The organism is Aquabacterium fontiphilum (genome assembly GCF_009909205.1).
GTDB lineage: Bacteria > Pseudomonadota > Gammaproteobacteria > Burkholderiales > Burkholderiaceae_C > Aquabacterium > Aquabacterium fontiphilum.
Window position 1 is genome coordinate 1 of sequence record NZ_JAAAPN010000006.1, and the last position, 112,164, is coordinate 112,164.

108 protein-coding genes, 1 tRNA gene and 1 pseudogene (1 of these 110 only partly in view) are annotated in these 112,164 nt (G+C 66.5%); 63 read left to right on the forward strand and 47 right to left on the reverse strand.

The annotated features are described in order from the left end of the window. Together GTZ97_RS08105 and GTZ97_RS08110 are read right to left on the reverse strand one after the other, a co-directional pair. On the reverse strand, positions 1-365 hold a 365-nt coding region (locus GTZ97_RS08105; RefSeq protein ID WP_269089928.1), incomplete at its 3' end, for a sugar phosphate nucleotidyltransferase. A 62-nt stretch (positions 366-427) separates the two neighbouring features. Beyond that, the gene (locus GTZ97_RS08110; RefSeq protein WP_201748227.1) at positions 428-1,519 is read right to left on the reverse strand and encodes a nucleotidyltransferase family protein; all 1,092 of its coding nucleotides are present in this window, start codon (positions 1,517-1,519) and stop codon (positions 428-430) included. A gap of 200 nt (positions 1,520-1,719) precedes the next feature. On the opposite strand from GTZ97_RS08110, the gene rfbB reads away from it, so the two are divergent. From rfbB to rfbC, 4 genes are read left to right on the forward strand one after another with little or no spacing between them, the layout of a single operon-like run. Beyond that, positions 1,720-2,802, forward strand: a complete 1,083-nt coding sequence (rfbB, locus tag GTZ97_RS08115; protein ID WP_161650088.1) for a dTDP-glucose 4,6-dehydratase — start codon at positions 1,720-1,722, stop codon at positions 2,800-2,802. Further along, positions 2,799-3,710: a dTDP-4-dehydrorhamnose reductase gene (rfbD, locus tag GTZ97_RS08120; RefSeq protein WP_161650089.1), complete on the forward strand. Its 912-nt coding sequence runs from the start codon at positions 2,799-2,801 to the stop codon at positions 3,708-3,710. The genes rfbB and rfbD overlap by 4 nt, the downstream gene beginning before the upstream one ends. 4 nt (positions 3,711-3,714) lie before the next feature. Further along, on the forward strand, positions 3,715-4,608 hold the full coding sequence (gene rfbA / locus GTZ97_RS08125) for a glucose-1-phosphate thymidylyltransferase RfbA (RefSeq protein WP_161650090.1): 894 nt from the start codon (positions 3,715-3,717) through the stop codon (positions 4,606-4,608). 9 nt (positions 4,609-4,617) lie between these two features. Next, entirely contained in the window at positions 4,618-5,178 is a 561-nt protein-coding gene (gene rfbC, locus GTZ97_RS08130; protein ID WP_161650091.1) for a dTDP-4-dehydrorhamnose 3,5-epimerase, read from the forward strand. A 3-nt stretch (positions 5,179-5,181) separates the two neighbouring features. On the opposite strand, the gene GTZ97_RS08135 is transcribed toward rfbC, so the two are convergent. The 3 genes from GTZ97_RS08135 to GTZ97_RS08145 form a co-directional block, all read right to left on the reverse strand. Continuing rightward, on the reverse strand, positions 5,182-6,048 hold the full coding sequence (locus GTZ97_RS08135) for a hypothetical protein (RefSeq protein ID WP_161650092.1): 867 nt from the start codon (positions 6,046-6,048) through the stop codon (positions 5,182-5,184). A 96-nt stretch (positions 6,049-6,144) separates the two neighbouring features. Beyond that, positions 6,145-7,002 carry a PEP-CTERM sorting domain-containing protein gene (locus tag GTZ97_RS08140; protein ID WP_161650093.1) on the reverse strand — a complete coding sequence of 286 codons (858 nt, stop codon included), beginning with the start codon at positions 7,000-7,002 and terminating at the stop codon, positions 6,145-6,147. A 79-nt stretch (positions 7,003-7,081) separates the two neighbouring features. After that, positions 7,082-7,927, reverse strand: a complete 846-nt coding sequence (locus GTZ97_RS08145) for a PEP-CTERM sorting domain-containing protein (protein ID WP_161650094.1) — start codon at positions 7,925-7,927, stop codon at positions 7,082-7,084. Between the two features lie 152 nt (positions 7,928-8,079). Between GTZ97_RS08145 and GTZ97_RS08150 the strand changes: the two genes are divergently transcribed. The 15 genes from GTZ97_RS08150 (at position 8,080) to GTZ97_RS08220 (ending at position 25,080) form a co-directional block, all read left to right on the forward strand. Beyond that, positions 8,080-9,048: a lysylphosphatidylglycerol synthase transmembrane domain-containing protein gene (locus tag GTZ97_RS08150; RefSeq protein WP_161650095.1), complete on the forward strand. Its 969-nt coding sequence runs from the start codon at positions 8,080-8,082 to the stop codon at positions 9,046-9,048. 12 nt (positions 9,049-9,060) lie between these two features. Then, complete coding sequence (locus GTZ97_RS08155) at positions 9,061-10,482, forward strand: UbiA family prenyltransferase (protein ID WP_161650096.1); 1,422 nt, start codon at positions 9,061-9,063, stop codon at positions 10,480-10,482. A gap of 6 nt (positions 10,483-10,488) precedes the next feature. Continuing rightward, positions 10,489-11,877 (forward strand): FAD-binding oxidoreductase, encoded by a 1,389-nt coding sequence (locus tag GTZ97_RS08160; RefSeq protein WP_236651095.1) that lies wholly within the window; start codon positions 10,489-10,491, stop codon positions 11,875-11,877. Next, positions 11,874-12,611, forward strand: a complete 738-nt coding sequence (locus tag GTZ97_RS08165; protein ID WP_161650097.1) for an SDR family oxidoreductase — start codon at positions 11,874-11,876, stop codon at positions 12,609-12,611. The genes GTZ97_RS08160 and GTZ97_RS08165 overlap by 4 nt, the downstream gene beginning before the upstream one ends. Positions 12,612-12,722: 111 nt before the next feature. Then, entirely contained in the window at positions 12,723-13,313 is a 591-nt protein-coding gene (locus GTZ97_RS08170) for a PEP-CTERM sorting domain-containing protein (RefSeq protein WP_161650098.1), read from the forward strand. A gap of 82 nt (positions 13,314-13,395) precedes the next feature. Further along, positions 13,396-14,736 carry a YfiM family lipoprotein gene (locus tag GTZ97_RS08175; protein ID WP_161650099.1) on the forward strand — a complete coding sequence of 447 codons (1,341 nt, stop codon included), beginning with the start codon at positions 13,396-13,398 and terminating at the stop codon, positions 14,734-14,736. Positions 14,737-14,827: 91 nt separating this feature from the next. After that, a complete protein-coding gene (locus tag GTZ97_RS08180; protein WP_161650100.1) occupies positions 14,828-15,319 on the forward strand; it encodes an FxDxF family PEP-CTERM protein in 492 nt (163 codons plus the stop codon). 174 nt (positions 15,320-15,493) lie between these two features. Continuing rightward, on the forward strand, positions 15,494-15,988 hold the full coding sequence (locus tag GTZ97_RS08185; RefSeq protein ID WP_161650101.1) for an FxDxF family PEP-CTERM protein: 495 nt from the start codon (positions 15,494-15,496) through the stop codon (positions 15,986-15,988). A gap of 184 nt (positions 15,989-16,172) precedes the next feature. After that, the gene (locus tag GTZ97_RS08190; RefSeq protein ID WP_161650102.1) at positions 16,173-17,495 is read left to right on the forward strand and encodes a UDP-glucose dehydrogenase family protein; all 1,323 of its coding nucleotides are present in this window, start codon (positions 16,173-16,175) and stop codon (positions 17,493-17,495) included. Between the two features lie 19 nt (positions 17,496-17,514). Continuing rightward, on the forward strand, positions 17,515-18,741 hold the full coding sequence (locus GTZ97_RS08195; protein ID WP_161650103.1) for an oligosaccharide flippase family protein: 1,227 nt from the start codon (positions 17,515-17,517) through the stop codon (positions 18,739-18,741). Continuing rightward, the gene (locus GTZ97_RS08200; RefSeq protein WP_161650104.1) at positions 18,741-19,847 is read left to right on the forward strand and encodes an acyltransferase family protein; all 1,107 of its coding nucleotides are present in this window, start codon (positions 18,741-18,743) and stop codon (positions 19,845-19,847) included. Before GTZ97_RS08195 ends, GTZ97_RS08200 begins: the two co-directional genes overlap by 1 nt. 1 nt (position 19,848) lies before the next feature. Continuing rightward, positions 19,849-20,577, forward strand: coding sequence for an SGNH/GDSL hydrolase family protein (locus tag GTZ97_RS08205; protein ID WP_161650105.1), 729 nt, complete (start codon positions 19,849-19,851; stop codon positions 20,575-20,577). A gap of 82 nt (positions 20,578-20,659) precedes the next feature. Further along, positions 20,660-21,841, forward strand: coding sequence for an acyltransferase family protein (locus GTZ97_RS08210; protein ID WP_161650106.1), 1,182 nt, complete (start codon positions 20,660-20,662; stop codon positions 21,839-21,841). Then, a complete protein-coding gene (locus tag GTZ97_RS08215; protein ID WP_161650107.1) occupies positions 21,826-22,743 on the forward strand; it encodes a glycosyltransferase family 2 protein in 918 nt (305 codons plus the stop codon). The genes GTZ97_RS08210 and GTZ97_RS08215 overlap by 16 nt, the downstream gene beginning before the upstream one ends. 645 nt (positions 22,744-23,388) lie before the next feature. Next, positions 23,389-25,080 carry a cellulase family glycosylhydrolase gene (locus GTZ97_RS08220; protein WP_161650108.1) on the forward strand — a complete coding sequence of 564 codons (1,692 nt, stop codon included), beginning with the start codon at positions 23,389-23,391 and terminating at the stop codon, positions 25,078-25,080. On the opposite strand, the gene GTZ97_RS08225 is transcribed toward GTZ97_RS08220, so the two are convergent. From GTZ97_RS08225 to xrtB, 9 genes and pseudogenes are all read right to left on the reverse strand, one after another. After that, positions 25,074-26,471: a hypothetical protein gene (locus GTZ97_RS08225; RefSeq protein ID WP_161650109.1), complete on the reverse strand. Its 1,398-nt coding sequence runs from the start codon at positions 26,469-26,471 to the stop codon at positions 25,074-25,076. The genes GTZ97_RS08220 and GTZ97_RS08225 overlap by 7 nt on opposite strands. Positions 26,472-26,477: 6 nt before the next feature. Then, positions 26,478-27,761, reverse strand: a complete 1,284-nt coding sequence (locus GTZ97_RS08230; protein WP_161650110.1) for a glycoside hydrolase family protein — start codon at positions 27,759-27,761, stop codon at positions 26,478-26,480. 98 nt (positions 27,762-27,859) lie between these two features. Beyond that, positions 27,860-28,729, reverse strand: coding sequence for a polysaccharide biosynthesis tyrosine autokinase (locus tag GTZ97_RS08235; protein WP_161650111.1), 870 nt, complete (start codon positions 28,727-28,729; stop codon positions 27,860-27,862). A gap of 17 nt (positions 28,730-28,746) precedes the next feature. Continuing rightward, positions 28,747-30,156 (reverse strand): chain length determinant protein EpsF, encoded by a 1,410-nt coding sequence (epsF, locus tag GTZ97_RS08240; RefSeq protein ID WP_161650112.1) that lies wholly within the window; start codon positions 30,154-30,156, stop codon positions 28,747-28,749. Positions 30,157-30,181: 25 nt separating this feature from the next. Then, on the reverse strand, positions 30,182-31,255 hold the full coding sequence (locus GTZ97_RS08245; protein ID WP_161650113.1) for a glycosyltransferase family 2 protein: 1,074 nt from the start codon (positions 31,253-31,255) through the stop codon (positions 30,182-30,184). After that, positions 31,252-32,370 (reverse strand): glycosyltransferase family 4 protein, encoded by a 1,119-nt coding sequence (locus GTZ97_RS08250; RefSeq protein ID WP_161650114.1) that lies wholly within the window; start codon positions 32,368-32,370, stop codon positions 31,252-31,254. The genes GTZ97_RS08245 and GTZ97_RS08250 overlap by 4 nt, the downstream gene beginning before the upstream one ends. 81 nt (positions 32,371-32,451) lie before the next feature. After that, positions 32,452-33,609: pseudogene (locus tag GTZ97_RS08255) on the reverse strand (glycosyltransferase family 4 protein); the annotation flags it as partial. A 6-nt stretch (positions 33,610-33,615) separates the two neighbouring features. Further along, entirely contained in the window at positions 33,616-34,305 is a 690-nt protein-coding gene (locus GTZ97_RS08260; RefSeq protein ID WP_161650116.1) for an exosortase C-terminal domain/associated protein EpsI, read from the reverse strand. Continuing rightward, positions 34,302-35,201, reverse strand: a complete 900-nt coding sequence (gene xrtB, locus GTZ97_RS08265) for an exosortase B (RefSeq protein ID WP_161650117.1) — start codon at positions 35,199-35,201, stop codon at positions 34,302-34,304. The genes GTZ97_RS08260 and xrtB overlap by 4 nt, the downstream gene beginning before the upstream one ends. Positions 35,202-35,393: 192 nt before the next feature. Here xrtB and GTZ97_RS08270 point away from each other — a divergent pair, with 192 nt between their 5' ends. Continuing rightward, positions 35,394-36,410 carry an NAD-dependent epimerase gene (locus GTZ97_RS08270; RefSeq protein ID WP_161650118.1) on the forward strand — a complete coding sequence of 339 codons (1,017 nt, stop codon included), beginning with the start codon at positions 35,394-35,396 and terminating at the stop codon, positions 36,408-36,410. A 6-nt stretch (positions 36,411-36,416) separates the two neighbouring features. On the opposite strand, the gene GTZ97_RS08275 is transcribed toward GTZ97_RS08270, so the two are convergent. The 4 genes from GTZ97_RS08275 to GTZ97_RS08290 all read right to left on the reverse strand — a co-directional run bounded on the left by GTZ97_RS08275 (position 36,417) and on the right by GTZ97_RS08290 (position 40,506). Beyond that, positions 36,417-37,607 carry a nucleotide sugar dehydrogenase gene (locus GTZ97_RS08275; protein WP_161650119.1) on the reverse strand — a complete coding sequence of 397 codons (1,191 nt, stop codon included), beginning with the start codon at positions 37,605-37,607 and terminating at the stop codon, positions 36,417-36,419. A gap of 95 nt (positions 37,608-37,702) precedes the next feature. Further along, positions 37,703-39,100, reverse strand: coding sequence for a sensor histidine kinase (locus GTZ97_RS08280; protein WP_161650120.1), 1,398 nt, complete (start codon positions 39,098-39,100; stop codon positions 37,703-37,705). Further along, entirely contained in the window at positions 39,097-39,813 is a 717-nt protein-coding gene (locus tag GTZ97_RS08285; RefSeq protein ID WP_161650121.1) for a response regulator, read from the reverse strand. The genes GTZ97_RS08280 and GTZ97_RS08285 overlap by 4 nt, the downstream gene beginning before the upstream one ends. Positions 39,814-39,843: 30 nt before the next feature. After that, positions 39,844-40,506: a Spy/CpxP family protein refolding chaperone gene (locus GTZ97_RS08290; RefSeq protein ID WP_161650122.1), complete on the reverse strand. Its 663-nt coding sequence runs from the start codon at positions 40,504-40,506 to the stop codon at positions 39,844-39,846. A gap of 394 nt (positions 40,507-40,900) precedes the next feature. Here GTZ97_RS08290 and GTZ97_RS08295 point away from each other — a divergent pair, with 394 nt between their 5' ends. The 6 genes from GTZ97_RS08295 to GTZ97_RS08320 all read left to right on the forward strand — a co-directional run bounded on the left by GTZ97_RS08295 (position 40,901) and on the right by GTZ97_RS08320 (position 45,931). Then, positions 40,901-41,152, forward strand: coding sequence for a hypothetical protein (locus GTZ97_RS08295; protein ID WP_330863580.1), 252 nt, complete (start codon positions 40,901-40,903; stop codon positions 41,150-41,152). Beyond that, positions 41,149-41,415 (forward strand): translation initiation factor IF-1, encoded by a 267-nt coding sequence (gene infA, locus GTZ97_RS08300; RefSeq protein ID WP_236651103.1) that lies wholly within the window; start codon positions 41,149-41,151, stop codon positions 41,413-41,415. Before GTZ97_RS08295 ends, infA begins: the two co-directional genes overlap by 4 nt. Positions 41,416-41,461: 46 nt before the next feature. Beyond that, a complete protein-coding gene (gene rbp / locus GTZ97_RS08305; protein ID WP_161650124.1) occupies positions 41,462-41,806 on the forward strand; it encodes an RNA-binding regulator in 345 nt (114 codons plus the stop codon). A gap of 196 nt (positions 41,807-42,002) precedes the next feature. Further along, positions 42,003-44,213, forward strand: coding sequence for a catalase/peroxidase HPI (katG, locus tag GTZ97_RS08310; RefSeq protein ID WP_161650125.1), 2,211 nt, complete (start codon positions 42,003-42,005; stop codon positions 44,211-44,213). A 131-nt stretch (positions 44,214-44,344) separates the two neighbouring features. Further along, positions 44,345-45,427 (forward strand): zinc-binding metallopeptidase family protein, encoded by a 1,083-nt coding sequence (locus GTZ97_RS08315; protein ID WP_161650126.1) that lies wholly within the window; start codon positions 44,345-44,347, stop codon positions 45,425-45,427. An 18-nt stretch (positions 45,428-45,445) separates the two neighbouring features. Continuing rightward, a complete protein-coding gene (locus GTZ97_RS08320; protein ID WP_161650127.1) occupies positions 45,446-45,931 on the forward strand; it encodes a CreA family protein in 486 nt (161 codons plus the stop codon). Between the two features lie 55 nt (positions 45,932-45,986). Here GTZ97_RS08320 and GTZ97_RS08325 read toward each other — a convergent pair. The 4 genes from GTZ97_RS08325 to GTZ97_RS08340 all read right to left on the reverse strand — a co-directional run bounded on the left by GTZ97_RS08325 (position 45,987) and on the right by GTZ97_RS08340 (position 48,923). Then, positions 45,987-46,077: transfer RNA gene (locus tag GTZ97_RS08325), tRNA-Ser, on the reverse strand. 53 nt (positions 46,078-46,130) lie between these two features. After that, positions 46,131-47,450 carry a serine--tRNA ligase gene (serS, locus tag GTZ97_RS08330; protein ID WP_161650128.1) on the reverse strand — a complete coding sequence of 440 codons (1,320 nt, stop codon included), beginning with the start codon at positions 47,448-47,450 and terminating at the stop codon, positions 46,131-46,133. Between the two features lie 25 nt (positions 47,451-47,475). Continuing rightward, entirely contained in the window at positions 47,476-48,450 is a 975-nt protein-coding gene (gene ispH / locus GTZ97_RS08335; protein WP_161650129.1) for a 4-hydroxy-3-methylbut-2-enyl diphosphate reductase, read from the reverse strand. 11 nt (positions 48,451-48,461) lie between these two features. Beyond that, positions 48,462-48,923, reverse strand: a complete 462-nt coding sequence (locus tag GTZ97_RS08340) for an FKBP-type peptidyl-prolyl cis-trans isomerase (RefSeq protein WP_161650130.1) — start codon at positions 48,921-48,923, stop codon at positions 48,462-48,464. Positions 48,924-49,012: 89 nt separating this feature from the next. Here GTZ97_RS08340 and radC point away from each other — a divergent pair, with 89 nt between their 5' ends. The 3 genes from radC to GTZ97_RS08355 all read left to right on the forward strand — a co-directional run bounded on the left by radC (position 49,013) and on the right by GTZ97_RS08355 (position 51,172). Beyond that, on the forward strand, positions 49,013-49,681 hold the full coding sequence (gene radC / locus GTZ97_RS08345; protein WP_161650131.1) for a RadC family protein: 669 nt from the start codon (positions 49,013-49,015) through the stop codon (positions 49,679-49,681). A gap of 26 nt (positions 49,682-49,707) precedes the next feature. Continuing rightward, a complete protein-coding gene (locus GTZ97_RS08350; RefSeq protein ID WP_161650132.1) occupies positions 49,708-50,397 on the forward strand; it encodes a Smr/MutS family protein in 690 nt (229 codons plus the stop codon). A gap of 70 nt (positions 50,398-50,467) precedes the next feature. Continuing rightward, positions 50,468-51,172, forward strand: coding sequence for a PEP-CTERM sorting domain-containing protein (locus tag GTZ97_RS08355; protein ID WP_161650133.1), 705 nt, complete (start codon positions 50,468-50,470; stop codon positions 51,170-51,172). A gap of 19 nt (positions 51,173-51,191) precedes the next feature. Here GTZ97_RS08355 and GTZ97_RS08360 read toward each other — a convergent pair whose 3' ends face one another. From GTZ97_RS08360 to GTZ97_RS08370, 3 genes are read right to left on the reverse strand one after another with little or no spacing between them, the layout of a single operon-like run. Next, complete coding sequence (locus tag GTZ97_RS08360; protein WP_161650134.1) at positions 51,192-51,614, reverse strand: group II truncated hemoglobin; 423 nt, start codon at positions 51,612-51,614, stop codon at positions 51,192-51,194. Between the two features lie 4 nt (positions 51,615-51,618). Continuing rightward, the gene (locus GTZ97_RS08365; protein ID WP_161650318.1) at positions 51,619-52,437 is read right to left on the reverse strand and encodes a MinD/ParA family protein; all 819 of its coding nucleotides are present in this window, start codon (positions 52,435-52,437) and stop codon (positions 51,619-51,621) included. Then, positions 52,437-53,240, reverse strand: a complete 804-nt coding sequence (locus GTZ97_RS08370; protein WP_161650135.1) for a GGDEF domain-containing protein — start codon at positions 53,238-53,240, stop codon at positions 52,437-52,439. The genes GTZ97_RS08365 and GTZ97_RS08370 overlap by 1 nt, the downstream gene beginning before the upstream one ends. A 192-nt stretch (positions 53,241-53,432) precedes the next feature. Here GTZ97_RS08370 and GTZ97_RS08375 point away from each other — a divergent pair, with 192 nt between their 5' ends. From GTZ97_RS08375 to GTZ97_RS08385, 3 genes are read left to right on the forward strand one after another with little or no spacing between them, the layout of a single operon-like run. After that, entirely contained in the window at positions 53,433-54,281 is an 849-nt protein-coding gene (locus GTZ97_RS08375; protein ID WP_161650136.1) for a CheR family methyltransferase, read from the forward strand. Positions 54,282-54,308: 27 nt separating this feature from the next. After that, on the forward strand, positions 54,309-55,004 hold the full coding sequence (gene cheD, locus GTZ97_RS08380; RefSeq protein WP_161650137.1) for a chemoreceptor glutamine deamidase CheD: 696 nt from the start codon (positions 54,309-54,311) through the stop codon (positions 55,002-55,004). 17 nt (positions 55,005-55,021) lie between these two features. Beyond that, entirely contained in the window at positions 55,022-56,140 is a 1,119-nt protein-coding gene (locus GTZ97_RS08385) for a protein-glutamate methylesterase/protein-glutamine glutaminase (RefSeq protein ID WP_161650138.1), read from the forward strand. A 16-nt stretch (positions 56,141-56,156) separates the two neighbouring features. On the opposite strand, the gene GTZ97_RS08390 is transcribed toward GTZ97_RS08385, so the two are convergent. Then, on the reverse strand, positions 56,157-58,469 hold the full coding sequence (locus GTZ97_RS08390; protein WP_161650139.1) for a patatin-like phospholipase family protein: 2,313 nt from the start codon (positions 58,467-58,469) through the stop codon (positions 56,157-56,159). 138 nt (positions 58,470-58,607) lie between these two features. On the opposite strand from GTZ97_RS08390, the gene GTZ97_RS08395 reads away from it, so the two are divergent. Then, on the forward strand, positions 58,608-58,775 hold the full coding sequence (locus tag GTZ97_RS08395) for a DUF3149 domain-containing protein (protein ID WP_161650140.1): 168 nt from the start codon (positions 58,608-58,610) through the stop codon (positions 58,773-58,775). An 8-nt stretch (positions 58,776-58,783) separates the two neighbouring features. Here the strand turns inward: GTZ97_RS08395 and fcl are convergent, their stop codons facing one another. From fcl to GTZ97_RS08435, 8 genes are all read right to left on the reverse strand, one after another. Beyond that, entirely contained in the window at positions 58,784-59,719 is a 936-nt protein-coding gene (gene fcl, locus GTZ97_RS08400) for a GDP-L-fucose synthase (protein WP_161650141.1), read from the reverse strand. A 151-nt stretch (positions 59,720-59,870) separates the two neighbouring features. Continuing rightward, positions 59,871-61,196 (reverse strand): lipase family protein, encoded by a 1,326-nt coding sequence (locus tag GTZ97_RS08405; protein ID WP_201748212.1) that lies wholly within the window; start codon positions 61,194-61,196, stop codon positions 59,871-59,873. A gap of 197 nt (positions 61,197-61,393) precedes the next feature. Further along, positions 61,394-62,515: a molybdenum ABC transporter ATP-binding protein gene (gene modC, locus GTZ97_RS08410; RefSeq protein ID WP_161650142.1), complete on the reverse strand. Its 1,122-nt coding sequence runs from the start codon at positions 62,513-62,515 to the stop codon at positions 61,394-61,396. After that, positions 62,512-63,213 carry a molybdate ABC transporter permease subunit gene (modB, locus tag GTZ97_RS08415; RefSeq protein ID WP_407926737.1) on the reverse strand — a complete coding sequence of 234 codons (702 nt, stop codon included), beginning with the start codon at positions 63,211-63,213 and terminating at the stop codon, positions 62,512-62,514. Before modB ends, modC begins: the two co-directional genes overlap by 4 nt. Continuing rightward, the gene (gene modA, locus GTZ97_RS08420) at positions 63,197-63,961 is read right to left on the reverse strand and encodes a molybdate ABC transporter substrate-binding protein (RefSeq protein ID WP_161650144.1); all 765 of its coding nucleotides are present in this window, start codon (positions 63,959-63,961) and stop codon (positions 63,197-63,199) included. The genes modB and modA overlap by 17 nt, the downstream gene beginning before the upstream one ends. An 87-nt stretch (positions 63,962-64,048) precedes the next feature. After that, complete coding sequence (gene groL / locus GTZ97_RS08425) at positions 64,049-65,695, reverse strand: chaperonin GroEL (protein ID WP_161650145.1); 1,647 nt, start codon at positions 65,693-65,695, stop codon at positions 64,049-64,051. Positions 65,696-65,755: 60 nt separating this feature from the next. After that, entirely contained in the window at positions 65,756-66,046 is a 291-nt protein-coding gene (groES, locus tag GTZ97_RS08430; RefSeq protein ID WP_161650146.1) for a co-chaperone GroES, read from the reverse strand. 159 nt (positions 66,047-66,205) lie between these two features. After that, entirely contained in the window at positions 66,206-67,099 is an 894-nt protein-coding gene (locus GTZ97_RS08435; RefSeq protein WP_161650147.1) for a CHAD domain-containing protein, read from the reverse strand. Between the two features lie 160 nt (positions 67,100-67,259). On the opposite strand from GTZ97_RS08435, the gene GTZ97_RS08440 reads away from it, so the two are divergent. The 3 genes from GTZ97_RS08440 to GTZ97_RS08450 all read left to right on the forward strand — a co-directional run bounded on the left by GTZ97_RS08440 (position 67,260) and on the right by GTZ97_RS08450 (position 70,491). After that, positions 67,260-68,141, forward strand: coding sequence for a metal-dependent hydrolase (locus GTZ97_RS08440; protein ID WP_161650148.1), 882 nt, complete (start codon positions 67,260-67,262; stop codon positions 68,139-68,141). A gap of 115 nt (positions 68,142-68,256) precedes the next feature. Next, positions 68,257-69,642 (forward strand): L-serine ammonia-lyase, encoded by a 1,386-nt coding sequence (locus GTZ97_RS08445; RefSeq protein WP_161650149.1) that lies wholly within the window; start codon positions 68,257-68,259, stop codon positions 69,640-69,642. Positions 69,643-69,693: 51 nt separating this feature from the next. Continuing rightward, complete coding sequence (locus GTZ97_RS08450; protein ID WP_201748213.1) at positions 69,694-70,491, forward strand: PEP-CTERM sorting domain-containing protein; 798 nt, start codon at positions 69,694-69,696, stop codon at positions 70,489-70,491. 22 nt (positions 70,492-70,513) lie between these two features. Here GTZ97_RS08450 and GTZ97_RS08455 read toward each other — a convergent pair whose 3' ends face one another. The 6 genes from GTZ97_RS08455 to GTZ97_RS08480 form a co-directional block, all read right to left on the reverse strand. After that, positions 70,514-71,110 carry a sugar transferase gene (locus GTZ97_RS08455; RefSeq protein ID WP_161650320.1) on the reverse strand — a complete coding sequence of 199 codons (597 nt, stop codon included), beginning with the start codon at positions 71,108-71,110 and terminating at the stop codon, positions 70,514-70,516. A gap of 13 nt (positions 71,111-71,123) precedes the next feature. Further along, a complete protein-coding gene (locus GTZ97_RS08460; protein ID WP_161650151.1) occupies positions 71,124-72,314 on the reverse strand; it encodes a DegT/DnrJ/EryC1/StrS family aminotransferase in 1,191 nt (396 codons plus the stop codon). A 41-nt stretch (positions 72,315-72,355) separates the two neighbouring features. Next, entirely contained in the window at positions 72,356-73,480 is a 1,125-nt protein-coding gene (locus GTZ97_RS08465; RefSeq protein ID WP_161650152.1) for a glycosyltransferase family 2 protein, read from the reverse strand. Positions 73,481-73,484: 4 nt separating this feature from the next. Beyond that, on the reverse strand, positions 73,485-74,603 hold the full coding sequence (locus tag GTZ97_RS08470) for a glycosyltransferase family 4 protein (RefSeq protein WP_161650153.1): 1,119 nt from the start codon (positions 74,601-74,603) through the stop codon (positions 73,485-73,487). Continuing rightward, complete coding sequence (locus GTZ97_RS08475; protein ID WP_161650154.1) at positions 74,600-75,253, reverse strand: acyltransferase; 654 nt, start codon at positions 75,251-75,253, stop codon at positions 74,600-74,602. Before GTZ97_RS08475 ends, GTZ97_RS08470 begins: the two co-directional genes overlap by 4 nt. 94 nt (positions 75,254-75,347) lie before the next feature. After that, the gene (locus GTZ97_RS08480) at positions 75,348-76,664 is read right to left on the reverse strand and encodes a lipopolysaccharide biosynthesis protein (protein ID WP_161650155.1); all 1,317 of its coding nucleotides are present in this window, start codon (positions 76,662-76,664) and stop codon (positions 75,348-75,350) included. A 68-nt stretch (positions 76,665-76,732) separates the two neighbouring features. Here GTZ97_RS08480 and lysS point away from each other — a divergent pair, with 68 nt between their 5' ends. Then, the gene (gene lysS, locus GTZ97_RS08485) at positions 76,733-78,259 is read left to right on the forward strand and encodes a lysine--tRNA ligase (RefSeq protein WP_161650156.1); all 1,527 of its coding nucleotides are present in this window, start codon (positions 76,733-76,735) and stop codon (positions 78,257-78,259) included. Positions 78,260-78,421: 162 nt separating this feature from the next. On the opposite strand, the gene GTZ97_RS08490 is transcribed toward lysS, so the two are convergent. Together GTZ97_RS08490 and GTZ97_RS08495 are read right to left on the reverse strand one after the other, a co-directional pair. Further along, the gene (locus GTZ97_RS08490; protein ID WP_161650157.1) at positions 78,422-79,009 is read right to left on the reverse strand and encodes an OmpA family protein; all 588 of its coding nucleotides are present in this window, start codon (positions 79,007-79,009) and stop codon (positions 78,422-78,424) included. 144 nt (positions 79,010-79,153) lie between these two features. Beyond that, the gene (locus tag GTZ97_RS08495) at positions 79,154-80,470 is read right to left on the reverse strand and encodes a sigma-54 interaction domain-containing protein (RefSeq protein ID WP_161650158.1); all 1,317 of its coding nucleotides are present in this window, start codon (positions 80,468-80,470) and stop codon (positions 79,154-79,156) included. Positions 80,471-80,684: 214 nt separating this feature from the next. Here GTZ97_RS08495 and GTZ97_RS08500 point away from each other — a divergent pair, with 214 nt between their 5' ends. The 8 genes from GTZ97_RS08500 to cydC are packed head-to-tail and all read left to right on the forward strand — an operon-like array spanning position 80,685 to position 88,911. Next, complete coding sequence (locus GTZ97_RS08500; protein WP_161650159.1) at positions 80,685-82,265, forward strand: cytochrome ubiquinol oxidase subunit I; 1,581 nt, start codon at positions 80,685-80,687, stop codon at positions 82,263-82,265. 28 nt (positions 82,266-82,293) lie between these two features. After that, positions 82,294-83,430 (forward strand): cytochrome d ubiquinol oxidase subunit II, encoded by a 1,137-nt coding sequence (gene cydB, locus GTZ97_RS08505; protein ID WP_161650160.1) that lies wholly within the window; start codon positions 82,294-82,296, stop codon positions 83,428-83,430. A 38-nt stretch (positions 83,431-83,468) separates the two neighbouring features. Next, entirely contained in the window at positions 83,469-83,594 is a 126-nt protein-coding gene (gene cydX, locus GTZ97_RS08510) for a cytochrome bd-I oxidase subunit CydX (RefSeq protein ID WP_161650161.1), read from the forward strand. Continuing rightward, on the forward strand, positions 83,591-84,013 hold the full coding sequence (locus tag GTZ97_RS08515; protein ID WP_161650162.1) for a DUF302 domain-containing protein: 423 nt from the start codon (positions 83,591-83,593) through the stop codon (positions 84,011-84,013). The genes cydX and GTZ97_RS08515 overlap by 4 nt, the downstream gene beginning before the upstream one ends. A gap of 9 nt (positions 84,014-84,022) precedes the next feature. Next, positions 84,023-84,985 carry an arsenic resistance protein gene (locus GTZ97_RS08520; RefSeq protein WP_161650163.1) on the forward strand — a complete coding sequence of 321 codons (963 nt, stop codon included), beginning with the start codon at positions 84,023-84,025 and terminating at the stop codon, positions 84,983-84,985. Between the two features lie 46 nt (positions 84,986-85,031). Further along, complete coding sequence (locus tag GTZ97_RS08525; RefSeq protein WP_161650164.1) at positions 85,032-85,445, forward strand: DsrE family protein; 414 nt, start codon at positions 85,032-85,034, stop codon at positions 85,443-85,445. A gap of 26 nt (positions 85,446-85,471) precedes the next feature. After that, on the forward strand, positions 85,472-87,205 hold the full coding sequence (gene cydD, locus GTZ97_RS08530) for a thiol reductant ABC exporter subunit CydD (protein ID WP_161650165.1): 1,734 nt from the start codon (positions 85,472-85,474) through the stop codon (positions 87,203-87,205). Continuing rightward, positions 87,202-88,911, forward strand: a complete 1,710-nt coding sequence (gene cydC, locus GTZ97_RS08535) for a thiol reductant ABC exporter subunit CydC (RefSeq protein WP_161650166.1) — start codon at positions 87,202-87,204, stop codon at positions 88,909-88,911. Before cydD ends, cydC begins: the two co-directional genes overlap by 4 nt. On the opposite strand, the gene GTZ97_RS08540 is transcribed toward cydC, so the two are convergent. Then, on the reverse strand, positions 88,905-90,317 hold the full coding sequence (locus tag GTZ97_RS08540) for a dihydrolipoyl dehydrogenase (RefSeq protein ID WP_161650167.1): 1,413 nt from the start codon (positions 90,315-90,317) through the stop codon (positions 88,905-88,907). The two genes, cydC and GTZ97_RS08540, sit on opposite strands and share 7 nt — an antisense overlap. A gap of 126 nt (positions 90,318-90,443) precedes the next feature. On the opposite strand from GTZ97_RS08540, the gene GTZ97_RS08545 reads away from it, so the two are divergent. The 14 genes from GTZ97_RS08545 to GTZ97_RS08610 all read left to right on the forward strand — a co-directional run bounded on the left by GTZ97_RS08545 (position 90,444) and on the right by GTZ97_RS08610 (position 105,668). Continuing rightward, entirely contained in the window at positions 90,444-91,442 is a 999-nt protein-coding gene (locus GTZ97_RS08545) for an alpha/beta hydrolase family protein (protein ID WP_161650168.1), read from the forward strand. Then, positions 91,399-92,766 (forward strand): NAD(P)/FAD-dependent oxidoreductase, encoded by a 1,368-nt coding sequence (locus GTZ97_RS08550; protein WP_201748215.1) that lies wholly within the window; start codon positions 91,399-91,401, stop codon positions 92,764-92,766. Before GTZ97_RS08545 ends, GTZ97_RS08550 begins: the two co-directional genes overlap by 44 nt. Positions 92,767-92,786: 20 nt before the next feature. Further along, entirely contained in the window at positions 92,787-93,137 is a 351-nt protein-coding gene (locus GTZ97_RS08555; protein WP_161650169.1) for a hypothetical protein, read from the forward strand. Between the two features lie 44 nt (positions 93,138-93,181). After that, positions 93,182-95,401 carry a molybdopterin-dependent oxidoreductase gene (locus GTZ97_RS08560; protein ID WP_161650170.1) on the forward strand — a complete coding sequence of 740 codons (2,220 nt, stop codon included), beginning with the start codon at positions 93,182-93,184 and terminating at the stop codon, positions 95,399-95,401. Between the two features lie 121 nt (positions 95,402-95,522). Next, a complete protein-coding gene (locus GTZ97_RS08565) occupies positions 95,523-96,149 on the forward strand; it encodes a hypothetical protein (protein WP_161650171.1) in 627 nt (208 codons plus the stop codon). Then, positions 96,146-96,733: a TlpA family protein disulfide reductase gene (locus GTZ97_RS08570; RefSeq protein ID WP_330863582.1), complete on the forward strand. Its 588-nt coding sequence runs from the start codon at positions 96,146-96,148 to the stop codon at positions 96,731-96,733. Before GTZ97_RS08565 ends, GTZ97_RS08570 begins: the two co-directional genes overlap by 4 nt. Before the next feature lie 115 nt (positions 96,734-96,848). Continuing rightward, complete coding sequence (gene aroQ / locus GTZ97_RS08575; protein WP_161650172.1) at positions 96,849-97,307, forward strand: type II 3-dehydroquinate dehydratase; 459 nt, start codon at positions 96,849-96,851, stop codon at positions 97,305-97,307. Positions 97,308-97,385: 78 nt separating this feature from the next. Then, positions 97,386-97,853, forward strand: a complete 468-nt coding sequence (gene accB / locus GTZ97_RS08580) for an acetyl-CoA carboxylase biotin carboxyl carrier protein (protein WP_161650173.1) — start codon at positions 97,386-97,388, stop codon at positions 97,851-97,853. A 10-nt stretch (positions 97,854-97,863) separates the two neighbouring features. Then, a complete protein-coding gene (gene accC, locus GTZ97_RS08585) occupies positions 97,864-99,213 on the forward strand; it encodes an acetyl-CoA carboxylase biotin carboxylase subunit (RefSeq protein ID WP_161650174.1) in 1,350 nt (449 codons plus the stop codon). Positions 99,214-99,237: 24 nt separating this feature from the next. After that, positions 99,238-100,182, forward strand: a complete 945-nt coding sequence (gene prmA, locus GTZ97_RS08590) for a 50S ribosomal protein L11 methyltransferase (RefSeq protein ID WP_161650323.1) — start codon at positions 99,238-99,240, stop codon at positions 100,180-100,182. Positions 100,183-100,232: 50 nt separating this feature from the next. Next, positions 100,233-101,972 (forward strand): zinc-ribbon and DUF3426 domain-containing protein, encoded by a 1,740-nt coding sequence (locus GTZ97_RS08595; RefSeq protein ID WP_161650175.1) that lies wholly within the window; start codon positions 100,233-100,235, stop codon positions 101,970-101,972. A 12-nt stretch (positions 101,973-101,984) separates the two neighbouring features. Next, positions 101,985-102,893 carry a carbohydrate kinase family protein gene (locus tag GTZ97_RS08600; RefSeq protein WP_161650176.1) on the forward strand — a complete coding sequence of 303 codons (909 nt, stop codon included), beginning with the start codon at positions 101,985-101,987 and terminating at the stop codon, positions 102,891-102,893. Beyond that, on the forward strand, positions 102,890-103,882 hold the full coding sequence (locus GTZ97_RS08605; RefSeq protein ID WP_161650177.1) for an endonuclease/exonuclease/phosphatase family protein: 993 nt from the start codon (positions 102,890-102,892) through the stop codon (positions 103,880-103,882). The genes GTZ97_RS08600 and GTZ97_RS08605 overlap by 4 nt, the downstream gene beginning before the upstream one ends. Before the next feature lie 130 nt (positions 103,883-104,012). After that, positions 104,013-105,668 (forward strand): GMC oxidoreductase, encoded by a 1,656-nt coding sequence (locus GTZ97_RS08610; RefSeq protein WP_161650178.1) that lies wholly within the window; start codon positions 104,013-104,015, stop codon positions 105,666-105,668. A gap of 33 nt (positions 105,669-105,701) precedes the next feature. Here GTZ97_RS08610 and gpmA read toward each other — a convergent pair whose 3' ends face one another. Then, positions 105,702-106,445 carry a 2,3-diphosphoglycerate-dependent phosphoglycerate mutase gene (gpmA, locus tag GTZ97_RS08615; RefSeq protein WP_161650179.1) on the reverse strand — a complete coding sequence of 248 codons (744 nt, stop codon included), beginning with the start codon at positions 106,443-106,445 and terminating at the stop codon, positions 105,702-105,704. A gap of 133 nt (positions 106,446-106,578) precedes the next feature. Here gpmA and GTZ97_RS08620 point away from each other — a divergent pair, with 133 nt between their 5' ends. From GTZ97_RS08620 to GTZ97_RS08635, 4 genes are all read left to right on the forward strand, one after another. Continuing rightward, positions 106,579-107,004, forward strand: a complete 426-nt coding sequence (locus GTZ97_RS08620) for a rhodanese-like domain-containing protein (protein ID WP_161650180.1) — start codon at positions 106,579-106,581, stop codon at positions 107,002-107,004. Between the two features lie 137 nt (positions 107,005-107,141). Then, a complete protein-coding gene (gene grxC, locus GTZ97_RS08625; RefSeq protein WP_161650181.1) occupies positions 107,142-107,399 on the forward strand; it encodes a glutaredoxin 3 in 258 nt (85 codons plus the stop codon). Between the two features lie 153 nt (positions 107,400-107,552). Continuing rightward, complete coding sequence (gene secB, locus GTZ97_RS08630) at positions 107,553-107,996, forward strand: protein-export chaperone SecB (protein ID WP_161650182.1); 444 nt, start codon at positions 107,553-107,555, stop codon at positions 107,994-107,996. Between the two features lie 18 nt (positions 107,997-108,014). Next, positions 108,015-109,004 (forward strand): NAD(P)H-dependent glycerol-3-phosphate dehydrogenase, encoded by a 990-nt coding sequence (locus GTZ97_RS08635; RefSeq protein WP_161650183.1) that lies wholly within the window; start codon positions 108,015-108,017, stop codon positions 109,002-109,004. An 8-nt stretch (positions 109,005-109,012) separates the two neighbouring features. Here the strand turns inward: GTZ97_RS08635 and trmL are convergent, their stop codons facing one another. The 3 genes in view from trmL to GTZ97_RS08650 are tightly spaced (at most 37 nt apart) and all read right to left on the reverse strand, a layout consistent with a single transcriptional unit that may run on beyond the window. Further along, a complete protein-coding gene (trmL, locus tag GTZ97_RS08640) occupies positions 109,013-109,483 on the reverse strand; it encodes a tRNA (uridine(34)/cytosine(34)/5-carboxymethylaminomethyluridine(34)-2'-O)-methyltransferase TrmL (protein WP_161650184.1) in 471 nt (156 codons plus the stop codon). Positions 109,484-109,492: 9 nt separating this feature from the next. After that, the gene (locus tag GTZ97_RS08645; protein ID WP_161650185.1) at positions 109,493-111,115 is read right to left on the reverse strand and encodes an HDOD domain-containing protein; all 1,623 of its coding nucleotides are present in this window, start codon (positions 111,113-111,115) and stop codon (positions 109,493-109,495) included. Between the two features lie 37 nt (positions 111,116-111,152). Further along, positions 111,153-112,164 carry the 3' portion of an SLC13 family permease gene (locus GTZ97_RS08650; RefSeq protein ID WP_161650186.1) on the reverse strand. Its footprint extends 341 nt past the window's final position, so only the last 1,012 of its 1,353 coding nucleotides appear in the window; the start codon falls outside the window, past its right edge; its stop codon occupies positions 111,153-111,155.

Consider the following 112,164-nt stretch of genomic DNA (forward strand, 5'->3'; position numbering starts at 1 on the left):
TCTGCCGGCGTGACGACCAGAATGGGGTCGCTGCCGTCGGCCGTGGCCTGCAGCGCCGCCAGCGTCACGGCCGGCGCGGTGTTGCGGCCGGCGGGCTCCAGCAGCAGCGACGAAGGCTCGCCCTTCAACTCGCGCAGCTGGTCGAGCACCAGAAAGCGGTGCTCTTCGTTGCCGACGATGCAGGGCTTGCTCACCGCGATGTCGTCTGCCGCCAGCGCCTGCAGGCGCAGGTGGGCTTGCTGGAACAGGCTCTGGTTGCCCTCCAGCACCAGAAACTGCTTGGGATACAGTGCGCGGGACAGCGGCCACAGGCGGGTCCCTGAACCGCCGGCCATGATCACGGGAAGAATGCTGATTTCGGACATCGATACTGCGAAACTGCAAACCCGACCGGGCTACGCCTCTTGTGCCGGGTGGTTGGTGAAACTCAAGCGCGCGCGTCGCCCCACCTCAGCGAGGTGGATTCGTCACCCTGGTATGTGGTCTTGCCATTGCGGTCAACCACATACTGCGGCGACGCCACCACTTCCATGAAGGTGGTGCCTTCGCTCACGCGGGTGTAATCAAACAGCACGCTGCGCACGACCTTGCTGCCCTTGCGCAGGCAGCTGCCATGGCCGATCCAGGCGGGGCCTTCGATCTTCACGCCCGCCTCGACGCAGCTGCCAGAGCCGATGTAGACGGGGCCGGTGATGTCGACTGAATCCCAGTCGACCCGGGTGCCCAGGCCCACCCATACGCCCGGTCGAACCTCTTTGCCGGGCATGTCCATTTGGGCGACTTCACCGCGCAGCACGCGCTGGCACACAGCCCAGTAATCGGCCACGCGGCCGATGTCGATCCAGTTGAAATGACGGCTCTGGGCATAGAACGGCAGGCCTTGCTGCACCAGCATGGGAAACAGCTGGCTGCCGATATCGAACTCTTGGCCCGGCGGCACCATTTCGAGCACAGCCGGCTCGAAGATGTAGATGCCCGTGCTGGCGAGCTGGCTCTTGGCTTCTTCAGGCGAGGGCTTCTCCTGGAAGGAGGTCACCTTGCCATCGTTGCCAGCCACGACAATGCCGTAGTTCTTGACCTGATCCAGCGGCACCTCCAGCGTCACGACACTGGCCATGGCCTGCTTCTTCTTGTGTTCGAAGAGGGCGGCGTTCAGGTCCAGATCGATGATGGCGTCGCCACACAGCACGATGGTGGTGTCATCAAAGAAGCCGCTGAAGTCTTGAATGCGCCGCATGCCGCCGGCCGAGCCCATGGGCTTGGGCACGATTTCGCCGTGTTCGCGCACGCCTTCGTACGAGTAGCCAATCTGGACGCCCCAGCGGTGACCATCACCAAAGTAGTTCTCGATCTTCCAGTGGTTGAAGGCGACGTTGACCATGATCTCTTTGACGCCGTAGCGCGCCAGATGCTCGATGATGTACTCCATCACCGGCTTGCCCAGGATGGGCACCATGGGCTTGGGGGTCTGCTTGGTCAACGGGCGGACGCGGGTCCCCTGCCCCGCCGCCAGAATCATTGCTTTTGCCATTTGGTTTCTTGTGTACTGCAGCCTGACGCGCATCATCATGCATCAACAGCGCGTCCGTGTGGAACGAATCTAGCTAGCTTCCCCCAATCAGGGGACGCTCGGTTACCTGACGTCTTGCTGTCACCTTGGAGGGACCGCAAGCACGCATAATCGAATAGCTCTCGGTTTAGCGGTTTGCAATTTCAATCATGATCCTCATTACAGGTGGCGCCGGTTTCATCGGCGGAAATTTTGTCCATCATTGGTTCGAGCGTCAGCAGAAATCGGGCCTGCCCCCTGAACAGGTGGTAGTGTTCGACAAGCTGACCTACGCGGGCAATCCGCAGACCATCTCTGAACACCTGCAATCAGGGCGCGCCACACTGGTGCACGCCGACATCGCGGACCGCGAGGCCGTGCGCGCCGCCCTGGCCCGGTACAAGCCCCGCGCCATCCTGCACTTCGCAGCAGAAAGCCATGTGGATCGCTCCATCCACGGGCCCGGCGAGTTCATTCACACCAACATGGTCGGCACCTTCAGCCTGCTGGAAGAAGCCCGCGCCTACTGGGGGGCCATGAACGAGGCAGACAAGGCTGCCTTTCGCTTCCTGCACGTGAGCACCGATGAGGTGTATGGCTCGCTCGAAGCCGACGACGCCGCCTTCAGCGAGACCACGCCTTACGCGCCCAACAGCCCGTATTCGGCCAGCAAGGCGGGCAGCGACCACTTGGTGCGGGCCTATCACCACACGTATGGCTTACCGACGCTCACCACGAATTGCAGCAACAACTACGGGCCCTATCACTTCCCTGAGAAGCTGATCCCGCTGATGATCCTCAACGCACTGGAGGGCAAGCCCCTGCCGGTGTATGGGGACGGGCTCAACATCCGCGACTGGCTGTATGTGCGCGATCACTGCGAGGCGATCTGCCAGGTGCTGGAGAAAGGCCGCACGGGCGAAACCTACAACGTGGGCGGCATCAACGAAATCAAGAACATCGATGTGGTGACCACCATCTGCCGCAAGCTCGACGAGCTGCGCCCCAAGGCGGATGGCAGCAAATATGAGGCCCAGATCACCTACGTCGCCGACCGGCCCGGCCACGACCGTCGTTATGCGATCGACCCGCGCAAGATCCAGCGTGAGATTGGCTGGAGCCCGGCCGAGACGTTTGAGTCGGGCATCAACAAGACGATTCAATGGTTTCTGGACAACACCGAATGGGTGAACGCGGTGCGCTCGGGCGCCTACCGTGAGTGGCTGGACCGCAACTACGCGGGGCGCGCATGAAGATCCTGCTGTTGGGCAAGGGCGGCCAGGTGGGATGGGAGCTGCAGCGCGCGCTGGCGCCGCTGGGCGAGTTGGTGGCGCATGACCTGGACACGGCCGATTTCACGCAGCCCGAGGAGGTGGCCGCGTTGGTGAGGCAGGTGCAGCCCGATGTGATCGTGAACGCCGCGGCGCACACGGCCGTGGACAGAGCCGAAAGCGAACCCGAGCTGGCGCAGCTGATCAACGCCGACACGCCCGGCCGCGTGGCGCGCGAGGCTGCGGCGCTGGGTGCCTTGATGGTGCACTACAGCACCGACTACGTGTTTGCAGGCTCGGGCACGCACGCCCGCGCAGAAGACGAGCCCACGGCGCCCATGAGCGTGTATGGCCGCACCAAGCTGGCGGGCGAGCAGGCCATCGTGGCCAGTGGCTGCCGCCACCTGATCTTTCGCACGAGCTGGGTCTATGCCGCACGCGGGGGCAACTTCGCCAAGACCATGCTGAAGCTGGCGGCCGAGCGCGATGCGCTGCGGGTGATCAACGACCAGGTGGGCGCACCCACAGGGGCCGATCTGCTGGCCGACGTGACGGCGCATGCTATCCGCGCGGTGCAGGGCGTGGGGGGCATGGTGCGGGCACAGCGCCGCGACGAGCTTCTGGGCCTGTATCACTTGGTGGCTGCAGGCGAGACCAACTGGCACGCCTACGCCACGCATGTGATCGAGTGGGCCCGCGCGCAGGGGCTGCCGATCAAGGTGGCACGTGAGGCGATTGCGGCCGTGCCGACCACTGAATACCCGACGCCCGCCGCGCGGCCGCTGAACTCGCGGCTGGACACGCGCAAGCTGCAGCAGGCCTTTGGCCTGACGCTGCCGCACTGGCAGGCCGGCGTGGACCGCATGCTGACCGAGATTTCAGGGAGATAGAAACATGACCACCCCACTTCAACGCAAGGGCATCATCCTGGCCGGGGGCTCAGGCACCCGCCTGCACCCCGCCACCCTGGCCATCAGCAAGCAGCTGCTGCCGGTGTATGACAAGCCCATGGTGTATTACCCGCTGAGCACGCTGATGCTGGCAGGCATACGCGACATCCTGATCATCAGCACGCCGCAAGACACGCCGCGCTTTGAGGCGCTGTTGGGCGACGGCAGCCGCTGGGGGCTGAACCTGCAGTATTGCGTGCAGCCCAGCCCGGATGGCCTGGCGCAGGCCTTCATCCTGGGGCGCGAGTTCATTGGCGACCACCCCAGCGCACTGGTTTTGGGCGACAACATCTTCTACGGCCACGACTTCGCGCAGCTGCTCAAGCGTGCGGCGAGCCAGCCCACAGGCGCCAGCGTGTTCGCTTATCACGTGCACGACCCCGAGCGTTATGGCGTGGTCGAGTTCGACGCGAAGCAGCGCGCGCTGAGCATTGAAGAAAAGCCCAAAGTGCCCAAGAGCAACTATGCCGTGACGGGCCTGTATTTTTACGACAACCAGGTGTGCGACATCGCGGCCAGCATCAAGCCCAGCCCGCGCGGCGAGCTGGAGATCACCGATGTGAACGCGACCTACCTGAAGCTGCAGCAGCTGAGCGTGGAGATCATGGGCCGCGGCTACGCCTGGCTGGACACCGGCACGCACGACAGCCTGATGGAGGCCGGCCAGTTCATCGCCACGCTGGAAAAGCGCCAGGGCCTGAAGGTGGCCTGCCCGGAAGAGATCGCCTACCGCGCGGGTTGGATCGGGGCGGAACAGGTTCAGCGCCTGGCCGAGCCCATGCTGAAAAACGGCTATGGGCAATACCTGATGAAGGTGCTCAACGAGAAAGTGTATTGAGGCGCCGCCATGAAGTTGATTCAAACCGCCCTGCCCGATGTGGTGATCATTGAGCCCCAGGTGTTTGGCGACGAACGCGGCTGGTTCATGGAGAGCTTCAACCAGCAGCGCTTCGAGGCCCGGCTGAGCGAGCTGGGCCTGCCGCTGCCCCGGCCCTTCGTACAAGACAACCATTCATGCAGCCAGGCCGGCGTGTTGCGCGGGCTGCATTACCAGCGCGCCCCCCATGCGCAGGGCAAGCTAGTGCGCGTGGTCAAGGGCCGCGCGTTTGACGTGGCCGTGGACATTCGCCCCGGCTCGCCCACCTTTGGACAATGGGCCGGCGTGGAGCTGACGGCCGCCAACCACCGCCAACTGTGGGTGCCCGAAGGGTTTGCCCACGGCTTTGTGGCGCTGGAAGACGACACGCACTTTCTCTACAAGACGACCGACTACTACGCCAAGGACTGCGAAGCCAGCATCGCCTGGAACGACCCGGCCATCGGCATTGATTGGCCGCTGGCCGGGCTGACGGTGAAGCTGGCGCCCAAGGACGAGCAGGCGCCGGTGTTGGCTCAGGCGGTGTTGTAAGGCTCAGGCGCGCCGGCGCCGAGCCGCCACCGAGCCCAGGACGCCTAGCCCGGTCAGCGCCTGAACGTAGCTCGTTGCTTCAGGAATGGGAGTGACGTTGGCATCGACCGTGACCACCCTGGCGTCAAGCGTCAAAAAGCCTCGGACCGCCGCCCCGGTATGGTTATGGAGCGACTCGGAGAACTGCCCACTGACAGAAACGGTGGGTGATTCCCCCGGCAGGTTGAACGCAACGGCCTCTTTGTTCAGAAAGAATTGGTCGCTGCCTGGGAACGGCCCAGCACCAGGAAAGAAAATCGTCCCCCTCAGAGAGAACATCGCAGCCGCTTCGTCATACAGGAAGCCCACTGGCGCTACCTCAACATTGGCCATCAGGCTGTAGCTCGCTTCGACGATCATGGTCGTGTTGGCGCTCAACGTGAAGGCGCCGCCCCAGTCCGGGCGCATGCTGGCTTCGGCATACGCTGCATCATGGATGCTGGACTGAATGCTGACTGTCGAGAAAGCCGAGAGCTGGACGGAATCCGCCGTGACCGCTGCCGACGAGTTGGCACGGCTGACGGTGGCGTCGGCCGCATTGGGCGCAAGAAAAATGCCTTGAAAAGTGCCGCGGTCGAGCGCGTCATCCGACTCGGATCCGTCATCATGAAAGTACCGCGCCACGGTGTAGACATAGGTGCCGTGACCTCTGCCGGACGAATCAATGAACGTGAGGGAAGGCGAAATGCCATCGGTCAGGTCCGTATCGACAAGCGTGATGCTGAAACCAGTGATGGTCAGGTTGGCCGTTGAGGCCGCGTGAGCGGCTCCGGACGAGGCCAGGATGGCCAGGCTCGCCGCGATGGCGAGTGCAGAAAGACGTTGCATCATGAGATCACCCCGAGGTTGAGTTAGGTTGACTGCGCCGGGAAACCTAACTCAATGGGGGTGAACTGACAAGCGATGAGTGGGCGTGCCTGACGCCGATCAGCCTCTGAAGCGCCGAGCCACCGCCAAGCCGCCAAGGCCCGCCAACATCAACGCCCACGTGGATGGCTCGGGGATGGGCGCTGCCGATGACACGTAGGCGAACGATTCAAGGCTCATGCTCAGATAGCCAGTCAGAGCCGACGCGGTGTTGTTTGCCAGCGCGACAGAAAAGCTCCCGGCAAAGGCATCGACGGGGATGGCCCAGGGATGGTTTGACGCGGACGCAGACGCAGACGCTCCACCCTCGAACGATTGCATGTCGTCCGGATGCTCAAGCCACCCCGAGTAGTCAAAGTTAGCCAAAGCCAAGTCTGGCGAGCGGCCCTGCTCGCCAAAGTTCATGACTGACGCCCGCAGCTGGTATGTGCCTTCAAAGGTCACAAGCGTGTTGGGCCCGAGCTCAAACGAGTTGGACAACACGAGAGGTAAAACCCACGCGCGGGCCGAAGCGGAATCGAACGGGTCGGCGGGGTTGGCGTCATGGATCACTGTGACGCTGGCCCGCATGGTCGAATCGGTGGCGCTGGCGTTTGCAGCGAGGGATCCCAGTGCAGCGTTGGCGTCACCAGGTGACAAGAACCCGTTCCCCCAAAACTGGCGAGCCTGGCGGTCCTCCAGAACGCCTGAGTCGCTGTACAAGACCGTTTCGGTGCTGAAACGCGTGGCTGGCGCGCGCCCGAATAGTCCGATGAAGCGGATGGAAGGCGCAATGCCATCCAGCGGATCCAGATCAGTCAGCTGGATGCTGAACGACTCGAGCGTTGCGGTTGCGGCGGCCGTGGCCGCGAATCCATGAACCGGCACCAGCAGTGCGAGGACTGACGCAAGACTAAAAATGGTGCGACGAACTTTCATGTGTGTCTCCCCTGATGCTTGGCCCGCTTCGAGGCGGGCCGGTTTGTTGTTGCCAGCGGCTGAGCCGCTGACAGCCTGATTAGACCTTGCGGCGGCGGGCAACGGCCAGACCAACCACACTCAAGCCAGCCAAGGCGAGGGCGTAGGTTTCAGCCTCGGGCACCGGGGTGACGCTGTCGTGGACGGCGACGCCGGCATACAGGTAAAGCCGGCCGGTCATGCTTTCGCTGGATCCGTTGAAGAGTGAGCCAAAGACCTGGCCGCTCGCTGCGTCAGTGCGCTCGTATCCAGGAATGTTGAAAGCAACGGCCGTTTCGCTTGCGTTGAACCACTGGTTGTTCACGCCGTCAGACATGTAAGCCTGCACGAAGACCGAGGCCGATGCAGAGTCGAAAGCGAAGCTGTACTCGTCGACGTAATCGTCGCCGACAGATGCGTAGAGGCTATAGCTTGCGCTCACCAGCATGATGGTGTTGGCGCTGAGCACGAACTGCATGTCGCCCCAGTGCGGGCCGAACGCGGCATTGGCTTGCGAATAGTCGTATGTGCCTGTGCCAACGGCTTGGGCGTAGGCCAGGAGCGCAATCGAGTCGTTGCCCACTTGAGCGGACGCATTGGCCTGGCCGACCGCCACGCTCGCAGAGAAGGGAGACAGCAAGGCCCCCGACGCGCCGTCCGCCCATTGGGAATCGGATTCGATGTTCCAGCCGGAGATGGTGGAAGCGTTGGCGTTGACGTAGCTGCCCAACCCCATGTTGTACGGGTCGGTGAAGCTGATTGACGGGGCAATGCCGTCAAAGGGATTGGTGTCGATCAGCGTGATGGTGAAACTGGAAACGGAGGCACTTGCGACGGCTGCCGCATTGGCGGCGCCGGCACAGGCCAGGGATGCAGCGAGGGCTGCGCATGCGAATCGGATCTTCATGGGCTCACCTGAATGTAAAAGTTAATGGACGCAAGGCTTGGTAACGCGCAACAGAGTGTATTCATCCGGCCCTGGACCCACCATGCGGTTAACGACAGGCATCCCCCCCAGGACGCGGGGGAAAACAAGCCAGGGCAGCGATAATCCCGCCCATGCCCCCTTCCCACCTGGGCCCCAACCCGCCTCCTGTCGCGCCCGTGTGGCGCCGCGCCCTGCTCTACGCCCTGCTCGGGGGCTTTTTGCTGTGGTGCGTGCTGGCGTTTCAGCGTGATCTGGCCAAGATCAGCCTGGCGCCCTTCAAAGAGGGCTGGTGGGCGATTGCGGCGGCCGGCGGGCTGTCGCTGCTGAACTACGCGCTGCGCGTGGTGCGCTGGCGCTGGTATCTGCAGCGGGCGGGCCACCACCTGCCGTGGCGCTTCACGGCGTTGAGCTTCATGTCGGGCTTTGCCTTCACCTTGTCGCCAGGCAAGGTGGGCGAGATGGTGCGGGCGCGGTATTACGCGCCCAAAGGGGTGCCGTTGTCGGTCACCACCGGGGCGTTTTTCGTCGAGCGGCTGCTGGATCTGTTGGTGATGGTGATCCTGGCGGCGGTGGCGTTTGCCGAGTTGCAGGCCTACAGCCACTTCCTGTGGGTGGCCATCGGGCTGCTGGTGGCGATGTTGCTGGGCGTAGCCCTGGTGCCATGGCAGGCCTGGGCCGAGCGGCTGAAGGCCAGCCGGCCGCGGGGGTGGCGCGCGGCAGCGCTGACCGTGGTGGACATGTTTGCGCAGTCGCGGCTGTTTTTGTCGCCCGGGCTGCTGTTGTCGGGCCTGGCGGTGGGGCTGATAGCCTGGGGCGGCGAGGCGTGGGGCCTGCATCTGGTGGCCGAGGTGGTCGCGCCCGGGCAATTGACGCTGGCAGGTGCCACAGGTATCTATGCCATCGCCATCATCGTGGGAGCGCTGTCCTTCCTGCCAGGCGGGCTGGGCAGCACCGAGGCAGTGATGACGGCGCTGCTGTACGCCCATGGCATCCCGATGCCGCAGGCGATCCTGTTGACGCTGATCTGCCGACTGTTGACGCTGTGGCTGGCCGTGTTGATCGGCTGGCTGTGTGTCTGGGCGCTGCGACGCCCGCATTGAGTGATGTGCTGAATGTCGATATCGAATCGTCCGCTTGCCGTTGATCTGGACGGCTCTCTGATCCACAGCGACCTGCTGCTGGAGAGCTTTTTGCTGCTGATCAAGCGCAACCCGTTGTACCTGCTGATGGTGCCTTTCTGGCTGCTGCAGGGCAAAGCAGCGCTCAAGCGCGCGATTGCCAGCCGCGTGGCCCTGAACGCCGCGGCGCTGCCCTACAACCAGCCGTTCGTGGCCTGGCTGCGCACCCAGCGCGAGCAGGGGCGCGCGCTGTGGCTGTGTACCGCTTCGGATGCGGCGCTGGCGCAGGGCGTGGCCAATCATCTGGAGCTGTTCGATGGTGTGCTGGCGAGCGACGGTCAGCACAATCTGAGCGGGCGCAACAAGGCGGCCGAGCTGGTGGCGCGCTTTGGCGAGAAGGGCTTTGACTACTGCGGCAACGCCCCGGTCGACCTGGCCGTGTGGCAACGCGCCGGCGCGGCGGTGGTGGTGAATGGCAACGAGGCGCTCGTGCGCCAGGCCGGCAAGGTGGCGCAGGTGGTCGCGCGATTTGATGCGCCCCGCAGGGGGCTACGCGTGTGGCTGAAGGCGCTGCGCGTGCACCAGTGGGCCAAGAACGCGTTGATCTTCGTGCCCATGCTGGCCGCGCATCAGCTGGACGGCGGCACGCTGGGTCAGGCCTTGCTCGCTTTTGTGGCCTTCAGCCTGTGCGCATCGTCGGTCTACCTGCTCAACGACATGCTCGACCTGGAGGCCGATCGGCAACACCACAGCAAGTGCAACCGCCCGTTTGCCGCAGGCAAGCTGAGCCTGCTGGCCGGCATTCTGCTGGCGCCGGTGTTGCTGGCTGTGGCGCTGGGGCTGGCATGGCTGCTGCCCGTTCGCTTCATCGGCGTGCTGGTGGTGTACTACGTGGCCACGCTGGCGTATTCGTTCGCGCTCAAGCGCGTGGTGATGGTCGACGTGCTGGCGCTGGCGGGGCTGTACACCATCCGCATCGTGGCGGGCTCGGCCGCAACCGGCATCGAACTGTCGTTCTGGTTGCTGATCTTCGCCATCTTCATCTTCCTGAGCCTGGCCATCGTCAAGCGCTATGCCGAGTTGTACGCCATGCGCGAGCAAGGCAAGCTCTCGGCCAAAGGGCGCGGCTACGAGGTGGAAGACATGAGCCTGTTGCAGAGCCTGGGCGCGGCGTCAGGCTACCTGAGCGTGCTGGTGCTGGGGCTCTACATCAACTCACCCGACAAGTCGATGCTGTACACCCATTCAAAGCTGATCTGGCTGCTGGTGCCCATCATGCTGTATTGGGTGAGCCGGGTTTGGATGCTGACCCACCGCGGCCAGATGCACGACGATCCGCTGGTCTATGCCCTGAAAGACCCGGCCAGCCTGGTGACGGGCGCGGCAGCGGCGGCGGTGTTGGTGCTGGCGGCCTGATCGACCATGACAACCGCATCGGACGCGCCCGCCACCCCTGCCAGCGTCGCCCCGACGCATGAGGCGATGTCGTGGGGCCGCGTGGCGCGCGTGGCGCATGTGGCGCTGAGCGCGCACCAGCGCGATGCCGCCCTGCCCTTGCCGCCCGATGCGGGCATGTCGATGCTGCCTTTTGGCAATGGGCGCAGCTATGGTGACAGCAACCTGAACCCGGGTGGCGCGCTGGTGTTGACCCACGGGCTGGACCGCTTCATGGCCTTTGACCGCACAACGGGCGTGTTGCGTTGTGAGGCGGGCGTCTTGCTGTCGACCATTCTGAAACTGGTGGTGCCGCAGGGCTGGTTTCTGCCGGTGACGCCGGGCACGCAGTACGTGACCGTGGGCGGCGCCATCGCCAACGACGTGCATGGCAAGAACCACCATGTGGCGGGCAGCTTCGGCAACCATGTGCGCTGCTTCGAGTTGCTGCGATCCGATGGCAGCCGCCGGGTATGCAGCCCCCCCGCGCACGCTGACTGGTTTGGCGCCACCGTTGGCGGGCTGGGCCTGACGGGGCTGATCACCTGGGCCGAGTTGCAGCTGCGCCCGATCGCCAACGCCTGGATGGCGACCGAGACGGTGCGCTTTCATGGGCTGGATGATTTTTTTGCGCTGAGCGCCGAATCAGAGCGCGAGCATGAGTACACGGTGGCGTGGATCGACTGCGCATCGGGCGGGGCCAAGCTGGGGCGCGGCCTGTTCAGCCGCGCCAACCATGCGCCCGCGGTGCTCGACGACGAGGCGCTGGCCCGCCTGCCGGCCGGGGCCGCAGGCGCGACGCGCCGCATGCCGCTGACGCCGCCGGTGTCGATGGTGAACAGTTGGTCGCTCAAGGCCTTCAACACGCTCTACTTTCATCGCCAGCGCGGCGAGCGCGTGCACGCGCTGCAGCATTACCGGCCCTTCTTCTACCCGCTGGACGCCATCCGCGAGTGGAACCGCATGTACGGGCCCAAGGGCTTTTATCAGTACCAGTGTGTCGTGCCGCCGGGCGACGCGCCTGCCGTGACGCGCGCGCTACTGCAGGCGATTGCACGCAGCGGCATGGGCAGTTTTCTGGCGGTGCTCAAGCAGTTTGGCGCGGTGGCCTCGCCGGGCTGGCTGTCATTCCCGATGCCGGGCACGACGCTGGCACTGGACTTCCCGAACCAGGGCGAGCCGCTGATGCGGCTGTTTACCGAGCTGGACGCCATCGTGCGCGAAGCCGGCGGCAGGCTGTATCCAGCCAAGGACGGGCGGCTACCGGCGGCGATGTTCCAGACCGGCCATCCAGACTGGGAACGCTTTCTTCCTTACCTTGACCCGCGCTTCAGCTCCGGGCTGTGGCGGCGTGTCGCCCAACCTGTCAGACCATGAAGCACATCCTCATCATTGGCGCCACCTCGGCGATTGCCGAAGCCTGCGCGCGCATCTGGGCCCAGCAGGGCCACAAACTGTTTCTGGCGGCCCGCAACGAGACCCAGTTGCAGGCGATTTCAGCGGACTTGCGCACGCGCGGCGCGACCCACGTCGATCACCAGGCCTTTGACGCACTGGCGCTGGACCAGCATGCCGCACTGCTGGCGGCTGCGCGGGCGGCTCTGGGCGGGCTGGACACCATCTTGATTGCGCACGGCACGCTGTCGGACCAGGCCCGGGCACAAGAAGACGTGGATTACGCGCTGCGCGAAATCGCCACCAACGGCACCTCGGTGGTGTCGTTGATGACGCTGGCGGCTCAGCATCTGGAGGCGCAGGGCCATGGCTGCCTGGGCGTGATCTCGTCGGTGGCGGGCGACCGTGGGCGACAGAGCAACTATGTGTACGGCAGCGCCAAGGCGCTGGTGTCGGCGTTTGCATCCGGATTGCGTCAGCGCCTCAGCAAGCGCGGGGTGGCGGTGGTCACCATCAAGCCGGGCTTTGTGGACACCCCCATGACGGCCGCGATCAAGAAGGGGGCGTTGTGGGCCAAGCCCGATCAGGTGGCGCGCGACATCACGCGGGCGATGGAAGGCGCCGGCGGCGATCTTTATACCCCACGCTTCTGGTGGCTGATCATGTTCATCATCCGGCAGGTGCCGGATGCCATCTTCCGGCGGCTGAGTCTTTGACCGCACGCAAGTTCCCCCGCCATGGCGCTACCCCCTCACGCGAGGGATAGGGGCCAACCCTGGGTTTGACTACATTAGTGACGTTTCGTCACGTTTCCTAGGGAGAGACATATGAAGAGCATCGTCAAGTCCGCCATCGCCGCAGCGGCATTCGCAGCCGCTTCGGTCGCATCCGCATCGTCGGTCACCTTTAATTTCGCCGACCAGATCTTCATCGGCTATCCGGCCACCTACACCGAATCGGCTGGCGGCCTGTCCGTCACCGTGACCGGCTTCAGCGCCAACGGCACGCCGGCCGCGCTGGACGTGGACTGGCTGCTGGGCCTGGGCGTGGTCGAGTACAAGAGCAAGTGGGTGCCCTTCTTCGGCACCATCACCTACCCCGAAGCCGACAAGCGCGTGGAAGGCGGTGAGTACCTGGTCTTCAAGTTCAGCGAAGCCGTAACGCTGAACAACTTCAAGCTGCTGGACCTGCCCTTCAGCACCAACTCCTTCCTGCTCAACGGCTCGCCGGTGTCGACCCATGGTCTCACCACCCCGATCGGCCTGACCGACACCTTCGTGTTCAAGTCGACCCACGACGCCTTCCGTGTGAAGTCGCTGACAGTGACCCCGGTGCCAGAACCCGAATCCGTGGCCCTGCTGCTGGCTGGCCTGGGCGTGGTAGGCTTTGTGGCTGCTCGCCGCCAACGCAGCCTGTGATTTACGCCACCCGACGCCTGTCGGGAGCGAACGAACAAGCCGAAGCGGGGAACCGCTTCGGCTTTTTGCATTCAGACCCAGCGTGACCAAACGCCTTCTCATCGCCCTGAGCCTGCTGCTGGCTTTGCTGGCCCTGCTCGCCGCCCTGCTGCTCCTGTCTTTGCCTCAGGGGGCGCCGTGGGCGCCACCCGGGCCGGGTCAGCGCCCCACCGACAGCCTGGCCGACGTGAAGAAGCTGACGCAGCGCGAGGTGCTGATGCAGGCGCTTCAAGGGCAGCCGATCTCCCTGAACCTGCCACAAGAAGACCTCAGCGGCGTGGCCCAGGACCTCGCAGGCCGGCTCGCCCAGGCCGGCGCGCGGGTCAGTCTGTCAGACACCCACGCGACGCTGGAAGCCAGCATGCCGATCGCCGGCACGCCGCTGCGTATGCTTCGGCCGTTTGGCAACTGGCTCAACGCACGCGCGGTGTTGCGGGCCCGGCCGGAAGGTGCGCCGGTGCTTGAGTCGGTGGGCGTCGGTCGCCTGAGCGTGCCGCCTGCGCTGGCGCTGTGGATCGCACGCCAGGTGCTGGCGCACTACGATCTGCTCGAACCGGCATCGCTTGGGCTGGCCGCGTTGGATGTGGTGCGCTTTGACGAAGGCCGCCTGCAGGTGGTGTTGAAGTGGGACGACAACCTCCAGGGGCAAACACTCGCGCTGGCGCTGCCGCCGGAAGACTGGCCCCGCCTGGTCGTCTATCACCAGGTGGTGGCCGACACGCTGACCGCCATTCCACCCAGCCACCGCGGCGCAGTGCCCCTGCAGACGCTGATCGCGCCAGTTTTTCGTATGGCGCAACAGCGAACCACTCAATACGGCCTGGCTGCCAGCGAGAGCGTCAACTTGACTGATCTGGCGGCCCGCGAAAACCGCGCCGCGCTGGTTGTATTGGCTGCCGTCGTGAACCGCGTCGTACTGCAAGAATTGCTGCCGCCTGGCTTGAGCGAGGTGAGCACCATGCCTGGGGCAAGTGTTCGGCTGCGCGGTCGCGAGGACTTTGCGCAGCACTACACCGTCTCAGCGCTTACCGCGCTGGCGCTTGGGGGCCGCGTGGCCGACACCATCGGCTTGTACAAAGAGATGCTGGACGCGAACAAGGCCGATGGCGGCAGCGGCTTCAGCTTCAACGACCTGGCCTTCAACCGTGCCGGCATTCGACTCGGCCAGCGCGCGCGCATGGACCCGGTGGCGCTGCAGTTCAGGCTGGGCGGCGAGGTGCCACTGACGCGAGATGACGACTTTGTTCCCAATGTGGACGATCTGCCCGAGTTTCTTGACCGGTCGCAGTTCAATGCACGGTACGGCGGCCTGAAAGACCGTCGGTTCGACGCCGTGATGCAGGATGTGGATAGGCGGGTATCCGGATTGCCAGCGCTCAACTGAACCCCCAGGGGTTTTGGTCTGTGCCGCATCACGCGGCACGGGGCACGCAACCACAAGCAAGCGCAAAGCTTGCGTTCACAAGGAACCCACCATGAAACTGCATCAGTTTGCCGTCGCGGCTGTCGCTGCTGTGTCCGTCCACATGGCGCACGCCGTCCCCCAGAACTCGGCCTATCTCGGCGTGGATCCGTACACGCAGTCGTTCGCCGCAGGCGCCGCCTCCCAACACCCCGGCCTGGAAAGCTCTTTCACGTTCGACGTGACCACCGAGAGCAATCTGTTCGGCACCCTGATCGCCATTCACAACCCCGTGACGATCGACAGCATCACGTTGTCGGGCGGCACCTTCGCGGCCCCGTTGACCATCGGCCTGCCGCTTTCTGACTCGGGTGAGTTCCGCTTCTCGGGCCTGGGCGCGGGCTCTTACACCTTGACGTTTGCCGCCAGCACGCCCTCGCTGACGGCCACCTACGGCGGCGCCCTCAGCGTGACGCCGGTGCCGGAGGCGCAGAGCCTGGCGCTCGCGCTGGCCGGTCTGGGCGTAGTTGGCCTGGTGGCATCGCGCCGCAAGCGCTTGAGCTGAGAACACACAGGGGCGCACGACTGCGTCCCCGTCGTTCACGAACTGGGCGCTTCGGCGCCCAGTTTCGTTTTGAGCCTGCACCCCCCGTGATCAGGGGTAGGTGTGCCCGCGACAGCATGGCAAAGTAACGAAGGTATAGAAATTGTTTTCAGCGTTTACCCAAGGGAGCGATCTATGAAACTTCGTCACATCGTGCTGGCTGCGGCCACTGCCCTGTCGGCCCACGTTGCCCACGCCCTGCCGTCGAACGGCACCTACCTCGGCATTGACCCGTTCACTGAGCCGTTTGCAGGCGGCACGTCGCTGTTCGTGGAAGGCGGCATGACCAGCACCTTCACGTTCGATCTGAGCACGCTGAGCGACCTGTTCGGTAAGCTCAAGCAAATCCAGAACGACGTGACGGTCACGAAGATCTCGCTGTCGGGTGGCTCCCTGGCCATTCCAGCGCTGATCACCCTGCCCGCATCCAACACCGGCACCTTCTCGTTCACCAACCTGAGCGCTGGCCAGTACAGCTTGGCCATTACCGCCACCACCACCAGCGTGGTCGCCATGTACAGCGGCGCCATCTCGGTGACCCCGGTGCCGGAAGCTGAAACTTATGCACTGGCCTTGGCTGGCCTGGGCGTGGTTGGCCTGGTGGCTGCCCGCCGCAAGCGCGTGCACTGATCACGCGTGACCCTTTGGGCGTCCGATGCGGCGCCCGCCAAGAGAGGTGCTTCGGCACCTCTTTTTTTTCCCCGGAATTGATACACATCGTTGCAACTGGATCGCATCCCCACGAGACCTCGGGAGCGCCGTTTGCTCGCGACCCACCGAATACGCCGGCGGGTCGGCGGGGGACGGTACAAGGATGAAAGTTTCAGTAGTGGGCACCGGCTATGTGGGCCTGGTGACGGGGGCCTGTCTGGCCGAGATGGGCAACGATGTGTTGTGCCTGGATGTCGATCCGCGCAAGATCGACACCTTGCAAAGCGGTGGCATCCCCATCCACGAGCCCGGGCTTGATGCCGTCGTCGCCCGCAACGTGAAGGCCGGGCGCCTGCACTTCACCACCGATGTCGAGCGCGCCGTGGCGCACGGCACCATCCAGTTCATCGCGGTGGGCACGCCCCCGGACGAAGATGGCTCGGCGGATTTGCAGTATGTGTTGGCAGCTGCCCGCAACATCGGCCGGTTGATGACCGACTACAAGGTGATCGTCGACAAATCCACCGTGCCGGTGGGCACGGCCGACAAGGTGCGGGCGGCCGTGGCCGATGAGCTGGCCCGGCGCGACTGCGACGCCCGCTTTGCCGTGGTCTCCAACCCCGAGTTCCTCAAAGAGGGCGCGGCGGTGGAAGACTTCATGCGCCCGGACCGCATCGTGGTAGGCGCCGACGACGAGCAGGCCATCTTGTTGATGCGCGCGCTGTATGCGCCCTTTACGCGCAACCACGACCGCATGATCGTGATGGACGTGCGCAGCGCCGAGTTGACCAAGTACGCGGCCAACGCGATGCTGGCCACGCGCATCAGCTTCATGAACGAGCTGGCGCTGCTGGCCGAGAAGCTGGGCGCCGACATCGAGCAGGTGCGCGTGGGCATCGGCTCGGATCCGCGCATCGGCACGCACTTTCTGTATGCGGGCTGTGGCTACGGCGGCAGCTGCTTTCCCAAGGATGTGAAGGCGCTGATCCGCACGGCGCAGGATGTGGATCAGGACATGAAGGTGTTGCAGGCGGTGGAGGCCGCCAACGAGCGCCAGAAGCTGGTGTTGGTCGACAAGGTGGTGAAGCACTTCGGCGACGACCTGGCCGGCAAGCACTTCGCCATGTGGGGCCTGGCGTTCAAGCCCAATACCGACGACATGCGCGAGGCCACGAGCCGTGTGGTGCTGGCCGAGCTGTTCAAGCGGGGCGCCACCGTGACGGCCTATGACCCGGTTGCCATGGAAGAGGCCCAGCGGATCTTCGGCAACGACACCGCGCTGAGCTATGCGGCCCATCCGATGGCGGCGCTGGAAGGCGCTGACGCCTTGCTCATCGTCACCGAGTGGAAGGAGTTCCGCAGCCCGGATTTCGAGGGCATCAAGCGGCGCATGAAAACGCCGCTCATCCTCGACGGGCGCAATCTGTACGAGCCGGCGCTGGTGCGCGGCTTTGACCTGGAGTATGACGCCATTGGCCGCCGCTGAACCGCGTGCACTCCCTTTGATGGCGGTGAGAAAGGCCCTGGCGACTGCCTACGCCGGGCACCTCTTCCGGTACGGGTGCATCCTGATCCTGATCCCGTTCTACGCGCGCGTGCTCGGCCCCGACGAGTACGGCAAGGTGCTGGTGGCCACGGCTTTGGGAAGCCTCGTGTGGATCATCCAGAACTGGGGCTTCTCAGTGCTGGGCGCGCGCACGATCGCCACCTCATCGAACCAGCAGGAGCGACAAGCCGAGATGTCGCGCCAGATGACAGCGCGGCTGTTGATCATGCCGGCGGGGCTGCTGATCGGGCTGGGCGGCACGCTGTTGTCGCCGGTGCTTCGCGAGGCGCCGCTGTATGGACTGCTGGGCACGGCCTGGGGCGTCTTGTCTGGCTTCAATCTGGGTTGGTACTTTCAGGGGCTGCACCAGTTCAAGAACGCGGTCAAGGCCGAGGTGGTCGGGCTGGCGTGCACCTTGGTGCTGGCAATCTCGCTGGTCACGGCGTTTCGACAGGGCATCATGGCGCTGTGGGCGCTGGTCATCGCGACGTCGATCTCGAACATCTATGCTTATCGAATGGCCGCCGCCACGGCGTCGTTTCGCCCCGCCAGCGCCGCCGATGGCGCGCGCCTGCTCCGCGAGAGCGTGCCCTTCTTTCTGAACACGGCGGCAGGCAACATGCTGGCCACGGGTGGGGGCTACATCCTGGGGCTGTATTCAAGCCCCGCGCAGGTGGCGGTCTACGGCATTGCCGAGCGGATCGTGACCACGGTGCTGGGTCTGCTGGGGCCGGCAGGCCAGGTCATGCTGCCGTGGTTGGCCAAGCTGAAGACGCTCCAAGGCACGGAAGACAGTTACCGACGCAGCCAGCGGTTGGCATCGCTGTGGGTGGTATCGGCCGGGCTGGTCACCGGAACGGGCGCGTTCCTGCTGGGCCCTTATGTGCTGCCCCTCGTGTTTGGCACCGAGTACACCGCCTCTGCCGAGATCCTGCGTTTCTTCGCGCCGCTGTTTCTGCTTTATGCCTACAACCACGCGATGATCATCTACAGGCTGCTGCCGGCTCGCCGGGAGCGCCACGTCGGCGCGATCATGATCGTGTGTGCGCTCGTCTGTGTGGCGGCCATGGTGGTGGCCGCGCCGGCTTTCGGTGGCAATGGGGTGGCAGCTGCACGGGTCGCGGCTGAGCTGCTGGCGGCGGTGGCGTTGAGCGCGGCAGTCAGCAAGCTGCGGCGGGAGTCGTGATGCGCCGCCATCTCGCGCTGGTCGACAGCATGCGCTCGGTGGTGGCCTTGCTCATCACGCTGTCTCACGGGATGATCGTGCTGTCGAGCCACGGCTTCTTTCCGATCGTCTCAGAGGGACGAACCGGCGGGGTGGATTTCTTCTTCACGCTCAGCGGCTTTCTGATCTTCTACGTCTATCAAGGTCAGCTCGGTGCAGGCGCGCTCAATGCGCGCAGCTTTCTGAGGAAGCGCTTCATGCGCATCTACCCCCTGGTGTGGTTCTTCACGGCACTGAGCATCCCTGTGTTGCTGGCGTTCCCGGGCATCGGCTCGCCACACGATCGGGAGTTGGGCGTGATCATCAAGTCCTTCTTGCTGATCCCACAGCAGGAGTCGCCCGTGCTGGGCGCGCTGTGGTCGCTGAGCCATGTGGTGCTGTTTTATCTGGTGTTCTCGACCGCCATTGCGCACAAGCGGCTGGGCCTGGTCCTGATGGTCGCGTGGGCGGCGCTGTTGGTGATGGGCATCGTCACCACGCAAACCGTGTGTGCGGGCTTTTGCGACAGCTCGGTGGCACTGGCGTTTCTGATGTCGGCATTCAACCTGGATTTTCTGGTGGGCTGCCTGCTGGCCTGGCTGGTGCGCACGCAGCGCGGCCTGCCGGCGTGGCTGGGCCCGGTGCTGCTCACAGCGGGCGGCGTGGCCTATGTGTTTGGCTGGAGCGCCGGCATGGGGCTGGACCGGCTGGGGGTGTTCGCGACCTATCTGGCCGGCGCCAGCTGCCTGCTTCTGGGCTGCGCCGTGATCGACCTGCATCGCAGTGTGAAGGTGCCTCGGCTCGTGACCGAACTGTCGAACGCGTCTTACGCCATCATCGTGATCAACCTGCCGGTCATCGTGGCCGTGACCAAGCTGGCGGTGTGGCTCTTCCCTGCGCAACGCGAGCACGGCTGGGCGCTTCTCGCGTTGGCGGTGGTTTGTGCCGGTGTGGGCGGCGTGCTGGTGTCGCGCTGGCTCGAACCGCAGTTGCGGCGGCAGACGGAAGCGGCGCTGGACGCAGCGTCGTCGGTGATGGGCCGATGGTGCCATCGGTGGCGCAGCCGGGCAGCCAATGATGTGGGCTGAGATGCGCGCAATGATGACGCCGTGGCTGCTTCTGGCGCTGGCCTGGGGCGGGCAGGCCAGCGCGGAGGTGCAGCCCAGGTGCGAGACGCGGGTGGCACCGGAGGTGCGGGTGCTCGTCGTGGGCAACAGCTACTCCACGGACCATCGGCTGTCGTCGCGCTTGCAACACGTGTTGAACGCCAGCGGCTGTTTCGGCAGCAGCGTGGTGGTGGCCGTGACCCGACATGGCGCGCGCTTGCGCGAGCTGGACCTGGCGCGACTGCCCGCGCTGGAACCGTGGGACCACGTTTTTCTGCAGGACCACAGCAGGGCCTACATGGAGGGCGCCACACGAGCAGCGCTCGCGGTGGCGCGCATTCAGGCTGCGCTGCGTCGCGAGACCCGCGTGCGGGTCAATCTGGTCGAGACCTGGGCAGATGCCGCGGCCTCGCCAGCGGTACGCAGCCGAATCGTGACACACCACATCGAAACGGCAGAGCGCGCGGGCGTGCCGCTGGTGCGGGTGGGTCAGGCGTTCGAGGCGATGGCGCAAGCGCATGACAGCGCGGCAGAAGATGGCGTGCGTTGGTTTGCATCAGACGGCCGACATGCCAGCGTTGCGGGGGCTTCTCTGTATGCCTGCGTGCTCGCACGCGAGGTGATGGGCGCCGCGCCGCCGACGCTGGACCTGGCGCAGTGCGTCAACTGGTTGATGGCGGATTTTTCTGCATCGGCCCACACGAGCCGGTAAGGCGATGGACACCATGTCACCCCACCCTGCGGAGCACCCTCGTTCACGGGGGGAAGGCGCGAAATCTGCTCAGGCGAGCCGCATGACAAAGGCATTGACTTCTGCGGCCACGGGGGGTGGCCGTTTTCATGAACTCGACGCGCTGCGTGGCGTGGCGGCGTTGGCGGTGGTGTTTTCTCATTGCATCGTCATCATCCTGCAGGATGCGACCCTGGCCGAAGGCCTGCTGAAAGACGCCTTGCGCACGGTGAAGTACTCGCCGCTTGGATGGGCCGTTGCGGGCTTGCCCGCGGTGCTGTTGTTCTTCACGCTCTCCGGCTTTGTCCTCGCGCGGATGCTGGAGGGCGCGCGCATCGCTTATCCGGGTTATGCGGTGAAACGGATCGCACGGATCTGGCTGCCCTACCTGGTGTCCGTGCTGCTGGCCATGCTGCTGATCAGCACGCTAGGTTGGCCGGAGGGCGCCCATATGGGCCCCTGGCTGCTCGGGGTGACGGGCCAGCCCGTGACGACGCAGGATGCCGTGTTGCATGCGCTGCTGATCGTGCCATTCGAGGCGCACTACAACTTCGTGACGTGGACGCTTGTGCACGAGATGCGCATCTCGCTGGCGTTCCCGCTGATCCTCTGGAGCCTCAACGCGTGGTCGCCGCGCCGCGCCCTGGTTTTCTATGGTGCGCTGAGCGTGGTGGCTGTCGGCGTGGCGTATGTGGCGCGGTACATGGGCCAGCCCATGGTGGCTCAGCTGGTGATCAGTCTCCACTACACGCTGTTCTTCGTGCTGGGTGCGCTGCTGTATCGCCATCTGGATCAGGTACGCCGATGGTATGCATATCTGAGCCCGCGGCAGCGGTTCGCCGGACTGGCAGCTGCAGCTTTGCTCTATACCTATCCGGAACACGTTCGGGCGCTGGGTGGCGTGATGGCGGGCTTTCCGATGCTGTTGACACACTGGGTCATGGCACCAGGCATCGTCCTGTTGCTGATATGGGCCTTGTGCGCGAAGCCGCTGCAGCGCGTTCTGCAGTGGCCTGCCCTGCAGTGGCTCGGCCAGGTCTCCTACAGCCTTTATCTGTTTCACGGCGTGATACTTGTGTTCAGCTGTCACCTGATCCCCCAGTTGGGATCGCCAGCTGCCATGGCGTTGGGGCTGCTCGTGTCCCTGGTCTTCGCAGGGCTCGCCTACCGATGGGTGGAGCGCCCCGCACAGGAGTGGGGCCGCCGGGTAGCAGGAAGGACCGACGCGAGATGGATGCCTACGTGATCATTGCGACCAAGGGTCGCCCTAAGGACGTGTACGAGTTGATCGGATGGCTTCAAGGTCAGACCGCGCCTGCCCGACACGTGGTGGTGGTCGGGGCGAGCTCATCTGACGTGGAGGGGCTGTCGGACCACCCCCACGCCTCGTCAGGACGGCTGAGCGTGATGCTGGCCGACCGCGCGGGGTTGACCATCCAGCGCAACCGTGGCCTCGAGTTCCTGAAAGCGCAGGGCTGGCTGGACGAGGGCCCATGCATGGTCACCTTCTTCGATGACGACTTCCGTCCCGCGCTGACCTGGCTGGGCGAGGCCATGCGCTTCTTTCAGTCTCACCCCGACGTGGTCGGCCTGACGGGCCGGGTGCTGGCAGACGGCGCTCAGGGCGAGCCACTCACATCGGCTGATGCCATGGACTACCTTGCCGGACGCCGTGAGGCCGAACGGCACTGGGCCAGCGGCCCGGCGGTACGCAGCCTGCACAGCTTGTACGGCTGCAACATGGCGTTCCGGGATGTGGTGGTTCGCCGCTTTCGCTTCGATGAATCGCTGCCGTTTTACGGCTGGCAGGAAGACCAGGACTACACAGGTCAGGCGGCACGCCTGGGCCGGACGGTATACATGCCCCACTGCGAGGGGGTGCATCTGGGCACGCGGTCCGGGCGGGTGTCTGGGTTACGGTTTGGCTACTCGCAGATCGCCAACCCGCTCTATCTGATGCGCAAGGGCACGATGCCCGCAGGCAAGGCCTGGCGGTTCATGTCGCGCCAGTTCGCCGCCAATGCAGTCCGCGCACTGCGCACCCACGCCGAGGTGGATTACCGAGGGCGTTTCAGGGGCAACGTGCAAGCACTGGCCGACGTGCTGACAGGCCGCTGCGAACCGGGGCGGGTGATCGAACTGCGCTGATCGTGGCAGATGTCACGCTGTCTGTCGCGCGTAAAACCCCGCCAATCCGTGAGCGGGCGTAGCAGATATATCTCGATGTAACTGGACCATATACACGTTACCCCTTGCCGGGTTGACGTGGCGCAGGGTGCAAGACCTGCGGCGCTGGGAAGCGTGACAATTTTCCGCCCAATTGTTCCGGTGTGTGACGAGGGATTTCAGGGCGCTCCGCGGCGTAGTTACAAAACGCCCGCCTTTTGAATGGCGCAATCTCTATCATCGCGCCATCTCAATTGGCCGAGTTTATTTTCCATGTCGTCCGTGACCGCGTTCAGAAGGCTGACCACAGTCAGTGCAGTTTGTTTATTGGCAATGACCCTGACTGCATGTGGCGGTGGCGGTGGCAGCGACGGCGCAAGCGCTTCGCAAGCAAGCGTGTCGGGCGAAACGGAGGCGCAAGCCTTGGATGCGGCACAGAGCCTCACCGCTCGGGCCACTGAAACCGATTCCTATCTCAGAGCAGTTAATCTGGAAACCCAGAATAACGCCAATATTGGCACCCTGATCGATGGTTTCGATGCAAGTGGTAATAACCAGGGGCCAGTTCCGGGATGGTATTACGAACGTGGCCAGGAGTTTCCCGGATCCAATGGCAGCCTGAATCTCGTGAGCGGCGCAGCAGGCAGCGTGGCGGCGGCCAATTTGAATGTGGATCTGAACTGCGGCAGCCACGCGATCGAGTTGACGCAGACGCGCGCCTGCGGCCGATACGTGGCCATGACGCGTCGCCTGCCCGCGCTTGTTCCCGTGGCGAACGCCGAAACCGCCGTGATGCAGTTGCGGGTACGCGCCTCTCACCCGCTGCTGGCGGGCACGCTCCGCGTGGTCGATGCCAGCGGCCAGACGCTGCAGTTCCGGATCCCCACCCATACGCCCGAATCGAGCACAGGTGGCGATTGGGCGACGGTGGCCGTGCCGCTGACGCGCCCGGTCAGCCACTGGGGCGGCGCCAACGACGGTCGCCTGCGTGACGGCATCACGATGATCTCGATTCTGGCCAGCGCGCCGTCGCTGACCGCGCCTCCGGGCACTTTTGCGGTGGACGACATCCGCCTGCTGGACTCGGGAACGGTTGGTTACGGCGTGAACCGGCAGGCACCGGTGCTGTCCACTGGCGCGCTGCCCAGCCTGGCGCGCCGCGCCACCGTGTCCTCGCGGTTCAACCACATGTCGGACGCGGCGCTCAAGCAGGCGGCGGAGGCCGGCTTCACCAACGTGCGCCTGGACATCTTTTGGCAGCTGGTGGAGTCACGTGGCCGTTTCGACTTCGCCCACTTCGATGCGATCCTGAATCGCATGGCCAAGTACGGCTTGTCGGCGCATTTCATCCTGGCCTACGGTCATCCCGAGTACGGCACAGGCGCGCCGACCACGGACCGGGCTCGCGCCGGGTTCCTCGAGTACGCGCGTCGCGTGGCGGCTTTCTCCAAAGGGCGCAACGTCAGCGCGCTGGAGGTGTGGAACGAGCCGGACAACAGCAACTTCTGGGCTGGTGGCGACCCGGTGGCCTATGGCTCACTGCTGGGCGCGACGCGCCAGGCCATCGCCGAAGTCGACCCGAATAGACGCGTTGTGAACGGCGGACCTTCATGGGTGAACCTGTCCTACATCCTGCGCCTGGCCCAGACCGGCCAGCTTGCGAAGGTGCATGGTTTCGCCATCCATCCGTACCGCACAGCCGCGCCGGAAACGTTCGCGGGCGATACGCTTGCAATGAAGGCGGTGTTGGGTTCACAGGGCCTGAATCTGCCGATCTGGTCGACGGAATGGGGTCTGTCTTCTGCCGGTCGTTTCGACACAGCACTGTTTGGCAACGGCCACGATGCGCGGGCGCGGGATCGCCAGGCTGTCTTGGTGCTGCGCAACTACCTTGCCCAGATCGCGCAGAACCTGCCCATGGTGACGCTCTACGAACTGGCTGACTCGGGCTCGGATCCCAACCACCCTGAGCACAACTATGGTCTGCTCGGAGCCGGGATGGTGCCCAAGCCCGCCTACACCGCGATCAAGACCTTCAATGACCTGGCCGCCTCGCGGCGCTACCGGGGACTGGTGGCCGACGTGCCAGCCAACGTGCACGCCATGCGCTGGGATAGCACGACCGACTCGGTCTACACCGTGTGGGTGAGCTCCGTGCGAACGACGCTGAACCTGCATGTGCCCGAGGGCGCGACGGTGCGAAGCTGGAAGGGCGCCTCCCTCGCGACCACCGCCGCCACCAATGGCAGCCGCACCTTGCGTCTGGGCGAAGCGGACGGGCCGGTCTTCGTGGTGGTGCCCAACACCGTCACTCAGTAAGCGAGCATGCGGGGCGCAAAAGGCGCCCCGCGGGCGGAGCGGCTGAGGGCCAAGGGAGCTGCCGCCACGGCAGCGAACATGTAGAACAGCAGGCCAAGGTCGTAGACACCGGCCGACACCGCCGCGCCCACAAGCGTGGCAAACACGCCGCGCCGACCGGCCTGGGCAATGATGGCCTCTTCCTGCTGCACGCTCTGGGGCCAACGGCCCCACAACACCGGGATCAGGAACAGCGTGAGGAACAGGGCACCCATCCACCCGAGGTTGGACAGCACCACCAGGACGAAGCTGGAAGCCCGCACGCTGCCCAGCCCGGCACCGATCCCCATGGTGTCGACGAACGTCTGGAGGGCCTGGGCGTTGTAGCCCATGCGCACCTGCCCGGATGACGAGTCCAGTTTGCTGCCCACCACGATGTTGAAGTACTCCGACACCGATGACCAGGCGCCCGGTACGAACAACACAACGGCCAGCCCGAGGATGCCCGACCCCAGGGCCATCCAGACGTACAGGCGGTACGGGCCGAGTTGACCGAGGTGGAGAAAACGCCAGGCTGACACGGCGAGCGCCACGATCAGGCAGATGGCAAAGCCCACGTAAGCCGTCCCCGCCGTGGAGATCATCAGAAAGCCCAGGTTGGCGATTGACAGCGCCCTCGCCCAGTTCTTGTGGATCCCGTACATCCAGAGGGTGTGGGTAAAGGCAAGGAGAGCCAGGGTGTACATCGCGAACACCGACGTTTCAGGAAACGTGCCCGCGATGCGTTTGAGGCCAGCGACTTCACCGCCCAGCATCGCGTAGTTGGCATTCTTCAGATACGACAGCAGCGGGAACATGCCGAGGTGGTGTTCCGCCAGGTCCAGCGACGCGGCGATCACGTTCAGCCCGGCCACCCACAGCACTGCCCGCGCGAAGCGCTGCATCCCGCCTTCGCGGCGCACCGTCACAAGCATCACCACGAAGGTCACGAGCCCGAGGCAAGCGTACATGGCCTGAGTGAGGTTCATGGACACCGGTCTGAGAGGGCGCAGGGCGTTAGCCGAGTCGGTCAGTCGGTCGAAGGAGTAGACCAGGAACTGCCCTTCAAACAGCCGGGGCAAGGCCAGCGCGGCGATGACGCCCCAGACTGTCAGCACCAGCAGCCAGAAGCCCGGCGTGAGAAACGACATGGGACTGAAGAATCCGCCCAGCGCCTCGCGGCGGGCGACATGCCAGGCCAGGAAGACCAGTGCCAGCACGGCCGGTGTGATCGTCGCGGCACCCAACCCCAGCACATACGCGGCCGCGGTGCCACCAAACAAGGTGGCGATGACCGCCAGGTACACGACGCCACGGGCGCCAACCAGGGCACCGATCAACAGGATGAGGATGCCGTACAGGGTAGGAATCATCTGGCTTTACTGCACGATGTGATCGGACCACCGGATGGGCGCGGTGCCGTCGAGTTCAAGGTAGACCGGAGCCGCCCCGATCGGGTAGGTGATGCCATCCGCTCCGCGGCGCGGCACGACAGGCTCGCCCCAGGTGTCGACAGCCCGCACCACCGACCAGGTTTTGGGCTGTATGAGCGCGCGGTCGCGGTTGTCTGCGCTCCAGACTGCAATCTTGCTGCCCGACCCGTTCTTGAAAAGAAAGGCCTGGACGCCCTCAGTGCGGCGAGACGGGCTCGTCAGCCGGGCTGACAACGCGTGGTCGCCAAGTTCGCGGGCAAGCGTGCGGTAGGCGGAGTACGCGGGACGGCGTACGCCCTTGCGACCCAGCAAGCCGTATGGCCCATCGACGCTGTCTTGGAGGCTGAACCACAGCAGTGCCTCGATACCAGCGGCTTCAGCCGTGATGAACGCGCGGGGAAGCAGGGCTGCCTGTCGGGTTTCATCGAGCGGACCGTCAGGAGTGGGAGAACCGATTCGCCACCCCCACTCCGTGACCCACAACTGCGGAACGTGCCCAAGCTTGCTTCGGCCATGGGCGCGCAGGCGTTGTGCGGCCGACGCAAACGAACGATCGGCATCGACGATCTGAAAGGGCTGCGCCCATTCGGAGCGGGGATGCACGGAGGTGCGCTCGGGCCCGGGTGCGTCGTGGTGCGTGTAGGGATGCAGGCCAAAACCGTCGAGCTCGGGCGGCAGACCAGCCTCGAGGAAACGGTAGTGATTGACCCACACGTCTTCGCATGTGATGACCCGTGTGCGGGCATCGACCTTCTTCACAGCCTTCACGGCCTGTCGGACCATGTCGACGTAGTGCGCCACCCAGGGCGACGGCGGCTTTCCGTTCCAATGACCGCCCACCATCTTGCGGAGCGTGAAGTTGTGGGGCTCGTTCCAGACCTCGATCACGTGACGGACGCCCGAGGCCTTCAGCAGGCGCGCAATGTGGCCCGCATAACGGCCGAAGGCTTCCGGATCGACAGGCGCCAACGGGTGCCTGGCCGTCGCGGGGTAGGCCTCGTGGTTGGCATAGGCGAGGTAGAACACCACCCCGATGTCGTGGCTGCGGTAGTAATCGAGTCGCCGCTGAAACGCCGCGGGAAAAGCTTGATGACCGCCAGCCTTGGGCTCCATGACAGCCCACCGCACCGTATCGCGGACCCAGCTCACGCCCAGGTCCTCGAGCGCCGCCATGTCCTTGATGGGCTGGCCTTGCGCGAATTTGACGCCCAAGCCAAAACCAGCGCGCATGGGCCGCCCAGAAAAAATGTCCTCGGCATGGCTTAAAGGCGTGACGAAGCCCATCGCGCCCGCAGCGCTCAAGATCGTCAGATGCCGCCGCGAGACGTTCATGCCGTCACGTGGTCGTTGAGGAGGACACCACTGAAAACCGAGGTGGATCGCTTGAGCGTGCTCACCAGCGTGCGAAGGCTTCTGACGTGGGTGACGTTCTTGCGCGCCACGGCCAGCGCCGCACCCGCCTTCTCGGCAATCACACGGGCGTCGGCGCCGTGCGATACGGCGGGCGTATCCAGCACGACGTAGTCAAAACGCGCCAGCACACCTTGAATGAGGTCATCGAACGCCTGCCCCTGGATCAGCTCCAGCGGATTCGGGGGGACCACACCCACCGGCAAAAGATACAGGTTCGGGAGAGACTCGATGGGGCGTATCACATTGGCCTCACCTCGTCCCGACAGCACGGAGCTCAAGCCACGCTCACTTTCCTGGACACCGAAGACGCCATGCTGGCGGGGGGTGCGCATGTCTGCATCGACCAGCAATGTGCGCCCGGCCAGCTGGCTGAACGCCACCGCCAGGTTGGCCGCAAAGAAGGTCTTGCCATCGCCGCTGTCCGGGCTGCACACGGCCAGCGCAAGCTTGCGCGGGCCTTGAGGTCGGAACACGCACGACAGCAACTGGGTGCGCACGTCGCGGAAGAACTCTGCGGTCTTGTCGAACGGGTCAGTGGCCACGACGAGTTCGGAGGACACGCTCTCAGGCTCGGTACGCTGATATGGATACTTGAACTGATGGGACAGGGCCCACAGCACGTCCTCGCGTCTGGCGAGCCCCAAAGCCACCGCGGCTTCGCCGAACTTGAGGTGATGCTCCTGCTGGTAGCGCACGATGCGCTCGATCTGCGACGAGTCGAGCTGGTTGATGTCGGCAATGATGTCGCCTATGGGCCGAGCGGTCTGTTCAATCGGGCTATTCATGTCGGTTCCTCCCTGGATCACTGTCCGACCAGCGGCAGCCTGAGCGACGCGCGTGAAGGCAGGTGTGGCGTGAAGCGAATGGGCAGGCGGCCGGTACGGGGCTTGGCTTCTGGCATGTGTCCGATCAGATCGGCTTCCACCAGCTCACCGAGGTCTTCGTCGACACGGATGCGGCGGTTGCGCAGCTCCGTCCAGATGGCCGCACCGATGCCGGCAAACACTCCGATGAAAATGGCTTGCAGGACGAGAAGCAGTGTGCGCGGCGACGAGGGCCCCGCAGGGGGGGTCGCCACTCTCAGCACAGCCACGTTGGTCTGGTCGGTTTCGCTTTCGAGCCGTGTCTGGTGGCTACGCAACTGAATGGCCTCGACGGCGCGCTGCGCGCTCGCGACGTCGTTGGCCATCACGGTGGCCTCGTCTCGAATGGCCTTCAGGCGCAGCACCTTCTGGCGTTGCGCCTCCAGCGCACTGCGCGTCTGCGCCTCGCGCTGCTGCGCGATCTCCAGCGCGACACCCGCCGTTCGCCCAACATTGGCCGACTCCGACAGGATTTTGCGCCTGGTCTCATCGATCCCGGCTCGCATCTGCGTGATCTGTGGGTGGTTGTCGCCCAGGCGGTCTGCCGCCTCCTGCAGCCTGGCCTCCTGACGCGCCAGCTCGCCGCGCAGCGACATGATGACGCTGTTGTTCATGGAGTCAGGGCTGTCGATGCCAGCGCGAGCACGGCGGCTGCGCGCGTCGGCGGTCTGCGCCTGCAGCGCCACTAGTTGCGCGGACAATTCAGCCAGCCGAGCCGTTTCCACGTCCAGCCGCTCGTCGGTGGCAACGATGCCCTTTTCCTGCTGATAGGCCGAGAGCTTGCGTTGCGCAGCCTCAAGCCGTCCCTTGGCCTGCTCGAGCTGTTCGGTGAACATGTGGGTGAACTGCCGGGCAGGCTGAACACGCAGCTCCACAGCCGTGTCGAGGTAGGCGTTGATGAAGCGGTTGGCCAGCGCAGCGGCAAAGTCCGGATCGGCCGCGGTGTAGTTGACTTCAATCACGCTGGAGCCCTTGGCGGGGATCACTTCGAGTCCCTCAAGAATCAGCTGCGCAACCCAGGTATCGAACGAACCTTGCCCTCCGGCAGCCTGCCAACGGGCACGCAGATCGGGGTTCTCGGTCAGCTTGAGCGAGCGCACGACCATGAGCGCCACCCGTTCGCTGCGAATCACGTCCATCTGGGTGAGCAGATAGAGCGCGCTGACAGGAGCCATCGTGCCGTTGATGGGATCAGGCGAACGCATGTCCACCATGACCGCTCCCGTGGCGGTGTACTTCTTGGGCAGCAGCTGGCTGGCCGCGAAGGCCAGCAGCAACATGGTCGTCAGCACGGCAACGGGAATGAGCCATCGCGCGCGCAGGATGGCCATGAACTGGGAAAAACTCATGATCACTACCTTCCACAGTGGGGGTTCAGGTCGACGTCAGACGTTGGCTGCCGCGGCTGCCGGGGTCACACACGTAGCGCGCAGCCGTGGTGGCCGGGCCCCGCGGGGCAAGCAGCACGAAGAACGCCCAGAGCGTCAGCCCCAGGCGCTTGGATACGCTCACCGAGCGGCGCAGCCACAGGGCCTTGAGCAGTTGGGGCAGGCGCCGGGCGGCGCGCTGCGTCCCCTCCCACCGCGATGGGGCGGTGAGAGCGGCCGTGGCAAAAGCAGACTTCTCGATCGAGAAATCCAGCAGTACCGATGGGGCCATGATGTGTCCTCCCGTTCTTTCTGATATCCATTGACGAAAACGTTGCAACCGGGCCTGAAGGCGCTGGTCCTGCGCCAGGCCACTTCCGACATTGCCGAATGACAACCCGGTGGTCTGTTTGAGCGAGCGGTGCACGCGGTACAAGCCCAGTACCTGCTCGCAAGCCGCTACCGAGCCAAACAGCGTGCTGCCGTAGATGCAGAAGAAGTCGGCGCCATGCCGGTCTTGAGCATCGGTGGGCAGCGGAAAGATGCGCGTGAGCACGCTGCGTCGGTAGGCGTTGCCCGACGCAGGCGCAGACGGATGAGCCGAGCCATGGCGGAGAAAGTCGCGCGCCACGTCACCCGAGGCAAGGTCCTGAGGAATGACCGAGTCCAGCAGCTTGCCGTTTGGGTCCATCAGCGCAAGGCGGTAATGGACCTTGACAACGCCCTCCTCAAAGGCTTGCGCCACCGCGCCCAGCGCCTCGGGCAGCAAGGCGTCATCCGCATCCAGAAACAGCACCACGTCGCCCGAGCATCGGGGCAGACCGGCGTTGTAGGCCGCGACTTGTCCACCGTTGTCCTGCTGGATCAACTCCACCCCGTGAGCGGCATAGCGCTGGATCACGCTGACCGAGTCGTCGGTCGAGCCATCGTCGACCACGATGAGTTCATGGGCCTGGTAGCGCTGCGAGAGCACAGACTCGATGGCCTGCGCGATGTAATGCGCATAGTTGTAGTTGCACACGACCACCGAGATGCGCGGCCCATGCAGTGCAGGAAGCGGATGAGCGCTGTGATGGGTCATGTGGCACAGACCTCCAGAGGACTGGCCGCTCGCGCAAGCATGGCCAGGTTGAGACGGGCGCCTTCTTCCCATGAGTAGCGCTGGATGCGCTGGCGGGCCGCCACCTTGAGCTGCGCGGCGAGATCGGGCTCCCGGAAGAAGCGCGTGATGGCCAGCGCGAGCTGTTCTGGCCGCTGCGGCTCGAAGTAAAGCGCGGCCTCGCCGCAGACCTCACGGACGGCCGGTGCGGTGGACGCGATGACCGGACATCCGCATGACATGGCCTCCAGCGGCGGGATGCCAAAGCCTTCATACAGCGAGGGGAAGACGAAGCAGGCGGCATGCTGGTACAGCGCCTTGAGCTCGGCGTCGCTGACATAGCCCACGCGGATCGTTCGATCCGCTGCGCTCGCCTCACCCTGGCGAAACACGCCGGCGTGGGTGGCCCCCGCGATCACGCAGGGTGGCGCATCGTCACCCAGCAGCGCCAGCGCCCGCAAAAGCACAGAGAAGTTCTTGCTGGGATTGGCGCTGCTGACGGCCAGCAGGAACGGCGTGTCGCGCAGGTTGTGCTGATCAAGGATGCGGGTGTCGGCTTCGATGGCCTGCATGTGCTGCCAGCCTTCGGTGGTCTGGTGCAGTCGGCTGTCGGGCGCCCCAAAGCAGTCGATGGCTTCCTGGCGACTGAAGGCCGACACCACGGCCGTGGCCGGCGAGCGGCGCACATGCCAACGCACCATCCATGTGTACCACAGCCGGAATCGGGCGGTGTAAGCCTGCGGCACGCGCACGACCGCCGCGTCGTGCACGGTGGTGATCTGGTGACGATGGAGCAGCGGGCCGGTGAACCCGAACGTGAACAGGAGGCCATCGCGGGCATGCCAGGCCAGTTCGGTCTGCTCCCACAGATGGCCGGCAAGACGCCCCACCTCACGATAGCCGATGTGCTGGAGCGCCGGCCGTTGTGCACCGGCGGGCGCCAGGATGGTCAACTCGGACAGGCCGGACGCGTCGGCGCGTGCGGCCAACAGGCGATCCATCGCCATGAGCGTCTCGCGCGCATAGCGTTGCACCCCTGTGACGCCCTGCGTCAGAAAGCGACCGTTGATGTAGATGGGCTGGCAAACCTGTTTCAACTGGACCCCTGCTCAAACAACTCAGGAATTGGCGGCCCACTCGTGGAGCTGCAGCACCTTGCCCTGCGCACGGGGCTCGGTAGCGGCTCGCACGATGTCGGTCATGGATCGCCGGAAAGCCGACGCGCTGAAGCGCTGCGCGTGCTCGCGGCATCGGCGCGGCGGGATGGTGTGGGCAACGGCCTCGAAGGCCTGAACGGCCTGCGCGATGGCCTCCGGCGTTTGCTCGTCGAAGAAGACCCCGGTGGGGGCGTCATCGATGCCCATGCCGCGCACGGTCTCGAGCGAGCCGCCGCGACCATATGCGATCACCGGTGTGCCGCAGGCCTGGGCTTCAACGGGCGTGATGCCGAAGTCTTCTTCCGCCGCGAAGATGAAGGCCTTGGCGTGCTGCAGGTGCGCGCGCAGCACATCGAATGGCTGGTGCCCCAGCACGACCACATTCGGCCCCGCGGCAGCCATGACCTTGTCCATGTCCGGGCCCGTGCCAATGACGTACAGCTGCTTGTCGGGCATCAGCCGGAAGGCCTCGACAATGGTCGGGATCATCTTGTAGGGCACCATGCGCGATGCGGTGACATAGAAGTCTTCCTTCTGCTCGCACAGCGCGAAGCCCTCGGTGTCCACCGGGGGGTAGACCACGGTGGCGTCATGTCGGTAGACCTTCTGGATGCGGCGCGCGATGAACTGCGAGTTGGCCAGCATCACGTCGACACCGTTGACGGTGCGCAAGTCCCACATGCGCATGTAATGCAGCAGCGCGCGGGCGATGAACGACTTCATGCCGCCAGTCATGCCGGATTCGCGCAGGTACTGGTGCTGCAGATCCCATGCGTAGCGCATGGGCGAGTGCACATAGCTGATGTGCGTCTGGGAAGGCGAGGTGATCACACCCTTGGCAACCGCATGGCTGGACGAGATGATGACGTCGTAGCTGGACAGGTCGAACTGCTCGATGGCCAGAGGCATCAACGGCAGGTATTGCCGGTACTTGCGTCGCGCCATGGGCAGCTTCTGGATGAAGCTGGTGTGCGGTGTGCGGCCTTTGAGGAAGCCGCGATCGCCCTCTTCCAGAAAATCGACCAGGGCGAACAGATCGGCATCGGGCCAGAGATCGAGGAGATGCTCAAGCACCTTCTCGGCACCTGCATACACCACGAGCCAGTCATGGATGATGGCAACCTTGCGCTTGCGCGGTGTAGCGACCATGGTGGGCGGCATCAGGGGTTGAGGTGACATGCGGATTCAGCGGGCCAGCAGCTCGCGCCCCTGGGGGTTGAGGGTGGCCACCAGTTCCTTCAGGAACGCTTCCTGAACGGCGTAGTGGCGGGAGGGGTCGTCCGACATGGGCACGCGCTGGGAGACACGCACGAGGATCCCGTCCGTCATGCGGCCTTTGAGGCCTTCACGCATGATGTTCCAGCGGGTCTGCCAGGCGCTGGCGCTGTAGGAATCTCCAATGCGGATCCAGTAGCTGACCACCTCGTTGAACGACGGCCCCTGGGCAACCATGCGTTTGCCCGTGATGGGGCCATGAGCCGCTTCAGACTGAATGCCGTCGAAGGTGGCGGGACGCAGTGCCTGCACCTTCATGCCCTGCGCCGGGTAGCACAGTTCGGGCCGGTGGATCTTGACCTCCTGGCGCTGGTTCTTGCCGTAAGCCAGCGTCAGCATGACGGCGGCCCCGTCGGGCCGAACGTAGGTGCGCATCAGCACCTCGTCGTAAGGCTGGTCGGTGCTGGTCGTCTCGGTGGCCAGGGCCGTGACATGCTCCATGGCATTGGGTACATAGGTCCAGCTGCCTACCCGGGCTGGCACGACCTGGTCCAGATGCGCATCAGGAAGCTGGGTATTGATCTCGGGCCGAAGCAGCACCCCCCCCGCAAAGCCCAGGCCGATCAGGGCCACGATGAACAGCGTGCGCATGAGGCTCATCGCGCACCTCCCACAGGTTCGGCAGGCTTGTTCTTCATGAACAGGCCCAGCACCGAATCGGTCGCCACGGTGAGCATGGTGGCCACCATGAACAGCAGGATGCCGGCAAAGTCATGTACGAAGCCCTGTCCGGCCTCATCGCCAAAGTAGTAGGTCACCAGCACGAGTGTCACCACCCGGGTGACGTTGGCCACAAACGCAATGGGCACGATGAGCGCGGCCAGCGCGATGTTGCGCATCTGGTTGGTGTGCTTGACGACACTGAGGTAGAACACGCCAATGGCTTCCAGCGCAAACACCGAGTTGATGCCCGCGCACGCGTCGGCCACCAGCAGTTTGTAGGGGCCGATCGTCAACGTGACGCCGCTTCGCCCGACCGGGTAGCCGAAGGCGTATAACAGGTGTTCGGCCACATATGAGACAGCCGCCTTGAGTGGGCCGGTGATGGCGTCCACCACCGAACCTGGCAGCGGCACGACGAACAACAGGAAGAAGATGGCAAACCACATCGTCTTCAACCCGCGCCAGCCCCACAGCAGCAGCACGATGCCGGCCGCCACCGGGATCTGCGAAGCCGCATCCAGGAACAGCACATCCTGAGAACGACCCACGGCGTAGGTGAGCAGCCCCACCAGCAGGACAGCCGTGCCTGCGGCATTGGCCGGCTGCCGTCCAGGCTCTCCTAACAGCGGATAACGCTGCCACGCCAGCCACAAGGCCAGCGCGAGCATGATGGGGCCGTGCCCCTGGCCGACCTGGTTCCACACGAAGCGGTCGAGGGCCGCATAAGTGGGGGCGTACAGCACAATCAAGGCCACGCCGATGAGCGCGGGCATGAGCCAGGGCGCACCGGTGGCGGCAGGCAAGGGAGTCAGTGCGTGTTGTGGGCCGGTCATGGGTTCATCAATCAGAGCGTCGACGCTCGGGAGGGCAAACGGCGTGCCCACGCGGCGGAGACGCCCATTGCGGTTGCCTGCATGAGCACCGCCCACCCTGCCCGGGGCGCAGCCATCGGCACGCCGTGCTGCCCTTGGCGCCGGAATTGCCGAAAAAACTTCCCTCTTCATGTCTTGCCCGACAATTGAGGCATGCGCACTTATCTCGTCACCGGCGCCGCCGGCTTCATCGGCATGCACGTCTCGCTGGCCCTGCTGGCGCGGGGCGACACCGTGGTGGGGCTGGATAACCTCAACGACTACTACGACCCACAGCTCAAGCGCGACCGGCTGGCTGCCATTGCGGCCACGCAGGGAGCGAGTCGCTTTCGGTTCGTGCAAGCCGATGTCGCTGACATGGCGGCGCTGGATGCGCTGTTCGCCACGGAATGTTTCGACGGTGTGGTGCACCTGGCCGCACAGGCCGGTGTGCGTTACTCGTTGACACATCCGCATGCCTACGCCCAGTCGAATCTCGTGGGCTTTGTGAACATGCTGGAGGCTTGCCGCCACCAGCGCACGGCGCACCTCGTCTACGCCAGCAGCTCCAGCGTATACGGCGGCAACTCCCGCATGCCGTTTTCAGAGGACCATGCGGTGGACCACCCGGTGAGTCTGTACGCGGCGACCAAGAAGGCCAACGAGCTGATGGCGCACACCTACAGTCACCTCTACGGCCTGCCCACCACCGGGTTGCGCTTCTTCACGGTGTACGGCCCTTGGGGGCGGCCCGACATGGCCCCCATGCTGTTTGCACGCGCCATCCTGGCGGGCGAGCCCATCAAGGTGTTCAACCATGGGCAGATGCAGCGCGATTTCACCTACATCGACGACATCGTGGCGGGCGTGGTGGCCACGCTGGATCGACCGCCCCTGCCAGACGAGACATTTGACCGGCTGGCGCCCCGGTCGTCGACCTCATGGGCGCCTTACCGCGTCTTCAACATCGGCCACAGCGAGCCGGTGCAACTGATGGATTTCATCCGGACGCTCGAATCAGCGCTGGGCGTGCCGGCCAGGCTGGATCTGCAGCCCATGGCGCCAGGCGACGTGCCCGCGACGTATGCGGACGTCCGCGCGCTGCAGCAATGGACAGGCGTGACACCGCATACAGACCTGCGCGCGGGGATTGAGCGCTTTGTCGCGTGGTATCGGACGTACCACGCCTGAGGCCCTTCAGTCCTGCCCGAACAGATCCCGCGTGTAGACCTTGTCAGCCACATCGGCCAGCTCCGGGCCCATGCGGTTGGCCACAATCACGTCGGCACGCGCCTTGAAGGCGTTCAAATCGCGTACGACCTCTGAGTTGTAGAACCGGTCTTCCGTCAGCACCGGTTCGTACAGGATCACCTCGACGCCCTTGGCCTTGATGCGCTTCATGACGCCCTGGATGGAGCTGGCGCGGAAGTTGTCGCTGCCGGCCTTCATGATCAGGCGGTAGACGCCCACCACCTTCGGTCTACGCGCCAGGATGCTGTCGGCCACGAAGTCCTTGCGCGTGGTGTTGGAGGTGACGATGGCACTGATGAGGTTCTGGGGCACCTCGTGGTAGTTGGCCAACAGCTGTTTGGTGTCCTTGGGCAGGCAGTAGCCGCCATAGCCAAAGCTGGGGTTGTTGTAGTGGTTGCCGATGCGCGGATCAAGGCTCACGCCTTCGATGATCTGGCGCGTGTCCATGCCGTGGGTCTGGGCGTAGGTATCGAGCTCGTTGAAGTAGGCCACCCGCATGGCGAGGTAGGTGTTCGCAAACAGTTTGATGGCCTCGGCTTCGTCGGCCCCAGTGAGCAACACAGGCACATCGGGCTTGAGTGCGGCCTGTTTCAGCAGGGCGGCGAAGCGCTCGGCCCGCGCAGATTGCTCGCCCACCACGATGCGACTGGGGTGCAGGTTGTCGTGCAGCGCACGGCCTTCGCGCAGGAACTCGGGCGAGAAGATGAGGTTCTGGGTGCCCAGGCGCTGCCGGGCATCCTTGACAAAGCCCACCGGAATGGTGGACTTGATCACCATGACGGCATCGGGCGCGTGCTGCATGGTGAGCTGGATGACGGCTTCGACGCTGCGGGTGTTGAAGCGGTTGGTGTCGACGTCGTAGTCGGTCGGGGTGGCGATGATGACGAACTCGGCGCCCTGAACGGCCTGGGCGCCGTCGGTGGTGGCCACCAGGTTCAGCGCTTGCGTACGGAGCGCCTCGGTGATGTCGGGGTCTTCAATGGGCGAGATCTTGCTGTTCACCTGCTCCACCCGCTCGGGCATCAGGTCAACGGCGACCACCCGATGGTGTCGCGCGAGCAGCACGGCCATGGACATGCCCACGTAGCCGAGGCCGAAGACGGCAATGTGGGTGGCGGGTCGTTCGTTACCAGTCATACTGATTCGCATCTCGAGGTTCAACCATTCTGGTCGAGAGCATAGCCGGCCTGAAGGCCGCGCTCGATGGCGCCGACGCCACGGTCGAGTCGGCCTCAGGCAGGCAGGCTGATCACGAAGCGGCTGCCGCCACCATCGCGGGCCGCGCAGAGGGCCCGGCCGCCATGGCGTTCGGCAATCTGACGCACCAGGCTCAGCCCCAGACCCACGCCACCGGCATGCTCGGCATGACCGGGCATGCGATAGAAGGGCTCGAAGATGCGCTCACGCTGGTCATGTGGCACGCCTGGGCCCCGGTCGTTGACCGCGATCTCGATGAAGCGCCCGGTATGACGCAGCTCGAGGAGCACATCCGGCCCGCCGTAGCGACGGGCGTTTTCGAGCAGGTTGCGCACGGCTCGGCGCAACAAGCGCTCATCGCCTTCGCAGGCCTGCAAGGCAGGATGGGGCTGGATGTCAACCTCGGCTCCGACGCGCAAGGCTTCTTCGGTGACCAGCCCCATGAGGTCCACCGGCGCCCGCTGCAGGTTGGCGCGCGCATCAAGCCGGCTGGCCAGCAGCACTTCCTCGACCAAGGTATCGAGTTCCCGGATGTCCTGGTTCACCTCGGCCTTCATCTGGGCCAACCGATCAGGGGGCAACTCGTCCATCAACGACACAGCCATCTTCAGCCGTGCCAGGGGAGAACGCAGCTCGTGGCTGGCATTGGCCAGCAGGCTGCGGTTGGCCGTGACCAGATCCTGCACGCGCTGGGCCGCTTCGTTGAAGCTGTTGGCCAGCGCGGCCACCTCGTCTTTGCCCTCGACCGCCACACGGTGTGCCAGCTGGCCGGAGCCAAAGACCTCCACACCACGGCGCAGAGCCTTGAGCCGCCGGGTCAATCGGTTCACGACGGGCCAGGCGCCCACGGCCACGGCCACAAACAGCACGAACAGCGACAAAAGAAAGGCCGGCAGCCCCTGCGCCAGCCAGGGCGGGATCATCCAGGCCAGAGGACCCAGCCAGGGCTCAGGCCGCGGCGCCGCGGGCGGCGCATGCATCAGGTCGGGGGGGACGGGCGGTCCCATGACCGGCGTGCCAGGGGGTCGGGGGCGAGGGCTCCAGGGGCGCACGATCCACAGGGTGCGACCGTCCGACAGCCGCACCGTCTGCATGCGCTGCTGCAACTCGGGGCGGCGCTGCAGCCGGTCAATCAGGGCTGGTGAGGTGGCGATGCGCTGGCCGAGCGGGTCATCCAGCGCCATGGGCAGGCGCAGTCGCTCCGCCCAGTCCAGCAACACCACAGCCTGCAGCTCGACAGGCGCCGAGGCCGGAGGCAGGCTGTTCTCGATGAGCTCGGCCATGGCGGCCGCGCGCTCGTTCCACACGGCCTGCGACTGCGCCTGGGTGCGCTCGTGCTCGATGTTGTGCTGGGCCAGCCAGCCTGAGACGAGCGCAAACACCAGCAGCACCGCCACCACGGTGAGGTAGATGCGCAGCGCAAGCGTTTTCATGCTGCGTCGGCGTCGGTGTCCTGCTTCTTGGCGAACACGTAACCCACTCCGCGCACGGTCAGGATGCGGCGAGGCTCTTTGGGATCGTCTTCAATGGCGGCACGGATGCGCGAGATGTGCACGTCGATCGATCGATCGAAGGCCTCCAGCGGATGGCCCTTGAGCGCGTCCATGATCTGGTCGCGCGACAACACCCGGCCCGGATGGCGCGCGAGCACGGTCAGCAGATCAAACTGGTAGGACGTCAGGTCGCAGGCCTTGCCATCGAGCCGAACCTGCCGCAAGCCGGAATCGATCTCGAGCCGGCCAAAGCGCCACACGTCAGCGTCGACGGCCTGGCTGCCCGTGCGACGCAGCAGCGCCCGGATGCGGGCCAGCAGCTCGCGCGGCTCGAAGGGTTTGGGCAGATAGTCGTCTGCGCCGATCTCCAGGCCCACGATGCGGTCGGTCGGCTCGCCGCGCGCGCTCAGCATCAGCAACGGCATGCTGCGGTTGCGCGGCGAGGCGCGCAACTCGCGACACAGATCCAGGCCATCGCCATCGGGCAGCATGAGGTCGAGCACCAGCACATCAAACGTCTGACGCGCCAGCATCTCGCGGCCGGTGCGCAGGTTAGGTGCACTGGAGACCTGATACCCATGTGCCTTCAGGTAATCGCCCACCATGGCGCTGAGGCGCACGTCGTCGTCGATCAGCAGGATGTGCTCGGTCATGTCTGCCATTGTCGCGCGCTCCGAGGGCGATCAGCGCGGGCCGCCGGGGTGACGGGGCATCTTGTTGTGCCGCTCCCGCAGTTGCTGGGCCATTTGGGCGCGCTGCTCAGGCGTGAGGATGCGGCCCACCTCCAGCATCATCGCCATGTTGGCGGCGCTCATCTGCTGGTGATGGGCGTTCATGCGCATGCGCAGGCGGTCAGCGGCCTTCTCGTCCAACGTGGGCTGCGCCCAGAGGTTCAGCGCCTCCTGGTGGAGTGCGCGGCCCTGCTCGTGCAGGCCGCGGTGCTGGCTGCGATGGCGCTCCATGACGGTACGGATCGCGCTGCGCTGCTCGGGCGTGGCCTGGACTTTGTCGAGCATGCGCTCGACGTACTGGCCAGGCATGCCCATCATGCCGCCATGGCCCTTGCCACCCTGGCCGTCCTTGGCCATGCCGTGGTGGCGCATCTGGCCGGTCTGCTCGCGCGGCGGGCGTTGCTCGCCTTGCGCGACCGGGGCAGCGACCGGCGGCGCCACGTTGGCGGCGGGCGCAGCCTGACCGGCGTGTCCACCGTGGTCGGCGGCCCAGGCCTGGGTCGTGACGAGCAACATGGCGGCGACCGTGGCCGACATGGCGCCTGCCACCCAGCGCACGCGGGTGCGGTGTGCGTCGGCCAGAGACAAGGTACGGGGGCGAATCAAGCGAGACATGCGCGGCTCCTGTTTCTTGGGTCTGCAGAGGCAGCCCTTCTGACTTCATGGTGCGCGGGCGGGGTAAAGCGGGCGTGGCTTGGGGGTAAAGATCTGTGAACAAAATACTTCCCCACGGCGATCGGCTTGCTGATATAGTGGGTGGCGCTGCCGCAAATTGCTTACCTGAGCGGCACCACCGTCTCGCCTGTTGCCGCTCTCGCGGCCTGACTCCAGGTCAGACAGGGCCCATGTTGGCCCCCACGTCTACCGGCAAGCCCCATCTGGCCCCTTCAACCGCCTCATCCCGGGCCAGCGCGTTTCCCCATCTTCCGCAGTAGTCCGGCTGCATGGGGGCTGCCTTTTTGCTCTGAACTCTGCGCCGCCGCGCTGCGGTTGGTGCCCCATCTCATCCGTGATTCCTGTTTCCTCCGTCTCCGAGACGCTTGCCGTAGGCAAGTTTCTGCTCTCATCCCTGATCAAGTGCGACAGCAACGGTCGCTACGCCGCTTCGGTATCGGTCCGCAGCGGACGCGGATCAGCCTCTCACGACCGCATCTACCGCTTCACGCCCTCGTTTGCCACGCGCGAAGCGGCCAGTCGCTACGCGCTGGCAGAAGGCCAGCGTCTCCTGTTTCATCCCCATACGCACAAGGAGCCTGCCTGATGGCCAAGGAAGACCTCATTGAAATGCGCGGGCAGGTCGACGAAGTCCTGCCCGACTCACGCTACCGCGTGACCCTGGAAAACGGTCATACCCTGACCGCCTACTCGGGCGGCAAGATGCGCAAGCACCACATCCGCATCCTCGCGGGCGACAAGGTGTCGCTCGAGATGTCCCCCTACGACCTGTCCAAGGGCCGGATCACCTTCCGGCACCTGGAACCTCGGACCGGCGGCGGCCCGGCCCCCATGCGCCGCAAGCGCTGAACCGCCTACACCCACCTCTCTTTGAATCTCTCGAAAGATCTGCATCATGGAAAACAAGCTCTACATCGGCAACCTCGCCTACTCCGTTCGTGACCAAGACCTGGCCGAACACCTCGCGCCTTTCGGCAACGTCGTGTCCGCCAAGGTCATGATGGACCGCGACACCGATCGCTCCAAGGGCTTCGGCTTCGTCGAAATGTCGTCGGCCAGCGAAGCGCAAGCCGCCATCAGCGGCCTGCATGGCCGCACCATCGACGGTCGCGCCCTGGTCGTGAACGTGGCACGCCCCCGTGAAGACCGCCCCCGTGGCGGCTTCGGTGGCGGCAATGGCGGCGGCTACGGTGGCGGCGGCTCGCGCGGCGGCTACGGCGGTGGCCGCGGCGGTTACTGATCGCCCTTGAAGCAGGCGCTCGGCGCCTTGCTTCCCGCACATCAAAGCCTCGGGCACAAGCCCGGGGCTTTTTTCATGGTGCATCGGCTTTGCGCTTCGCGAGATGGGCTATGGCCGTCATTGACAGAACCATTCACCTGCAAACCGGTGGCGCAGTAAATTGATTGCGTTGTCGCGGACAAGCAAGGAGAAATCAATGACGAACGAAGCCAAGTGCCCTTTTGCAGGCCAGCACCTCAGCCACACCGTGGCCAACGCGCCCCGCAACGGTGATTGGTGGCCCAATCAGCTCAATCTGAAGATCCTGCATCAGCGCTCACCCAAGTCGAACCCGATGGGCGCGGATTTCAACTACGCCGAAGCGTTCAAGCAGCTCGACCTGGATGCCGTGGTCAGAGACCTGCGCGCGTTGATGACCGACTCGCAGGACTGGTGGCCCGCCGACTGGGGCCACTACGGCCCGTTGTTCATCCGCATGGCCTGGCACAGCGCCGGCACCTACCGCATCCATGATGGCCGCGGCGGCGCAGGCACCGGAGCCCAGCGCTTTGCACCGCTCAACAGCTGGCCCGACAACGGCAACCTCGACAAAGCGCGCCGCCTGTTGTGGCCGATCAAGCAGAAGTACGGCAAGCACCTGTCGTGGGCCGACTTGATGATCCTGGCTGGCAACGTGGCGCTCGAATCCATGGGTTTCAAGACCTTCGGCTTTGCCGGCGGCCGCGAAGACATCTGGGAGCCGGAAGAAGACATCTACTGGGGCCCTGAAACCGAATGGCTGGCCACCAGCGACAAGCCCAACAGCCGCTACTCGGGCGAGCGCCATCTGGCCAACCCGCTGGCCGCCGTCCAGATGGGCCTGATTTACGTGAACCCGGAAGGGCCCGACGGCAACCCCGACCCCGTCGCCTCCGGCCGCGATGTGCGCGAGACGTTTGCCCGCATGGCCATGGACGACGAAGAAACCGTGGCTCTGGTGGCTGGCGGCCACACCTTCGGCAAGGCCCATGGCGCAGGCGACGCCAAGCTGGTGGGCCCTGAACCCGAGGCCGCGCCGCTGGAGGCGATGGGATTTGGCTGGATCAACCGGTTCGGCTCGGGCAAGGGCGTGCACACCACCACAAGCGGCATCGAAGGCGCATGGAAGCCGAACCCCACGACATGGGACAACGGCTACTTCGACATGCTGTTCGGCTACGAGTGGGAGCTGACCAAGAGCCCGGCCGGCGCCCACCAATGGGTGGCCAAGAACGTCAAGCCAGAGCACATGATTCCCGATGCGCACGACCCGTCGAAGAAGCACCCGCCGATGATGACCACGGCGGACCTGTCGCTGCGCTTCGACCCTGCCTACGAGAAGATCTCGCGCCGCTTCCATCAGGATCCGCAGGCGTTTGCCGATGCCTTCGCGCGTGCCTGGTTCAAACTGACGCACCGCGACATGGGGCCGCGTTCGCGCTACCTGGGTAAGCTCGTGCCGCAAGAAACACTGATCTGGCAAGACCCGGTGCCTGCAGTGGACCATCCGCTGGTCGATGACGCGGACGTGGCATCGCTCAAGGCCAAGGTGCTGGCCTCGGGCCTGAGCACGGCCGAGCTGGTAAGCACCGCCTGGGCCTCGGCCTCGACCTTCCGCGGCAGCGACAAGCGGGGTGGCGCCAATGGCGCGCGCATCCGGCTGGCCCCGCAGAAGGACTGGGAAGTGAACCAGCCCGCCCAACTGGCCAAGGTGCTGGGCGTGCTGGAAGGCATCCAGAGGGACTTCAATGCCGCGCAAACGGGCGGCAAAAAGGTGTCGCTGGCCGACCTGATCGTGCTGGCCGGCAGCGCCGCAGTCGAAGCAGCAGCCAAGCAGGCCGGGTTCGATGTGCGTGTGCCCTTCACCCCCGGGCGCACTGACGCATCCCAAGAGCAGACCGATGTCGAGTCGTTTGCCGTGCTGGAGCCGCCGGCCGATGGCTTCCGCAACTACGCCCGCAAGGGCCATCCGGTGATGCCGGAAGAGATGCTGCTCGACAAGGCCCACCTGCTGAACCTGGGGGCGCCCGAGATGACGGCGCTGATCGGCGGCATGCGCGTGCTGGGCGCCAACTTTGGCGGCACGGCCCACGGCGTGTTCACCCAGCGCCCCGGTGTGCTGAGCAACGATTTCTTCGTGAATCTGCTTGACATGCGCACCAAGTGGCAGCCCTCAGCCGCGCACGAAGGCATCTACGAAGGGACCGACCGCCAGACGGGTGCGCCCAAGTGGACGGCCACCCGCGTGGACCTGGTCTTCGGCTCGAACTCGCAACTGCGCGCGTTGGCCGAGGTCTACGCCTGCGAAGACGGCAAGGCAGCCTTTGTGAAGGACTTCGTGGCGGCCTGGGCCAAGGTGATGAACCTGGATCGTTTCGATCTGGCGTGACGCCCGCCAGGGCGCGACGCCTGCAAGCCCCGGGTCCATCGCCCGGGGCTTTTTTTCATGGCTTCAGCAGTACGCGTGGGCCCGCACGCCGTTTGCCACAGACGGGGGGAGTCAGGACAACGAGGCAAGACATGCGAACGTTTCAATGCGAGCGATGCGGCCAGACCGTTTTCTTTGAGAACACGCGCTGCGAGGCGTGTGGCGCACACCTGGGCTTCGACCCCATCGGCTTGACGATGCGCGCCTACGAGGTGGACGACGCCGGTGCATGGACGCACCTCGGATCACCAGCAGAAAAGTGGCGCCCGTGTCACAACTACATCACGCACCAGGCCTGCAACTGGATGGTGGCCGAGACAGACGAAGAACCCATGTGCGTGTCGTGCCGCCACACGGACGTGATTCCCGATCTGACCCGGCTCGACAGCCTGATGCTGTGGGCGCGCATGGAGGCGGCCAAGCGCCGGCTGTTCTACACGCTGCTGGCCTTGAAGCTACCCATCCCTTCGCGCGCGGAGGCGCCCGAGAACGGCCTGGTGTTTCACTTCAAAGAGCAACTCAGCCCGGAAGAACCGGTGATGACCGGGCATGCCTCCGGCCTGATCACCGTGAACCTGGCCGAGGCGGACGATGTGATCCGTGAGGCGACGCGGCGCGACATGGGCGAGCCCTACCGCACACTGCTCGGCCACTTCCGACACGAAATCGGGCACTTCTACTGGGACCAACTGGTGGCCGGCACGGCTTGGGAAGCGCGCGTGACCGCCGCCTTCGGCGACGCCCAGCAGGACTACGCCGAGGCGCTCAAGCGCCATTACGAGCAAGGCCCGCCGGCAGACTGGGCGGCACGCTTCATCAGCAGCTACGCTGCGTCTCATCCCTGGGAAGACTGGGCGGAAACATGGGCGCACTACCTGCACATCTCGGACGCGCTGGACACCGCCGCGCACTGGCACGTCGGCTTTCTGGCGCCGAAGGGGGAGCACAGCCCCGCCCCAGAGGTGCTGCCCGGTCAGGAGCCGACCCACTCTTTTCGCCGGCGTCTGGCAGTGGAATGGCTGCCGCTGGCCCGGTTTCTCAACAGCATGGGACGCAGTCTGGGTCAGGGGGATCTGTATCCTTTCACCATGCCCGACCCGGTGCTCGACAAACTGTGCCTGGTGCACGAAATCGTGACGCAGCGCGCATCAGACGATGCACCGCCCGCCGCCTGAACCCACCACACGAACGCCATGGATCTCAAACCTGCCGTACTGACCACCTTGCTGCCTGCTCTGCTGATGGCCCACCCCGCAACAGCGGCCGCCGACACCATCGGCGAGGTCGACACGGCTTTCAAGCTGCTGGGGCCGGATCACAAGATCGTGGTGGAGGCTTACGACGACCCGAAGGTGGCAGGCGTGACCTGCTATGTGTCACGCGCCCGCACAGGCGGCATCAAGGGCGCGCTTGGGGTGGCGGAGGACCGGGCTGAAGCCGCCATCTCGTGCCGCGCAGTCGGCCCCGTGGCCATCAAGCAAGCGCTACCCCGGCAGGAAGAAGTCTTCAGCGAGCGCATGTCGTTGTTGTTCAAGAAACTACGCATCGTCCGCATGGTGGACCCCACACGCAACACGCTGGTCTACCTGACCTATTCCGAGCGGGTGATCGAGGGCTCGCCGCAGAACAGCGTGTCGGTGGTGCCGGTGGAACGTGGCCGCCCGATTCCGGTGAAGTGAGGCCGCCGGCGCCAACATGAAAAAAGCCCCGAGCGAACACTCGGGGCTTTTGATGTGGCGGAGAGGGAGGGATTCGAACCCTCGGTACGGGGATACCGTACGCCTGATTTCGAGTCAGGTACATTCGACCACTCTGCCACCTCTCCTGAAACGGGGCGCCGGGGTCAAATCGGCGTAGCCCAAGACTATAGCAGAGATTTCAGGGCGTCAGCACCTCGGCGCCGCCGAGGTAGGGGCGCAGCGCGGCCGGAATGCGGATGCTGCCGTCGGCCTGCTGGTGGTTCTCGAGCACCGCCACCAGGGCGCGGCCCACGGCCAGGCCCGAACCATTGAGCGTGTGCACCAGTTCGTTCTTGCCCTGGGCGTTCTTGAACCGCGCCTGCATGCGGCGGGCCTGGAAGGCCTCGCAGTTGGAGCAGGAGCTGATCTCGCGGTAGGTGTTCTGCGCAGGCAGCCACACCTCCAGATCGTAGGTTTTGGCAGCGCCAAAGCCCATGTCGCCGGTGCACAAGGCCATCACGCGGTAAGGCAGTTCCAGCTTTTGCAGGATGGCTTCGGCGTGGCCCACCATGGCTTCGAGCGCGGCGTTGCTTTGCTCGGGCGTGGTGATCTGCACCATCTCGACCTTGTCAAACTGGTGCTGGCGGATCATGCCGCGCGTGTCGCGCCCGGCACTGCCCGCTTCCGAGCGGAAGCACGGGGTGTGGCCGGTGAGTTTGATGGGCAGCTGCTCCAGCGGCACGATGGTGTCGGCCACGGTGTTGGTGAGCGTGACCTCGCTGGTGGGGATGAGGTACCACTTGCCCTCGGCCGCCTCGGCATCGCCCGAGGTGACATGGAAGAGGTCTTGCTCGAACTTGGGCAGCTGGCCCGTGCCCTGAAGCGCGGGGGCCTTGACCAGGTAAGGCGTGTAGCACTCGGTGTAGCCGTGCTCTTGGGTTTGCACATCGAGCATGAAGGCGGCCAGGGCGCGGTGCAGGCGGGCGATGGGGCCCTTCATGAAGTTGAAGCGCGAGCCCGAGAGCTTGGCGCCGGTGTCGAAATCCAGGCCCAGCTTTTCGCCCAGGTCCACGTGGTCTTTCACCGCGAAGGCGTAGGTGCCAGGCGTGCCCCAGCGGCGCACCTCGACGTTGCCGGTTTCGTCGTGGCCCACGGGCACGTCGTCTTGCGGCAGGTTGGGCACCGACAGCAGCATGGCCTGCATCTCGGTCTGGATGATCTCGAGCCGGTCGGCGCTGGCCTTGAGCTCGTCGCCAATGCCACCCACCTGGGCCATCACGGCCTCGACCTGGGCGGCTGTGTCTTCACCCTTGGCGGCCTGGCCCTTGAGCATGCCGATCTGCTTGGACAGGCTGTTGCGCTGCGATTGCAGCTCTTCGGTACGGGTCTGGATGGTCTTGCGCTCGGCTTCCAGCTCGCGGAAGCGGGCCTCATCCAGGAAGGGCTGGGGGTTCTTGCGCTTGGCCAACTTGGCAAGCACGCCGTCCAGGTCTTTGCGCAGCAGGGCGATGTCGAGCATGGTGGTGTTTTTTTCTGGTTTGTGTTCAGGCGGGGCGCTGGTTGGGCAGCGGGCGATCCAGGCCCGTGCCGCCCAGGCCCTTGGGCAACGGGAAGCGCACGTGTTCTTCGACGCCCTGCATGCGGCGCACCGACACGGCGCCCATGTCTTTCAGGCGGGTGATGACGCGCTGCACGAGCACATCAGGCGCAGACGCACCGGCCGTGAGGCCGACGCGTGGCCGGCCGTCGAACCAGGCTTCCTGCAGGTCTTCGGGGCAATCGATCATGTAGGCCGGCGTACCGAGGCGCTCGGCCAGTTCGCGCAGGCGGTTGCTGTTGGAACTGGTGGGGCTGCCGACCACGATGACGACGTCGACCTGCGGCGCCATGATCTTGACGGCGTCCTGCCGGTTCTGTGTGGCATAGCAGATGTCTTGCTGCTTGGGCTCGCGGATCTGCGGGAAGCGGGCCTTGATGGCCGCAAGGATGCCCGCGGCATCGTCCACCGACAACGTGGTCTGCGTGACCACGGCCAGCTTCTCCGGGTTGCGCACCTGCACGCGGGCCACATCGGCCTCGTCTTCGACCAGGTAGATGCCTTCGGTGACCTGGCCCATCGTGCCTTCGACCTCGGGGTGGCCCTTGTGGCCGATCATCAGGAATTCGTAGCCCTCGCGGTGCAGCTTGGCCACTTCCACGTGCACCTTGGTGACCAGCGGGCAGGTAGCATCGAACACGCTGAAGCCGCGGGCATCGGCCTCGCGGCGCACCTCCTGGCTGACACCATGGGCGCTGAAGATCAGGGTGGCGCCCGCCGGCACCTCGGCCAGGTCTTCGATGAAGATGGCGCCCTTGGCCTTGAGGTCGTTGACCACATAGGTGTTGTGCACGATCTCATGGCGCACGTAGATCGGCGCGCCGAACTGCGCCAGCGCGCGCTCGACGATCTCGATGGCGCGATCAACCCCGGCGCAAAAGCCGCGGGGCTCGGCCAGCAGGACGTCTTCAACCTGGCTCATGCGCGCGCCCTTCACAGCACACCGATCAGCTGCACTTCAAAGGTGACAGGCTGACCCGCAAGCGGGTGGTTGAAATCAAACAGCGCCCACTCACCGGCCGGGTCCATCTCGCGCACCACGCCGGCGAACGAGCCCTGGCCATCGGGCGTGGGGAACTGCACCACATCGCCCACGCTCCAGGTTTCGTCCGGATCGCCCAGCTCCCGTAGCAGCTTCAGCGCCACGCGCTGCAGCATCTCGGGGTTGCGCGGCCCGAAGGCCTCACCGGCTTCGAGTTGCAGCGTCGTGCGGGTGCCTTCGGCCAGGCCGATCAGACGGGCCTCGATGGCGGGCGACAACTCGCCCGAGCCCAACGACAGCGTGGCGGGCTTGTCGTTGAAGGTGTTGATCACATCGCCGCCATCCGGGCCGGCCAGACGGTAGTGCAGCGTGAGGAAGGAGCCGGGGGCGACTGTGGGGACGGCGGTGGTCATGGTGGGTGGCACACCCTTCGTGAGGATGGGCGGCAGAAATGGGCGAAGCCACAATTTTAGGTTTAGGAAACACCCGGGGACACCACACGATGAAAGACCTGCCCGCCGACATGCGCCCGCGGGAGAAACTGCTGGCCATGGGGCCCGCTGCCCTCACCGACGCAGAGCTGCTCGCGCTGCTGCTGCGCACCGGGCTCAAGGGGCTGGGCGTGTTGCAGATGGCCGACCTGCTCTTGCGCGAGCTGGGCGGGTTTCACGGGTTGTTGCACGCTGCACCCGAGCGACTCCAGCGCATACGGGGACTGGGGCCGGCCAAACGGGCCGAACTGGTGGCCGTGATGGAGATGGCCCGCCGCGGATTGCAAGGCGGGCTGAGCGCCCAGCCGGTGTTCAGCTCGCCCCAGCTGGTGAAGGACTACCTCTGCCTGAGGCTGGGCAACCTGCCGCATGAGGTGTTTGCCGTGTTGTTTCTGGATGCCCAACACCGGCAGATCGCCTGCGAGGAGCTGTTTCGGGGCACGCTGACGCAAACCAGTGTCTACCCGCGCGAGGTGGTCAAGCGCGCGCTCGAACTCAATGCGGGCAGCGTGATCCTGGCGCACAACCACCCTTCCGGCGTGCTGGAGCCGTCGCGGGCCGACGAGCTGCTGACCCAGACACTCAAGAGCAGCCTGAACCTGGTGGATGTCAAGGTGCTGGACCATGTCGTCGTCGGGCGCACGGGCGCCATCTCGTTTGCCGAGCGCGGCTTGATGTAGCACCAAGTTGGGTTAGGCTTCGGCCCGTGAGCCGAGACGCCAAACCGCCCGCCAACGTCAGCCTGCGCGATTTCGCCGACCTCAAGCGCGCCTTGAAAGAGGCCGCCAAGGAGGCCGCTGCGCGCCTGGAGCAGGAGCGCGCTGAGCGCGCGCGTCGCCACGCGCGTGAAGCCGAAGGCGCGCTGTTCCGCCAGGCCGTTGGCCCGGTGCACCCCTTGCCGGACGATGGTCGCCATACGGTCGATGCGCCCAAGGCGCCGCCCGTCCCTGCCCGGCGCCAGGCGGACGAGCAGGCAGTGTTGCGCGAATCGCTGTCAGACGAGTTCGACGTGGAAAGCCTGCTGGAAACCGATGAATCGCTGTCATGGCGACGGCCGGAGCTGGGCATCGACGTTGTGCGCAAGCTGCGACGCGGGGTGTGGGCGCTGCAGGGTGAACTCGATTTGCATGGGCTGCGCACCGACGAGGCGCGAGAGCAAATGGCGCAGTTCCTGCGCGAGGCCCAGACCCGCGGCTGGCGCTGCGTGCGTGTGGTGCACGGCAAAGGCCTGGGCTCGCCCGGCCGCCAGCCGGTGCTCAAGGACAAGGTGCGACGCTGGCTGGTGCAAAGTGAGCGCGTACTCGCGTTCGTGCAGGCTCGCGCCGACGAAGGGGGCGCAGGGGCGCTGGTGGTGCTGCTCAAACCGGGCAAGAGCGGACGAACCACCTCTGTTTGAGGGCTGGTCAAAGAGGCTCGGCGCGCCTAACATGTGACGAGTTGTTAGAAACGTCCGGGAATATTTCACCATGCGCTTCACCCATTTGCTCCGTCACGCATTCGGCGCCGCTGCGCTGGCCTTTGTGTCCGTGGCCCACTCGGCTACGCCCGGTGTGGTGCAGGGCCCGATGGGCTGGTATGAAGACATCCGTTTCTACACCCCTGCAACCGCTGACGTACCGGTGCGAGAGGGCACGCCCATCACGGTGTACGACCTCTTCCCGGCGATGACCTTCCAGACGTCCACGCAGGGCAAGCTGACTGTGGATTCCTGGGATTTCGCAGCGGATTGGAGCGCAGAGATCGTTCAGACCCTGTCTCCCGCCTACCGCGGGCTTGGTGCCGGGGCCAATGGCATGGTGGACAGCCACGAAACCCTGCATCTGCAGTTCAACAGCGCCACCACGCCGCGCCGCGTGGACCTGGTCGGCCTGGAGCTGTTCTTCACGTCGTCGCTGACGTCCGTCGACCTGCTCTTCGGCGAACTGCCGACGACCCTGTCCATCCACAACGCCACGGTCACGACCGTGGATGGCATCACGCGGGCACAGTGGTGGTTCAGCCAGCCGTACTCGTCGACGACAGGCGAGTTCACCTTGTCCAACAGTCAGGGCGCCTACTACCTCGGCGGCGTGCAGGTCGCGGCCGTGCCCGAGCCGGAAAGCATCGCCTTGCTGCTGGCCGGCGTGGCCGTGGTGGGTGCGACCACACTGCGTCGGCGCAGCAGCGCCTGAACACGCAGGTGCGCAGGGCTCAGACGCCCTTGTTGCGCATCCAGTCGGCCGTCTGAAAGAAGGCCTGAGCCAGACGCACGCGCAACGGCTCGGGGACCTCGCATTCGCCCATGGCCTGCGTCATGCAGGCCACCCACTCGTCGCGCTCCCGGATGCCGATGGCAAAGGGCAGGTGACGCGCGCGCAGGCGAGGATGGCCAAACCGCGAGATGTAGTGATCGGGACCGCCCAGCCAACCGCACAGAAACCAGAACAGCTTGTCTCGGGCATCGTCTAGGCTCGGACCGTGCGCCGCGCGCAGGGCGGTGTAGGCCGGCTCCAGGTCCATCAGGTCGTAGAAACGGTCGACGAGGGCCCGCACAGCCGGCTCGCCCCCAAGCAGCGCAAAGGCGGTGTCAGAGGACGCGTCGGCCGCATCCTCAGCATGTTCAGCTTCGCTCATGTGCTCAGTTTGACACAGGCGAGCGGGCCAGCAACCGCGTGGCCACCTGGACGACACCCTGCGCGGCGGGACTGCCCGGATGCAGTTCGAGCAGCAACTGACGCTTCTGTACCGCTTCGCGGACGCTGACATCCTGCGGAATGTCGCCCAGGTAGGCAAGCTTGGGCGCCGCGCCGGTCGGGCCTTGCACGAACCGCTCGACCACCTGCTGAAGCTGGTTGCAGATGCCGCGTCCGTCTCCGGCTCGGCCCACCTGGTTGACCACCAGGTTGAGCTGCTCACGGCCCTGCTGCGCAGCGAGCACCTTGATGGTGGCATAGGCGTCGGTCATGGAGGTGGGCTCAGGCGTGGCCACCACGACCACTTCATGGGCCATGGACACGGCATAGAGCACGACATCCGAGATGCCGGCACCGGTGTCGATGATGACCACGTCAAAACGGGGCTTGACGCTCTCGAAGATGCCGTGCAGTTGCTCGCGTACCTCGGGTGTCAACCGGGAGTACTCGACCAAGCCGGAGCCGGCGAGCAGCACCGAGAAGCCGCCGGGCGCAGGCAGGATGGCTTCCTCCAGCTCGGCCTTGCCGGTGAACACGTCGTGGAGCGTGATCTTGGGATACAGGTTGAGCACCACGTCGAGGTTGGCCAGACCCAGGTCGGCATCCAGCACCAGCACCTTGAGGCCCTGGCGGCTGAGCGCCGCGGCCAGATTGGCACTGAAGAAGGTCTTGCCCACGCCGCCCTTGCCGCTGGTGACGGCCACCGTGCGGGCAATGCGGGTTGTCGGGACGGGAGGGGATTCGGTTGCGGGCATGGAGACCATCATGGGGTGGTTTTCGGCGCGTCACCCGCATGACCTGAGGCCGCGGACGCATCGACGGGCGTGAAATTGCCAAACAACAGGCCTTTTTCCTCCGCGCTGACAACAGTCAGCGGCGGCATGTCGAGGCAGGTGCGGTTGCGCCCCTCGGCCTTGGCGCGATAGAGCTGCTGATCGGCCCGCTCCGACCACAGTGTGGCCAGCGAGCGGACCCACTGAGGCGCGAACGCCCCACCGATGCTGACGGTGACATGCAGTTGCTGCCCGCCCACGATGGCCACCGGCCGGTGCGCCACCTTCAGCCGGATGCGCTCGGCCACCGTCTGCCCGAACGCGGGTGGGCAGTTGGGCAGGATGATGGCGAACTCTTCGCCGCCCACGCGCGCGACCAGGTCCATGGGGCGAACGCAATCCTGCAGGCAACGCGCCACGGTCTGGATCACGATGTCGCCGGCCGCATGCCCGTGGGTGTCGTTGACTTTCTTGAAGTGATCAATGTCGGCCAGCAACAGCAGTGCAGGCTCGCCCACACGGGCCACGCGGTCAATCTCTCGGGCGATGGCGGCTTCGAACTGGCGGCGGTTGGCCAGCCCGGTCAGCGCGTCGCGACTGGAGAGGTCGCACAGCCCGTCGATCACGGCCTGCAGCCAGGGCACCGACTGGTCTGCGACGTCTGCGGGCGGCTGCCAGCCGGCCTGACTGAGGAGTGCCAGGGCCTGCTCCAAGCGCAAGCCGTCGGGCACGACGTCCTGGCGGGCAAGCGAGACCGGGTCAAGGTCGATCGAGGCGATGGCAGGCTCCTGCATACAACACGCGGAGATTCAAGTCTAGCAGCGGCGCGTCGGGTAAGCGGACAGGAATACGGGGATTTGCCCCGCCATATCGTCCCCAATCGGCCCGGGCGGCCGGGCATGCTCAAGTCTCCCGGACGGCCGTCCGATAAACCTGACAGGGGCATCTGCCCACGCCGTTCACTGCGCCCGCCGGCATCCTTGTCCATGAGCATCGCCACGCCCGACTCCACGCTGCCGATCGACCGCGAGTTCGACTTCCAGCCCAAGGACTTTGCCCGCGTCCGCGCGTTGATCTACGCGCGGGCCGGCATCAGCCTGCACGAAGGCAAACAGGCCATGGTCTACAGCCGCCTGTCGCGCCGTCTGCGCGAAACAGGCCATCCGAGTTTCGAGGCTTACCTGCAATGGCTGGAAAGCCACAGCGGCCCGCAGGGGGAGCGCGAATGGCAGGAGTTCGTGAACTGCCTCACGACCAATCTGACCTCGTTCTTCCGCGAAGAGCACCACTTTCATGAGTTGGCCAACTGGCTCAAGGCCCGCGGCAGTCAGCCCACGCGCATCTGGTGTTGCGCTTCGTCCACCGGCGAAGAGCCCTACTCGCTGGCCATGACCGTGGCTGAGAACCTCGGCCTGCACGCCCCGGTGAAGATTCTTGCCAGCGACATCGACACAAACGTGCTGGCTGCGGCCTCGCGGGGGGTGTACCCCGCTGACGCCCGAGGGCTGTCGCCCCAGCGGCTGCGCAACTACTTTCTGAAGGGCAAGGGCGCCAACGCCGGCAGCATCCGGGTCAAGCCGGAACTGGCGCGGTTTGTCGAGTTCCGCCCGTTCAACCTGATGCAACCGAGCTGGCAGCTGGGCGAGGCATTCGACATTGTGTTCTGCCGCAACGTGATGATCTATTTCGATGGCCCGACGCAACGCAAGGTGCTCGAGCGCATCCACGCCGTGATGAAACCCAAGGGCCTGTTGTTCGTGGGCCATTCCGAGAACTTCACCGACTCACGCGACCTGTTTGTCCTGCGGGGCAAGACGGTGTATGACCGTGTCTGACGCCGATTGACCCCAAGAGGATCCGAGATGATGAGCACTCCCCCACTGGGCTCCGCCCGCGCCGGCACGGCCCCGCCGGCATCGGCTCTGGCCGGCAACAAGACCGATCGGCTGGCCCGGCTGAAGGCGCGCCTGGCCAAACCCGGTGAAGCGTCGTTCTTCTTCTACGACGCCCACTTTCGCGCCGAAGCCGTCAAGGTGCTGCCTGGTGAGTACTTCGTGTTCAACGAAGACGTGCTGATCATGACCACGCTGGGCTCGTGCATCGCGGTGTGCCTGTGGGATCGGCAGGCCAAAGTGGGCGGCATGAACCACTTCATGCTGCCCGACAGCGGGGGTGGCGCAGGCGATTCGGGCCGCTATGGCTCATATGCGATGGAACTGCTGATCAACGAGATGCTGAAGATGGGTGCCTCGCGCATGACGCTGGAAGCCAAGGTGTTCGGCGGCGGCGCCGTGATCAGCGGCATGAACAGCATCAACGTGGGTGAGCGCAACACCGACTTCGTGATGGAGTACCTGAAGACCGAACGCATCCCCGTGGTGTCGAAGGACGTGCTGGACGTGTATCCACGCAAGGTGTGCTTCCTGCCACACAGCGGCAAGGCCATGGTCAAGCGCCTCGCCCCGACCAATCCCGAGGCCATCGTTCAGCAGGAACGCATGGCTGCCCAGAAAGTGGTCCCCGCCAGCACCGGCGGCGGCACCGTCGATCTGTTCTGACAAGGCGGAGACACAAGATGCCCAAGATTCGTGTGGTCGTGGTGGACGACTCTGCCCTGGTGCGCAGCATGCTGACCGAGATCATCAACCGGCAGCCCGACATGGAATGCATCGGCGCGGCCAGCGACCCGTATGTGGCGCGCGAGATGATCCGCAACCTGAACCCCGACGTGATCACGCTGGATGTGGAGATGCCCCGCATGGACGGCATCGACTTTCTGTCCAAGCTGATGCGCCTGCGGCCGATGCCGGTCGTCATGGTGTCCACGTTGACCGAACGCGGCGCCGAAGTGACCCTGCGCGCGCTGGAGCTGGGCGCCATCGACTTCGTGGCCAAGCCCAAGATCGGTGTGGCCGACGGGCTCAAGCAACTGGCAGCCGAGATCACGGACAAGGTACGCATCGCTTCGAAGGCACGCATCAACCGCGCGCCCTCGCCCGCTCCCGCGGTCGCGCGACCTGGCTCTTCCTCTGCCGCCACGGGCCCCGCGTCCGCTCCCGTGGCGGCACCCGCACCAGCCGCCCTGGGCCGCCTGTCCACCGAGAAGATCATCTTCATCGGGGCCTCGACCGGCGGCACCGAAGCCACCAAGGAGGTGCTGGTGACGCTGCCGGCCGATGCGCCAGCCGTCGTGATCACGCAGCACATGCCACCGGGCTTCACGCGCAGCTATGCCGCCCGCCTGGACAGCCTGTGCCGCATCCGCGTCAAGGAAGCCACCGACGGCGAACGCATCCTGCCCGGCCACGCCTACATCGCACCGGGCGGCCTGCACCTGAGCGTGGAGCGCTCGGGCGCCAACTACATCGCACGCGTACAGGACGGCGAGCCGGTGAACCGGCACAAGCCCAGTGTGGAGGTGCTGTTCAAATCGGCCGCCAGGATCGTGGGCCGCAACGCCATCGGCATCATGCTCACGGGCATGGGGGCGGACGGCGCCAAGGCCATGCGAGAAATGAAGGATGCAGGGGCCTACTGCGTGGCGCAGGATGAGGCCAGTTGTGTCGTGTTCGGCATGCCGCGCGAGGCGATCGCGGCGGGCGCCGTGGACGAGATCCTGCCGCTCAAGCAGATCGCACCCCACCTGATGGACCACCTGCGCAGCACGGTGGGTCAGGCGCTCAGCCGCGTCTGAGGCTTGTGAGGGTTCATCAAGGTCGCCCGACAAACAGCATCAGCGTGGCGCCCCGCACCGGGCTGTAGCCAACAGCCCCATACACGGGGCCGATCGCGGTGTCGGCACCCAGATACAGGCTGCCGCCCCAGCGCAGGCGGCCCTTGCCGACATCTTCGAATCGGTCCCACGCATTGCCGGCCTCCAGACTGCTGCCGAAGTACGTTCCGCGCGTGAGGCTCATGTCGGTCAGGCGGATGCGGTAGCCCAGGCGCACCACGCCGACCTGCGGCCCGCTGATCTGGAAGGGGGCGTAGCCCGAGAGCTGCTGAAAACCGCCCAAGCCGAATCGGGGGACCTCTGGTTGCGCACCGTCACTGAGCGCCAGCCGGCCATGCAGCGACCAGGTGTGCAGGCCCCAGGTGTGAACGGCCTGCGCCTGCAACTGCAGTGCGCGCGTGTCACCACTGTCGATGTCCGAGCCACCACGGCGGGCCAGTTCGCCCTGGAACCATTGCCCCTCGATGCGCCAGCCGGACAGCGGAAAGAAGGCGTGATCAAGCTGATCGAACACGGCCCTGAGGCGCCAGCCCTGTTCGCGCCACCGCTGGACGTCCAGGCCCTCGCCACCGCGGCTGCGCACAAAGGCATCGGACACCAGCTCCGGGTCGTCCCGGTGCCATTGGCGTACCCACCCCAGGCGCCACTCGCCCAACTCGCGCCAGTTCAGTCCGCCATCCAATGCGATCTCGCTGCCCTGACGCCGCACCTGAGCGGCCCGGGCGCCGTCGGGATCATCGTGGAAGTCGAGGGTCCGCCGCTGGGTGGCTGCCGATGCCGACAAGAAGGCGCTCAGGCCGTCAGGTAGCTGGATCACCAGCGGCCGCCACCACTCCGTGCTCAGGGCCGGCGCCGTGCCCAGACGCGCGAAGTTGCGCCACTCACTCCCATTGGCGTCGGCCCAGTGACGGGTGTGTACCAGCTTGAGGTTGAAGCTGCTGCGGCCACGGTTGTCGGCGCTGAAGTCCATGCCCAACTGCAGATAGTCGGGACCCCAGGGCTTGTCCTGCAGGTCGAACACCAGCCCCTGTCCGCCGTCGGGCGCCGGCACCAGCCGGTAGTCTGTGCGCAGGTAGTCACCTGTGGCGGCCAGGGTGACGAGGTCCTTCTCGGCGCGGGTCACGTCAAACAACTGGCCCGGCTGCGTGCGCAGAATGTCAGGCCGCGCCCCGGGATGGGTCAGCTTCGAGCCTTCAAAGCGCACGAACTGCAACGGCCCGGGGGTGGGCAGGCGCAGCATCCGTTGCGACCGCCAGCGGGCGTACTCGGCCTCGGAGACCTTGAGGTCCTGCATGCGCAACACCATCGCCTCGGCCTGGGTTTCACCCAGCGTGACGAACTCGACCGCACGGGTGAAGTCGGCAGCCGTGAGCCCATCGAGCTGCGGGGAGATCAGCACATCGCCCGGGGTGAGCGTGGCCAGGCTGCGCTGCACGTTCTGCTCGGTCAGGATGTTGATCATCTGGGCCGTCACGCCTGTGAACGTCGACAGGGTGTCGCGCGGCGCCAGCGGCGTGCCCACATTGACGACGATCAGGCGCTGGGCGCCCATGCCGCGGGCCACATCGACTGGCGTGTTGTTGACCAGACCGCCATCACCAAGGATCCGGCCCTTCACCTCGACCGGCGCGAAGATTCCGGGCACGGACATGGAGCTGCGCAAGGCGATGGCCAGGTCGCCCTGCTCCATCACCAGAGCCTGGCCGGTTTCCATGTCGGTGGCCACCGCCCTGAACGGGATGGGCAGCTTGTCGAAATGATCGGCGTGGCTGGCTGGCAGCGTGAGCCGCCGCAGATGGGATTCCAGCACCCGGCTTGACAGCGAGCCCAGCGGCGCCAGCAGCCCATCGCGCCCGACGCCCACCTCGATCAGGGGCGAAACCTCGAAATCCTGCTCCTTGCGCCGCTGCGACAGGTCTGGCCGGTCCACGCGGCTGGCGAAGACATTGCCCCAATCGAGACGGCGCACCTCTGCCTCGATCTGGGTGGCCGTCAGCCCGCTGGCATACAGGCCGCCCACGATGGCTCCCATGGAGGTGCCGGCAATCACGTCGACCGGAATGCGTTCGCGCTCCAGTACCTTGAGCACGCCGACATGGGCGAGCCCCCGGGCGCCGCCGCCGGACAGGACCAGACCCACCCTTGGGCGATCCGGCAGCGCGTCGCCCTGCGGCCCAGACAAAGGTGGCGCCGCATGGGCAGCGCCCGACAGGGCGCACGCCACCCAGACGCCGACCGCCACCTTGTGGCATGCGGCACGCAGAAGCGGGAGAACGGCAGAACGCAGCATGGCGGCCATTGTGCCGCGTCAAGGCCCCAGGGCGTCAAAGGCCCGCAGCGCGCGCGCTGTTGATCTGGGTCATGGCGGCGCAGGCCGAACAAGGGTCAGATAGAGGTACCCGAAGGGGGTATCTGACCGGAGACCAACATGCAAGCCTGGATTGACTTCTTCACCACCGACTACGGCCTCATGAGCTTGGCCGTGATTGCCTTCATGTTTGTGATGCTGGGCTACATCGGCTGGTTTGTGAACAAGCACGTCAAGGCCGACACGGAGGCGCATGACCGCCTCGTGAAAGAAGGCCGCGCCACCTGACAGCGGGTTCAGGCGTTGCCGTGGCGCTGCAGGAAATCGCGGTAAGCCAGGGCAATGCCCTCATCCAGATCGACGCGGGGGCGCCAGCCCAGCGCCGTCAGCTGTGAGACGTCCATCAGCTTGCGCGGCGTGCCGTCGGGCTTGCTGGTGTCGAAAGTGAGTCGACCCTCGAAGCCCACCACGCGGACGACCCGTTCGGCCAGTTCGCGGATCGACACATCGGTGCCGCAGCCCACGTTGATCAGCGGGCCGTCGTAGCCGCGCTCCATCAGGAACACACAGGCATCGGCCAGGTCGTCTGCGTAGAGGAACTCGCGCAGGGGCGTGCCCGTGCCCCACACCACCAGTTCGGCGTCTCCACGCTGCTTGGCTTCGTGCGCCTTGCGGATCAGTGCCGGCAGCACGTGGCTGTTGTTGAGGTCGTAGTTGTCGTTCGGACCGTACAGATTGGTGGGCATCGCGCTGGTGTACTGCCGCCCGTACTGCTGGTTGTAGGCCTCGGCCAGCTTGATGCCGGCGATCTTGGCGATCGCATACGGCTCATTGGTGGGCTCCAGCGGGCCGGTCAGCAGGTATTCCTCTTTCAACGGCTGGGGGGCCAACTTGGGATAGATGCAGCTGGAGCCCAGGAACATCAGCCGCTGCACGTCAGCCAGATGGGCGCCGTGGATCAGGTTGGCTTCGATGACCAGGTTCTGGTAGAGAAAGTCGGCGCGGTAGGTGTTGTTGGCATGGATGCCGCCCACCTTGGCCGCCGCGATGAACAAGTAGTCGGGCCTCTCGGCCCGCAGAAAGTCATGCACCGCCTGCTGGTTGAGCAGATCCAGCTCTTGCCGGCTGCGGGTGATCACGTTGGTGTAGCCCGCCGATTGCAGGCGGCGCACGATGGCGCTGCCCACCATGCCGCGGTGGCCGGCCACAAAAATCCTGGCGGTGTTTTGCATGAAAGTGAGGCTCCTGAAGCGCCTCAGTATAGACAGGGCGCTCGCGACCTGCGCACGCATGTCGCGCCATGCCCCCGATCAGGCAAAAGGCCAGCGCGTGTGACGGCGCTGGCCTTGTCCTAGTCAATGCGACAGCAGTCGCTGATGCGGATCAGGGTTTGTAGGTGAGCGGCGCCAGCGAGTTGCCCGGAGCGATGCTGCTGCAGTTCTGCGGCGCTGCCTTGCCAGCAAAGCGGTCGTCCATCCAGGCGGTCGCCCACGGCAGCCAGTTGGCCATGGTCACGAAGTGGCTCGTTCCCCACTCCTTGTGCTCCACCGGCACGCCCTTCTGGCAGAACTGACGCGCCAGCGCGCGAACATCGCCCGCCAGCATCACGCCATCACCCGCCCCCCAGGTCGGCGAAGGCTTGGTGCCTTCCCAGATGCCGCCGGTGCCTTGACCAATCTGCAGCGGGATGTCAGGCGTGCCGCCAGTGCCCATGATGACCTTGTTCACGGCCATGACGTACGGCTCGATCTTGGTGCGATCCTGGTACTCGGGCTTGACGAGGTCCTTCCAGGTGACGTTGCGGTACTGGCCCAGCACGTAGGCAATCGAGGCCTTCTGCATCTTGTTGTAGACCTCGACGCCACGCGCGGTCAGGTAAGGATGCAGGTCGATCTCATAGGCGCGCGCCACGCCGATGACGGCCATGGGCATCACACCGCCCCAGATGGGGGTGCCTTCGACATAGGTCAGGTTGTGCTCGGGGCTCACCAGCACACCGCCATAAGCCGCACCGATCAGGTTGGGCTTGAGGTCGGGCGCGTAGGTCGGCGCCAGCTCGGCAGCCCAACCGGTGGCGATGGCGCCGCCAGAGTAGCCCATCATCGCCACCTTGGCATCGCGGGCCAGGTTGAGTTGCGGCGCATTGAGGGCCGCGCGAATCGAATCCAAGGTGTTGTAACCGTACTCAGGGCCGGCGGCGAAATTGGCTTTCTGCCCCTGGGTGTCAGAAATGACGACGGTGTAGCCGTTCTTCACATACTTGCCAAAGAGCACGGTTTCGACGGCGGGCAGCAGGTCAGGCAGGCGCTTGCCGCCAGCGTAGGCGCGCGAAGGACCGTCTTCCGGGTTCAGCGAGTCATAGAACGATTGGTAAGACACCACCTTGTTCTTGTTCGCACAGCTGGCCTTGCTGCAGTCTGGCGTGAAGATGGTGGTGACGTTGGCCGCGGGTCGCAGCAGGGCGTCGGTCGACCGGTAGACCAGTTGCGTGGCCTGGAGGGTCGTCTTGATGCCAGCGATGTACACCGAGATCGTGCGGCTCTTGAGCACGGTGCCCGGAGCGAAGTCGGCCAACGGGGTGCTGCCGGTGTACTGGAAGAACGGATCCGGGGTGGTGGTGGCGCTGGCCACGTTTGGCAGCATGAGCGCGGCGACGGCGAGCTGAGCAGCGGTCAGCGCAAGCGGGCGGGTGTTCAAGCGAAATCGCATCAGGGTCTCCTGGAGTCACGGGTATGCGTTAAATCCGCACCAGTTTCCGCACCCCATCACCGGCGAGACTGTCGCCTGATGGTCATTCGTTGGCCACAAGCCTCGCATCTCAGGGTTAGACCGGGGCTGGCGGGCCTGCTCAGCACCCAGACAAACCCGGTTTGATCAGCAAATCATCCCTGAGCGATGGGCCCGGATCAGGCGCGCAACAAGGCGGCTCCTTTGATCTGGGCATACACCGACTGCCCCACCTGCAGGTCAAGCGCCTGCGCCGAGCGGGCCGTGACGCGCGCCAGCACCGCCTGCCTCGGCGCCAGCGCCAGACGCAGCATCACGCTGCCCGCGCCGTCGTCTCGCGCGGCTTCGACCACGGCAGGCACGATATTGAGAATGCTGCTGTCGACGGCGCGACTGAGGGCCACGCTGACATCCCGCGCCAGCACCCGCAGACGCACGGTCTGCCCGACCTCGGCCGGCACCCGGCGTACCCAGAGACCGGGCGCCTCCCTCGATGCACCGTCGCCTCCAGGCGCCCAGGTCAGCAGGCTCAGCCCATGCACCTCGTCATGGCCGCGCACCTGCAACGACAACACAGCTGCCGCGTCGTCCAGCGCCGCCAGCGGTGTATCCGCACGCGACATCAGCGCCAGCGCCGGGCCGGCCGCCTGGACGCGGCCCTGCGCCATCAGCACGAGGTGATCCGCCAGACGGGCTGCCTCATCCAGCGCATGGGTGACATAGACGATGGGCCGCCCACCCCGAGCCAGGGCCTCCAGATAGGGCAGCACTTCGGCCTTGCGTGCGGCGTCGAGCGCCGACAGAGGTTCATCCATCAACAGCACGGCCGGGCTTGTCAGCAAAGCCCGCGCGATGGCCACCCGCTGCCGCTCGCCCCCCGACAGCCCTTGCGGGCGCCGCTTCAGCAGATGGCCAATGCCCAGCAGAGACACGGCTTCGTCCAGCGTGGTGTGACGCTGGGCAGGCGGCACGCGGCGGTGACCATACAACAGGTTGGCGCGCACATCGAGGTGCGCAAACAGGCTGGCCTCCTGAAAAACCATGCCCAGCGGACGTTCGTGTACAGGCAGCCACCGGCCTTGGGCGTCGTCTTGCCACACCTGGCGGCCAACACGGACGCGGCCGCGCGCGCGCGTGAGCCCGGCCAGCGCACGCAGCAAGGTGGTCTTGCCACAGCCCGAGGGCCCGAGCAACACGCTGACACCCTGGGCCGGCAGTTGCAGGTCCACCGACAGCGCAAACCCCGGCAGGGTCAACTGCAACTGCGCTGCAATGCCGACCGGCTCGTGGGGCGCGCTCACGTGGGCACCCCCTGTGCGCCCTGCCCCCCCGCCCGGCGTGCGTTCAGCAGGTACAGCGCCAGCATGACCAAAAAGCCAAATAGCACCATGCCCCCGGCCAGCCAGTGGGCGTTGGCCCACTCCTGCGCCTCGACGTGACCATACAGGGCCACTGACAGCACGCGCGTGGCGCCGGGAATGTTGCCACCGATCATCAGCACCACGCCGAACTCGCCTACGGTGTGCGCAAAACCGAGCACGGCCGCAGTCAGGAAGCCCGGGCGGGCCTGCGGCAAGGCCACCGTGACGAACCGATCCCAGGGGGATGCGCGCAGGGTGGCCGCAACTTCGAGCGGCCGGGGGCCAATGGCCTCAAAAGCCTGCTGCAGTGGCTGCACCACGAATGGCAACGAGTGCAGCGTACACGCCACCACCAGGCCAGGAAAGGTGAAGGGCAAGAGCGCCATCCCCAGCGATTGCATGGCCTGCCCGATCGGGCCTTGCGGGCCCAGCAGCACCAGCAGGTAAAAACCGATGACCGTGGGCGGCAGCACCAGGGGCAAGGCCACCACCGCCGCCACGGGGCCTTTCAAGGCCGAACGCGTGCGGGCCAGCCACCACGCAATGGGCGTGCCGATCAGCAGCAGCAACACGGTGGTGGTTGCCGCCAGTCGGGCGGTCAGCCACAGGGCCTGCCAGTCTTCAGGGTTCAGCGGCAAGGCCATACCCCCAGGTCTGGATGATGTGGCGGGCTGGCGCCGATCGCAGGAAGCGCATCAGGGCTTCCGCCGCCTCCTGCCCCTGCCCCCGCCTGAGCAGCGCGGCGTCTTGGCGGATCGGGCTGTACAGGCGCTCGGGCACCACCCAATGCGAGCCGCGCGCTTGCTGGCCCGGCACGGTCACCTGCGACCACGCCACCAGGCCCAGCTCAGCATTGCCGGTGGAGACAAACTGGAAAGCCTGGGCGATGTTCTCGCCCTGCACGAAGCGCGGCCTCAGGTGTTCCAGCAGGCCCAGAGCCTGCAGCGTCTCGATGGCGGCCGTCCCATAGGGCGCCAGCTTCGGATTGGCCAGCGCCAGCCGCTGGAAGCGGCCTTCGCGCAGCACCCGCCCGTCCGCATCGATCAAGCCCGGCTGCGCGCTCCACAGCACGAGCTTGCCCAGCGAGTAAGTGAATGGGCTGCCTGGCACGGCCAGCCCCTCGGCCACCAGCTTCCTCGGCGTCTCGTCATCGGCCGACAGCAACACCTCGAATGGTGCGCCATTGCGAATCTGGAGGTAGAGCTTGCCGGTGGAAGCCGTCGAGACCCGCACCGTGTGCCCGGTCTGCGCGGCAAAGGCCTGCGCGATCTGCTGAAACGGGGCGGCGAAGTTGGCCGCCACCGCCACCTGCACCGTCGCCGCCATCGGTTGACCCCAGGCCAACGAGAGGATCAGCGCCACGCCGATCAAGCCGCATCGTGTCATGCAAGGACTATATCGTGAGGGGCGCAAGAAAAAAGGGCCGCATCGCTGCGGCCCTTTTGCTCGAACGCAAGGACGTTCAGGCAGGCATCACATGCCCATGCCGCCCATGCCGCCCATGCCACCCATGTCGGGCATGCCACCGGCAGGCGCGTCGTCCTTCGGTGCGTCGGAGACGGTGCACTCGGTGGTCAGCATCAGCGAAGCCACGGAAGCAGCGTTCTGCAGCGCGGTGCGGGTCACCTTGGTCGGATCCAGGATGCCCATTTCGATCATGTCACCGTAGGTGTCGTTGGCAGCGTTGAAGCCGTAGTTGCCCTTGCCTTCCAGCACCTTGTTGATCACGACCGAAGGCTCGCCACCGGCGTTGCCCACGATTTCGCGCAGGGGGGCTTCGATGGCCTTCAGCACCAGTTGCACACCAGCTTGCTGGTCGGCGTTGTCGCCCTTGATCTCGCCAGCGTTCTGCTTGGCGCGCAGCAGGGCCACGCCACCGCCAGGCACCACGCCTTCTTCCACTGCAGCGCGGGTGGCGTGCAGGGCGTCTTCCACGCGGGCCTTCTTTTCCTTCATCTCGACTTCGGTGGCAGCACCGACCTTGATGACGGCCACACCGCCGGCCAGCTTGGCCACGCGCTCTTGCATCTTTTCACGATCGTAGTCGCTGGTGGCTTCTTCGATCTGGATGCGGATTTGCTTGACGCGGGCTTCGATGTCGGCAGCGGCACCAGCACCGTCGATGATGGTGGTGTTTTCCTTGCCCACTTCCACGCGCTTGGCTTGGCCCAGGTCGGCCAGGGTCACCTTCTCGAGCGACAGGCCCACTTCTTCAGCGATGACCTTGCCGCCGGTCAGGATGGCGATGTCTTCCAGCATGGCCTTGCGGCGGTCGCCGAAGCCAGGGGCCTTGACGGCCACGACCTTCAGGATGCCACGGATGGTGTTGACCACCAGGGTGGCCAGGGCTTCGCCTTCGACTTCTTCAGCAATGATCAGCAGCGGGCGGCCCGACTTGGCCACTTGCTCCAGCGTGGGCAGCAGGTCGCGGATGTTGCTGATTTTCTTGTCGTACAGCAGGACAAACGGGTTGTCCAGCAGTGCGGCTTGCTTCTCAGGGTTGTTGATGAAGTAGGGCGACAGGTAGCCGCGGTCGAACTGCATGCCCTCGACGACTTCGAGCTCGTTGTTCAGCGACTTGCCGTCTTCAACGGTGATGACGCCTTCCTTGCCAACCTTGTCCATGGCTTCGGCGATGATGCCGCCGACGTCCGCGTCGCTGTTGGCCGAGATGGTGCCAACCTGGGCGATTTCCTTGGAGGTCGTGGTGGGCTTGCTGATCTTCTTCAGTTCAGCGATCAAAGCGGCGACAGCCTTGTCGATGCCGCGCTTCAGATCCATGGGGTTCATGCCGGCTGCCACGTACTTCATGCCTTCACGCACGATGGCCTGGGCCAGCACGGTGGCCGTGGTGGTGCCGTCACCGGCGTTGTCCGAGGTCTTGGAAGCGACTTCCTTGACCATCTGGGCGCCCATGTTCTGGAGCTTGTCCTTCAGTTCGATTTCCTTGGCCACGGACACACCGTCCTTGGTCACGGTGGGGCCGCCGAACGAGCGCTCGAGCACCACGTTGCGGCCCTTGGGGCCCAGGGTCACCTTGACGGCGTTGGCCAGGATGTTCACGCCTTCAACCATGCGCGCACGGGCTTCGCCGCCGAACACGACGTCTTTTGCTGCCATGTCAATTCTCCGAAATCAATGAATGGGGGGTGTCAGGTAAGCAGGATCAGCGTGCGCGGATCACTTCTGGACAACGGCGAAGAGGTCTTCTTCGCGCATCACCAGCAGCTCTTCGCCATCGACCTTGACGGTCTGGCCCGAGTACTTGCCGAACAACACGCGGTCACCTACCTGAACGTTCAGGGCCACGAAGTCGCCTTTGTCGTTGCGCTTGCCAGGACCGACGGCCAGCACTTCGCCTTGGTCAGGCTTCTCGGTGGCGGCATCGGGCAGGACGATGCCCGAAGCGGTCTTGGTTTCTTGTTCCAGGCGCTTGACGATCACGCGATCGTGCAGGGGACGCAGTTTCATGACTTCTCCTGTCTCTTGAGACATCGGGTTGGTGAACGAACGACGCGAGCCTGGCTCGCGTCCGAAAGCTGCCGACCATGTCTGCCACGATGCAAAAAACAACCGTTAGCACTCATGGTCGGCGAGTGCTAACAGATTATAGGGACGAGGAAACAAGTTTCAAGGCCCCGGCCGCGTTTTCACGACGCGCCTCACATTGGGCAGTTTGCGCAAGGCCCGGGCGCTCTGGCGCGCCGACTGCGTTGCCTCTTGTGCCAGCCAGGCGTCGGCCGCCGTGGTGGCGGGGTCCGAAGCGTCCAGTGCAGCCGGATCCAGCAGGGCCCGTGCCACGGCCACGTCGTTGTGTCGGCCCAATGCGTCTTGGGCAGCGTGCACCGCGCGCAGGTACGTGGCCATGCGCTTGCCGCCGAACATCGGCTGAACCAGCTCCATCAGATAGCGTAGGCGCTTGAGCCGCTTGCGCACCCGATGCTGCCGCTCGACCGGCAGCTTCTGGAACCGGCGCGCATTCCGGCTCACCTCGGCATGCAATTTCTTGATGCGGCGCTTGATCAACCGCCGGGGCCTTGCTTGGCCGGCGGCAAGCGCTTCAACCGGCGCCACGCTGTAGAGCATCAGCTCGGTCAAGGCGCGCTGAAGCCTGGGCTCGGCCGCCACCGTCGCACTGTCCGGCGCCGCGTCACCACTTCGCCACCGAACTGGCCCGATGCCGGCCCGGTTCAGCGTGGGTTCGAGTTGGGCGATCACCGTCTGGCGGTCCCTCACCGCCCCCAGCGCGCGGAACGCCGCTGCCAGCGCCGGCTCATGGCGCCCCAGATCGCTACCCGCCTCAAGACGGCTCAACTCCCTCAGCGCCGTCCGCAGGCGGCGCAGCGCCACGCGCATCTGGTGGATGTGCTCGGGCTCCAGGCTGCCCTGGGCGACAGCGCTGGCATTGGGGAGCACGTGTGCCAGGCAGTCGCGCAGCACGGCTTTCAGCAAGGCAGGGCCGCCCAAGCCCGGCGTGACGGTGGACGCCCGAGCGACAACCGGATTGCCGTACTTCCGCTTCATCTCACATCCCTTCTCCTGGGGCAGACCCCAAACCGACGCGGCCATGACGCCGCCCATGTCGCGGACGATGCCTCCGTGTCGCTGACGTTTACGTCATGGAAATCTCACATAGGTCATACTGCTACCGTCGTTCACCGATGCTGCCCAGGAGACACCGCCCATGAGCCAATACAAGAGCCAGGCACCGCACGCCATCGTGCCCCGCGAAAAACTGGATTTTTCGCTCGACGAAAACACCCCACGCTGGTGGTATGGCGGCGATGCCTTCAAGACCCGTTTGTTCGATGGCATGCAGGCCGCCTTTCCTGATGGCGAGCGCTATTTCATCACCAGTGTGCGCGCCTTTCGGCATCTGATCACCGACCGCAAGCTCGGCGAGGACGTCAAGAACTTCATCCGCCAGGAAGGCCAGCACGGCATTGCCCACACCCATTACAACGACCTGCTGCGCAAGCAGGGGCTGGATGTGGACCACATCATCACCGAGGCCAAGGCGCTGTTCGACAACTACACGCGCAAGTACTCGGCCAAGTACAACCTGGCGCTCACTGCGGCCTTTGAGCACTTCACCGCGATGATGGCGCAGATGCTGTTCGAGTCGAAGGACGTGATGGCCCCAGCGGATGCCAATGTGCGCGCCATGTGGGCTTGGCATGCCATCGAGGAGATGGAGCACAAGGCCGTGGCCTACGACGTGATGATGGACGTGGCCAAGGTGGGCTACGTGATGCGCTGCGCGGCCATGACGCATGCGCTGTACAAGGTCGTGGTCGACAGCATGCGCCTGACCAACCTGCTGCTCAAGGGCGACAAGTTCTCGTTCGGCAAGCGGATGTGGATGTGCGTCAAGGGCGCGTGGTGGCTGTATGGGCCAGGTGGTCTGTTTGCGCGCAACACGTTGAAGCTGCTGGACTACTACCGGCCGGGCTTCCACCCCTGGCAACACCAGGTCATCCACAGCTACCCGGTGTGGATCAAGACTTTCGAGTCGACGGGCGACCCCATGCAGGCGGGCGACGCATTGTTCCAAGCCGCACGCTGACGCACCCCTGAGCAGTTCGTCACGCGCCAACCCCTGACGCAACAAGGCCGGGGCGGCCCTGACTTGCGCCCGTGCGATCCGCCCACGATGATGGGCGGGAAAAGGGTGCTGCGTCATGGCCGTCTCGGTCTTCGATTTGTTCAAGGTGGGCATCGGCCCGTCCAGTTCCCACACCGTGGGCCCGATGCGGGCTGCGCGTCTGTTCGCCCTGAAGCTGCGCGACACTGGCATCCTTGATCAGGTCGCGCGGCTTCGCTGCACCCTATACGGTTCCCTGGGCGCCACCGGCCGAGGCCACGGCAGCGACAAGGCCGTGTTGCTGGGCTGGATGGGGCATGAACCCGACACCGTGCCGGTGGACGAGATCGAAACGTGGATCACGGCCGTGCGCGACACGGGGCGGTTGACGCTGCTGGGCCAGCACGCGGTGCCTTTTGAGAAGGGCGAGACATTGCGCTTTCTGGGCCGCGAGCGCCTGCCCTTTCACCCCAATGGCCTGCGCTGCGAGGCCTGGGATGCCGATGGTGCCTTGCTGGCCGAAGGCACCTACTACTCGGTGGGCGGCGGCTTCGTGCTCAGCCAGGCGGCGGCCGACGACGCCGGGCGTCAGGCCACGATCGCGCCAGACCCATCCGTGTTGCCCTTGCCCTTCCACAGCGGGGCCGAACTGCTGGCACAGACGCGCGCGCATGGCATCGGCATTGCTGAGGTCATGCGGCGCAATGAGCAGCATTGGCGCAGCGATGAGGCGACACACGCCGGCCTGCTGCACATCTGGCAGGTGATGCAGGACTGCGTGGCGCGCGGCTGCGCGCAAGAAGGCACCTTGCCTGGCGGCTTTCGCGTGGCCCGACGCGCACCCGGGCTCTATCGCAAGCTGCAAGCCGACAGCGCACCGGCCGACCCGTTGCACGTGATGGACTGGGTCAATCTGTTTGCGTTGGCCGTCAATGAAGAGAACGCCGCTGGCGGCCGCGTGGTCACGGCCCCCACCAATGGCGCGGCCGGCATCATTCCCGCCGTGCTGCACTACTACCGCCGCTTCGTGCCCTCGGCCACGGACGACGGCGTCGTCGACTTTCTGCTCACCGCCGGCGCCATCGGTCTGCTCTACAAAGAGAACGCCTCGATCTCGGGGGCCGAGGTGGGCTGTCAGGGCGAGGTGGGCGTGGCCTGCTCGATGGCGGCAGCCGGGCTGTGCGCCGTGCTGGGCGGCACCCCGGCCCAGATCGAGAACGCCGCCGAGATCGGCATGGAACACCACCTGGGCCTGACCTGCGACCCGGTGGGCGGGCTGGTGCAGATCCCCTGCATCGAGCGCAATGCGGTGGCGGCGGTCAAGGCCATCAACGCGGCCCGCCTGGCGCTGCATGGCAATGGCGAGCACCGTGTCAGCCTGGACAAGGTCATCCAGACCATGCGCGAGACCGGCGCCGACATGAAAGACAAATACAAGGAAACCGCTCGGGGTGGACTGGCGGTAAATATCATTGCGTGCTGACCCGGGGCGTTGCTAGCATCCGCCCACATTCATTCAATCGGGAGCATGCACATGCACAAGATCGCCCTTTATTCCTCCCTCGCGCTGAGCCTCGGCGCGCTGTCTCCCGCCTTTGCGGCCACCCCTGTGGCGTCCGGCTCGGCCACCCTCGTGTTGGGCGGTGACGCGCTGGATGCCGTGTCGATCGGCATGCTGACGGGCGTGGCCAGAGGCAGCGAGCTGCGTGCGACGTACGACGCAGATGGCGGCTTCTATTCCGCCATCGACTGGACCATCCCGGCCAGCACAGCCGCATGGGTGGCCACAGCGGGCGCCCCCGCGTTGCAGCAGGTGTCCTTCACCGGCGATCTGGCCGTCACGGCCCCCTTCCTGCGGGGCGTCTCGACCGGCGGCTCCGTCACCATCAGCGACCTGGCTGTCGATTTCGACCTGCGGCGCGTCAGTGCCATGGTGTCGGGCGACAACGATCTGACGACGGGTCGGGTCGACCTGTTCACCTGGTTCGAGCCCGAAACCCGATCGGTGACGGTCACGCCCTACAACCGCTTCCTGTGCTGCGAGGGCACACCGCCCAATGCCGAACGCGCCAGCTTCAGCTACCTGATCTCCGACCTGCGGTTGACGCTCGATGGCCAGGACGCCCTGGCGCAAGGGCTGGGTCTGACGGCCGAAGGTCGCGGCTTCCTACAGATCGTGCGTGAGCCGTTCGGCTCACTCGCCGTCAACGTCACGCTGGAAGGCGACCTCGGCCAGTTCACCACCCCCGTGCCTGAGCCCTCGACCTGGGCGCTGATGGGCGTGGGCCTGCTGGCGATGGCTGGCGTGGCGCGTCGCCGCAAGACGGCCTGAAGCGGCCACCGAACGAGCGTTCTCATCGTCGCACGATCGCCCAGATCGTGCGCATGATGAGCCCGATGTCCTTGCCCAGGGACGCCTCGTCCACATACTGCGCCGCCAGGCGCAGCTTGTGGGGCAGCACCTCGTCGATGTAGGCCCGCTCGGGGTCGGCCGCGCGGGCCAGCACGGCGGCTTCGTCGCGGTAGGTGATCGAGGCCAGGTCCGTGATCCCCGGGCGCACCGACAACACCTTGTCGCGCAAGTCCGCCGGGTAGGCGGCCACATAGCGCGGCACCTCGGGGCGTGGGCCCACCAGGCTCATCACGCCGCGCCACACATCGATCAGCTGCGGCAGCTCGTCGAGCTTGCTTGCCCGCAAGAAGGCACCCACGCGCGTGATGCGCGCATCCGCACCCACGGTGATCTGCAGGCCCGTACCGCTCGGGTCATGACGCATGGTGCGGAACTTGTGGATGCGAAACAACCGCCCGTGGCGCCCCACCCGCTCCTGACGAAAAAAAACCGGCCCGGGTGAATCGAGCTTGATGGCCAGGGCAATCAGCAGCAGCACCGGCGAGAGCACTGCCAGCCCCAGGCTGGCCATGACCCAGTCGAACGCGCGCTTGCTCACCAGAAGGCCCGGCTCAGCGCCCGAAGGCTGCATGCACGGCGGCCACCACGCGGTCGACATCGGCCTCGCCCATGCGGGTATACAGCGGCAGGCTGACCATGCGCTCGTACGCGTGCTGGCTGTGCGGGAACTGCTCGGGCTTCAGCGCGTAATGGTCGCGCCAGTAGGGATGCAGGTGCAGGGGGATGTAGTGCACGCTCACGCCGATGCCCGCCTGGAACAGGTGTTCGATCAGCTGGTCGCGCGTGATGGCCGCATCGTCGGTCAGGCGGATCACATACAGGTGCCAGGCATGCAGGTCGCCGGCGTGCACCGGCCGCGGCGGCAGGATCAAGGGCAGGTCGGCCAGGGCCGCGTCATACCGCTGCGCCAGGCGCTCGCGCTGCTGCTGGAAGCCATCGATGCGCTGCAACTGGTGCAGGCCGAGCGCCGCCGCAATGTCGGTCAGGTTGTACTTGAAGCCCGGCGCCACAATCTCGTAGTACCAGCTCGGCACCTTGGCCGTGAAGCGGTCGAAGGCATCGCGGTTGATGCCGTGCAGGCGCATGACCTTGGCCCGCGCGGCCAGCTCGGCGTTGCGCGTGACCAGCATGCCGCCTTCGCCCGTGGTCATGGTCTTGTTGGCGTAGAAGCTGAAGACGATGGCGTCGCTGTCGTGCAGGCCGATCAACTTGCCGCGCCAGGTGGTGGGCAGCGCGTGCGCCGCGTCTTCAACCACCTTGACGCCATGCCGGTGCGCGATGGCCTGCACCGCATCCATGTCGACCGCCAGCCCGGCATAGTGCACGGGCATGATGGCCTTGGTCCTGGGCGTGATGGCCGCTTCGAGCTGCGCCAGATCGATGTTGAGCGTGGCCGGGTCGATGTCGACCAGCTTGACGTCGGCGCCCAGGTAGCGCACCACCTCGGCCGTGGCCGTGAACGTGTGGGTGGTGGTGATGACCTCGTCGCCGGGGCCGATGCCCAGCGCCTCGAGCGCCAGGTGCAGGCCTGCGGTGGCCGAGTTGACGGCGATGCAATGCAGGCCACCCGCATCGGCTTGCCCCTGGCTCAGGTAGGCCGAGAAGGCCTCTTCGAACTTGCGTGCCTTGGGGCCGGTTGTGACCCAGCCGGATCGCAGCGTGTCGACGACTTCAGCGATCTCTTCCTCGCCGATCTCCGGCAAGGCAAAGGGCAGAAAGGGTTGTGCGGGTTCGGAGCGCATGGCGTCAATCGAGCAGATAAATACGAAAAAGGCCTTCGCGGTCAGCGGGTCAGGCGCCCGAAAGCCGGATCGGGCGGCCGGCGGCGCAGCACATCCCACCAACCGCGCAGCGAGCCCAGACCATAGCCGAAGTGGTAGGCGCCGATCACATCGGGCAGGTGCCACAGCAGGTCGCGCCCGCGCTGGCGTGCAATCGTCACGCTGACTGCACAGACGGCGGCGCCATAGACGGTGACCAGTGCCAGCAGTGCGACCGCGCCCCCGTAAGCTGCCCACAGCGCCAGCCCATAGCCCGCCTCGCCGCGGCCCGGCGACCAGTGGCCGGTGGTTGTGCCCCACAGCAAGGCCGCCACGGCCGTCAGCAACACGGCCAGGCAGACACCCAAGGCCCCGACAAACGCCCCCGGGATGAGATGGCGCAAGGCCGCCGGCTGACCATGCTTGCGCATCACGAAAGGCTTCCAGTAGCCATATTGCCGATACTGGCGGAACACATCGCCGATGCTGGCGCGCGGAAAGTAGGTCGAGCGGATGCGCGCCGATTGCCAGATGCGGCCACCGCCCTGATGGATGCGCAGGTTGTGCTCGTCGTCCTGATTGCGCACCAGTTGCTCATCGAAGCCACCGAAGCGCGCAAACGTCTCGCGAGGCCAGGCGCCGAGGTAGACCGTGTCCACCGGCCCCTCGTAGGCCAGGTCGCGGGAGCGCGCCCCGCCGGCCACCCACCGCGACTGGAACGCCGCCGCCACGGCGCGTTGCACCACCGCACCACGCCCCTCCTGACCGCCCGCGTGCCATGGCCCACCGACGTTGTCCGCACCCGTCCGCTGCCAGGCAGCCAGGCATTCGGCCACATAGTCGGGTGCATACACCGTGTGCACGTCCATGCGCACGATGAACTCACCGCGCGCCTCGGCGATGCAGCGGTTGAGCCCGGTGGACACGATGCGGCCCGGGTTGTCGATCATCCGGAAGCGCGGATCCTGCTCGCACCAGGCCGACAGACGCTCGCGCGTGCCGTCGTCACTGAGGCCATCGGCCACCAGCACCTCCAGCGACCAACCTTCAGGCAACTGCTGCAGCGCGGCGCTCTGACAGAAAGGCACGATGTGCTCGCGCTCGTTGCGACACGGCACGATGACCGTGACAAGCGATGTGGCGGTCATGGGCTCAGCGCTCGACAGGACGGCGGCGCGCCACACGCGGCACCGTGGGGTGCAGCAGCCTGTCATACAGCCGCCACATGGTGTCCATCTGCCCTTTGCGAGACGCGTCACGCTCGATGCGTGCGCGATTGGCCTCGCCCATGAGCCTGGCCTGATCGGGTTGATCATGGGCCGCGACCAGCGCCTGCGTGATGGCCTCGGCATCGCGCGGCGGCACCAGCCAGCCGCCTGCGCCTGGCGCAATCCATTGCCGGTTGGCTGGCAGGTCGCTGGCGATGATGGGCAGGCCGCAGGCCATGGACTCGAGCACCGACACCGAGGTGGCATCGCTCGTGGGCACCGACACCGACACACGGCTGCGCTGGATGGCGCGCACCATCTCGGCATCGCCCACGCGTCCCACGAAGCGCACCTGCTGCAGCAGGCGCAGGTCCTGCACACGCTGTTCGAGCTGCGCACGCTGTGGGCCGCCACCCAGCAGCAGCAGGCGCGCATGCGCGTGCGGGCGCAGGCTGATGAAACGCGCAAACGCCTCGATCAGCACATCGATGTTGTAGTTGGGCTCCCAACTGCGCAGGCTGACAACATCAAAGTCTTCGCCAGGCTCGCCCGGGACGAATACGTCGGTGTCAGCACCCCAGAGCACCTGGTGACACGGCGCCTGCGGATGGTAGCGGGCGATCTCGTCGAGCATGTCCATCGAGTCGGCCGTGATGAGATCGGCATGGTGCAACGACCAGGCCACCACCGCGCGCATGAAGCGGCTCTCGCGCGGTGTGACCAGGATGTCGCTGCCCCAGGCCGTGAGCACCTTGGGGCACGGCAGCCCGCACATCGTGGCCCACAGCCCATACGAGGTGACATAGTGACCGTGGACCAGCGTGGGGCGGAAACGCGCCGCCAGTTCGCGCGCGCGACGCCGCACCTCGGGCAGCGCCAGAAACCAACTGGCCTTGTCGGCGCCTGGGCGGATGGCCAGCACCTCCTCGGCGCCTGGCACCTCACCCGGTTGGCGGGTGATGACCGCGCAGCGGGCGCCGCGCTCGGCCATGGCTGCCACCCAGCGGCGTGTGTGCACACTGGCCGCATCGGCGAAGAACAGGATGCGCGGCGGTTGGCTCATCGGGCTGCCTCGCTGGGGGGGCGGGAAGCGGCGGCCAACGCACGGTTCAGGTTGCCGTGCCCCGCCCACTCGGCATACAGCCGTTGCAACTCGGGGCGCTGGGCGAGAACCGGGCCGTCCACCTCACGGGTGTCGCCCAGCACCTCGGCAGGGCGACCGGGCGCCTGCGGCCCCACGATGGCGAAATCAGGCACCTCGCCACGCACAAAGCTGTAGGCCTGCACGACCACCCCCCGGCCCAGGCGCGCGCCCGGCGCGATCACGCTGTGCGGCCCGATGAAGCTGTAGGCCCCGATGTGTGTGGCGCGGCGCACATAGCCCGCCGGCTGAGGGTCGCGCACGTACTGGCGGCCCATCACCCGCACAGCCCCGTGGCTGGAATGGCTGAGCACGCACACATGGCTGGTGATCTGCACACCTTCTTCCACCACCAGGCCATTGGAGCCATCGAGCCGACTGAAGTGGCCCACGAACACGTGATCGCCGAGCACCAGCCCCGCGCCGCCTTCCAGACAGGTATGGGAGCTGACACGGGTGTGCGGGCACCAACTGCCATCGGCGTTGCGCCAGCCATAGAGCATGCGCGGCCCCGTCCAGATGGACAAGACGCGGGCGGCGGGGCGGATCAGAAAACGGCGCAGAAGGCTCATGGGCGGCAGCGATGAAGCCGACATTGTCAGGGCAAGCAGGGCGGGTTGCGTACTGCGGGCGAGCCCTCCCCCCCAAAATCGGGTTGCAAATGGCTCAGCCGGCGCGCCACAGCGCACGCCAGGGCAACCCGGCGTGCTTGAGGAACAGCCCGCAGGCCACGACGATGGCCAGCGTGTAGCCCGCCGTGCTGGCCGCGGCGGCGCCCACCGCCCCGCCTGCCGGGATCATGAGCAGCCCGCCGGCCACGCTGATGGCCAATGACAAACCCGCCACTGCGGCCGACAGATGAGGCCGGCCCAGGTGGTTGGTGTAATAGGCCGAGAAGGCTGAGGCCGCTGCATAGGCTGCCACCCCCGGCAGCAACACCAGCAGTGGCGCGACCGATGCCGCATAGGCCTCTCCCAGCGCCCAGGGCACGCCCCAGTGCGCCAGCGCGCCCAGCACGGGCGCCGCAGCCAGTGTGGCCAACACATTGAAGCGCACGGCCCGCAAGGTCATCTCGGCGGCCTGTTGGCTGTCCGGGTGGCCAATGCGGGCATAGGACGACATGGTCACCGCCGACGACACCAGCCACAGCAACTCGGCCACCGTCACGGCCACCGAGTAGGTGCCCACGCGTTCCAGTCCGTGGAAACGCTCGACCAGAAAAAGCGACGCCCGGTAGTTGAGCAGGCTCACCACATTGGTCGCGCCGATGGTGAGCACGAAGCGCCAGTCGTTGTACCACCTGGGCCGCTCATCCTCGAAGCGCTGCAAGCGGGTGTCCTGCAGACCAGTGGCCACGGCATCGTCACGCTGGCTGGCGTGGCGCAAGGCCCAGAAGGCCGTCAGCACAGCCACCAGCGATTTGCCGCTCACCCAGGCGATCAGCACCAGCAGGATGGTGGGCGCGCTGCGCTGAGTGCCCTCCACCAGCCACATGGCGCCGCCCAGCCCGGCCAGCACCAAGGCCGGCGCCCCGACCTGCGCGATGTTGATGGGCAGCATGCGCCCCTGCCCCAACCACAGGCCCGTGGCGGTCGGCACCAGCAACAGGAAGGGCGTGGCCAACGCCAGCAGCCACAACAGGCTGTAAGGCGTCACATCGGCCACCCATGACCAGGCCAGCAGGCCCAGCGAGGCCAGCAGGCCCAGCCCAACCGCCGCGCGCAGCACACCCAGCAACATGGGTCGCGCGCGGGCCAATGGCGCATCGGCCTGGCGTGACATTTGCCGCGCCAGCCACAGCCCCAGACCGGAAAACAGCGTCAGCAGCGCCGATTCAACCGCCATGAACAGCGCAAACGCGCCCTGCACCCGGGGCCCCTGGCGGGCCACGACCACGGTGATGGCCAGGCCGAGCCCGACGATCAGGAGCTTGGCGAGCAGGTTGCCGACGGCGGACCGCGGCACGGACAAGGAAGCGGGCATGTCCACCATTGTCGCCCACGGTTTCATACAATCGAGGGTTTGGCCGACCCGAAACCTGTTGCCTTGTCATGACATCTTCACACACCCCTGCGACGCACGACGCCACCCAAGACCCGGTGGTGGACACCAACAAACTGGTGGCTGAGCGCCGCGAGAAACTGGCCGCCATCCGGGCCCAGGGTGTGGCTTTCCCGAACGACTTCAAACCGGCCGACCGCGCGCACAACCTGCACGCCGCGCACGACGGCACCGAGCCCGAGGCGCTCGAAGCCCAGGGCGTCAAGGTCAGCGTGGGCGGCCGTCTGATGCTCAAGCGTGTGATGGGCAAGGCCTGTTTCGGCACCCTGCAAGATGCCACGGGCCGCATCCAGGTCTACGTCACGCTGGACAACGTCGGCGCCGACACCCTGCAGGCCTTCAAGCACTGGGACCTGGGCGACATCCTGGGCGCAGAAGGCACGCTGTTCAAGACCAAGACGGGCGAGCTGTCGATCAAGTGCACCCACATCCGCCTGCTGACCAAGGCCCTGCGTCCGCTGCCCGACAAGTTTCACGGCATGACGGACCAGGAGCAGAAGTACCGCCAGCGCTATGTCGACCTGATCGTCGATGAGCACTCGCGTTCGCGCTTCATCGCCCGCAGCAAGGCGATTGCCTCCATCCGCGCTTTCATGGTCGACAACGGCTTCCTCGAAGTCGAGACGCCCATGATGCACCCCATCCCCGGCGGCGCCAACGCCAAGCCCTTCATCACGCATCACAACGCGTTGGATCAGGAGATGTTCCTGCGCATCGCGCCTGAGCTTTACCTGAAGCGCCTGGTGGTTGGTGGCTTCGAGCGCGTGTTCGAGATCAACCGCAACTTCCGCAATGAAGGCGTGTCTGTCCGACACAACCCCGAGTTCACGATGATGGAGTTCTACGCAGCGTGGTGGAACCACCGCGACCTGATGGACTTCACCGAATCCATCCTGCGCCACGCGGCCATTGCCGCAGTGGGCACCGCCAGGCTCACCTACGGCGGCAAGGAAGTCGACCTCGAGTCGCCCTTCCAGCGCCTGACTGTGCGCGAATCGCTGATCCAGGTGGCCGGCCTGACACCCGAAGAGGCCGATGACGCGGCCTTGCTGCACGACAAGCTCAAGCACCTGGGCGAAGAGCCGCCCGCACGCTGGAGCCTGGCCGAGTTGCAGTTCGCCATGTTCGAAGCCGCCGTGGAAGAAAAGCTCTGGCAGCCCACCTTCATCATCGACTACCCGGTCGAGGTGTCGCCGCTGGCCCGCGCATCCGACAGCAACCCCAGCATCACAGAACGCTTCGAGCTGTTTATCACCGGCCGCGAATACGGCAACGGCTTCAGCGAGCTGAACGACCCCGAAGAACAGGCCGCGCGCTTCCAGGCCCAGGCCGACGCGAAGGATGCCGGCGACGAAGAAGCGATGTACTTCGATGCTGACTACATCCGCGCGCTGGAGTACGGCCTGCCCCCCACGGGCGGCTGCGGCATCGGCATCGACCGCCTGATGATGCTGCTGACCGATGCGCCCAACATCCGCGACGTGATCCTGTTCCCGGCATTGCGCCGCGAGGCCTGATCCGGGGCCAGCCCGCATCGTCGCCCGAACGCCCCCGCCCCAGGGGGTGTTCCCCACTCAGGGGGAGACGGCTGAAAAGACTTGCGCCGCACAATCGCGCCCGTCCCAACTCCGTAATGGCCGCGGCGCACGCGGCCAGGATCACACGCCCCGCGCGGCGCATCAGCCAGCCCGGAACTGCACGCGGCGGTTGCGCGCGCTGTACGGATCCTGCTTGTCGATCAACGCACGGGGGCCACGGCCCTCCACCACAAACTGGCGCGACGCCAAACGATGCTGCTGCACAAAGTAATCACGCACCGCCCGCGCACGCCGCACCGACAAGTCGTCGTTGTAGCTCAGGCGTCCTTTGGCGTCGGTGTGGCCCTCGACCACCACGCGCACGGTGCCTTCCGTGAGGCGGATGCCTTCGGCCACGGCGTCCAGTTGCTTGCGCGACTGCGGCGTGAGTTCTGCCGAGTCGAATGCGAAGGTGACAGGCACCGACAAGGCGGTCGCGTCTCGCACTTGCGCCACAGACTTGACCTCCAGGGCGGCAAACGGCGAGCCGAGCCCGCCCGAGCGGCCCAGGCCGCGATGCTTCAGGTTCTCCGCGGCACTGCGCGACAGGATCTCAGCCACGTCGGCCGGTGACGGAGCCTCGCCCTCGCGGTATTCCATGACGGCCTGCTGGGCCTGCGTGGACAGCATCACCCCCGCCAGCGACAGGGCCATGAGCGAGCGGGCGAGCAACATGCGCACGTTCTGCATGCGAACAATCCTCATTGAGTTAAGTCGACGTGGGCCGCGCAGCGCGCCGCTTGCGCGCACTGGCGGCAGCCTGCCGCGCACGATGCCACGGACAACGGCCGACCGCCTCCCCCCTGAAGAGGGATGCCGCTCCGGTCGGGGCGATCAAGCACTGGGCTCAGCGGCCCGGATCCAACGGTACAGCGTGCGCTCACTGATGCCCAGCGCAGCCGCCAGCTCGGCGCGACGGCCGGGGTGGCGCAAGGCCTGTTGAACCGCCTCCTCGCGCAAGCGAGCCCGCAAGGGCGCGGGGCTGCCGATGGCAGCGGATGCCGCTGCGCCTTCGTCGTTGTCCATGTCGAGCGCGCGCTGCACTGCGGCGGTGTCGACCACGGTGCCATCCGTCAGCAGCACGGCACGTTCCAGGACGTTGCGCAGGCCCCGCACATTGCCTGGCACGGCCTGGCGGCGCAGCAGTTGCAGCGCACCACGCGACAGGCTCAGGCGGCGATCGGGCGCCAGACGCTGCAGCAGCGCCTCGGCCAACAACGGCACGTCTTCAGCGCGTTCGCGCAGCGAGGGCAGACGGATGGGAAACGTGTTGAGGCGATGAAACAGATCCTCTCGGAAGCGCCCCTCAGCCACCATGCCACGCAAATGGCGGTGGGTCGCCGCCACCACCCGCACATCGGTATGGCGCAACTCGGTGCTGCCCACGCGCCGATAGGTGCCGCTTTCCAGCAGGCGCAGCAGCTTGACCTGCATGCTCAGCGGGATGTCGCCCACCTCGTCCAGGAAGAGGGTGCCGCCGTCGGCCGCTTCGACCAGCCCCTGCTTGGCGTTGGTCGCGCCAGTGAAGGCGCCGCGCTCGTGGCCGAAGACCTCGCTTTCGAACAGTGTTTCGGTCAGGCTGGCGCAGTCGACCACCACCAGAGGGCGAGCCTTGCGCGGGCTGGCCTCGTGCAGCGCGCGCGCCACCAGTTCCTTGCCAGTGCCGGATTCGCCCAGCAGCAAGACGCTCGCAGATGAGCCGGCCACGCGCTGCACCTGCTCGATCAAACGTCGGAACGCGGGGGAGCGCCCGACGAGACCTTGCTCGCTCGGACGGCCGCGAGCCAGGTGAACTTCCTCCATCTTCTCGACGAAGTAGCGCGCCGCGCCGGGACCGGCGCCACGCAACGGCATCAGCTCGATGTTCACATAGGCTTCGCCGCGCGGGGTGTGATGCAGATGCAGCACGCGCTCTTGTTTGCCGGTCTGGCGCGCCATGGCCATGGGGCAACTCTCGCCGGCCTGGTCGCACGGCACGCTGAATCGGTGAGACACCTCATAACAGGTCCGGCCCGTCACGGACGCTTGCGGGCTGAACGCCGCCAGGTAGGCGGCATTGGCCGCCACGATGCGGTAAGACCGGTCGAAGACGATGTGCGGCACGTCTAGCCCATCCAAGTAGGCCACCAGCTCGGTCAAGGTCGGATCCATGGCTCCATTGTCATCCTGCCGCCCGGGTCGGGCAAGACAAGTCTGCCATTTTGGCAGCCAAACTGACATCAGTAGCGACGCCTTCCGAACGGGAAGCTGCTGCAAGCCCTTGATCCGTCACAACTTTTCCGCCATACCCCGGGTGGTACGGAACGTGTAAGGACATCAGCACGGTTGGCGCAGGTTTGTTTGCGCGGGCGGACAAGGAGCACACATGGTTTCGGAACAACTCGTCGATCTGTCGCGGCTGCAGTTTGCCGCTACGGCGATGTACCACTTTCTGTTCGTGCCACTGACCATCGGCATGGTCTGGCTGCTGGTCATCATGGAGAGCGTCTACGTGATGACGGGCAACATCATCTGGAAGGACATGACGCGCTTCTGGGGCAAGCTGTTCGGCATCAATTTCGCCCTGGGCGTGACCACAGGCATCACCATGGAGTTCCAGTTCGGCACGAACTGGGCCTACTACTCGCACTATGTGGGTGACGTCTTCGGCGCCCCGCTGGCCATTGAGGGCCTGATGGCCTTCTTCCTGGAATCGACCTTCATCGGTCTGTTCTTCTTTGGCTGGGACCGGCTCAGCAAGACCCAGCACTTGATGGTGACCGTGCTGATGGCGCTGGGCACCAACCTGTCGGCGCTGTGGATTCTGGTGGCCAACGGCTGGATGCAGAACCCCGTGGGCGCCGAATTCAGCTACCAGACCATGCGCATGGAGATGGTCGACTTCTGGGCTGTGATCTTCAACCCCGATGCCCAGGCCAAGTTCGTGCACACGGTCTCGGCAGGGTATGTGACGGGCGCGATGTTCGTGTTGTCGATCTCGGCGTGGTACCTGCTCAAGGGGCGTGATGTCGAGTTCGCCAAGCGCAGCTTCCGCGTAGCCTCGGCCTTCGGCCTGGCCTCGGTGCTGAGCGTGATCGTGCTGGGCGACGAGTCGGGCTACACCGTGGGCGAAGCCCAGCAAACCAAGATGGCCGCGCTGGAAGCCATGTGGGAGACCGAGCCCGCCCCCGCCGGCCTCAAGCTGGTCGCAGGCATCAACGAGGCCGAGCAGAGAAACGACTGGGAGATCGAGATCCCCTACGTCATGGGCCTGATCGGTACGCGCTCGCTGGACAAACAGATCCCTGGCATCCACGAAATCAAAGCGCGCAACCGCGAGCGCATCGTGCGCGGCATCGTGGCGGTCAACGCGCTGGAGACGCTGCGCAAGACGCCCGATGACACCGTGGCCCAGCAGGTGTTCGAGCAACACAAGGCCGACCTGGGTTTCGGGCTGCTGCTGCGCCAGTACACCACCGACGTGAACAAGGCCACACCCGAGATGATCCAGAAGGCAGTGGACAGCACCATCCCGGCGGTGGCGCCCATGTTCTGGTCTTTCCGGGCGATGGTCGGCTTGGGTTTTTTGATGCTGGCGCTGTTCGCGCTGAGCTTCTGGGCCACGCTCAAGGGGGCCTGCATGCAGCAGCGCTGGCTGCTGAAGTGGGCGCTGTGGATGCTGCCCGCACCCTGGATCGCCTGTGAGCTGGGCTGGTTCGTGGCCGAGTACGGCCGCCAGCCCTGGACCATCTACGGCGTGCTGCCCACGCACATGAGCGTGTCTCACCTGACGGTGGAAAGCATCTACGGTTCGCTGGCTGGTTTCATCGGCTTCTACACCGTGCTCTTGGTGGTCGAGATGTTCCTGATGGTGAAGTTCGCCCGCATGGGCCCGGGCAGTCTGGGCACGGGCCGCTACATGAACGAGCCGACGCACGCCGAACACGCACCGGCCCTGGCCCACTGAGCCCGCCGCACCGATCAAGGAGAAACACATGCTGGACTACCCAACCCTCAAGCTGATCTGGTGGCTGCTCGTGGGCGTGCTGCTGGTGGGCTTTGCCATCATGGACGGCCACGACATGGGCGTGGGCTCGCTGCTGCCCTTCGTGGGCCGCAACGACACCGAACGCCGCGTGGTCATCAACACCGCGGGCCCGCACTGGGATGGCAACCAGGTCTGGTTCATCACCGGGGGCGGGGCCATCTTCGCCGCCTGGCCATTGGTCTACGCCACGGCCTTCAGCGGCTTTTACTGGGCCATGCTGGCCGTGCTGTGGGCGCTGTTCTTCCGGCCCGTGGGCTTTGATTACCGCAGCAAGATCCAACACCCCACCTGGCGCAGCACCTGGGACTGGGGCCTGTTCGTTGGCGGGGCCGTGCCGCCCATCATCTTCGGGGTGGCCTTTGGCAACCTGCTGCAGGGTGTGCCCTTCTCGTTCAACGGGTACCTGATGCCCACCTACACGGGCAGCTTCTGGGCCCTGCTCAACCCCTTCGCTTTGCTGGCCGGCGTGGTCAGCAGCGCCATGATCACGCTGCAAGGCGCCACCTACCTGGCCCACCGCACCGAAGGCATCATCCAGACGCGCACCGTCAAGGCCGGCATCGGCGCGGCCCTGGTGATGGTGATCGGCTTCATCGCCGCAGGCGTGTGGCTGCAGGGCATCGAGGGCTACCGCATCGCCTCGGTGGTGCTGCCCGATGCCTTGCCCGACCCGCTGGCCAAGACCGTGGTGCGCGAGCCCGGCGCCTGGATGGCCAACTACGCCGCCATGCCCGCGCTGTGGCTCCTGCCTGCGCTCGGCGTGGCCGGCGCCTTGCTGGCCGCCGTGCTGCTGCGGGCCCGCGCCACGCTGAGCGCCTTCGTGGCTTCGTCGCTGGCGGTGGTGGGCGTGATCGGCACGGCCGGCGTCAGCATGTTCCCCTTCGTCATGCCGTCGAGCACGCACCTGGCGTCGAGCCTGACGGTGTGGGACAGCGTCTCCAGCCACCTGACCTTGTCGATCATGTTCTGGGCCACGCTGATCTTCATGCCCCTCATCGTGACCTACACAGGCTGGGCCTACCGCGTCATGCGCGGCAAGGTCACCGAGGCCTACATCCGCGAGAACGACCACGCGGCGTACTAAACCCTCCACGACACCCACCGACCTCAAGGAACAACATCATGTGGTACTTCGCCTGGATCCTCGGCGTCGGCTTCGCCGTCCTGCTGGCCATCCTCAACGCCATGTGGGGCGAGCACGAGACCCACCGCCAGCGCGCCCGCAACGGAGAGGACACCGCACCATGAACCCGACCTACGCATTCGCCATCGACCTGCCGCAACCCCTGCCCGCAGCCATCGACACCCTGCGCGCGGCCTTGATGGCCGAGCACATGGGCATCGTCAGCGAAGTGGATGTGCAAGCCACGCTGAAAGCCAAGATGGGCCTGGACACCCACCCGCAGAAGCTGCTGGGCATCTGCAGCCCCAAGATCGCGCACGCGCTGATGAGCGCCGAGCCTGACATCGTGGCCCTGTTGCCTTGTGGCGGCGGCGCTGCCGAGGTGACGCCCGGCCACACCCGCATCGTGCTGCAGGATCCACGCGTGATCGCAAGCCTGTCGATTCACCCCGAAGTGAAGGCGGCCTGCGAGCTGGCTCACGCCACGCTGAACCGGGTGGTGGCGCGCCTGCGACAAATCGCGTCGGCAGACGCACCAGTCTGAATCCAGCCCATGAACCGCCTGCTGAGCACGCTGCAGAAACAGCTGGTCTGGAGCATTCCGGGTGCCATGGTGCTCGGGCTGGCCGTCGGGAAGCTGAGCGATGCCAGCATGCTGCGCTGGGCCATCCTGCCGCTGACCTTTCTGATGGTCTATCCCATGATGGTCACGATGAACCTGCGGGCGCTGGCCGCACCGGGCGGTGCACGGCTGCAAGGCGTGGCCCTGGTCATCAACTTCATGGTGATGCCGGCCGTGGGCTGGGCGGCCGGGGCGCTGTTCTTCGCGAACGACCCTGCAGCGCGCCTGGCGCTGCTGCTGACCGCCCTGCTGCCGACGTCGGGCATGACGATCTCGTGGACGGGCTTTGCAAAAGGCAACGTCCCCGCCGCGGTGAAGATGACCGTGATCGGACTTGTGGCCGGCTCGCTTCTGGCGCCGCTCTATCTGAAGGCGCTGCTGGGCGCGGTGGTGGCCATTCCGGTAACGCAGGTGGCCATGCAGATCGCGCTCGTCGTTTTCCTGCCCATGGCGCTGGGGCACCTGACGCAGCTGCTGCTGATCGCTCGCCATGGCCACGCACGGTTCAACAGCCACCACAAGCTGCTGTTCCCGCCATGGTCCACCCTCGGGGTGTTGGGCATTGTGTGCGTGTCGATGGCGCTCAAGGCCGACGACATCCTGCGGCAACCGGCTGCGCTGGCCCATCTGCTTCTGCCCCTCGCGCTGATCTACGCCATGAACTTCGGTCTCGCCACTCTGGTGGGTCGCGCGCTGTTTGTTCGCGGCGACGCCGTTGCGCTGGTCTACGGCACCGTGATGCGCAACCTCTCCATCGCGCTGGCCATTGCCTTGGGCGTATTTGGAGCACAAGGCGCCGACGCGGCCGTGCTGATCGCGCTGGCCTACATCGTCCAGGTTCAGTCGGCGGCATGGTACGTGCGCTTGACCGATCGGCTGTTTGGCCCTGCCTGACGCCTTCCTGCTCATCCCCTGTTCATTCAACCCAAAGGAGCCTTGCATGAAAACCACCCTGACCGCTTTGGCGCTGAGCGCCCTGACCTTCTCGGCTGCCCAGGCCGGTGAGCTGTTCGTCAACATCCAGTCCTCAGGCACCATGGCCCAGGGCGCTGGCCTGGTGCTGGCGAGCCAGGCGCTGGAGCAAAAGGCCCAGGTGCGGGTGCTGCTGTGCGACGCCGCTGCCGACATCGCCGTGCGCAACGCCACCATGCCCACCCTCCAACCCCGCAACGTGACGCCGCAGCAGATGCTGATGGGGCTGATCCAGGCTGGCGCGAAGGTTGAGGTCTGCGCGCTGTACCTGCCCAACGCGGGCAAGCAGGCCAGCGACCTTGTCCCCGGCGTGACGCCCGCCAAACCGGCCGAGGTGGCCGCCCATGTGCTCAAGCCCGGTGTTCAGATCCTGTCGTTCTGAGCCCTGACGCCCGATACCATGCCGGCATGTCTTCCTCTCGCCAGGCCGACCCCCATCTTGCCGCGCTGAAGCGCCTCATCCAGGCGCATGGGCGCCAACCCAAGTGGGCCGCCGTGGCCGTGCTGGCGGGCGTGCTGCAGACCGCTTGCACCATTGGACTGGCCGCCTTGCTGGCCTCGGTGGTGCATGGCGTGGCCATCGACCGCAGCCCCTGGTCATCGCTCACCGGGCTATGGTGGTGGATGCTGCCCTGCATCGCCGGGCGCGCGCTGGGGGGCTTCGTCCGTGAAGAGGCCGGGGCACGCATGTCGCTGGCCGTGCGCGTCGCGCTGCGCACCGCCCTGATCGACCGACTGCATGCGCTGGGCCCGGCATGGGCGACCCGGCAACAGGGCGGCGCGCTGGTGGCCACCTTGCTTGAACAGGTCGAGGCGGTGGACGGCTACATCGCCCGCTATCGGCCGCAGCAGTGGCTGGCGGGTATCGCGCCGCTGATGATCGCCGCTGCGGTGTTGCCGGTGAGTTGGGGCGCGGCCGCCATCCTCTTGCTGACGGCCCCGCTGGTCCCCTTATTCATGGTGCTGGTGGGCTGGGGCGCACGCCAGCGCCAGACCGAACAGATGCAGATGCTCCAGCGCATGAGTGGCCATTTCCTGGAGTTGGTTCGCGGCCTGCCCACACTGCAGTTGCTCAACGCCCATCACCGCATGGGCAGGCAGGTGGCGGCGGTGGCCGACGCGTTTCGGGTGCGCACGATGCGCGTGCTGCGTCTGGCCTTTCTGTCGGCCGCGGTGCTGGAGTTCTTTGCCTCGGTGGCCATTGCGCTGTCAGCCGTGTACTTTGGCATGAACCTGCTCGGCCACCTGGATTTCGGCTTGTACGGCCAGCCCCCCACGCTGCAGGTCGCGCTGTTCGTGCTCCTGCTGGCGCCCGAGTTCTACCTGCCCTTACGGGAGCTCGGCGCCCACTACCACGCGCGCGCCGAGGCCCTGGCGGCAGCCGGCTCGCTGACCGACATCCTCGATGCGCCCTCACCTCAGCCGGCCGGAGGTCATGCGCAGCTTCCCCCTGGCGCCCCCGGCCTGACACTGGACTGCGTGGATTTCGCTCACCGGTCCGGCGAGCCGGTCCTGCAGGGCTGCAGCCTGCTTGTGGCCCCTGGCGAGGTGATCGCCATCCAGGGGCCCAGCGGTGGCGGCAAGACCACCCTGTTGCGCCTGTTGCTGGGGCAGATCGCTGCGCAGGCCGGCGAGATTCGCGTCGGCGGGCTGCCACTGCCTTCGCTGGACCTGGCTGCCTGGCGCGAGCGCGTGGGCTGGATGAACCAGCATCCCCGGCTGCTGTCCGACACGCTGGCTGCCAATCTGCGCGTGGCCTGTCCCGAGGCCGATGAAGCCGCCATGCGCGAGGCCCTGATCTGGGCCGGTCTGGGCCCCTGGCTGGCAGCCTTGCACGAAGGGTTGCAAACCCGCCTGGGCGAGGGTGGCCGAGGCCTGTCGGGCGGGCAGCTGCGCCGGCTGGCGCTGGCCCGGGTGGCCCTGCGCCCGGGGGATGTGTTGCTGCTGGATGAGCCCACGGCCAGTCTGGATGCCGACACCGAGGCCGCGCTGGTGTCTCGGCTGGCCACCCTCTGCCAGGGCCGCACGGTCGTGCTGCTGACCCATCGGCACGCCCCCCTGGCGCTGGCGCACCGGGTCTTGCAGCTACGAGAAGGTCGCCTGCACGCAGCGCCCGCGTCGGAGCCGGAGGCAAAGGCATGACCTATCCCCGTTCTGTCGAGCCACTGAGCTGGCGCAGGGGCTGGCGCACCCTGAGCCCGTTCGCGCAACGCTTGTCGGGTGCGGGCCCCTGGCTGCTGGGAGGGCTGGCACTGAGCGTGCTGGCCTTGGCGGGAGGATTGGGACTGCTGGGCCTGTCGGGCGCCTTCCTGACCGGTGCGGCCATTGCTGGGCTCAGCGCCAGCACGGCGGCCACCTTCAACTTTCTCTTGCCCGGCGCTGGCGTGCGGTTCTTCGCTGTGCTGCGCACCACGACGCGCTGGGGCGAACGCGTGCTGAGCCACGAGGGCACCTTCCGGCTGCTCGCCGGCTTGCGTTTGTGGTTGTATCGTCATCTGGCGGCACTGGCACCCCGTCAGCTGATGCGCTACCACGGTGCCGAGCTGCTCAACCGCCTGGTTCGCGACATCGACGCGCTCGACAATCTCCACCCCCGCGTGTTGATGCCACTGGCCGCCGCCGGCGTGATGCTGGCCGGCGTCACAGGTCTGTTCGCGTGGCGGGCGCCCACGCTCGCCTGGGCCCCTTTGCTCCTGTGGGCTCTGGCCTGGATCGGGCTGCCGCTGATCGGCTGGCAGATTGGTCAGGCGCTGTTGCCGCGGTGGACGCAGTTGCGGGCCGAACTGCGTACCCGGCTGCTCGATACCTGCGAGGGGCTGGAGGCCCTGTCCCTGCACCGCCAGGCCTGGGCAAGCCAGCGACAGCACACGCTGCACACACAGACCCAATGGCTGAATGCGCACCTGCAGGCCCAACGCCGCAGCGCCACCCTGCGGGCCATGGTGATGCTGGCCGTGGGCCTGCTGGCGTGGGGCGTGCTTGGCGCCTTGGGTGCCGCGCCCGAAAGCACACGCTTGTCGGGGCCGTGGATCGCCGCACTCGTGCTCATCGTCATGGGCTGCATCGAAGCGCTGCAGCCGCTGGCTGGCGCTTGTGTGGATCTGCCTGGCACGGCGCACGCCGCCCAACGCCTGCAGGCCATCGCCGATGAGCCCGCCCTCACGGCATTCCCGGCGCATGGCCCCCAGCCAGCCGATGCCGGCATCGTCCTGCAAGGTGTGTGTTTCGCCTGGGATGCCCACACCCCGGTGTTTCGCCACCTCGACCTGGCCATCGCTGACGGCGAACACGTTCTGCTGACCGGCGAAAGCGGATGCGGCAAGAGCACGCTGCTGCAGTTGCTCACCCGGCAGGAAGCGGCCACGGCCGGCGAGGTGCGCATCGGCGGCGTGCCGGTGCAGGCGCTGGATGAGGCCACACTGCGCCGGTACGTCGCCTGCGCCTCGCAGTTCACATGGGCTCAAACAGCCACGCTGGCGGACAACCTTCGCCTGGCGCGACCCGACGCCACAGAAGCAGAGATGCTGGCCATGCTGGATCTGGTCGGCTTGAGCCCGCTGTCTGCCGGATGGCGCGAAGGCCTGAATACGTGGATCGACGAGGGCGGCGCCAACCTCTCAGGTGGCCAGCGCCGCCGGCTCGGCGTGGCCCGCACCCTCCTGCGAGACGCCCCCATCACCTTGCTGGACGAACCCAGCGAGGGGCTGGACCTGGCAGCAGAAGCCGAGCTGGTCGACCGCGTGACTCAGCACCTGCGTGGGCGTACGCTGATCTGGGTCAGCCACCGCCCGGTCGCACCCGAGGCATTCGGGCGTGTGCTGCAGCTTCAGCACGCGCCAGATCACTGAGGCACCAAGCCCATGGGCCAGGGCGCATGGTCGCCTTGCTGGCGCACGATGTCCTGCAAGGCGCTTTGCAACAGCTCCTCCACGACCGGGTGGTAGAACGGGAGAGACAAGAGCGACATGGCCGTCTCGCCACGCTGCACGGCCCAGGCCAGCAAGTGGGCCACATGCTCACCGCGCGCGCCGACCATGGCGGCGCCCCGCAGGCGACCGCTTGCCCGATCGGCGTACACCCGCAACACGCCCCCCTCGCCGCCGAGGATTCGCGAGCGGCCATTGCCCTCGCCGCGAGCGGTACCCACCAGGATGTCGTCGATCGGCAGGCGGTCAAACCGCTCGCCCACGCTGACCACATCCGGGTCGGTGAATGCGATGCCCAGGCTGACCTTGCGCGCAAACGCGGTGGCCTGATCGCGGGCGGCATTGAATCCAGCGATGCTGCCTTCGTCGACAGCCTCGTGCATCAGCGGCCGATCGGCGTTGACGTCGCCAGCCAAGTAGATGGGCAGATCGCCCACTTGCATGGTGGAAGGGTTGAACAGCGGGACGTCACGCGCGTCCAGCGGCACACCGACCTCTGCCAGACCCAGACCCTCCACATTCGGCCGCCGGCCCAGCGCGGCCAGCACCAGATCCACCTCGGCCTGGTGATCGCCCGATCGCATCAAGACGCCGCGGGATGTGGGTGTCAGCGCGCTGGCCCGACCCAGCCACAACGTCATCTCGCGTGAGAACAGCGCCTGCGCCTGCTCGGCCACCACCGGATCGGCGATGCCGGCCACCACAGGCGCCATGTCGGCGCCGATCACGTCCACCCCCAGCCGAGCCAGCGCCAGGCCCATCTCCAGCCCGATGGCCCCCAGACCCAGCACCCCCACGCGTTGGGGCAGGTCGGGCAACTCGAAGAAGCCGTCCGTGGTTACCACACGGTCGCCCAGTTCATGGAGCCAGGCCGGCACCACCGGCCGTGATCCGGTGGCGATCACCACAGCACGGGCGTGCACCGCCACCATGCCATCCGGCGTGTCGACAGCCAGCACCGTCGGCGCGGTGAACCGCGCCCGGCCCATCAGCAGCCGCTCGCCAGCGCCCTGGCGCGCCTTGCCAGCCGCGCTGCCCGCGAACTGATCGCGCCAGTGGCGCACGTGAGCCCAGGCCTGCGCCCGATCGATCTGCAGGCCCTCGCTGCCCGTGACGCCGATGTCGCCCCAGTGCAGCCGGGTGGCCCACTCCGCCCCGGCATGCAGTGCCACCTTGGAAGGCATGCAGCCCACCCGCGCGCAGGTGGTACCCAACGGACCGGGATCGATCAGCAGGAAATCACGCCCGGCGCGTTTGACCTCGCGCATCGCATACAGCCCCGCCGTCCCGGCACCCAGGATGGCCACATCAGTGTGTCGTGTCGTCATGCTTGGGCTCCTTTCCGTACGTTGTTCCCCGCACCCGGGTATCCCCTCAATATACCCCATGGGGTACAAGATACAATCGACACAGGTTTTCACAAGAAGCCCCGTGCCTGGTCGCATTGCACCATCATGCCCGTCGATCTGCTGTCTTCATCACTCTACGCCGTCGGCGCCCTGGGCGCGTTGTACTGGGGCGTTCCCCGGCTTGCCCATGCTGCGCTGCTCAAAGGGTTGCGGCCTGAGCGCCTGCCCCACCTCAGCACGCCTGAGGACCATGGCGTGGGGGCTGAGCAAGTGCAATCCTTGCGCATCCCCACGGCCAACCACCGACACCTCCATGCCTTGCTCGCGCGGCCCTCGGGGACGACCCAAGGCCCCTGGCCGCTTGTCGTGGGCATGCACGGCTGGGGCGCCAACGCCGCAACGCTGTTGCCGTTGGTTGCACCACTCAACGAAGCGGGCATTGCCGTGCTGTTGGTCGATGCGCGCTGCCACGGTCTGAGCGACGAAGATCAGTTCACCTCGCTGCCGCGCTTTGCTGAAGACATCGACGCCGCTCTGCAGTGGGCGCAACACCAGCCCGACCTTGATGCGCAACGTGTGGCGCTGACAGGCCATTCCGTCGGTGCAGGCGCAGCGCTCCTGGTGGCCGCACGCCGACGCGATATCCGTGCGGTGCTCAGCCTCAGCGCGTTCGCCCATCCGGCTGAGGTCATGCGGCGCTGGCTGCGGGCACACCACATTCCGCAACGCGTGATCGGCGGCTGGGTGTTGTCGCATGTCCAGCGTGTGATCGGGGTCCGATTCGACGACATTGCGCCGCTGACCAGCGCCGCGCGACTACGTTGTCCTGTGTTGTTCGTGCACGGTCAGGACGATCTCACCGTGCCGCCGCAAGACGCCGTTCGATTGCATGCGGTCACTGTTCACGCTGCCGCGCAGCTCCTGCTCATTCCGGGTGGCCATGACCTCAACCAGGGTCTGGACGCCCGGCACGCCCCCGTCATCCAGGGGTTTCTTCAACGGGCTTTCTCGGGGGCGATCCCCCCAACCCACCCGGCTAGCCAAATCGCAGGAGACGACGATGTCCACAAGACACCCCTCGCAGCCCCTTTCGCCACAGCGTGACACTGACGCGCCCGATACCGACCGGCGGCGGTGGATGCAGGCGCTCGGCCTGGCCCCGGCGGCACTGGCAGTCGCCAGCCACACCCGCCCGGCCCACGCCGCTGCACGCCTGAAGACGCAAGCCCGGATCGTCATCCTCGGCAGCGGCCTGGGCGGCATTGCCGTGGCCAATCGGCTCACCCGCCTGCTGGATGGCGCGCAGATCACCATCGTTGACCGCAAGGAAGAACACCACTACCAGCCCGGCTACACACTGGTGGCCTCGGGCATCTGGCCCAAGGCCAAGGTCATCGAGCGCAACGAGGCCTTTCTGCCCGCTGGCGTGCAGTGGGTCAAAGACATGGCAGCAGCGGTTGACCCCGATGCGCGTACCGTGCGCACCGCTGGGGGCCTGACCTTGCCCTACGACTTCCTCGTGGTGGCCACTGGCACGCACCAGGACTGGTCTCTGATTGAGGGCATGGATGTCACGCGCATCGGCCAGAACGGCCTCGGCAGCGTCTACCCCAGTGCAGATGCGGCAGCCGCCACCTGGCAGGCCATGCAGACCTTTGCGCGCCAAGGCGGCGAGGCGCTGATGACCCTGTCGACCACGCCACTGAAATGCGCGGGCGCCCCGCTGAAGATGACCTTCATGCTGCGTGACCGTCTGAGGCAGGCCGGCACACTTGACCAGTCGCGGATCAGCTTCATGTGCGGCCCCAAGGTCATCTTCGGCGTGCCCAAGGTGGCCGAGGCGGTGCTCGCGCGCTGGCAGGAGATGGCCATCGGCGTGACCTACGAGCACGTGCTCACCGCGGTCGACATCGATGCCCGCCGGGCCACCTTCCAGACACCCGATGGCCAGGCGGTGCAGCGCAGCTACGACTTTCTGCACGCAGTTCCACCCATGCGGGCGCCCGACGTCATCAAGACCAGCGCCCTGGCGTGGCAGGATGGGCCCATGGCCAAGGGCGGCTGGCTCGAAGTCGACAAAGAGACCCTGCAACACCGCCGCTATCCCAACGTGTTTGGCGTGGGCGACATCAACGGCACGCCCCGCGGCAAGACCGCCGCGACGATCAAGAAGGCCGCACCCATCGTGGTCGACAACCTGGTCGCGGCCATCGCGGGGCAGCCACCGCAGGCGCGCTTCGACGGCTACACCTCGTGTCCGCTGATCACACGCGAGGGCTCGGCCTGGCTGGTCGAGTTCGACTACGAAGGGCGGCTGACGCCCACCCTCCCAGTGGTCGACCCGCTGCAGGACAGCTTCCTCGCCTGGATGATGAAGGTGCGCCTGCTCAAGCCCGCCTACATCGGTGTCCTCAAGGGCAACGTCTAAGCCCCCTCAAGGAGCGCAACATGTACGAAATCTGGTTGATGCTGGTCATCGTGTGGGAACTGATGCTGTCGTCCGGGACGTGGCTGTGGGCCGCGGCGGGTGTGTGGCTGGCGCTGATGGCCGTCGGCATCGTCCGCCATGGCGTCTCGTGGCAACGGGGCGCCGTCAAAGCCGCGGGCCTGGGGGTGTTGACCACGGTCGTGGCCTTCTTCGTGCTGCCCGGCATGGTGGCCTCGTCGATGGGCGAGCTTCGCTACTGGGTCGACTGGCTCGCGCTGGCCGGAATGGCCATCGGCATCGGCGCGGCGGTGGCCGTGTTCACCTGGCCGGTATGGACCACCCTGAGCCGACGCCCCGCACGCACCGGCTGATTCCGCTAGCATCCGGAGACGCCCCACAGCTTTCGGATGCTCCCATGGCCCATGCCTCTCACGCCGCCGCACCCGCAGACACCCCCGTGACCACACGCCATGGCGTGTGCAATCTGTGCGAGGCCATCTGCGGCCTGACGTTCCAGGTGCAGGGCAACCGCATTGTGTCGGTCAAGGGCAACGAGGCCGATCCACTGTCACGCGGCCACATCTGCCCCAAGGCCGTGGCTTTGAAGGATCTGCACGAAGACCCCGACCGGCTTCGCCAGCCCATCCGCCGCGTCACCGTCGATGGCGAGACCCGCTGGGAGCCCATCAGCTGGGATCAGGCTTTTGACTTGGTCGTCGACGGGCTGGCCCGCGTGCGCGAGGCGTATGGCAGCAGCGCGGTGGGCGTCTACCAGGGCAACCCCAATGTGCACAACTGGGGCAACATCACCCACGGCCACCTGTTCCTCAGCCAGCTCAAGACGCGGGCGCGCTTTTCGGCCACCTCGGCCGACCAGTTGCCCCACCACGTCGTGGCCCATGCGCTGTATGGCCACCAGTTGGCCATCCCCATTCCGGACATCGATCACACCCGGTTCATGCTGATTCTAGGCGGCAACCCGCTGGCCTCCAACGGCAGTCTGATGACCGTGCCCGATGTGCGCGCCCGGTTCAAGGCGCTGAAGGCACGCGGCGGCAAGCTGGTCGTGGTTGACCCACGCCGCACCGAGACCGCCGCCATCGCAGACGAACACCTGTTCATCGACCCCGGCACCGACGCGGCCTGGCTGCTCGCGCTCATCCACACCCTGTTCGACGAAGGCCTGGCCAAGCCTGGCGCGCTGCAGTCCATCCTGGACCAGATCGACGCCGTGCGCGCTGCGGTCGAGCCTTTCAGCCCCGAGGCCATGGCCGCCCACACCGGCATCGATTCGGCCGCCACGCGACGCCTGGCACGCGAGCTCGCCCATGCCGATGGCGGCGTGGTCTATGGTCGCATGGGGGTGTCGACCCAGCCCCATGGCGTGGTGTGCCAGTGGGCCATCCAGGTGCTCAACCTGCTGACGGGCAATGTGGACCGCATCGGCGGGGCCATGCTCACCCAGCCGGCACTGAACCTCATCGATCTCAAACTGATGGGCCCGGGTCACCTCGGGGCCTGGCGCAGCCGCGTGCGCGGCGCGCCCGAGTTCAGTGGCGAGTTGCCCGTGTCGGTCATGGCCGAAGAAATGCTCACACCCGGCAAGGGCCAGATCCGCGCGCTGGTCACGGCTGCCGGCAACCCGGTGCTGTCGACTCCCAACGGGCGGCAACTCGACCAGGCGCTGGCGGGGCTGGACTTCATGGTCTCGATCGATTTCTACCTCAATGAGACCACACGCCACGCCGACGTGATCCTGCCGCCGACCTGCTTTGTCGAGCACGACCATTACGACCTGGTCTTTCTGCACCTGGCCGTGCGCAATGTGAGCCGCTACAGCCCGGCCATCGTCGAGCGCGGGCCCGACACCCGCCACGACTGGGAGATCTATGCCGAGCTGGCGCGTCGCTACGCCCAACGCACCTGGGCGCTGGAGCGCGGCCGCATGCGCGAGCGCCTGCAGGGCATGCTGGTGCGCGGCATCGTGGGCCGCCTGGCGCCGCACCGGCTGCTTGCGCTGGGGCTCAAGCGCAGCGGCAGCGGCCTGACCTTCGAGCGCCTGAAGGCCCACCCCGAGGGCATCGACCTGGGGCCGCTGCAGCCCTCGCTGATCAACCGCCTGCAGCGCCGCAAACGCCGCATCGCGCTGCTGCCCGACCTGATCCGGCTGGAGCTGCCCTTTCTGGCGCAGGCGTTCCCATCCCACGCGGCGGGCACGGCTGCATCCGCCACCCAGACCGAGCGCCCGGCCCTCAAGCTCATCGGCCGGCGCGACGTGCGCACCAACAACTCGTGGATGCACAACAGCGAGCGCCTGGTGTCTGGCAAGCCTCGCTGCACGCTGTGGATGCACCCGGACGACGCCAGCCGCCGTGGCCTGACCGATGGGCAGACCGTGGCCGTCTCGTCGCGCGTGGGCCAGATTGCCGTGCCGCTGCATGTGACGGCTGACATCCGCCCCGGCGTGGTCAGCCTGCCGCACGGCTGGGGACACGACCGGCCTGGCATCGCCCTGCAGGTGGCCCAGGCCCACGCCGGCGCCAGCATCAACGACCTGACGGATGACAGACTGACCGAACGCATCAGCGCCAACGCGGCGTTCAGTGCCGTGCCCGTCGACGTGGTCGCCGTCTGAGCCTATGCCGGCCGAACCGATGGGCCCGGATGGCGCTTGCGCCGCGACGGCTCATTGGCCAACCGGGTGCCATTGCCTGCCCGCGTGCCCCGGCATCCCACCGCAGGCACAATCCACCTCCATGAACGACGCCAGCCTCGAGATTGCCCACGCCGCCGCCCGCATGGTGGTGGAAGAGGGCCTGGAGTACGGACCGGCCAAGCGCCGCGCGGCCAAGCAGCTGGGCATGACCGGCCGCGCCGAGCTGCCCGACAACGACACGGTTGAGGCCGCCGTGTTCGAGTACCTGTCCGTGTTCTGCGCCGACACCCAGCCGGCCGAGCTGCGCGCGCTGCGCGACACCGCCGCCGTCTGGATGGACCGGCTGGCCGAGTTTCGCCCTCACCTGACGGGCGCCGTCTGGCGCGGCACGGCCACCCGGCTCAACGACATCCACCTTCAGCTGTATTGCGATGACAGCAAGTCGGCCGAGATCATGCTGATCGGCAAAGGCGTGGACTACGACGTCGGCAGCGCGCCCGGCCCGCGCGGCAGCACGGTGGATTGCCTGAGCATGACCATTCCCTGCCCCGGCCTGGGCGAACCCGTCGGGCTGCACCTGACCATCCTGGATGCCGACGACCTCCGCGGCGCGCTCAAACCCGACGCCCGCGGGCGCACCGAGCGCGGCGACCTGGCTGCGCTGCGGCGCTTGATCGCACAACACCCCCCCGCCGGATCGGACCAACTTGGGAGTGCGCAGCCGTGAACGAAGACACGCCGGTGCCGGTACACCGCGGCCGCCGCGTGGCCCTGATGGCCGCAGCGGGCGCTGCTGCAGCGGTCGCCGGCTGGTGGTGGCGCAGCCGCTCGCCCTTGTCGCAGGGCGCGCAGGAGGGTCCCGGCGACCCCCTGCCCGACGGATTCTGGGATCTCGCTTTCGACACACCCGACGGTGCGCCGCTGGACTGGCAGGCGCTGGCAGGCCAACCGTTTGTGCTGAACTTCTGGGCCACATGGTGCCCGCCCTGCGTGCGCGAGATGCCGGAGCTTGACCGCTTTCAGCGTGAACACGCCGCGCAGGGTTGGCAGGTGGTGGGGCTGGCCGTCGATGGCCCGACGCCCGTGCGCGAATTTCTGGCCAAAGTCGGGGTAGGATTCCGGGTCGGGCTGGCCGGCTTCGGTGGGACCGAACTGGCCCGCGAACTGGGCAACACGGCCGGCGGCCTGCCCTTTACCGTGATCGTCGACGCCCAGGGCCGCATCCGCCACCGCAAGATGGGCGAGACCCATTTCGACGAGCTGGCCAAATGGGCGCGCGACGTGGCCGGCGACACGCCTGGTCGCACCTGAAACACGTCAGGCTTTGAATTGCGGCCAAACGGCGTTAAAATTTCCTTACATTCAACTTCGCGGCCCAAATTACGCCATCTGACAACAACGTCGGCGTGATCTGCGCCCGGAATCCATGCAGATCCTCGTCCTTCACGGCCCCAACCTCAACCTGCTCGGCACCCGCGAACCGCAGGTCTATGGCGCCACCACGCTGGATCAGATCAATCAAAGCCTCATGGCCCACGCTGCCGCGCGCGGTGCCACGCTGTCGGCCTTTCAGAGCAACCACGAAGGCGCGCTGATCGACCGCGTGCACGCTGCCCGAGCCGACGGCACAGCCTTCATCGTCATCAACCCCGGGGCCTACACGCACACCAGCGTGGCCCTGCGCGACGCCCTCGCGGGCGTGGCGATTCCTTTCATCGAGGTGCACCTGTCGAACGTGCACCGTCGCGAGCCCTTCCGTCACCACTCCTATTTCTCCGATCTGGCCGAAGGCGTGATCGTGGGGATGGGCGCCAGCGGTTACCGCCTGGCGCTGGAAGCGGCGCTCGAACGCCTGGGGGTCACGCCCCCGAAACCGGCTGGCTGACGCCGGCTTCCACCCGAAGCCCCGACGCCAACCTCCCCACGAGCCCACCGGCTCGGCTGCCTTGCTGGAGACCCAACCATGGACCTGCGCAAACTCAAGACCCTGATCGACCTCGTTTCTGAATCCAACGTCTCTGAACTGGAGATCACCGAGGCCGATGGCAAGGTGCGCATCGTGAAGGCCGGTGCCCAGCCGGTGGTCTACACCCAGGCGCTGCCCGCCGCCGCACCCGTGGCCGCTGCGCCTGCCGCCGCCCCGGCTGCTGCACCCGTGGCCACCGCCCCCGCACCGGTGGAAGCCCCCGTCGAAACCGGCCATGTGGTCAAGTCGCCCATGGTCGGCACCTTCTACCGCGCCTCCAGCCCGGGCGCCAAGGCCTTCGCCGAAGTCGGCGATCAGGTCAAGGCCGGCCAGCCCGTCTGCATCATCGAAGCCATGAAGATCATGAACGAGATCGAAGCAGACATGGACGGCACCATCACCAAGATCCTGGTCGACAACGGCCAGCCTGTTGAGTACGGTCAGCCCCTGTTCATCATCGAATAAGGGGGGCTTCATGTTCAAGAAGATCCTCATCGCCAACCGAGGCGAGATCGCCCTGCGCATCCAGCGCGCCTGCCGCGAGATGGGCATCCAGTCGGTGGTTGTCTACTCCGAGGCCGACCGCGACGCCAAGTACGTCAAGCTCGCCGACGAGGCCGTGTGCATTGGCCCCGCCCCTTCTGCGCAGAGCTACCTGCACATGCCGGCCATCATCTCGGCCGCCGAAGTGACCGACGCCGAAGCCATCCACCCCGGCTACGGCTTCCTGTCCGAGAACGCCGACTTCGCCGAGCGCGTCGAGCAATCGGGCTTCACCTTCATCGGCCCGACGCCGGAGTCCATCCGCATCATGGGCGACAAGGTCGCAGCCAAGCAGGCCATGATCAAGTCGGGCGTGCCCTGCGTCCCCGGCTCCGAAGGCGCCTTGCCCGACGATCCGAAAGAGATCATCCGCACGGCCCGGGCCATCGGCTACCCGGTGATCATCAAGGCCGCAGGCGGCGGCGGTGGCCGCGGCATGCGCGTGGTGCACACCGAAGCGGCGCTGATCCATGCCGTGCAGACCACCAAGGGCGAGGCGCAGGCCGCCTTCGGCAACCCGGCGGTCTACATGGAGAAGTTCCTGGAGCACCCGCGCCACATCGAGATCCAGGTGCTGGCCGACCAGCACAAGAACGCCGTGTGGCTGGGCGAGCGCGACTGCTCGATGCAGCGCCGCCATCAGAAGATCATTGAAGAAGCACCGGCGCCTGGCATCCCCCGCCGGCTGATCGACCGCGTGGGCGACCGCTGCGCGGCCGCCTGCAAGAAGATCGGCTACCGCGGTGCGGGCACCTTCGAGTTCCTGTACGAAAACGGCGAGTTCTACTTCATTGAGATGAACACGCGCGTGCAGGTGGAGCACCCCGTCACCGAGATGACAAGCGGCATCGACATCGTGCAGATGCAGATCCGCGTGGCCGCTGGCGAGAAGCTGCCGTTCACGCAGCGCCAGATCGAGACGCGGGGCCACGCCATCGAGTGCCGCATCAATGCCGAGGATCCGGTCAAGTTCATCCCGTCGCCGGGCCGCATCACCATGTGGCACCCGCCCGGCGGCCCCGGCGTGCGCGTCGACTCGCATGCCTACACGAACTACTTCGTGCCGCCCAACTACGACTCGATGATCGGCAAGATCATCGTGCACGGCGACACGCGGGAGCAGGCCCTGGCTCGCATGCGCACCGCCCTGTCCGAGACGGTCGTCGAAGGCATCCAGACCAACATCCCGCTGCACCGCGAGCTGATGGTCGACGCCAAGTTCGTCGAAGGCGGCACCGACATCCACTACCTCGAAAACTGGATGGCCGCGCGCAAGCGCTGACCAGCCGGAACCGCTGCCATGCCCCTGTTCGAACTGACCCTGCTGGCCCAGGAGGCCGAGGTCGAGCTGCTCAGCGATGCCTTGATGGAAGTCGAGGCGCTGTCGGTTTCGGTGGAAGACGCCGACGCCGACACCGAGCACGAAGAAGCCCTGTGGGGTGAGCCGGGCATGCCCGTGCCTCGTGAGGCCTGGCAGCGCTCCACGATCAAGAGCCTGTTCCCGGACGAGGCCCAGGCCCTGGAGGCCGTCACCCTGATCCTGGCACAGGACTGGGCCCATGACATTCACGTGCAGGGCATCCAGGCTGTGGATGAACAGGACTGGGTGCGGCTGACGCAATCGCAGTTTCAGCCCGTGCCCATCACCGATGCCTTCTGGATCGTGCCGACCTGGCACGAGGTGCCGGCTGGCGCCCGGGTGGCCATGCGGTTGGACCCGGGTCTGGCCTTTGGCACGGGCACGCACCCCACGACGCGCATGTGTCTGAAGTGGCTGGCCCAACACGCCGACGCTTACGCAGGGCAGCCGGTGCTGGACTACGGCTGTGGCTCGGGCATCCTCGCCATCGGCGCGCTGCTGCATGGCGCGGCCTCGGCCGATGCGGTCGACATCGACCCCGCGGCGGTGGACGCCACCTTGGCCAATGCCGACGCCAACGTCGCCCACCTCAAGGATGCGCAGGGCCGGTTGCCATTGCGCGTGGGCCTGCCCGACCTGGTCGGCGAGGCCGAAGGCGCCTACCCAGTGGTGCTGGCCAACATCCTGGCCACGCCGCTGAAGATGCTGGCCCCGCTGCTGGCGGGCCACGTGGCGCCTGGCGGCCATCTGGTGCTGGCCGGCATCCTGGCACGCCAGGAGCAAGAGCTGACGGACGCCTACGCCGAGGCCGGCTTCGAGTTGCGGGTGGCCAACGAAGAAGAGGGCTGGATCCTGATGACCGCCCACAAACAGGTGGCGCGGGCGGGATGAACCCGGCCCCACCGCGGTTCTGCGCTGAAAAAATGGCATAAAGGGCCCTTATGAGCCTGGCCACCCGTTGCACCCACTGCGGCACGATCTTCAAGGTCGTCCAAGACCAATTGAAGGTCTCGGAAGGCTGGGTGCGCTGTGGCCGCTGCAACGAGGTGTTCAACGCGCTGCCCGCCTTGTTCGACCTGGACACGGAGGCGCCCCCTCCGCGGCCCACTCCCCCGCCGGCGCAGAATCCGGTGGCGAGCCAGCCACAGAGCACCCCACACAGTACGCCAAGGACGGCGCCCGCCCCCACTCCGCAGGCCACGCCGCGCCCCGTCTCGCAGACGCCAGCAGCGCCACCGGCGCCCGCGTCCTCGGCAGCGGCAGCGGCACCCGTCAGAACACCGCCACCAGCACGGGCCACCCCGCTGGCCGATCTGCCGTCTGCCCCGCCGCGCCAACCCGTGGTCACGCCCGGGCTCGCACCGCGCCCGGCCCCTCCGGCGCCGCCCGTCACGCCGGCAGCTGCCCCCCTGTCCGCCTTGCCTTCCGCGCCCGTGCCGCCCGTGCCCCCGGAGCCGCCGACACGCCTGACCGTGCGTGGAGTCGACGATTTCGAGCTCGATACGTCGGTGCCCTTGCCCGGGCGTGACACCGAGCCGATGGAGCACGACAGCGGCGGCGGCCCGCTGAGCCTGCCCATGACGAACGAGGCCGATGCGCTGGACTCGCGCTACCTGCTGCCGTCCTCGCGCAGCAAGCGGCCCGCCGTGCGCCGCGTGCGCGGGCCGGAGTTCGCCGATGCGGAATTCCCCAGCGACGCGATGCTTGACGCGGAAGAAGACTGGCTGCTCGAGCCCACGCCCATGCCCAGCACGGCGCCGCCCTCGCTGGCCCGCCTGGGGCAAAGCGGCGCGCCCGCTGCTGGGCATGACACACCGCCACCGGCCCCCTCGTCGTCACAGGCTGTCTCGGCTCCTGCGGCCCCAACCGCTGTGCCGCCGACCTCCGCGGACGCTGCGGCGCCGGCAGGGCTTGCCCTGCCACCGATCGAAGAGGATGGCCCCACCACGCTGCCCTCACGCTTCGCCGACGACGACGCGCCCGCGCCCGCAGCCGATGCGCAGGCCCAGCCCGGCGACGCGCCCGCGCCCACGGAAGCCGAGCTACTGGCCCGCCGCACCAGCGAACGTGCATCCTCGCGCGATCGCAAAGGCCGCCGCTCGGGGCGCGACACGCAACCGCCCACGCCCGAGTTCCTCCGTCAGGCGCGCCGCCAGGCCATGTGGCGCCACCCCGGTACACGCGGGCTGCTCAGCGGGCTCAGCCTCGCCCTGCTGTTGACCCTGGGTGCACAGGTGCTGCACCAGCAACGCGACTGGGTCGCCGCACGCGAGCCAGCCTTGCGCCCCTGGTTGGTCCAGTGGTGTGCCTGGGCGCAGTGTCAGCTGGGCCTGCCGCGCAACCTGGAGGCCTTCCAGGTGGACCACGCCACGCTGGTGCGCGCCGAATCCGAAGGCCCCGACCGCTACCGCCTGAGCCTGGTCGTGCGCAGCAGCACGGCCACCGAGCTGGCCTGGCCAGCCGTCGACCTGGTGCTCAACGACCGCAACGGCCAGGTGCTGGCGCGCCGCACGCTGCCCGTGCGCGCCGCCGACTGGCAAGCCGAGGCGCCCGCTGCCAGCGCTGCCGGCGTGCCTCCGCCGCCCGGCATGCCGGCACGCGCGTCCGGCACGCTCAGCTGGTCGCTCCAGCTGGTCGGGCTGGACCCCGCCGGTTACACGGCCGAACTTTTCTATCCCTGAGACCCTTCATCCATGTCTGTCCTGATCTGCGGCTCGCTGGCCTTTGACACCATCACCACCTTTACGGGCCGCTTTGCCCAGCAGATCCTGCCCGAGCAGGTCCACATCCTGAACGTGTCCTTCCTGGTGCCCTCCATGCGCAAGGAGTTCGGGGGCTGTGCCGGCAACATCGCCTACGCGCTCAAGCAGTTGGGCGGCGAGCCCTTGATCATGGCCACCCTGGGCAAGGACGGTGCGCTCTACCGCAACCACCTCGAGCACCAGGGCATCAGCCTGCGCCACGTGATGACGGTGGAAGACGACTACACCGCCCAGGCCATCATCATCACCGACCAGGACAACAACCAGATCACCGCCTTCCACCCCGGCGCCATGGGCCAGGCCCACCGGCTGAAGATCGAGGCCGACCCGGCGGTGAAGCTCGCCATCGTGGCACCGGACGGCCGCGACGCCATGATCCAGCACGCCGAGCAACTGCAGGCCGCCAAGATCCCGTTCATCTTCGATCCGGGCCAGGGCCTGCCGATGTTCGACGGCGACGACCTCAAGCGCTTCGTGTCGCAGGCCAGCTGGGTGGCCGTCAACGACTACGAGGGCAAGATGCTGGCCGACCGCACTGGCCAGAGCCTGGCCGAGATCTCACAGGCCGCCCACCTTCAAGGCCTGATCGAGACGCTGGGCGCCGACGGCTGCCACGTCTATGTGAAGGGCGAGAAGACCCACGTGCCCGGCGTCAAGGCTGCCGCCGTGGTCGACCCCACCGGCTGTGGCGACGCCTTCCGCGGCGGCCTGCTGTATGGCCTGTCGCAGGGGTGGGACCTGGTGAAATCGGTGGCGCTGGCCAACCAGCTGGGCGCCATCAAGATCGCGGTGGCCGGCCCGCAGAACTACACCCTCGACCGCGCAGCCCTGGGCCTGTGACCCCACCCGCTTTTCGGCGCTGGCTCGCCGCGCTGGCCTGGATCGTCTGGCTGGCTGGCGCGTGCGCCACGCCCTCCGTTCATGCACTGACGCTGGCGACCTGGAACATCGAATGGCTGATGACTCCGGCCACGCGCGGTGAGCTGGGCGCACGCTGCCAGCCCCAGCAGCCCGACAGCGACAGCCGCGCACTCCCGTGCACGCCAGGGCGCAAGCCGCCACCCGTGCGGGACGCCACCGATCTCGCCGTGCTGGCGCGGTATGCCGATCGCCTCGGCGCACGCGGCGTCGACGTCGTGGCCCTGCAGGAGGTGGATGGCGCGGAGGCCGGCCGACAGGTGTTCCGGCAGGGCTGGCGGTTGGACTGCTTCACCCCGCGTCGCCACCCGCAGAACGTGGGCTTTGCCATCCGTGATGGCGTGCCCTACCGCTGCCACCCCGCGCTGACCGAACTCGATGTGGACGGCAGCAGCCGCGCCGGCGCCGACGTGACGCTCTACCCGGGCACGCCGCAGGCGGTACGCATCCTGGCGGTGCACCTCAAGAGCGGCTGCTTCAACGGCCGACTGGACCGGCGCTTTGCTCCGTGCGAGCGGTTGCGCCAGCAGGTCCCCGTGGTCGAGGCCTGGATCGACGCCCGCGTCCGCGAGCGCGTGGCCTTTGCCGTGATGGGCGATTTCAACCGCCATCTGGATCAGGACGCCCGTTTCGATGCGGGGCCCGATGAAGATGCGCCGCTCAACCTCGTGCAGGCCTGGAGCGACGACCAGCCGCCGGGTGCCGTGCTGCTGCGCGCCACCGAGGCGCAACCCTACCTCGCCTGCCACCGAGACGACACCCACCGCCGCTACATCGACGACATCCTGATCTCGTCGTCTCTGGCGCAACGCCATCCCAGCCGGCTGTTCGCGCGTCAGCCGTATGACGACGCCGACCTCGGTCGACCCCTGTCCGATCACTGCCCGCTGATCTGGACGCTGCGGCCCTGAGCCGCTTGTCGCCAGAAGCCCCCAGGTCGGCCCGCCCCGCATCCAGGCGGGGGGACACGTTTTCCTTGACGCAAACGGAATACGTTTACCGTTACGGTGAACGCTGTCGTACCGATCGAGGAAGTCCGCCATGAACCCCCACCGTCGCCGTTTCATCGGGCAAGCCGTGATGCAGGCCGCCGCCGCCACCGGGCTGAGCGCCTTCACCGCGGGGGCGCGGGCCAATGCGCAGGGTGCGCGCCTGGATGCCCGCGCGGCCACGCCCGCACGCCCGCTGGGCAGCCTGGGCCGGGCGCCTTGCGTGGTGGTGGGCTCGGGCTACGGCGGGGCGGTCGCCGCGCTGCGGCTCGCGCAGGCCGGCATCCCCGTCGTCATGCTGGAGATGGGCCGGCTGTGGACGCAGCCCGCCGACGATGGCCGCATCTTCTGCAAGACGCTGTCGCCCGACGGCCGAGCCATGTGGTTCAAGGACCGCACCGAGGCGCCCCTGCAGAGCTTTCTCGGGCTGGACGTGATCAACCGCAAGATCCCGCGGTATGCGGGCGTGCTCGACCGGATCAACTTCCCGGGCATCAGCGTGTACGCTGGGCGCGGCGTGGGGGGTGGCTCGCTGGTCAACGGCGGCATGGCGGTCACGCCCCGGCGCGATTACCTCGCCCGCATCCTGCCGCAGCTCGACAGCGACGAGATGTACCAGCGCTGGTTCCCACTGGCCAACCGCACGTTGGGCGTGGGCCAGGTGGACCCGGTCTGGTTCGAATCGGCGGCGTCGCAGCGTTATGCACGCGTGGCACGCGACCAGGCGCAGCGGGCAGGCTTTCGCACCACCTTTGTCCCATCGGTCTACGACCTCGACTACCTGGCCCGCGAAGAGCGGCAAGCCGCGCCCCGGTCGGCGCTGGCGCAAGAGGTCATCTACGGCAACGAACACGGCAAGCTCAGCCTGGACCGCACCTACCTGGCCGAGGCCATGGGCACCGGCCGCTTGGCGCTGTACTGCCTGCACGAGGTCACACGCATCCGGCAGCAGGCAGACGGCGACTACCTGCTGGACGTGCGGCAGATCGACGCGCAAGGCACGGTGCTCGGCACATCGCAACTGCGTTGCGGCAGCGTGTTCCTGGGCGCCGGCAGCGTCGGCACCAGCAGCATGCTGGTCAAGGCGCGCGACACGGGCGACCTGCCGCGGCTACCGGCCGCTGTGGGCCAGGGCTGGGGCAACAATGGCAACGTCATGGCCGCCCGCGCCAACCACGTGTGGCACCCGACCGGCACCGTGCAATGCACGATGCCGCTGATGGGCATCGACGACTGGGATCACCCCACCCGGCCGGTGTTCGCCGAGATCACGCCCCTGCCCACGGGCTTCGAGAACTGGGTGAGCATGTACCTGGGCGTGACACGCAACCCCGAGCGGGCGAGCTTCCGCCTCGACACGGTAAGCGGGAAGGTGGTGCTCGACTGGCGGCGAGAGCAGAACGCGACCAGCGTGCAGGCGCTCAAGGGCCTGCTGGACACCATCAACCGACGCGAAGGCACCCTCTACCGCGTGGACCTGTTCGGCGGCGGGCGCAGCTTCGCAGACGACTTCACCTACCACCCGCTGGGCGGCTGCCTGCTGGGCCAGGCCACCGATGACCACGGCCGCGTGACCGGCCATCGCGGGCTGTATGTGACCGACGGGGCCTTGATTCCCGGTAGCGTGGGGGTCAACCCCTTTGTCACGATCACCGCGCTGGCCGAGCGCAACATGGCGCACATCCTGCGCAGTGACGTGATTGCCTGAACGGGCTCGATCGGCTCGCGCCTGAGGACTGGATCAGGCCTTGCCCTGCTTGGCCACGGCCGCAGCTGCGGCTGCAGCGGCTTCGGCATCGCCCAGGTAGTAGTGCTTGATGGGCTTGAGGTCGGCGTCCAGCTCGTACACCAGCGGGATACCGTTGGGGATGTTCACGCCCACGATGTCGTTGTCGCCGATGTTGTCGAGGTACTTGATCAGCGCTCGGATGGAGTTGCCGTGTGCCGCGATCAGGATGCGCTGACCACTCTTGATCGCCGGCGCCAGCACCTCGTTCCAGTAGGGCACCACCCGGGCCACCGTGTCCTTGAGGCACTCGGTCAGCGGGATCTGCTCCGGGTTCAGCTTGGCGTAGCGCACGTCCTGGCGTTGGCCGCGCGGGTCGTTCGCCTCCAGGGCAGGCGGCGGCGTGTCGTAGCTGCGCCGCCAGACCAGAACCTGCTCATCGCCATACTGCTTGGCCATGTCGGCCTTGTTCAGGCCCTGCAGGCCACCGTAGTGGCGCTCGTTGAGGCGCCAGTCCTTAACGACCGGCAGCCAGGTACGGTCCATCTCGTCGAGCGCGTAGTTCAGCGTGTGGATGGCGCGCTTGAGCACCGAGGTGTAGGCCACGTCAAACTCGTAGCCTTCGGCCTTGAGCAGCTTGCCGGCGGCCATGGCCTGCGAGATGCCGGTGGGGGTCAGCTCCACATCGGTCCAGCCGGTGAAGCGGTTTTCCAGGTTCCAGGTGGATTCGCCGTGGCGAATCAGCACGAGCTTGTACATGACGTTCTGTCCCAATGGAGGTGGCGCAAAACCCCGGAGCGGCCCGCCCGGGAAACCCGCAATTCTATAATCCCGCCCTGCCTGCAGGCTGGCCCGGCGCCGCCTGCCCTCTCACGCTTCGAAAGACACGCGCATGACCTCGTCGAGCTTCCTCGCAGACAACTGGTACTGGATCCTGGCAGCCGCCACCTCGGGCGGCCTGCTGTTGCTGCAGCAACTGCGCGACGCCGGCGGCAGCGGCCTGAGCCCGGCCCAGGCCGTGCAGCTGATCAACAAGGAGAAGGCCCAGGTGATCGATGTGTGCGAGCCGGCCGAACACGCCGCCGGCCACATCGCGGGCGCGCGCAACATCCCGCTGGCTTCGCTGGGCGAAGCCAAGGGCCTGCCTGGCAACAAGCAGATTCCCCTGGTTGTGGTGTGCGCCACGGGCCAGCGCTCGGGCCGCGCGGTAGCCCAGTTGCGCAAGATGGGCTATGAGAACGCCCAGGCGCTGCAAGGTGGCCTGAAGGCCTGGCGCGAGGCCAACCTCCCGGTGACTCGCAGCCAGGACAAGGGCTAAAGGCCCAAAGGACAGGCTGCAGGCCACTCACTGCGGCGAGGCAACGCCCCCACAGGCTGGTGGGTCATCCGGCCTGGACGGACAATTCAGACTTGTCCATGTGAACAAGCCGCTGAAGCGGCGCACGCGAGCCCACCATGCCAGCCGTCAAGATGTACACCACCCAGGTCTGCCCCTACTGCCTGCGCGCCAAGGCGCTGCTCAAGCAACGGGGCGTCGAGGCCATCGAAGAGATCCGCATCGATCTGGACCCGGCGCAGCGCGACCACATGATGGCCATCACCGGCCGGCGCACCGTACCGCAGATCTTCATCGGCGAGACCCACGTGGGCGGCTGCGACGACCTGATCGCGCTGGACCAGCGCGGCGAACTGATGCCGATGCTGCAGGCCTGACCAGCACCGCACGGGCTGCGCGCGAAAACGCGCCAGCCCCCCTGCAGAGGTGTCACGCGGGTGGGCCATAATGCCCCCCGACCCGTTTGCGGCTTGGGCCTTGCGCGCCAACCGAAGCGCCAAGGCCACCCATTCAATTCACCAGGACACCTCATGAGCGACCAAGCCAACCAACCCAGCTTTGCCATCCAGCGCATCTACCTCAAAGACCTGTCGCTGGAGCTGCCCAACGCGCCCCAGATCCTGCTGGAGCAAGGCCAGCCCAACGTCGACGTGCAGCTGAACCTGCACGCCGAGCCCGTGGTCGAGAGCGTCTACGAAGTCTCGGTGACCGCCACCGTGACGGCCAAGATCAACGACAAGGTGCTGTTCCTGGTCGAAGCCAAGCAAGCCGGCCTGTTCGAGATCAAGAACGTGCCGCAAGAGCAGATGCAGCCCATCATCGCCATCGCCTGCCCGCAGATCGTCTACCCCTACCTGCGCGCCACCGTGGCCGACGTACTGAACCGCACCGGCTTCCCCGCCGTGCACCTGACGGAAGTGAACTTCCAGGCCATGTACGAAGCCCAGCTGGCCCAGGCTGCCGGCCAGGCCTGATTCCCGGCGCCGCTCCACATGAACCTCACGGTTCTGGGCGCGGGCGCCTGGGGCACCGCGCTGGCCATCAGCGCAGCCCGGCACAACCCGGGTGTGTGCCTGTGGGCACGTGACGCCGAGCAGGTGGCCGCCATGGCGGCCGCGCGCAGCAACACCCGCTACCTGCCCGACGCGGCCTTCCCACCCGATCTGCAGCTCACGTCCGACCTCGGCGCCGCCGTCGCGCACGCGCAGACAGCCGGCGGCCTGATCGTCATCGGCACCCCGATGGCGGCGCTCGACGGCATGCTGCGCAGCCTGCCGGCTGACGTGCCGGTGCTGTGGCTGTGCAAGGGCTTCGAAAAAGGCACGGGCCGGCTTGGCCATGAAGTGGCCCAGGCGATCCGTCCTGAGGGCCGCTACGGCATCCTTTCGGGCCCCAGCTTTGCCGAAGAGGTCGCCCACGCCGCACCCACCGCGCTGGTGGCTGCCGCCAACCACCCGGCCCTGTGCGAACAGGCCGTGGCCGCCTTCCACAGCGACAGCCTGCGCGTCTACACCTCGACCGACCCGATCGGCGTGGAAGTGGGCGGCGCGGTCAAGAACGTGCTGGCCATCGCCACCGGCATCGTCGACGGCATGAACCTTGGGCTCAACGCCCGGGCTGCCCTGGTGACGCGCGGTCTGGCCGAGATGACGCGCCTGGGCGTGGCCCTGGGCGCGCGGGCCGACACCTTCATGGGCCTGTCCGGCTTGGGCGATCTGGTGCTGACTGCCACCGGCAACCTGTCGCGCAACCGCCAGGTCGGCCTGCAGCTGGCCACGGGCAAGCCGCTGGCCCAGATCCTCGCTGACCTGGGCCACGTGGCCGAAGGCGTCTACAGCGCGCCCACGGTATGGCAGCGCGCGCAACAGCTGGGGGTGAGCATGCCCATCACTGAAGCGGTGGTGGGGGTGCTGGAAGGCCGCATCACGCCGGCCAACGCAGTGATGACGCTGATGCGCCGCGAGGCCAAGGCGGAGGGCTGAGGTCTGGCTCAGCTACCGCCCGCGTAGCCGTTCTGGCGCCAGGCCTCGAACACCGTCACGGCCACCGCATTGCTCAGATTGAGGCTGCGCTGCCCCGGCCGCATGGGCAGGCGCACCCGCTGCGCCAGCGGGAAGCGCTCACGCAACTCGGGCGCCAGGCCACGGGTTTCACAGCCGAACACCAGCCAGTCGCCTGGCTGCCAGGCCACCTCGCCGAACGGTCGGCTGCCGTGGGTGGTGAAGGCAAACAGCCGCGCTGGGTCCGGCTGGGCTGCGTCCACAAAGGCCGGCCAGTCGGCATGGCGGCGCACCTCAGCGAACTCGTGATAATCCAGCCCCGCACGCCGCAGCAGCTTGTCGTCCATCGAGAACCCCAAGGGTTCAACCAGGTGCAGCTCGCAGCCGGTGTTGGCCGCCAGGCGGATGACGTTGCCGGTATTGGGCGGGATCTCGGGCTCAACCAGGACGATGCGGAACATGGGGCCGCATTATCCTCCGGCGCTCTGCTTGAAGGCCATCACGGCCTGGTTGCGCAAGGTGCGCAGCAGCGACAGCTCCTGCTCGTCAAGCCGCAGCGAATCGGCGTGCGCCTTGTCGGCATAGATCAGCCCGATGACCATGTCGGGCTGCCCGGCCCGCTTCATGGCCAGCGGCAGCAACAGAAAGGTCGGCGCCTGGACCTGATCCCGAAACCAGTCTGGCAGGCGCGAGACGATGTTGGGCGCGCTGGCATCGGCAATCAGCGTGTCGGCCTGGCGCAGGCAGACGGCGCTGAACAGGTCGGGCTGCTGCCCTGCCGGCGGGTTCGCAAGCGGCACGCGGAAGCAGCCCTTGATCGCCTCGGCGCCCTCACCCAGCCCCACGCGGCCGACCAGCGCCTGCGCGCGTGGATCGCGCAGGCAGAAGATCACGCGACGGCAATCCAGCGCCCGCAGCACGGTCTCGAGCACCATCTGCAGCACGTCGTTGAGCCGGAAGGATTCGACCAGCGTGTTGGCAATGTCCTGGATGCCGCTGGTCAGCACGCTGCTGGCATCGCGCGGCGGCAGTGGGGCCTGCGACAACACACCAGCCTCGGTGTCCAAGCCGAGTTGGTCGGGCTCGACCGTGTCCGCGCCGGCGTTGGGCGCATCCACGTAGAACGCCTCCATCATCCGCTCGACCGGCGCCGCTGCTGGCAGCGCGAGGTTCAATGCGCTGCTGAGCTCGCTGAGCCGCTGGCTGGCGCGGCCCAGGGCGTCGCGCAGCCCGGTGGTCGACACGGCCAGTGCGCGCGCATACGGCCGCGCCAGGTCGTCCAGCACGCGCCCCAGCTCGGGCGGATCGGTCTCCATCAGCCGGTGGGCCGCGTCGTGGCTGAGCGACGCCAGCCAGGCAAAGCGCTCGGGGCGGGCCGCGAGCGAGTACGGCGGGGGTGCGCCTTCGGGCTGGCGCATGCAAGCGCGCAGCCCCTCAGGCAGGCCCCAGAGCGCGGAAACGTGGTCGGCCAGGTCATCGAGCCCGACGCCGAGCACGCCACGCGCCACGCGGCGCAGGGCGTCAGGCGCCGGCATCTCATCGGGCTCGGCGCCACACTGCAGCCGAATCTGCTCGGCATCGTCCGGCAGGTAGTACGACACCAGCAGCCAGCCCAGCTGGCGAAACAGCGTGCCCACGAAAGCTTCTTCGGCCTCGCGCCGGTCGGCGCTGAGCTCGGCCGCGAGCGTGCCGGCCATCACCGTCTGCAGGAACTCGATCTTGAGCTGCCGAGCGTGATCGCGATCGGGCATGTGCTCCAGCAGCATCAGCGACAGCGCAAGGTTGCGCACCCCCGCCACGCCCAGCAGCAGCACCGCGCGCGACACCGTGCTGATCGGGTCGGTACCGGCCCGGCGGTAATGCGCGGTGTTGACGACCTTGAGCAGCTTGTTGGTCAGCGCCACGTCCTGCAGGATCTCGTCACACAGGGCCTGCAGGCTGTCGTGTTCAGACTCGGACAGCGCCTGGATGCGTGACACCGAGGTAGACAGCGCCGGGAAATCGCTCTTGAAGCGCATGCGCCGCAAGAGGTAGTCGAGGGTCAGACGGGCTTCGTCGGTGGGCTGGACGGCTGTCGGCGCGACATCGGTCAAGGCGCGGCTCCCGGGGGGTGCGTGTGTCAGACCTGCATCATGCCCACAAAACCGCGTGGCCCGCAATCAGCAACAGACAGACGAGATTGAGGCAAAAGCCACAGCGCACCATGGTGGCTTGCGGCACCTGGTCGGTGGCGAACACGATGGCGTTGGGCGGCGTGGCCACGGGCAGCATGAAGGCGCACGAGGCTGCCACGGCGATGGCCACAGCCAGCGTGACCGGATCGAGCCCCATGGCCTGCCCCACCGGCAGCAGCAGCGGCAACAGCAAGGCCGCGCTCGCGGTGTTGCTGACCAACTCGGTCAGGAAGACCACAAAGGCCACCACGCCCAGCAGCAGCCAGACCAGGGAAGCCCCTGCCAGCGCGGTCAGCAGGGCATCGGCCAGATAGGCACTGGCGCCCGTGCTGGCCATCAGGCCGCTGAGGGCGAGCCCGCCGCCAAACAGCAGCAGCACGCCCCACTGCGTCTGCTGCTCGACATCACGCCAGCCCACGGTGCCCGAGCCCAGCAACGCCAGGATGGCGGCCAGCGCGACCACGGTGTCCATGTCAGCCTCGACACCGAGCCACGCGGCCAGCGGTGCGCCGCCCACCCAACCGGCTACGGCCAGCACGAAGATGACAACCGTCATGGCACGCGCACGGGTCCATGTCCACGGCGCTGCGCCGTCATCGGTCGCCCGCATGGGCACGCGGCCCGACAGGACGGGCTTCAGCAAGAGCCACAACAGCCCCATGACCACCGGCCACATCACCAGCGCCAGCGGCCCCGCGCGCCACAACCATTCGGCAAACCCGATGCTGGCCTGCGCGGCGGCCAACGCGTTGGGCGGGCTACCGACCAAGGTGGCCACCCCGCCGAGGCTGGCGCTGTAGGCCAGGGCCAGCAACACGAAGGCGCGCTCGGCCGGCCGCGCATCCGGCACACCCGGCTGCGGCTGCAGCAGGCCCAGCGCCAGCGGCAACATCATCACGGCCGTGGCCGTGTTGCTCATCCACATCGACAGCAGCGCCGCCAGCCCGCACAGCATGGCCACAGCGCGC

Bases quoted from the DNA above. Each gene is read 5' to 3' on its own strand.
- ispH (WP_161650129.1), bottom strand. From the start codon at position 48,450: ATGAGCCAGGTTGAAGACGTCCTGCTGGCCGAGCCCCGCGGCTTTTGC.
- secB (WP_161650182.1), top strand. From the start codon at position 107,553: ATGAGCGACCAAGCCAACCAACCCAGCTTTGCCATCCAGCGCATCTAC.
- GTZ97_RS08620 (WP_161650180.1), top strand. From the start codon at position 106,579: ATGACCTCGTCGAGCTTCCTCGCAGACAACTGGTACTGGATCCTGGCA.
- GTZ97_RS08560 (WP_161650170.1), top strand. From the start codon at position 93,182: ATGGCCCATGCCTCTCACGCCGCCGCACCCGCAGACACCCCCGTGACC.
- fcl (WP_161650141.1), bottom strand. From the start codon at position 59,719: ATGCAAAACACCGCCAGGATTTTTGTGGCCGGCCACCGCGGCATGGTG.
- GTZ97_RS08480 (WP_161650155.1), bottom strand. From the start codon at position 76,664: ATGCCCGCTTCCTTGTCCGTGCCGCGGTCCGCCGTCGGCAACCTGCTC.
- gpmA (WP_161650179.1), bottom strand. From the start codon at position 106,445: ATGTACAAGCTCGTGCTGATTCGCCACGGCGAATCCACCTGGAACCTG.
- GTZ97_RS08320 (WP_161650127.1), top strand. From the start codon at position 45,446: ATGGATCTCAAACCTGCCGTACTGACCACCTTGCTGCCTGCTCTGCTG.
- GTZ97_RS08370 (WP_161650135.1), bottom strand. From the start codon at position 53,240: ATGCAGGAGCCTGCCATCGCCTCGATCGACCTTGACCCGGTCTCGCTT.
- GTZ97_RS08540 (WP_161650167.1), bottom strand. From the start codon at position 90,317: ATGACGACACGACACACTGATGTGGCCATCCTGGGTGCCGGGACGGCG.
- GTZ97_RS08270 (WP_161650118.1), top strand. From the start codon at position 35,394: ATGCGCACTTATCTCGTCACCGGCGCCGCCGGCTTCATCGGCATGCAC.
- cydD (WP_161650165.1), top strand. From the start codon at position 85,472: ATGTCTTCCTCTCGCCAGGCCGACCCCCATCTTGCCGCGCTGAAGCGC.
- GTZ97_RS08315 (WP_161650126.1), top strand. From the start codon at position 44,345: ATGCGAACGTTTCAATGCGAGCGATGCGGCCAGACCGTTTTCTTTGAG.
- katG (WP_161650125.1), top strand. From the start codon at position 42,003: ATGACGAACGAAGCCAAGTGCCCTTTTGCAGGCCAGCACCTCAGCCAC.
- GTZ97_RS08395 (WP_161650140.1), top strand. From the start codon at position 58,608: ATGCAAGCCTGGATTGACTTCTTCACCACCGACTACGGCCTCATGAGC.
- GTZ97_RS08190 (WP_161650102.1), top strand. From the start codon at position 16,173: ATGAAAGTTTCAGTAGTGGGCACCGGCTATGTGGGCCTGGTGACGGGG.
- GTZ97_RS08355 (WP_161650133.1), top strand. From the start codon at position 50,468: ATGCGCTTCACCCATTTGCTCCGTCACGCATTCGGCGCCGCTGCGCTG.
- GTZ97_RS08390 (WP_161650139.1), bottom strand. From the start codon at position 58,469: ATGCTGCGTTCTGCCGTTCTCCCGCTTCTGCGTGCCGCATGCCACAAG.
- GTZ97_RS08375 (WP_161650136.1), top strand. From the start codon at position 53,433: ATGAGCATCGCCACGCCCGACTCCACGCTGCCGATCGACCGCGAGTTC.
- cheD (WP_161650137.1), top strand. From the start codon at position 54,309: ATGATGAGCACTCCCCCACTGGGCTCCGCCCGCGCCGGCACGGCCCCG.
- GTZ97_RS08230 (WP_161650110.1), bottom strand. From the start codon at position 27,761: ATGCGCGCTGGTTTTGGCTTGGGCGTCAAATTCGCGCAAGGCCAGCCC.
- GTZ97_RS08280 (WP_161650120.1), bottom strand. From the start codon at position 39,100: ATGAAAACGCTTGCGCTGCGCATCTACCTCACCGTGGTGGCGGTGCTG.
- GTZ97_RS08360 (WP_161650134.1), bottom strand. From the start codon at position 51,614: ATGAGCGAAGCTGAACATGCTGAGGATGCGGCCGACGCGTCCTCTGAC.
- groES (WP_161650146.1), bottom strand. From the start codon at position 66,046: ATGAAACTGCGTCCCCTGCACGATCGCGTGATCGTCAAGCGCCTGGAA.
- accB (WP_161650173.1), top strand. From the start codon at position 97,386: ATGGACCTGCGCAAACTCAAGACCCTGATCGACCTCGTTTCTGAATCC.
- rfbC (WP_161650091.1), top strand. From the start codon at position 4,618: ATGAAGTTGATTCAAACCGCCCTGCCCGATGTGGTGATCATTGAGCCC.
- GTZ97_RS08440 (WP_161650148.1), top strand. From the start codon at position 67,260: ATGAGCCAATACAAGAGCCAGGCACCGCACGCCATCGTGCCCCGCGAA.
- GTZ97_RS08565 (WP_161650171.1), top strand. From the start codon at position 95,523: ATGAACGACGCCAGCCTCGAGATTGCCCACGCCGCCGCCCGCATGGTG.
- GTZ97_RS08110 (WP_201748227.1), bottom strand. From the start codon at position 1,519: ATGATTCTGGCGGCGGGGCAGGGGACCCGCGTCCGCCCGTTGACCAAG.
- GTZ97_RS08445 (WP_161650149.1), top strand. From the start codon at position 68,257: ATGGCCGTCTCGGTCTTCGATTTGTTCAAGGTGGGCATCGGCCCGTCC.
- GTZ97_RS08555 (WP_161650169.1), top strand. From the start codon at position 92,787: ATGTACGAAATCTGGTTGATGCTGGTCATCGTGTGGGAACTGATGCTG.
- lysS (WP_161650156.1), top strand. From the start codon at position 76,733: ATGACATCTTCACACACCCCTGCGACGCACGACGCCACCCAAGACCCG.
- GTZ97_RS08520 (WP_161650163.1), top strand. From the start codon at position 84,023: ATGAACCGCCTGCTGAGCACGCTGCAGAAACAGCTGGTCTGGAGCATT.
- GTZ97_RS08285 (WP_161650121.1), bottom strand. From the start codon at position 39,813: ATGACCGAGCACATCCTGCTGATCGACGACGACGTGCGCCTCAGCGCC.
- GTZ97_RS08195 (WP_161650103.1), top strand. From the start codon at position 17,515: ATGGCGGTGAGAAAGGCCCTGGCGACTGCCTACGCCGGGCACCTCTTC.
- GTZ97_RS08465 (WP_161650152.1), bottom strand. From the start codon at position 73,480: ATGACCGCCACATCGCTTGTCACGGTCATCGTGCCGTGTCGCAACGAG.
- cydC (WP_161650166.1), top strand. From the start codon at position 87,202: ATGACCTATCCCCGTTCTGTCGAGCCACTGAGCTGGCGCAGGGGCTGG.
- groL (WP_161650145.1), bottom strand. From the start codon at position 65,695: ATGGCAGCAAAAGACGTCGTGTTCGGCGGCGAAGCCCGTGCGCGCATG.
- rfbA (WP_161650090.1), top strand. From the start codon at position 3,715: ATGACCACCCCACTTCAACGCAAGGGCATCATCCTGGCCGGGGGCTCA.
- GTZ97_RS08225 (WP_161650109.1), bottom strand. From the start codon at position 26,471: ATGATTCCTACCCTGTACGGCATCCTCATCCTGTTGATCGGTGCCCTG.
- GTZ97_RS08245 (WP_161650113.1), bottom strand. From the start codon at position 31,255: ATGACCCATCACAGCGCTCATCCGCTTCCTGCACTGCATGGGCCGCGC.
- GTZ97_RS08210 (WP_161650106.1), top strand. From the start codon at position 20,660: ATGACAAAGGCATTGACTTCTGCGGCCACGGGGGGTGGCCGTTTTCAT.
- GTZ97_RS08205 (WP_161650105.1), top strand. From the start codon at position 19,849: ATGCGCGCAATGATGACGCCGTGGCTGCTTCTGGCGCTGGCCTGGGGC.
- GTZ97_RS08185 (WP_161650101.1), top strand. From the start codon at position 15,494: ATGAAACTTCGTCACATCGTGCTGGCTGCGGCCACTGCCCTGTCGGCC.
- GTZ97_RS08170 (WP_161650098.1), top strand. From the start codon at position 12,723: ATGAAGAGCATCGTCAAGTCCGCCATCGCCGCAGCGGCATTCGCAGCC.
- GTZ97_RS08525 (WP_161650164.1), top strand. From the start codon at position 85,032: ATGAAAACCACCCTGACCGCTTTGGCGCTGAGCGCCCTGACCTTCTCG.
- grxC (WP_161650181.1), top strand. From the start codon at position 107,142: ATGCCAGCCGTCAAGATGTACACCACCCAGGTCTGCCCCTACTGCCTG.
- GTZ97_RS08545 (WP_161650168.1), top strand. From the start codon at position 90,444: ATGCCCGTCGATCTGCTGTCTTCATCACTCTACGCCGTCGGCGCCCTG.
- GTZ97_RS08600 (WP_161650176.1), top strand. From the start codon at position 101,985: ATGTCTGTCCTGATCTGCGGCTCGCTGGCCTTTGACACCATCACCACC.
- GTZ97_RS08340 (WP_161650130.1), bottom strand. From the start codon at position 48,923: ATGACCACCGCCGTCCCCACAGTCGCCCCCGGCTCCTTCCTCACGCTG.
- GTZ97_RS08365 (WP_161650318.1), bottom strand. From the start codon at position 52,437: ATGGTCTCCATGCCCGCAACCGAATCCCCTCCCGTCCCGACAACCCGC.
- GTZ97_RS08150 (WP_161650095.1), top strand. From the start codon at position 8,080: ATGCCCCCTTCCCACCTGGGCCCCAACCCGCCTCCTGTCGCGCCCGTG.
- GTZ97_RS08435 (WP_161650147.1), bottom strand. From the start codon at position 67,099: ATGAAGCGGAAGTACGGCAATCCGGTTGTCGCTCGGGCGTCCACCGTC.
- GTZ97_RS08470 (WP_161650153.1), bottom strand. From the start codon at position 74,603: ATGAGCCAACCGCCGCGCATCCTGTTCTTCGCCGATGCGGCCAGTGTG.
- GTZ97_RS08460 (WP_161650151.1), bottom strand. From the start codon at position 72,314: ATGCGCTCCGAACCCGCACAACCCTTTCTGCCCTTTGCCTTGCCGGAG.
- GTZ97_RS08275 (WP_161650119.1), bottom strand. From the start codon at position 37,607: ATGACTGGTAACGAACGACCCGCCACCCACATTGCCGTCTTCGGCCTC.
- cydB (WP_161650160.1), top strand. From the start codon at position 82,294: ATGCTGGACTACCCAACCCTCAAGCTGATCTGGTGGCTGCTCGTGGGC.
- radC (WP_161650131.1), top strand. From the start codon at position 49,013: ATGAAAGACCTGCCCGCCGACATGCGCCCGCGGGAGAAACTGCTGGCC.
- rfbB (WP_161650088.1), top strand. From the start codon at position 1,720: ATGATCCTCATTACAGGTGGCGCCGGTTTCATCGGCGGAAATTTTGTC.
- GTZ97_RS08595 (WP_161650175.1), top strand. From the start codon at position 100,233: ATGAGCCTGGCCACCCGTTGCACCCACTGCGGCACGATCTTCAAGGTC.
- GTZ97_RS08405 (WP_201748212.1), bottom strand. From the start codon at position 61,196: ATGCGATTTCGCTTGAACACCCGCCCGCTTGCGCTGACCGCTGCTCAG.
- GTZ97_RS08145 (WP_161650094.1), bottom strand. From the start codon at position 7,927: ATGAAGATCCGATTCGCATGCGCAGCCCTCGCTGCATCCCTGGCCTGT.
- accC (WP_161650174.1), top strand. From the start codon at position 97,864: ATGTTCAAGAAGATCCTCATCGCCAACCGAGGCGAGATCGCCCTGCGC.
- GTZ97_RS08160 (WP_236651095.1), top strand. From the start codon at position 10,489: ATGACAACCGCATCGGACGCGCCCGCCACCCCTGCCAGCGTCGCCCCG.
- cydX (WP_161650161.1), top strand. From the start codon at position 83,469: ATGTGGTACTTCGCCTGGATCCTCGGCGTCGGCTTCGCCGTCCTGCTG.
- rfbD (WP_161650089.1), top strand. From the start codon at position 2,799: ATGAAGATCCTGCTGTTGGGCAAGGGCGGCCAGGTGGGATGGGAGCTG.
- GTZ97_RS08495 (WP_161650158.1), bottom strand. From the start codon at position 80,470: ATGGATCCGACCTTGACCGAGCTGGTGGCCTACTTGGATGGGCTAGAC.
- GTZ97_RS08290 (WP_161650122.1), bottom strand. From the start codon at position 40,506: ATGTCTCGCTTGATTCGCCCCCGTACCTTGTCTCTGGCCGACGCACAC.
- GTZ97_RS08165 (WP_161650097.1), top strand. From the start codon at position 11,874: ATGAAGCACATCCTCATCATTGGCGCCACCTCGGCGATTGCCGAAGCC.
- trmL (WP_161650184.1), bottom strand. From the start codon at position 109,483: ATGTTCCGCATCGTCCTGGTTGAGCCCGAGATCCCGCCCAATACCGGC.
- GTZ97_RS08155 (WP_161650096.1), top strand. From the start codon at position 9,061: ATGTCGATATCGAATCGTCCGCTTGCCGTTGATCTGGACGGCTCTCTG.
- GTZ97_RS08490 (WP_161650157.1), bottom strand. From the start codon at position 79,009: ATGCAGAACGTGCGCATGTTGCTCGCCCGCTCGCTCATGGCCCTGTCG.
- modA (WP_161650144.1), bottom strand. From the start codon at position 63,961: ATGACACGATGCGGCTTGATCGGCGTGGCGCTGATCCTCTCGTTGGCC.
- GTZ97_RS08515 (WP_161650162.1), top strand. From the start codon at position 83,591: ATGAACCCGACCTACGCATTCGCCATCGACCTGCCGCAACCCCTGCCC.
- GTZ97_RS08635 (WP_161650183.1), top strand. From the start codon at position 108,015: ATGAACCTCACGGTTCTGGGCGCGGGCGCCTGGGGCACCGCGCTGGCC.
- GTZ97_RS08475 (WP_161650154.1), bottom strand. From the start codon at position 75,253: ATGAGCCTTCTGCGCCGTTTTCTGATCCGCCCCGCCGCCCGCGTCTTG.
- rbp (WP_161650124.1), top strand. From the start codon at position 41,462: ATGGAAAACAAGCTCTACATCGGCAACCTCGCCTACTCCGTTCGTGAC.
- aroQ (WP_161650172.1), top strand. From the start codon at position 96,849: ATGCAGATCCTCGTCCTTCACGGCCCCAACCTCAACCTGCTCGGCACC.
- GTZ97_RS08140 (WP_161650093.1), bottom strand. From the start codon at position 7,002: ATGAAAGTTCGTCGCACCATTTTTAGTCTTGCGTCAGTCCTCGCACTG.
- xrtB (WP_161650117.1), bottom strand. From the start codon at position 35,201: ATGACCGGCCCACAACACGCACTGACTCCCTTGCCTGCCGCCACCGGT.
- GTZ97_RS08180 (WP_161650100.1), top strand. From the start codon at position 14,828: ATGAAACTGCATCAGTTTGCCGTCGCGGCTGTCGCTGCTGTGTCCGTC.
- GTZ97_RS08550 (WP_201748215.1), top strand. From the start codon at position 91,399: ATGTCCACAAGACACCCCTCGCAGCCCCTTTCGCCACAGCGTGACACT.
- GTZ97_RS08385 (WP_161650138.1), top strand. From the start codon at position 55,022: ATGCCCAAGATTCGTGTGGTCGTGGTGGACGACTCTGCCCTGGTGCGC.
- GTZ97_RS08610 (WP_161650178.1), top strand. From the start codon at position 104,013: ATGAACCCCCACCGTCGCCGTTTCATCGGGCAAGCCGTGATGCAGGCC.
- GTZ97_RS08200 (WP_161650104.1), top strand. From the start codon at position 18,741: ATGCGCCGCCATCTCGCGCTGGTCGACAGCATGCGCTCGGTGGTGGCC.
- GTZ97_RS08215 (WP_161650107.1), top strand. From the start codon at position 21,826: ATGGATGCCTACGTGATCATTGCGACCAAGGGTCGCCCTAAGGACGTG.
- GTZ97_RS08500 (WP_161650159.1), top strand. From the start codon at position 80,685: ATGGTTTCGGAACAACTCGTCGATCTGTCGCGGCTGCAGTTTGCCGCT.
- GTZ97_RS08260 (WP_161650116.1), bottom strand. From the start codon at position 34,305: ATGAGCCTCATGCGCACGCTGTTCATCGTGGCCCTGATCGGCCTGGGC.
- GTZ97_RS08135 (WP_161650092.1), bottom strand. From the start codon at position 6,048: ATGATGCAACGTCTTTCTGCACTCGCCATCGCGGCGAGCCTGGCCATC.
- epsF (WP_161650112.1), bottom strand. From the start codon at position 30,156: ATGAGTTTTTCCCAGTTCATGGCCATCCTGCGCGCGCGATGGCTCATT.
- GTZ97_RS08235 (WP_161650111.1), bottom strand. From the start codon at position 28,729: ATGAATAGCCCGATTGAACAGACCGCTCGGCCCATAGGCGACATCATT.
- serS (WP_161650128.1), bottom strand. From the start codon at position 47,450: ATGCTCGACATCGCCCTGCTGCGCAAAGACCTGGACGGCGTGCTTGCC.
- GTZ97_RS08450 (WP_201748213.1), top strand. From the start codon at position 69,694: ATGCACAAGATCGCCCTTTATTCCTCCCTCGCGCTGAGCCTCGGCGCG.